83 protein-coding genes are annotated in these 93,164 nt (G+C 64.7%); 32 read left to right on the top strand and 51 right to left on the bottom strand.

The features are described 5' to 3' along the window. Positions 1 to 168 precede the first annotated feature (168 nt). The 9 genes from HNQ95_RS25755 to HNQ95_RS25715 form a co-directional block, all read right to left on the bottom strand. A complete protein-coding gene (locus HNQ95_RS25755; protein WP_067955404.1) occupies positions 169 to 744 on the bottom strand; it encodes a NifU family protein in 576 nt (191 codons plus the stop codon). A gap of 167 nt (positions 745 to 911) precedes the next feature. Continuing rightward, a complete protein-coding gene (locus HNQ95_RS25750; protein WP_067955402.1) occupies positions 912 to 1,403 on the bottom strand; it encodes a universal stress protein in 492 nt (163 codons plus the stop codon). A gap of 173 nt (positions 1,404 to 1,576) precedes the next feature. Then, on the bottom strand, positions 1,577 to 2,644 hold the full coding sequence (gene trpS, locus HNQ95_RS25745; RefSeq protein ID WP_067955400.1) for a tryptophan--tRNA ligase: 1,068 nt from the start codon (positions 2,642 to 2,644) through the stop codon (positions 1,577 to 1,579). Positions 2,645 to 2,742: 98 nt separating this feature from the next. Continuing rightward, positions 2,743 to 3,603, bottom strand: a complete 861-nt coding sequence (locus HNQ95_RS25740) for a glycosyltransferase family 2 protein (RefSeq protein WP_067955398.1) — start codon at positions 3,601 to 3,603, stop codon at positions 2,743 to 2,745. After that, positions 3,600 to 4,523, bottom strand: coding sequence for a Gfo/Idh/MocA family protein (locus HNQ95_RS25735; RefSeq protein WP_067955395.1), 924 nt, complete (start codon positions 4,521 to 4,523; stop codon positions 3,600 to 3,602). Before HNQ95_RS25735 ends, HNQ95_RS25740 begins: the two co-directional genes overlap by 4 nt. Then, complete coding sequence (locus HNQ95_RS25730) at positions 4,516 to 5,061, bottom strand: dTDP-4-dehydrorhamnose 3,5-epimerase family protein (RefSeq protein ID WP_067955393.1); 546 nt, start codon at positions 5,059 to 5,061, stop codon at positions 4,516 to 4,518. Before HNQ95_RS25730 ends, HNQ95_RS25735 begins: the two co-directional genes overlap by 8 nt. 131 nt (positions 5,062 to 5,192) lie before the next feature. After that, entirely contained in the window at positions 5,193 to 6,791 is a 1,599-nt protein-coding gene (gene murJ / locus HNQ95_RS25725; RefSeq protein ID WP_067955390.1) for a murein biosynthesis integral membrane protein MurJ, read from the bottom strand. A 46-nt stretch (positions 6,792 to 6,837) separates the two neighbouring features. After that, positions 6,838 to 9,633: a [protein-PII] uridylyltransferase gene (locus HNQ95_RS25720; protein WP_067955388.1), complete on the bottom strand. Its 2,796-nt coding sequence runs from the start codon at positions 9,631 to 9,633 to the stop codon at positions 6,838 to 6,840. 82 nt (positions 9,634 to 9,715) lie between these two features. Next, positions 9,716 to 10,783: a glycosyltransferase family 10 domain-containing protein gene (locus HNQ95_RS25715; RefSeq protein ID WP_083948315.1), complete on the bottom strand. Its 1,068-nt coding sequence runs from the start codon at positions 10,781 to 10,783 to the stop codon at positions 9,716 to 9,718. A 139-nt stretch (positions 10,784 to 10,922) separates the two neighbouring features. Here HNQ95_RS25715 and HNQ95_RS25710 point away from each other — a divergent pair, with 139 nt between their 5' ends. Beyond that, the gene (locus HNQ95_RS25710; protein ID WP_067955384.1) at positions 10,923 to 13,415 is read left to right on the top strand and encodes a heavy metal translocating P-type ATPase; all 2,493 of its coding nucleotides are present in this window, start codon (positions 10,923 to 10,925) and stop codon (positions 13,413 to 13,415) included. Positions 13,416 to 13,619: 204 nt separating this feature from the next. Here HNQ95_RS25710 and HNQ95_RS25705 read toward each other — a convergent pair whose 3' ends face one another. Further along, a complete protein-coding gene (locus tag HNQ95_RS25705; protein WP_182575567.1) occupies positions 13,620 to 15,770 on the bottom strand; it encodes a TonB-dependent receptor domain-containing protein in 2,151 nt (716 codons plus the stop codon). A gap of 517 nt (positions 15,771 to 16,287) precedes the next feature. Between HNQ95_RS25705 and HNQ95_RS25700 the strand changes: the two genes are divergently transcribed. Further along, positions 16,288 to 17,133, top strand: a complete 846-nt coding sequence (locus tag HNQ95_RS25700) for an aldo/keto reductase (protein WP_067955381.1) — start codon at positions 16,288 to 16,290, stop codon at positions 17,131 to 17,133. 19 nt (positions 17,134 to 17,152) lie between these two features. Here the strand turns inward: HNQ95_RS25700 and HNQ95_RS25695 are convergent, their stop codons facing one another. Next, positions 17,153 to 17,458 (bottom strand): hypothetical protein, encoded by a 306-nt coding sequence (locus tag HNQ95_RS25695; protein WP_067955379.1) that lies wholly within the window; start codon positions 17,456 to 17,458, stop codon positions 17,153 to 17,155. A 72-nt stretch (positions 17,459 to 17,530) separates the two neighbouring features. Then, a complete protein-coding gene (locus tag HNQ95_RS25690; protein ID WP_312870993.1) occupies positions 17,531 to 19,990 on the bottom strand; it encodes an EAL domain-containing protein in 2,460 nt (819 codons plus the stop codon). Between the two features lie 218 nt (positions 19,991 to 20,208). Between HNQ95_RS25690 and HNQ95_RS25685 the strand changes: the two genes are divergently transcribed. Continuing rightward, the gene (locus tag HNQ95_RS25685; RefSeq protein WP_067955378.1) at positions 20,209 to 20,427 is read left to right on the top strand and encodes a hypothetical protein; all 219 of its coding nucleotides are present in this window, start codon (positions 20,209 to 20,211) and stop codon (positions 20,425 to 20,427) included. A 9-nt stretch (positions 20,428 to 20,436) separates the two neighbouring features. Beyond that, positions 20,437 to 20,949: a Clp protease N-terminal domain-containing protein gene (locus HNQ95_RS25680; RefSeq protein ID WP_067955375.1), complete on the top strand. Its 513-nt coding sequence runs from the start codon at positions 20,437 to 20,439 to the stop codon at positions 20,947 to 20,949. A 12-nt stretch (positions 20,950 to 20,961) separates the two neighbouring features. Here the strand turns inward: HNQ95_RS25680 and HNQ95_RS25675 are convergent, their stop codons facing one another. Continuing rightward, entirely contained in the window at positions 20,962 to 21,264 is a 303-nt protein-coding gene (locus tag HNQ95_RS25675; protein WP_067955372.1) for a DUF6958 family protein, read from the bottom strand. Next, a complete protein-coding gene (locus HNQ95_RS25670; RefSeq protein ID WP_210252524.1) occupies positions 21,248 to 21,796 on the bottom strand; it encodes a GFA family protein in 549 nt (182 codons plus the stop codon). The genes HNQ95_RS25675 and HNQ95_RS25670 overlap by 17 nt, the downstream gene beginning before the upstream one ends. 110 nt (positions 21,797 to 21,906) lie before the next feature. Here HNQ95_RS25670 and HNQ95_RS25665 point away from each other — a divergent pair, with 110 nt between their 5' ends. After that, a complete protein-coding gene (locus HNQ95_RS25665; protein ID WP_067955371.1) occupies positions 21,907 to 22,548 on the top strand; it encodes a TetR/AcrR family transcriptional regulator in 642 nt (213 codons plus the stop codon). 29 nt (positions 22,549 to 22,577) lie between these two features. Here the strand turns inward: HNQ95_RS25665 and HNQ95_RS25660 are convergent, their stop codons facing one another. Next, on the bottom strand, positions 22,578 to 23,636 hold the full coding sequence (locus HNQ95_RS25660) for an alpha/beta hydrolase family protein (RefSeq protein WP_182575568.1): 1,059 nt from the start codon (positions 23,634 to 23,636) through the stop codon (positions 22,578 to 22,580). Positions 23,637 to 23,765: 129 nt separating this feature from the next. Between HNQ95_RS25660 and HNQ95_RS25655 the strand changes: the two genes are divergently transcribed. After that, positions 23,766 to 24,809: a helix-turn-helix domain-containing protein gene (locus HNQ95_RS25655; RefSeq protein WP_312874167.1), complete on the top strand. Its 1,044-nt coding sequence runs from the start codon at positions 23,766 to 23,768 to the stop codon at positions 24,807 to 24,809. Between the two features lie 13 nt (positions 24,810 to 24,822). On the opposite strand, the gene HNQ95_RS25650 is transcribed toward HNQ95_RS25655, so the two are convergent. The 3 genes from HNQ95_RS25650 to HNQ95_RS25640 form a co-directional block, all read right to left on the bottom strand. Then, on the bottom strand, positions 24,823 to 25,419 hold the full coding sequence (locus HNQ95_RS25650; protein WP_182575570.1) for a dihydrofolate reductase family protein: 597 nt from the start codon (positions 25,417 to 25,419) through the stop codon (positions 24,823 to 24,825). 112 nt (positions 25,420 to 25,531) lie between these two features. Beyond that, complete coding sequence (locus HNQ95_RS25645; protein WP_182575571.1) at positions 25,532 to 26,656, bottom strand: epoxide hydrolase family protein; 1,125 nt, start codon at positions 26,654 to 26,656, stop codon at positions 25,532 to 25,534. A 134-nt stretch (positions 26,657 to 26,790) separates the two neighbouring features. Continuing rightward, positions 26,791 to 27,456 (bottom strand): helix-turn-helix domain-containing protein, encoded by a 666-nt coding sequence (locus HNQ95_RS25640; RefSeq protein ID WP_182575572.1) that lies wholly within the window; start codon positions 27,454 to 27,456, stop codon positions 26,791 to 26,793. 394 nt (positions 27,457 to 27,850) lie between these two features. On the opposite strand from HNQ95_RS25640, the gene HNQ95_RS25635 reads away from it, so the two are divergent. Next, positions 27,851 to 29,038, top strand: coding sequence for an MFS transporter (locus HNQ95_RS25635; RefSeq protein WP_182575573.1), 1,188 nt, complete (start codon positions 27,851 to 27,853; stop codon positions 29,036 to 29,038). Here the strand turns inward: HNQ95_RS25635 and HNQ95_RS25630 are convergent. The 4 genes from HNQ95_RS25630 to mutS all read right to left on the bottom strand — a co-directional run bounded on the left by HNQ95_RS25630 (position 29,029) and on the right by mutS (position 32,848). Next, a complete protein-coding gene (locus HNQ95_RS25630; protein WP_210289170.1) occupies positions 29,029 to 29,214 on the bottom strand; it encodes a hypothetical protein in 186 nt (61 codons plus the stop codon). The genes HNQ95_RS25635 and HNQ95_RS25630 overlap by 10 nt on opposite strands. Positions 29,215 to 29,389: 175 nt before the next feature. Then, a complete protein-coding gene (locus HNQ95_RS25625; protein ID WP_182585836.1) occupies positions 29,390 to 29,602 on the bottom strand; it encodes a hypothetical protein in 213 nt (70 codons plus the stop codon). Between the two features lie 174 nt (positions 29,603 to 29,776). Beyond that, positions 29,777 to 30,175: a VOC family protein gene (locus HNQ95_RS25620; protein WP_182575576.1), complete on the bottom strand. Its 399-nt coding sequence runs from the start codon at positions 30,173 to 30,175 to the stop codon at positions 29,777 to 29,779. Between the two features lie 24 nt (positions 30,176 to 30,199). Next, the gene (mutS, locus tag HNQ95_RS25615) at positions 30,200 to 32,848 is read right to left on the bottom strand and encodes a DNA mismatch repair protein MutS (protein WP_210283859.1); all 2,649 of its coding nucleotides are present in this window, start codon (positions 32,846 to 32,848) and stop codon (positions 30,200 to 30,202) included. A gap of 216 nt (positions 32,849 to 33,064) precedes the next feature. Here mutS and HNQ95_RS25610 point away from each other — a divergent pair, with 216 nt between their 5' ends. Then, entirely contained in the window at positions 33,065 to 35,353 is a 2,289-nt protein-coding gene (locus HNQ95_RS25610) for an NADP-dependent malic enzyme (RefSeq protein WP_182575578.1), read from the top strand. Between the two features lie 563 nt (positions 35,354 to 35,916). On the opposite strand, the gene HNQ95_RS25605 is transcribed toward HNQ95_RS25610, so the two are convergent. Further along, positions 35,917 to 36,924, bottom strand: a complete 1,008-nt coding sequence (locus HNQ95_RS25605) for an adenosine kinase (protein ID WP_182575579.1) — start codon at positions 36,922 to 36,924, stop codon at positions 35,917 to 35,919. 169 nt (positions 36,925 to 37,093) lie between these two features. On the opposite strand from HNQ95_RS25605, the gene HNQ95_RS25600 reads away from it, so the two are divergent. Further along, on the top strand, positions 37,094 to 37,816 hold the full coding sequence (locus HNQ95_RS25600) for a sulfate transporter family protein (RefSeq protein WP_182575580.1): 723 nt from the start codon (positions 37,094 to 37,096) through the stop codon (positions 37,814 to 37,816). Between the two features lie 16 nt (positions 37,817 to 37,832). Here the strand turns inward: HNQ95_RS25600 and HNQ95_RS25595 are convergent, their stop codons facing one another. The 4 genes from HNQ95_RS25595 to HNQ95_RS25580 all read right to left on the bottom strand — a co-directional run bounded on the left by HNQ95_RS25595 (position 37,833) and on the right by HNQ95_RS25580 (position 40,365). After that, positions 37,833 to 38,639, bottom strand: coding sequence for an isocitrate lyase/PEP mutase family protein (locus tag HNQ95_RS25595; RefSeq protein WP_067955343.1), 807 nt, complete (start codon positions 38,637 to 38,639; stop codon positions 37,833 to 37,835). A 67-nt stretch (positions 38,640 to 38,706) separates the two neighbouring features. Next, positions 38,707 to 39,363: an HAD family hydrolase gene (locus tag HNQ95_RS25590; protein ID WP_182575581.1), complete on the bottom strand. Its 657-nt coding sequence runs from the start codon at positions 39,361 to 39,363 to the stop codon at positions 38,707 to 38,709. Next, positions 39,360 to 39,839: a dUTP diphosphatase gene (gene dut, locus HNQ95_RS25585; RefSeq protein WP_182575582.1), complete on the bottom strand. Its 480-nt coding sequence runs from the start codon at positions 39,837 to 39,839 to the stop codon at positions 39,360 to 39,362. Before dut ends, HNQ95_RS25590 begins: the two co-directional genes overlap by 4 nt. A gap of 55 nt (positions 39,840 to 39,894) precedes the next feature. Next, a complete protein-coding gene (locus tag HNQ95_RS25580) occupies positions 39,895 to 40,365 on the bottom strand; it encodes an Lrp/AsnC family transcriptional regulator (protein ID WP_154385884.1) in 471 nt (156 codons plus the stop codon). A gap of 102 nt (positions 40,366 to 40,467) precedes the next feature. Between HNQ95_RS25580 and HNQ95_RS25575 the strand changes: the two genes are divergently transcribed. The 4 genes from HNQ95_RS25575 to HNQ95_RS25560 all read left to right on the top strand — a co-directional run bounded on the left by HNQ95_RS25575 (position 40,468) and on the right by HNQ95_RS25560 (position 42,529). Further along, positions 40,468 to 40,683 carry a DUF6356 family protein gene (locus HNQ95_RS25575; RefSeq protein WP_067965826.1) on the top strand — a complete coding sequence of 72 codons (216 nt, stop codon included), beginning with the start codon at positions 40,468 to 40,470 and terminating at the stop codon, positions 40,681 to 40,683. A gap of 5 nt (positions 40,684 to 40,688) precedes the next feature. Next, positions 40,689 to 41,483: a class II glutamine amidotransferase gene (locus HNQ95_RS25570; RefSeq protein WP_154385886.1), complete on the top strand. Its 795-nt coding sequence runs from the start codon at positions 40,689 to 40,691 to the stop codon at positions 41,481 to 41,483. Positions 41,484 to 41,772: 289 nt separating this feature from the next. Then, positions 41,773 to 42,183, top strand: a complete 411-nt coding sequence (locus tag HNQ95_RS25565; protein WP_182575583.1) for a VOC family protein — start codon at positions 41,773 to 41,775, stop codon at positions 42,181 to 42,183. Then, a complete protein-coding gene (locus HNQ95_RS25560) occupies positions 42,173 to 42,529 on the top strand; it encodes a DUF1801 domain-containing protein (protein ID WP_154385888.1) in 357 nt (118 codons plus the stop codon). The genes HNQ95_RS25565 and HNQ95_RS25560 overlap by 11 nt, the downstream gene beginning before the upstream one ends. 21 nt (positions 42,530 to 42,550) lie before the next feature. On the opposite strand, the gene HNQ95_RS25555 is transcribed toward HNQ95_RS25560, so the two are convergent. Next, positions 42,551 to 42,940, bottom strand: a complete 390-nt coding sequence (locus HNQ95_RS25555) for an SRPBCC domain-containing protein (protein WP_067955332.1) — start codon at positions 42,938 to 42,940, stop codon at positions 42,551 to 42,553. A 238-nt stretch (positions 42,941 to 43,178) separates the two neighbouring features. Between HNQ95_RS25555 and HNQ95_RS25550 the strand changes: the two genes are divergently transcribed. The 3 genes from HNQ95_RS25550 (at position 43,179) to phnN (ending at position 46,999) form a co-directional block, all read left to right on the top strand. Beyond that, a complete protein-coding gene (locus HNQ95_RS25550) occupies positions 43,179 to 44,285 on the top strand; it encodes a DNA alkylation repair protein (protein WP_067955330.1) in 1,107 nt (368 codons plus the stop codon). A gap of 175 nt (positions 44,286 to 44,460) precedes the next feature. Next, positions 44,461 to 46,053 (top strand): peptide chain release factor 3, encoded by a 1,593-nt coding sequence (locus tag HNQ95_RS25545; protein ID WP_067955329.1) that lies wholly within the window; start codon positions 44,461 to 44,463, stop codon positions 46,051 to 46,053. Between the two features lie 316 nt (positions 46,054 to 46,369). Then, complete coding sequence (phnN, locus tag HNQ95_RS25540) at positions 46,370 to 46,999, top strand: phosphonate metabolism protein/1,5-bisphosphokinase (PRPP-forming) PhnN (protein WP_067955327.1); 630 nt, start codon at positions 46,370 to 46,372, stop codon at positions 46,997 to 46,999. 12 nt (positions 47,000 to 47,011) lie between these two features. Here the strand turns inward: phnN and HNQ95_RS25535 are convergent, their stop codons facing one another. From HNQ95_RS25535 to HNQ95_RS25505, 7 genes are all read right to left on the bottom strand, one after another. Further along, positions 47,012 to 48,121, bottom strand: coding sequence for a DUF1513 domain-containing protein (locus HNQ95_RS25535; protein WP_182575584.1), 1,110 nt, complete (start codon positions 48,119 to 48,121; stop codon positions 47,012 to 47,014). A 12-nt stretch (positions 48,122 to 48,133) separates the two neighbouring features. Then, entirely contained in the window at positions 48,134 to 49,213 is a 1,080-nt protein-coding gene (locus HNQ95_RS25530; RefSeq protein ID WP_067955324.1) for an imelysin family protein, read from the bottom strand. Further along, entirely contained in the window at positions 49,213 to 50,823 is a 1,611-nt protein-coding gene (locus HNQ95_RS25525) for a di-heme oxidoreductase family protein (RefSeq protein ID WP_182575585.1), read from the bottom strand. The genes HNQ95_RS25530 and HNQ95_RS25525 overlap by 1 nt, the downstream gene beginning before the upstream one ends. Before the next feature lie 11 nt (positions 50,824 to 50,834). Then, positions 50,835 to 51,320, bottom strand: coding sequence for a bacterioferritin (gene bfr / locus HNQ95_RS25520; RefSeq protein WP_154385891.1), 486 nt, complete (start codon positions 51,318 to 51,320; stop codon positions 50,835 to 50,837). Next, positions 51,286 to 51,597: a bacterioferritin-associated ferredoxin gene (locus tag HNQ95_RS25515; protein WP_083948303.1), complete on the bottom strand. Its 312-nt coding sequence runs from the start codon at positions 51,595 to 51,597 to the stop codon at positions 51,286 to 51,288. Before HNQ95_RS25515 ends, bfr begins: the two co-directional genes overlap by 35 nt. Before the next feature lie 78 nt (positions 51,598 to 51,675). Further along, positions 51,676 to 52,980, bottom strand: coding sequence for an imelysin family protein (locus HNQ95_RS25510; RefSeq protein ID WP_182575586.1), 1,305 nt, complete (start codon positions 52,978 to 52,980; stop codon positions 51,676 to 51,678). 275 nt (positions 52,981 to 53,255) lie between these two features. Next, positions 53,256 to 53,441, bottom strand: coding sequence for a hypothetical protein (locus HNQ95_RS25505; protein WP_154385892.1), 186 nt, complete (start codon positions 53,439 to 53,441; stop codon positions 53,256 to 53,258). 169 nt (positions 53,442 to 53,610) lie between these two features. Between HNQ95_RS25505 and HNQ95_RS25500 the strand changes: the two genes are divergently transcribed. Then, positions 53,611 to 54,843 (top strand): NAD(P)/FAD-dependent oxidoreductase, encoded by a 1,233-nt coding sequence (locus tag HNQ95_RS25500; RefSeq protein ID WP_067955317.1) that lies wholly within the window; start codon positions 53,611 to 53,613, stop codon positions 54,841 to 54,843. 54 nt (positions 54,844 to 54,897) lie between these two features. Here HNQ95_RS25500 and HNQ95_RS25495 read toward each other — a convergent pair whose 3' ends face one another. Continuing rightward, positions 54,898 to 55,443, bottom strand: a complete 546-nt coding sequence (locus HNQ95_RS25495; protein ID WP_067955315.1) for a DinB family protein — start codon at positions 55,441 to 55,443, stop codon at positions 54,898 to 54,900. A 99-nt stretch (positions 55,444 to 55,542) separates the two neighbouring features. Here HNQ95_RS25495 and HNQ95_RS25490 point away from each other — a divergent pair, with 99 nt between their 5' ends. Then, positions 55,543 to 56,133 (top strand): TetR/AcrR family transcriptional regulator, encoded by a 591-nt coding sequence (locus tag HNQ95_RS25490; RefSeq protein ID WP_067955313.1) that lies wholly within the window; start codon positions 55,543 to 55,545, stop codon positions 56,131 to 56,133. A 60-nt stretch (positions 56,134 to 56,193) separates the two neighbouring features. On the opposite strand, the gene HNQ95_RS25485 is transcribed toward HNQ95_RS25490, so the two are convergent. Further along, positions 56,194 to 57,468, bottom strand: a complete 1,275-nt coding sequence (locus HNQ95_RS25485) for a 4-aminobutyrate--2-oxoglutarate transaminase (protein ID WP_067965823.1) — start codon at positions 57,466 to 57,468, stop codon at positions 56,194 to 56,196. 188 nt (positions 57,469 to 57,656) lie between these two features. Here HNQ95_RS25485 and HNQ95_RS25480 point away from each other — a divergent pair, with 188 nt between their 5' ends. Then, positions 57,657 to 58,031, top strand: coding sequence for a YciI family protein (locus tag HNQ95_RS25480; protein ID WP_067955311.1), 375 nt, complete (start codon positions 57,657 to 57,659; stop codon positions 58,029 to 58,031). Next, positions 58,028 to 59,317 (top strand): RNA polymerase sigma factor, encoded by a 1,290-nt coding sequence (locus HNQ95_RS25475; RefSeq protein WP_067955310.1) that lies wholly within the window; start codon positions 58,028 to 58,030, stop codon positions 59,315 to 59,317. Before HNQ95_RS25480 ends, HNQ95_RS25475 begins: the two co-directional genes overlap by 4 nt. 115 nt (positions 59,318 to 59,432) lie before the next feature. Here the strand turns inward: HNQ95_RS25475 and HNQ95_RS25470 are convergent, their stop codons facing one another. From HNQ95_RS25470 to HNQ95_RS25435, 8 genes are all read right to left on the bottom strand, one after another. After that, positions 59,433 to 60,308: a DUF2189 domain-containing protein gene (locus HNQ95_RS25470; protein ID WP_067955308.1), complete on the bottom strand. Its 876-nt coding sequence runs from the start codon at positions 60,306 to 60,308 to the stop codon at positions 59,433 to 59,435. 214 nt (positions 60,309 to 60,522) lie between these two features. After that, positions 60,523 to 61,428, bottom strand: a complete 906-nt coding sequence (locus HNQ95_RS25465; protein WP_154385893.1) for a carbohydrate kinase family protein — start codon at positions 61,426 to 61,428, stop codon at positions 60,523 to 60,525. 60 nt (positions 61,429 to 61,488) lie between these two features. Then, positions 61,489 to 62,733, bottom strand: a complete 1,245-nt coding sequence (locus HNQ95_RS25460; protein ID WP_182575587.1) for a Gfo/Idh/MocA family protein — start codon at positions 62,731 to 62,733, stop codon at positions 61,489 to 61,491. 21 nt (positions 62,734 to 62,754) lie between these two features. Beyond that, positions 62,755 to 63,771 carry a LacI family DNA-binding transcriptional regulator gene (locus tag HNQ95_RS25455; protein ID WP_067955304.1) on the bottom strand — a complete coding sequence of 339 codons (1,017 nt, stop codon included), beginning with the start codon at positions 63,769 to 63,771 and terminating at the stop codon, positions 62,755 to 62,757. After that, the gene (locus HNQ95_RS25450) at positions 63,768 to 64,757 is read right to left on the bottom strand and encodes an ABC transporter permease (RefSeq protein ID WP_067955302.1); all 990 of its coding nucleotides are present in this window, start codon (positions 64,755 to 64,757) and stop codon (positions 63,768 to 63,770) included. The genes HNQ95_RS25455 and HNQ95_RS25450 overlap by 4 nt, the downstream gene beginning before the upstream one ends. Then, positions 64,754 to 65,740: an ABC transporter permease gene (locus HNQ95_RS25445; protein ID WP_067955300.1), complete on the bottom strand. Its 987-nt coding sequence runs from the start codon at positions 65,738 to 65,740 to the stop codon at positions 64,754 to 64,756. The genes HNQ95_RS25450 and HNQ95_RS25445 overlap by 4 nt, the downstream gene beginning before the upstream one ends. After that, positions 65,740 to 67,239 carry a sugar ABC transporter ATP-binding protein gene (locus HNQ95_RS25440; RefSeq protein WP_067955297.1) on the bottom strand — a complete coding sequence of 500 codons (1,500 nt, stop codon included), beginning with the start codon at positions 67,237 to 67,239 and terminating at the stop codon, positions 65,740 to 65,742. Before HNQ95_RS25440 ends, HNQ95_RS25445 begins: the two co-directional genes overlap by 1 nt. A gap of 82 nt (positions 67,240 to 67,321) precedes the next feature. Then, positions 67,322 to 68,347: an ABC transporter substrate-binding protein gene (locus HNQ95_RS25435; RefSeq protein WP_067965821.1), complete on the bottom strand. Its 1,026-nt coding sequence runs from the start codon at positions 68,345 to 68,347 to the stop codon at positions 67,322 to 67,324. Positions 68,348 to 68,558: 211 nt separating this feature from the next. Between HNQ95_RS25435 and HNQ95_RS25430 the strand changes: the two genes are divergently transcribed. The 4 genes from HNQ95_RS25430 (at position 68,559) to rpe (ending at position 75,941) form a co-directional block, all read left to right on the top strand. Beyond that, entirely contained in the window at positions 68,559 to 69,398 is an 840-nt protein-coding gene (locus HNQ95_RS25430) for a DMT family transporter (protein ID WP_246787015.1), read from the top strand. 345 nt (positions 69,399 to 69,743) lie between these two features. Next, positions 69,744 to 71,729: an NHL repeat-containing protein gene (locus HNQ95_RS25425; RefSeq protein WP_371818602.1), complete on the top strand. Its 1,986-nt coding sequence runs from the start codon at positions 69,744 to 69,746 to the stop codon at positions 71,727 to 71,729. A gap of 11 nt (positions 71,730 to 71,740) precedes the next feature. Beyond that, a complete protein-coding gene (locus HNQ95_RS25420; RefSeq protein ID WP_067955271.1) occupies positions 71,741 to 75,019 on the top strand; it encodes an EB domain-containing protein in 3,279 nt (1,092 codons plus the stop codon). Between the two features lie 247 nt (positions 75,020 to 75,266). Beyond that, entirely contained in the window at positions 75,267 to 75,941 is a 675-nt protein-coding gene (gene rpe, locus HNQ95_RS25415) for a ribulose-phosphate 3-epimerase (RefSeq protein WP_067955269.1), read from the top strand. 78 nt (positions 75,942 to 76,019) lie between these two features. Here the strand turns inward: rpe and nagA are convergent, their stop codons facing one another. From nagA to HNQ95_RS25395, 4 genes are read right to left on the bottom strand one after another with little or no spacing between them, the layout of a single operon-like run. Next, positions 76,020 to 77,177 (bottom strand): N-acetylglucosamine-6-phosphate deacetylase, encoded by a 1,158-nt coding sequence (gene nagA / locus HNQ95_RS25410; RefSeq protein WP_067955267.1) that lies wholly within the window; start codon positions 77,175 to 77,177, stop codon positions 76,020 to 76,022. After that, a complete protein-coding gene (locus HNQ95_RS25405) occupies positions 77,174 to 78,184 on the bottom strand; it encodes an SIS domain-containing protein (protein ID WP_067955265.1) in 1,011 nt (336 codons plus the stop codon). The genes nagA and HNQ95_RS25405 overlap by 4 nt, the downstream gene beginning before the upstream one ends. Positions 78,185 to 78,198: 14 nt before the next feature. Beyond that, a complete protein-coding gene (locus tag HNQ95_RS25400) occupies positions 78,199 to 78,987 on the bottom strand; it encodes a GntR family transcriptional regulator (RefSeq protein WP_067955263.1) in 789 nt (262 codons plus the stop codon). After that, positions 78,980 to 79,861: a glucosamine kinase nucleotide-binding domain-containing protein gene (locus HNQ95_RS25395; protein ID WP_067955260.1), complete on the bottom strand. Its 882-nt coding sequence runs from the start codon at positions 79,859 to 79,861 to the stop codon at positions 78,980 to 78,982. Before HNQ95_RS25395 ends, HNQ95_RS25400 begins: the two co-directional genes overlap by 8 nt. A 197-nt stretch (positions 79,862 to 80,058) precedes the next feature. Here HNQ95_RS25395 and HNQ95_RS25390 point away from each other — a divergent pair, with 197 nt between their 5' ends. The 6 genes from HNQ95_RS25390 to HNQ95_RS25365 all read left to right on the top strand — a co-directional run bounded on the left by HNQ95_RS25390 (position 80,059) and on the right by HNQ95_RS25365 (position 86,352). After that, the gene (locus tag HNQ95_RS25390; protein ID WP_067955259.1) at positions 80,059 to 80,973 is read left to right on the top strand and encodes an N-acetylmuramic acid 6-phosphate etherase; all 915 of its coding nucleotides are present in this window, start codon (positions 80,059 to 80,061) and stop codon (positions 80,971 to 80,973) included. Between the two features lie 36 nt (positions 80,974 to 81,009). Beyond that, the gene (locus tag HNQ95_RS25385) at positions 81,010 to 82,269 is read left to right on the top strand and encodes an ABC transporter substrate-binding protein (protein ID WP_067955257.1); all 1,260 of its coding nucleotides are present in this window, start codon (positions 81,010 to 81,012) and stop codon (positions 82,267 to 82,269) included. Positions 82,270 to 82,488: 219 nt separating this feature from the next. Beyond that, positions 82,489 to 83,430, top strand: coding sequence for a carbohydrate ABC transporter permease (locus HNQ95_RS25380; protein ID WP_067955255.1), 942 nt, complete (start codon positions 82,489 to 82,491; stop codon positions 83,428 to 83,430). A gap of 7 nt (positions 83,431 to 83,437) precedes the next feature. Then, positions 83,438 to 84,277, top strand: coding sequence for a carbohydrate ABC transporter permease (locus HNQ95_RS25375; protein WP_182575588.1), 840 nt, complete (start codon positions 83,438 to 83,440; stop codon positions 84,275 to 84,277). After that, a complete protein-coding gene (locus HNQ95_RS25370; RefSeq protein ID WP_067955252.1) occupies positions 84,274 to 85,338 on the top strand; it encodes a Gfo/Idh/MocA family protein in 1,065 nt (354 codons plus the stop codon). Before HNQ95_RS25375 ends, HNQ95_RS25370 begins: the two co-directional genes overlap by 4 nt. Before the next feature lie 15 nt (positions 85,339 to 85,353). Continuing rightward, positions 85,354 to 86,352: an ABC transporter ATP-binding protein gene (locus tag HNQ95_RS25365; protein ID WP_067955250.1), complete on the top strand. Its 999-nt coding sequence runs from the start codon at positions 85,354 to 85,356 to the stop codon at positions 86,350 to 86,352. A 150-nt stretch (positions 86,353 to 86,502) separates the two neighbouring features. On the opposite strand, the gene HNQ95_RS25360 is transcribed toward HNQ95_RS25365, so the two are convergent. Continuing rightward, a complete protein-coding gene (locus HNQ95_RS25360; protein ID WP_154385897.1) occupies positions 86,503 to 88,236 on the bottom strand; it encodes a hydantoinase B/oxoprolinase family protein in 1,734 nt (577 codons plus the stop codon). A gap of 226 nt (positions 88,237 to 88,462) precedes the next feature. Then, on the bottom strand, positions 88,463 to 90,532 hold the full coding sequence (locus HNQ95_RS25355) for a hydantoinase/oxoprolinase family protein (protein WP_182575589.1): 2,070 nt from the start codon (positions 90,530 to 90,532) through the stop codon (positions 88,463 to 88,465). Positions 90,533 to 90,718: 186 nt separating this feature from the next. Between HNQ95_RS25355 and HNQ95_RS25350 the strand changes: the two genes are divergently transcribed. Beyond that, a complete protein-coding gene (locus HNQ95_RS25350; protein ID WP_067955244.1) occupies positions 90,719 to 91,546 on the top strand; it encodes a ferredoxin--NADP reductase in 828 nt (275 codons plus the stop codon). A 221-nt stretch (positions 91,547 to 91,767) separates the two neighbouring features. Continuing rightward, positions 91,768 to 92,814: a deoxyribose-phosphate aldolase gene (gene deoC, locus HNQ95_RS25345; RefSeq protein ID WP_154385899.1), complete on the top strand. Its 1,047-nt coding sequence runs from the start codon at positions 91,768 to 91,770 to the stop codon at positions 92,812 to 92,814. Positions 92,815 to 93,164: the final 350 nt, after the last annotated feature.

Genomic DNA, 93,164 nt, shown 5'->3' with positions numbered 1-93,164 from the left:
ATCTCAAGTGCGGTTTGTTCAGGGCCGGCTCGCTTCAACATCACCCACTGAATCACAAACCCCCAACTCTCGCCAGGGGTTTGTCAGCAGTCTGAACCGGGCACTTTGGCCCGGTTTTTTGTTGTCTTGAGTACCGGTTGCGTCAACCGGCCGGGCTGGTGGCCTCGATCAGGAAACCTGCTCGACCTGCTGCACTTCGGGTACGAAATGGCGAAGCAGGTTCTGGATCCCGTGCTTCAGCGTCGCCGTCGACGACGGGCAGCCAGCGCAGGCGCCCTTCATGTGCAGGAACACGGTGCCGTTCTCGTAGCCGCGGAAGGTGATGTCGCCGCCGTCCTGGGCAACAGCCGGGCGCACGCGCGTATCGAGCAGTTCCTTGATCGTCACAACGATCTCGGCGTCGGCCTGGTCGAAGAACTCGTTCTCGTCGTCATGATGGCCGCCGCCGCCGGCTGCCTGACCGGCCATGACAGGCACGCCCGACATGAAATGTTCCATGATCGAGCCGAGGATCGCCGGCTTGAGGTGCTGCCAGTCGGGGCCGTCCTTGGTAACGGTAATGAAGTCGTAGCCGAAGAACACGCCGGTGACGCCGGGGATTTCGAACAGCCGGCCGGCCAGCGGCGACGCCGCACGCGCGCTGTCGGCGTCGCGGAAATCGGCCGTGCCTTCGAGCAAAACTTCCTTGCCCGGCAGGAACTTCAGCGTCGCCGGATTGGGGGTCGCTTCGGTCTGGATGAACATGGACGTGTCTCCGTGCCCGCGCGCGCGGGATGTCTCAGTTTGGAATAGTTCTAATTAAGCTTTGCACGGCCGACATTCAAGCCGCTGGCGCGCCTCCGCGCCAATATGTTGCGCCCAGACTATTGGGCCACAAGTCCATGAGGCCAGGCAGCTATCGGGCCAGACGCCTAGGCCAGGCTGTCGATATCCTCGTCCGACAGGTTCTGCGGCACCACCGTCACCGGGATGGGGAAGGCAGCAGCCTTGCCGGCGATCGAGGCGACAAGCGGGCCGGGGCCTTCCTTGCCGGCACCTGCCGCCAGGACCAGGATAGCGATATCCTGGTCGTCTTCAATCAGCTTGTGGATCTCTTCCGCCGGCCGGCCTTCACGCACGACGAGCTCCGGCTCGATGCCGAGTGTCTCGCGCACCTTCGCGGCGTGGCTGTCGAGGGCTGCGTTGGCGGCAGCGGTTGCCTCCTCGCGCATGATCTTCTCGACGCCCAGCCAGTGCTGGAAGTCATCGGGCTCAATGACGTAGAGCAAGACCAGCACGCCGCTGGTGCTTCTGGCGCGCTTGGAGGCGTAGGCCACGGCGCGCTCGCATTCCGGCGTGTCGTCGATGATCGCCAGGAATTTGCGCCGGTGGCCGGCTTCCTTGCTGAGGCGTTTGGAGACCATGTTCTACCCGTGTTGCGCCGCGTCCCAGAGCACGACCCCGAAAAGTGGAAGCCCATTTTCGGACTAGATCATGCTCAGACAAATGAGCCCCATTTCGAACTTTTCGGAATGGAACCGGCTCCAATCTGCCACCGGCGTCGGCTGCCCGCAAGCAGCCAGCGCCGATGATGCTGTCAGTCGCCGAGCAGGCCGATGATGTTGCGCACGTCCTTCATCGTCGTTTCGGCGATGGCGCGGGCGCGGTCGCCGCCGTCACGCAGCACGGCGTCGATATGGCCGGGGTCGGCCATCAGGCGGCGCATCTCGCTGGCGATCGGCGACAGCTTCTCGACAGCGAGGTCGGCAAGGGCTGGCTTGAACACCGAGAACTGCTGGCCGGCAAACTGGCTGAGCACCTCTTCCTTGGTCATGTCGGCCAGGCCGGCATAGATGCCGACCAGGTTTTCCGCCTCGGGGCGATCCTTCAGTTCGTCGAGCTCGCTCGGCAGCGGCGCCGGGTCGGTCTTGGCCTTGCGGATCTTCTTCGAGATGGTGTCGGCATCGTCGGTCAGGTTGATGCGCGAAAGATCCGACGGGTCCGACTTCGACATCTTCTTCGAGCCGTCGCGCAGGCTCATGATACGCGCCGCCGGCCCGCCGATGATCGGCTCGGTGATCGGGAAGTAGCCGTTGACCGTCTCTTCGCCCACCTGCATCTCGACGCCGATGCCGAGATCGGCGATGCGGGTCGAGAAATCGTTGTTGAACTTCTGGGCGATGTCGCGGGTCAGCTCCAGATGCTGTTTCTGGTCCTCGCCGACGGGCACGTGTGTGGCGCGGTAGAGCAGGATGTCGGCAGCCATCAGGCTCGGATAGGCGAGCAGGCCCAGCGAGGCGTTCTCGCGGTCCTTGCCGGCCTTGTCCTTGAACTGCGTCATCCGGTTCATCCAGCCGATGCGCGCCACGCAATTGAAGATCCATGCCAGCTCGGCATGCTGCAGCACGCGCGCCTGGTTGAAGACGATGTGCTTCTTGGGATCGATGCCTGAGGCCAGGAACGCTGCGGTGATCGAGCGTGTCTGGCTCTGGAGGTCGTTATGGACGAGCTGGGCGGTCAGCGAGTGCAGGTCGACGACGCAGTAGATGCATTCGTTGGTATCCTGCAGGGCGACAAACTTGCGAATGGCGCCGAGATAGTTGCCGAGATGGAGATTGCCGGTCGGCTGGACGCCGGAGAAGATGAGCGGTTTGAAGGCGGTCATGATGGATCCCGTGGCTTGTGGAGGGCCGTTTCGCGCGCGGCGAAATTCGAGTGGCGCTTATGAACGATGGCGCTCTTGCTATCAAGAGGGCGGGGCTATCAAGAGGGTCGGCGCCACCTGTGAACGAGGTTCTCGACATGCGCGCCGAGTAGCTTCGCCTGGCCGGCGAGGCGCACAAGCAGCGGATCGTCGGGCGAGGTCCATCCGTGGTGCGCAGTGCGGATCGCCTGTTCGAGCGCAACTCGCAATTCGGCGCTGTCGCGACGCTCGAACAGATCCTTGAGCTCGGCAACGCGCTCCTGTGCTGTCCAGTCGGTTCGTGCCGGCGAGGCGATATGTATCGAGGTCGCTTCCAGTCCAGATGCGAAGCGCAGGCCGGGCTGGCGCAGAAACTTCCGCCACATGAACTGGTCCGTGTAGGTCCCGGCTGGTGCCGGGCTCCAGCCGACGGGCAGGGCACGATAGGCGCTCATGCGATGGCCGCCTACGGTCAGGCCAAAAAAGGCCTTCTCGCCATCGCGCACCTTTTGCCAGCAGCCGGGCTCGGCGAAACTGCCGCCATAGACCACGAACTCGTTTCGGCCGTGCACGTTGATCTGCACCATGTGGCCGAAATCATGCCGCTTCAGCAGCTTGGCCAGGCTGGCAAGGTGGCTGCGCAGCCACAGGTCATCGTCGCCACAATAGGCGACGATCTCGCCGCGCGCCTCCTGCAGAGCCACGTGCCGGTGCGCCTCCCCGTGGCGCTGGCCTTTGGGAAAGTCGAAGTAGCGGATGCGCGGGTCGCTCCGGGCAAGGTCGCCGACGACGTCGCGTGTCTCTGCGGATGCGCCGTCGCCGACCACGAAGAGCTCGAAATCGGAAAAGCTCTGGTCCTGGATGCTGCGGATTGCGTATCCAATCAGATGCGCATGGTTGTGCGTCGGCACCAGCACGGTGGCAAAGGGCTTGCGGTTCACTCGGGCAGCCCGGCCATGCGCCTGATATCGCAGACGCGCTCGACGATCGCGGCGCCTTCGGCGGCCGAACTCATCGGCGCCGGTCCACCATTGAGGTGGCGGAGGAAGGCGGCGAGTTCCGCCTCGAGCGGCATATTGTTCTGGATCGCAACCTCGACCTCCGGCGCATTCAGATCGTTAGGGCTTCCCTGGCGCAGGATCAGATGGTCGTCGAAGCTGCCGTTCAGCGTCACCGTGCCATTGGTACAGGACAGGATCACCGACCGCCGGTTGACCGGGTGGTGCGCCGAGGTCTCGATCACCACGCGCGGCCCGCCGTCGCGGCCGAGCACGGCGACGAGACCGCTGGACGCCGGTCCAAGTCCGTCCGCGAACGCCGTTGCTACAGGTGGGACCTCGCCAAGGACATGCAGGCATATCGACAAGTCATGCGGCAGCAGGTTCCAGATCGGGTCGACCTCGTTGTGGGTCATCGACCAGCCGAGCCGGTACAGCCTGAGTCCCAGGACGTCGCCGATCTCGCCGCTTTTCGCAAATCGGGCGATGCGTTCGATTCCGGCGTGATAGCGCCATTTGTCCATGACGAAGAGGCGGTCGGCAGCCTTCTCAGCCAGCAATCGGGCCGTCGCCCGGTCCGAGGTCAGCGGCTTTTCGACAAACAGCGGAATGTTGCGCGGCAGGAGGCTGAGCAGCACCGCGCCATGGCTGTCACTCGGCGTGGCAACAACGGCGCCCTCGACCTCGGGCAGTTCATCCAGCGTCGGGACAATGTGGTCTGCACCGTTGGCTACGGCATTGGCGCGCGATCTTTCGCCAGGTGCCACGCATGTGACCTTGGCACCCAGCGCTTTCAGGTCGCGCAGGATCAGCTTGCCCCAACCGCCGCAGCCGATCAGACCGAGATGCGGGGCCTCACGCACGGCTGGCGCTCATTTGCGCGCGCACAGCCAAGTACTGTTGCGTCATCTCGGCGGCGGAACCCGCAGTCGTATCACGCGGCGACAGGGCAGGATCGCGGATGTCCCAGTCAAGGCCGAGCGCCGGATCGTCCCAGCGGCAGCCGATTTCGTCCACAGTGTTCCAGTAGTGCGAAACCGAATAGCAAAGGCTGGAAACTTCAGGAAAATGGAAGCCATGGGCGACGCCGGGCGGGACTAGTGCTGCCTGCATTTTCGAACCCTTGAGCGTCACCGTCGTTGCCATGCCATGAGTCGGCGATTCCGGGCGAATGTCCGAGAGCGCGAGCACCAGCGTGCCTTCTAGGCAGACGAGATAGTCGGAGTGGATCACGTGCACATGTACGCCGCGCAGAACGTTGGCCTGGCTACGTACGAAATTCCACTGCACGGGCTCGATGCCGGCATCCCATTCCTGGCGGAAGATTTCCGTCAGGTTCCCGCGATCGTCGTCATGGGTCTTCAGGTCGCGAACAACGCATCCCAGCGGAAGTTTGATCATCGCTATGCTTCCCCACTGCCCCTGGCGCAGCTCTTGCCATGCCGCGCGTCGTGACTCCCAGCGTCTGTATCTGTCCGGTCGATGCAGAAAGCAATGCTCAATCGGCCCGTAGGCTTACGTAGGCACGGCAATCACTCAGATTCGGCCGGCGTTGGCGCAGGCTTGGCGCGATTGCGTTTGATGTTGCGCCGGATCATGCGGGCATCCGCGCCGCCGATGCCGAAGGCGACGCTGAAATAGATGATCATCGCAGCAGCCACCAGCACGCCGAGCGCCGCTGCCTGGGTATAGACGGGGGCCGCCGACCCCAGCCATTGATCGGCCTCGCCCGTGGCGAACCACAGTCCGCCGGCCATGATCGCGGAGGCGACGACAAGGCGCGGTATCCGTTTCATCAGTGCTGCGTCGCGATCCCACTGGCCGCGCCAGACCAGCGTGCCGAGCAGCATCGCCGCGTTGACCCAGCCGGCGATTGCCGATGCCGCAGCAATGCCGGGCGCACCCCAGGACGGAAACAAGGTCAGCGCGACCGAAATGTTCACCGCCACCGAAATGGCGGCGAAATACATCGGCGTGCGTGTGTCCTCGCGTGCGAAGAAGCCGGGCGTGAACGCCTTGATCAACACGAATGCCGGCAGGCCAAGGCCGAAGATGGCGAGGATCGATGCCACCACCGGCGTGCTGTTCGAGGCGGCGAAGGCGCCGCGCTCATAGAGCACACGCACTATCGGCTCCGACATGACCAGCAGGGCCGCGGCAGCGGGGAGCGTCAGGAACAGCGTGAACTCGACCGAGCGGTTCTGCAGGTTGGCTGCCTCGACCTTGTTGCCTGCCTTCAGCGCCCGCGACAGCTCCGGCAACAGCACGATGGCAACGGCGACGCCGACGACGCCGAGCGGCAACTGGTAGACGCGGTCGGCAAGGTTCAGCGACGACACGGCACTATCCTGGCCCGAGGCGATGGCCGTCCCGATCAGCGTGTTGATCTGGGTGATGCCGCCAGTGATCGCCGCCGGCAGCGCCAGCCACAGCAGGCGCTTGACGTTGGGCGTCAGCCTGGGCCGGCGGAAGCCGATCGATATGCCGGCATGGCGCACCGCGATCCAGACGATGATCAGCTGCACCAGACCGGCGGCCAGGACGCCCCAAGCCAGCGCGTAGCCGACGGTCAGCCCGTCATGGCCGCGATACCAGGCATTGGCCAGGACGCCGACGAGGATGATGTTGAGAAACACCGGCGCGATCGCCGCGGCGAAATAGCGGCGCAGCGAGTTCAGCATGCCGCTCATCATCGCCGCCAGCGACATGCAGATCAGATAGGGGAACATGATGGTGGCGAGCGCCACCGTCAGGTCGTACTTCTCGGGATTGTCGGCGAAGCCGGGAGCCACGACGAAACGCACGATCAGCGGCATCGCCAGTTCCATGGCGATGGTCAGTACCAAAAGGGCCGAAAACAATACGCCGAACACTTCCTCCGAAAAGCGCTTGGCGCCCTCCGTGCCGTTGGCCTCGATCTCCTTGGCAAACAGCGGCACGAAGGCGGCGTTGAAAGCGCCCTCGGCAAACAGCCGGCGGAAGGTGTTGGGGAACTGGAATGCGGCATAGAAGGCGTCGGCCACCGGCCCGGTGCCGAGGGCCGCCGCCATCAGCATCTCGCGCGCAAAGCCCAGCACCCGGCTCATCAGCGTGCCCGAGGCAACGGTCGCGAATTTCTTGATCAGTGACATGGGGCGCGACGATGCCTTGCGGATTTGGGCGGGATCATGGCTGGCGTCATTCGGCCGCCGCCGCCTTGGCCTTGGTCCGCTCGGCGCTTGCGCCCTCGAGGGTGGCGATCAGGCGGGTACGGATATTCTCGAGCCGTGTCGGGTTGTCGATCTTCTGGCCGGTCAGGTCGGTGACGTAGAAGGTGTCGATCACCTTCTCGCCGAAGGTGGTGATGTGTGCCGAGGCGATGTCGAGCGACAGGTCGGACAGCGCGCCCGTGATCTCCGACAGGAAGCCGGGGCGGTCGAGGCCTTCGACCTCGATCACCGAGAAACGGTTCGACAGCGCATTGCGGATTTCCGCACGCGGCTGGATGCGGAAGGTCTTCTGGCCGCGCTTCGGCTTGGCCCGCTTGGCGATCATCTCCGGCAGCCAGGCCCGGCCCGACAGCACGTCCTCGATCAGCTGGCCGACACGTTCGGCGCGCCGACGCTCGTCCTCGTCGCGGTCGAATTCGCGGCTGATCAGGATGATGTCGAGCGCCCGCCCATCGGCGGTGGTGAAGATCTGCGCGTCGACGATGTTGCCGCCGGCAGCCGCACAGGCGCCTGCGATCACCGACAGCAGGCGCGGATGATCCTGCGCCAGGATGGTGATCTCGGTGACGGCCTCGAATTCGTGGGTCCGCACCATTGTCGACAACTGCTTGCCGGCCGCATCGGCGCCGCGGATGAACTCGGCATGACGCTTCTGGTCTTCCAGGTCGACGGTCAGCAGGTAGTTGTCATAATGCAGCTTGACGTATTTCCGCCGCGCCGCCTCCGGCCAGTCGGAAAGTGCCGCGGCCAAAGTCTCGCGTGCCGCCGCCGTGCGCTCGGCCCGCGACAGCTCGGAAAAGCCACCGGTCAGGAGGAGCTCGGTCTCGTAATACAGCGTGCGCAGCAACTGGCCCTTCCAGCCGTTCCACACGCCCGGGCCGACGCCGCGGATGTCACAGACGGTCAGGATCAAGAGCAGCTTCAGCCGCTCGACCGACTGCACGACGTCGGCGAAATCGTCGATGGTCTTGCGGTCGTTGAGGTCGCGCGTCTGCGCCGTCATCGACATCACCAGGTGGTTCTCGACCAGCCAGGCGACGGTCTCCGTGTCGGTCGGCGACAGTCCCATATGCGGGCAGATGCGGCGGGCGATCTTGCCGCCGGCCTCCGAATGGTCCTCCGGCCGGCCCTTGGCGATGTCGTGCAGCAGCACCGCGACATAGAGCACCTCGCGCTGCTTCTTCAGGCCGCCGATCAGCGAATGGCTGAGCGGATGGATCTTGGCGCCGTCGCCATGCTCTATCTCGGAGAGCACGCCGATGCAGCGCAAGAGGTGCTCGTCGACGGTGTAGTGGTGATACATCGAGAACTGCATCATCGCGACGATCTTGCCGAAGTCGGGGATCAGCCGGCCCAGCAGTCCGGCCTCGTTCATGCGCCGCATGTTGAGCTCGGGGCTGCGGTCCGAGGTCAGGATGTCGAGGAAATAGCGGTTGGCTTCCTCGTTGCGGCGCAGGCCCTTGTCGACGAGACCGAGCGAGCGGGTCAGAAGCTTGAGCGCATTGGGATGCAGCTCCAGCCCGTGCCGGTCCGCGAACCAGAAGAAGCGCAGCATGTTGACCGGGTCGCGCGAAAACACCTTGTCGTCGGCGACGTTGATGCGCTGGTTGTCGATGATGAAGTCGCTGGTGCCGGCGAGCTTGCGCCGTCGCCTGGAAAAGCCCTGCAGCAGCCCGTGGAAGCCCGGCGCGTCTTTGGCCTGTTCCTCTTCCAGGGCGGCGCAAAAGATGCGAGTCAGGTCGCCCACTTCCTTGGCCACCAGGAAGTAGTCCTTCATGAAGCGTTCGACCGCCGAAAGCCCGGGCTGGGTGGTGTAGCCGAGGCGCTGGGCGATCTCCCGCTGGATGTCGAAATGCAGCCTTTCCTCGGGCTTGCCGGTCAGGAAATGCATGTGGCAACGCACCGCCCAGAGAAAATCCTCGGCCTCGACGAACTGGCCGTATTCGCCCTCGGTGAACACGCCCTTGTTGATCAGCTCGGCGCCGGTGCGCACGCGGTAGTAATATTTGGCGATCCAGAACAGCGTGTGCAGGTCGCGCAAGCCGCCCTTGCCGTCCTTGATGTTGGGTTCGACCAGATAGCGGCTCTCGCCCGCCTTGGCGTGGCGGCCATCACGCTCGGCGAGCTTTGCCTGCACGTATTCGGGGCCGGTGCCTTTCACCAGCTCCTTGTCGAAGCGGTCGATCAGTTCGTCGCAGAGCTTCTGCTCGCCCCAGATGAAGCGCGCTTCCAGGATCGCCGTGCGGATGGTGATGTCGCTGCGCGACAGGCGGATGCATTCATCGATGTTGCGGGTGGCGTGGCCGACCTTCAGCCCCATGTCCCACAGCATGTAGAGCATATATTCGACGATCTGCTCGCCCCACGGCGTCTGCTTGTAGGGCAGCAGGAACAACAGGTCGATGTCGGAGCCGGGCGCCAGCGTGCCGCGGCCATAGCCGCCAACGGCGACGACAGCCATGCGCTCCGCCGAGGACGGGTTCTTGGCGCGGTAGACGTGGGTGACGGCGAAATCGTAGAGGACGCGGATGATCTCGTCCATCAGGTGCGAGATCCGCACGGCACAGAGTGTGCCGCCGCCATCGTCCATCAGCATGTTCTCGGCGATCTTCTTGCCGGCGGCGATGTGGTCCTTGAACAGCTGCAGCGCCTTGGCGCGCACGGCCGGGTCGGTACCGTCGCCGTCGCTGGTCTGCGCCGTCAGTTCGCGGCGCAGCGCGTCCGCGTCGATCAGCTCTTCGAGTTTGAGCGGAACTTTGTTCATCTGCCTCGGCTGGCCTCGCCCTTGTGGCGGCGTCTATAGCGTGATTTTCCAGCCATGTGTATGGCCGACGTCGGGGCCCCGTTCAACCTGCGGCCGCGCGCTGCTTGGCTGTGGCCCGCCCCAGCGCGGCGCGCAGAATTGTTGCCCACCGCCCTGCGATCGCCGTCTCGTCCAGGAACGCTCGCGAATACGCCGTCAGCGGGCTTTGCGCGAAGAACGCTTCATAGAGCGCCGGGTCGCGATCGGCCCTCACCGTCCGCCGCGCCACCGAAATCAGCGTCAGCGGCACGGCCAGCTTGCGCATCAGGGGCGACCGTGCCAGCGGCTGCCAGCCGAAGGCAAGCCCGTCGCAGATGCGCTTTTCATGCGCATGCCAGTTGATGAAGCAGCGCTCGTCGAAATCCTCTGCGACCCGCGGGTTGCCCCAGTAGATCGGCACGCTGCCGGCGAGCATAGCGTCGACGAGCTTCTCGGTCGTGTAGCCGGCAGCGCTGCTGTTTTCGAAGGCGATGGTGAAGCGCCTGTCCCTGAGAAACGCCAGCTTGTCGTCGCGCGAGTTGCCGATCGGCGCGCAGTTGCGCTGCACCCGGCCAGGTGCGTCGACCCGGCGGTAGAGCGACAGGGCCCGGAACAGCCAGCGGCGCAGCTTGGCGCGCTTGTTGCCATAGATGAAGGCGCAGAAATGTGGCCTGTTGGCGCGCTGTTCGGGTGTCTCGGGCGGCAGTCCCGTCAGGCAGTGCAGGATCGAATCGCCGCCGCTGCTCCAGACGTAAAGCGGGTAGCGCATGTAGCGCTCGTTGCCGATATCGGCTTCGTAGTCGAAGGCCAGCGCCCACTCGCAATGGTCCATCAGCGGCGTTGCGTTTTCGCCCGTCAGGAAGACGCGCTCATAGTCGCCGGCGGGCACGTCGGGCATGCGGGTGCGGCCGACATTCTGATTCTTGGGCGCGAACGGTCCGATCAGCACGAGGTCGGCCTGATCGAGCTCGTCGCAATATTCGATCGCCACGCCGCAGGCCTGCGCCCACGGCGCGACATAGCTCTCGACGGCGCGACGCGGCGGCATGTCCTGCCAGAAATGGCAGCAATGGACCTTCACCACGGCTTGGCCGGGCAGGGACGTCGCGCTGGTTACGGCTCTATCGGTCATGCTGCATCTGTACTCGCGTAAGGTCGCCCCGGCATCGCGCAGCCCGGCCGACGTTCCATCCTGTGGAAGCCTTGACCTTCCAGCAGGTGGAACATCTACCTTACTGGCCCATGCCGCTGCATATACTGGATTTCTTGAGATGAAACATACTGAAGATCACGCCGGACACACCCACCATGGCCACGGTCACGGCGCGGCGCCCGAAACGGTGGTTCGCGACGCCGTCTGCGGCATGACCGTCGATCCCGCTGCCGGCAAGCCGTCGCTCGAACATGGCGGCCGCCTGTTCCATTTCTGCAGCGCCTCGTGTCGTGGCAAGTTCCAGGCGGCGCCCGACAAATATGTGAGCGCCAAGGACCCGGTCTGCGGCTTGGACGTCGCCCGCGACTCGGCCAGACACTTTCTCAAGCACGAAGGTTCCGGTTATTACTTCTGCTCGTCCTCCTGCGCGGGCAAGTTCACAGTCGAGCCGGCAAAATACACCTCCGGCAAGCCGGCCGCGGCGCCGGCGCCCAAGGGGTCACAATACACCTGCCCGATGCATCCCGAGATCGTCAGGGACAAGCCCGGCTCCTGCCCGATATGCGGCATGGCGCTCGAGCCGATGATGCCGTCCGCCGACGACGGTCCAAATCCCGAGCTTGTCGACTTCACCAGGCGTTTCTGGATCAGCGCGGTCCTGTCCATCCCACTTTTGATCATCACCATGGGGCCGATGGTCGGCCTGCCGACACGTGACTGGATCGGCGAGCCGCTCGCTTCCTGGCTCGAGCTGATCCTGGCAACGCCCGTTGTGCTCTGGGCAGCGCTGCCCTTCTTTCATCGCGGCCTGGATTCGTTCCGCAACCGCAGCCCCAACATGTGGACGCTGATCTCGCTCGGCGTCGGCGCGGCCTATCTCTATTCGGTCGTGGCCACGCTGTTTCCCGACCTCTTTCCACACCAGTTCCGCGGCCATGGCGGCTCGGTGCCGGTCTATTTCGAGGCGGCCAGCGTCATCGTCGCGCTCGTCTTCCTTGGCCAGGTGCTGGAGCTCAGGGCGCGCGAGCGCACCGGTTCGGCCATCCGCGCGCTTCTCGACCTGGCGCCCAAGACGGCGCGTCGCATCGCCGCCGACGGCTCGGAAACCGAGGTCCCACTTGAGGAGGTCGTCAGCGGCGACCGCCTGCGCATCCGCCCCGGTGACGGCGTTCCGGTCGACGGCATCGTGCTCGAGGGCCGCTCGTCGGTCGACGAATCGATGATCACGGGCGAGCCGGTTCCGGTCGAAAAGGTCGAGGGCGAGCGCGTCACCGGCGGCACGCTCAACAAGAACGGCTCGCTGATCATGCGCGCCGACAAGGTCGGTGCCGACACGGTGCTGTCGCAGATCGTCGACATGGTCGCCAAGGCCCAGCGCAGCCGCGCGCCAATCCAGGGGCTCGCCGACCGCATCTCGTTCTATTTCGTCCCTGCGGTAGTGGTCATCGCGATCATCGCCTTCATCGTCTGGGCGCTGATCGGGCCCGAGCCGAGCATGGTCTTTGCCATCGTCTCGGCGGTGTCGGTGCTGATCATCGCCTGCCCCTGCGCGCTCGGCCTCGCCACGCCGATGTCGGTCATGACCGCCACCGGTCGCGGCGCCCAGGCCGGCGTGCTGATCAAGGATGCCGAGGCGCTGGAGCGTTTCGCCAAGGTCGATACGCTGATCGTCGACAAGACAGGCACGCTGACCGAGGGGCGGCCGCAGTTGACCGACGTGGTCGCCGCCGACGGCATCTCGGGCGATGAGTTGCTGTCGCTCGCCGCCGGGCTCGAAAAGGGATCCGAGCACCCACTTGCCGAGGCCATCGTCGACGGTGCATCCAAGCGTGGTGTCACCGTGCCGGACGCGCAGGACTTCGAATCGATCACCGGCAAGGGCGTTTCGGGCACGGTCTCCGGCCGCAAGGTGGCGCTCGGCAATGCCGCCATGATGGCCGATCTCGGGCTTGAATTCGCTGGCCTCGCTTCCCGCGCCGACAGCCTGCGCGCCGAGGGCAAGACGGCGATGTTCGTTGCCGTCGACGGCAAGCCGGCCGGCATCGTCGCTGTCGCCGACCCGATCAAGACATCGGCGGCTGTCGCCATCCGCGAGCTGCACGACCTCGGCCTCAGGATCATCATGGCCACCGGCGACAATGCCCGCACGGCAAAAGCTGTCGCTGAAAAGCTCGGAATCGACGAGGTTCGTGCCGACATGCTGCCGGAGAGCAAGAAGGCGCTGGTCGACGAGTTGCGCGCCAAGGGGCAGGGTGTGGCCATGGCCGGCGACGGCGTCAACGACGCGCCCGCACTTGCTGCCGCCGATGTCGGCATCGCCATGGGCACCGGCGCCGACGTCGCCATGGAGAGTGCCGGCATCACCCTGGTCAAGGGCGACCTCGGCGGCATCGTCCGGGCGCGCAAGCTCGCCCGGGGCACCATCCGCAACATCAAGGAAAACCTGTTCTTCGCCTTCATCTACAACGTGCTGGGTGTTCCCGTCGCCGCAGGCGTCCTATTTCCGGTCCTCGGCACGCTTCTGTCGCCGATGATTGCCGCCGCCGCGATGAGCCTGTCGTCGGTGTCGGTCATTGCCAACGCGCTGCGGCTGAGGGCGATCAAACTCTGAGATGCGGCCTCCAACGAGGAGATGTGAGTGTTCAGAAAGATCGTGCTCGCCCTGATGGCGACGGGAATGCTGGTTGCCGTTCTGCTCGAAACCGCGCCGGTCTGACCCAACCGGTGTCGACGTTGCCTGCGGCATCATCCGCAGGCGGCCAGCGCCGAAGCTGAGGAGCAGGGGCACCCCGCTCCTCGCCGGTTGGCGGCGCCGTCAGAACTGGGTCGTCAGCCCCACCGTGATGGTGCGCCCTCGGCCGGTCTTGTCGCCCATCTCGCCCGACACCGCCGGGCTGTAGGCCACGTTGGTCAGGTTCTCGACGTTCAGGAACGCCGTGGCGTTCTTGTTGACCTTGTACGAGGCATAGGCGTTGAACAGCGTATAGGCCTCCTTGGTTGCAGTATCGCCGAAGCCAACCGCATAGCGGCTGCCGCCGACATGGTTCATCGTCGCGCCGATTGTCAGTGCTTCCTCGAAGGCGCGGATGCCGACATCGACGGAGACCTTGCTCTCCGGCAGGAAAGTCGAATCGCCATTGCCGATGCCGGCGCCCCAGCCAACCGGCTGGTTGTTGCTCGCCTGGGTGTAGGAGAGATTGACGTAGGCGATGCCGGCATCATAACCGCCCTCGACCTCGAAGCCCCGTGAGTGCGTCGTTCCGGGAACGTTGACCCAGATCGCCCGTTCGTAAGGGTCGCCCGGGATATTGATCAGATTGTTGACGATGTAGTTGTCGATGGCGTTGTTGAAGTAGTTCACCTTAAGCCGCAGCTCGTCGCCGCCATAAAGCAGGTCGTTCCTGACGATATTGGCGCCGATCTCCCAGCCCCTTGATGTTTCCGGGTTGAGGTGGAAGTTGGAGTACTGGCCACCGCCGACGCCAGATCCGATCGGAACCAGCGCCCACAGCGCCTCGCGCGCCGAGGGCGGCCTGAAGGTGTGTGAGTAGGTCACATAGGGCTGCAGCCAGTCGAGCGGCTTTGCCGACAGCGTGATCTTCGGGTTCAGCGCGGATTCGTGCCTGGAGACATCGACATTGCCACCGGTCGGCGGGCAGAAGCCGATATTCGGTTTGCACGGGCTCTGGCGACCGCTCAGGTCCCAGTAGTCGTAGTTGAGGCCGGCGTTCAGCTCGAAGATACCCTGTGACAGGGTGAGGTCGGAGAAGGCGCGCGCCTTCTGCATGTGCCCGGGCGGATTGGCGCCGCGGAACAGGTTGACCTTGTAGTCGTTGGACGAATAGGCCGCGCCATAGTCCCAGCGCGCGCTGAGCTCGTCGGTAATGTCGAACCGGCTGGTATTGGCGATGTCGAAGCCGAAGCCGAAGTCGCGCGTGTTGCGCTTGCGGTACGATCCGCCCGTCGTCGGATCGTAAGACATGTCGGTGCGGTTGTAGTAGCCGTTGATCCTGAGGTCGATCCAGTCGCCGCCGGGCTGGTATTTGTAGTTGGCCGTATAGGTCGCGTTGTCGACACCCCAGTTGTAGCCCGAAACCAGGAAGTCGTTCTTGTACCAGCGCGCGCCCAGCCTTAGGTCGTGCACGTCGTCGGGCTGGAAGTGCAGCTTCACCAGGCCGGACCCGGGCTTGTTGCTGGCGTCGGGCCTGTTGTAGGTGCCGTCGCCACGCTGGTAGTTGCCATGCTCGCCATAGCTGAACGCGCCCAGGATAGAGGCTTGGCCACCTCCGGCCAATTCGGTCTGGACACCTGCCGCGGCCATCCCCGAAGCGCCATAGCCATTGCTGCCTGCCTTGACGGTCGTCTTGACGCCCCGGTCCTGGCCTTCGAGCACGACGTCGTCGAACTCGATGGTGCGGAAATTGACCGCACCTGCCAGCGAGCCCATGCCATAGGCGCCATTGACCGCGCCGCGTTCCGCGCCGATGCCGGCAAGAAGGTTGGTGTCGATGTAGAGCAACTCGCCGCCGGTGGAGGCGTGGCCTGCGGTGTTCCTGAAGGTCTGGGGCACTCCGTCGATCATCGTGTTAACGCGGCCATCGGCTTCGAAGCCGCGGATGTTCACCGACACGCCGGGCTGGCTCGACGACATGCGGGTGAACGTGCCCGGCATGCTGCGAACGATGGCATTGGCGTCACCGCCAAATTTCTCCTGGACGATCTTGCCGTCGATGACGCTGACGCCACCTGATGTCTGGAAGGGCGCTTTCGTATCGCTGCCGGCGCTGACCGTGATGGGTGGCAGCACCAATGGGCTCGTTGCCGGCGCCTTCCGGTCTGACTTGACCGGCTTGGGCGGCTGCTCGGCGCCGTTGGGGGACTGGGCATTCGCCACGCTGAGGGCAATGGCGCTGCACACGGCCGCCAACGCGACAGTGCTGCAACGGATGATGTGATGATTGTTCACTGTGTTCCTCGGAATGCTGGGAATCAGTGGCTTGCTCTGGAGAAAGAACTGCTAGCTTCTGATGCGCGTCTTCTCGGAAGACGACTTGGCGCCTGATTGATGGGATGAGCCCAGGCTCTCAACGCGCCATTGAAAACACTGGCAATGAGCGCCCAAACACAGGCGGTCGGCCTCTCGTCCAGGCATCCGAGAGAAGACATCGAAATTTCAGTATGTTGTTTGACCACCCCGTTGGCCGGTCGACGGCCATGAAGCTGAGCTACATTAACTTGATATTTGTAGTCAAGTTTTATGCGAGGCGATTTTGCGTCGCCCACAGGCGCATGCGGACGGCTATATCAGTGCCTTCCAGCTGCCTGAGACAGCCGCTGAAGACGAACCCATAGGCTTTGTTGCCGTAACTGCGCGGCATCGGTCGTCATCCTGCAAAGCGGTTTGAAAAGACGAGCAACGCGTCGACGCTGTAGCCAACGTGGCCCGGTGCGGTAAGCTGACACAAATCGCCGAGGAGACTGCCATGCCTTCACCGTCCGCAATCACGACGCTGCCCTCGGGCGAGGCCGTGCCGACCCTCGGCCAGGGCACCTGGATGATGGGCGAGGACCGCAGCCGCGTCGCCGACGAAGTCGCCGCACTTCAGCTTGGGCTCGATCTTGGCGTCACCTTGATCGACACCGCCGAAATGTATGGCACCGGCGGTGCGGAAAAGGTGGTGGGCGAGGCCATTGCAGGGCGCCGCGACGAGGTGTTCCTCGTCTCCAAGGTGCTGCCGTCCAACGCTTCGCGCAATGGCGTCATCCGCGCCTGCGAGGCGAGCCTAAGGCGCATGCACACCGACCGGATCGATCTGTACCTGTTGCACTGGCGCGGCGGCGTGCCGCTGTCGGAAACCATCGCCGTCTTCGAGGAGCTGCGTCAGTCGGGCAAGATTCGCCACTGGGGCGTCAGCAATTTCGATGCCGATGACATGGAAGAGATGAGCCGTCTGTCCAAGGGCGGCGCCTGCCAGTCCAACCAGGTGCTCTACAACCTCACCCGCCGCGGCATCGAGTTCGATCTGTTGCCGCAGTGCCGGGGCCTCGGCATGCCTGTCATGGCCTATTCGCCCGTCGAGCAGGGTGCGCTCGCCGGCAACAAGGGTCTCCAAGGCATCGCCGCCCGCCATGAGGCGACCGCCGCGCAGATCGCGCTCGCCTGGGTCCTGGCCCAGTCAGGCGTCATAGCAATCCCCAAGGCGACGCGCCTCGAGCATGTCAGGCAGAACGCCGCTGCGCGCGATATCAGGCTGACCGGGCAGGATCTGGCCGAACTCGACCGCCTGTTCCCGCCGCCATCGCGCAAGCGTCCTCTGGAGATGATCTGACCGTTTTGGCCGGCGTCTGTCAGCTCGCCTTGACGGAACAGATACCGTTGGCGCCGCCCTTGCCGGTGTAGGAGACGCTCGGCGAGCCATCGGGATTGATGCTCAGCGAGATGGTCACGCCGGCGCCCTTGATCTCGAAGTAGTTGTCGTTGAACTTCTTCAGCGCGCCTTCCTTGCCGTTGATGTAGACCGGCCCGCCTTGGTCGGCATGGACCTCGATGTTGCCGGGGCAGGTGGCGTTGAGAAGCGGGATCGACGCATGCGCCGGCGTTGCAAGCTCAAGGGCTGCCGCCAGGGCAGACACACCAGCCAAAGTCTTGTTCATTTCATTCCCCCATGTCTGGACGACATCAGGCATTGTTGCGCTGCTGCGACCGTGCCGCAAGCGCACATGGGCTCAGCTTGCCAGCGCCACGTCGGGCGCACCGATCCTTGCCTCGAAGCTGCGGCTCTTGATGCCGACATAGTGCTCGCCAAATGGCCGCGGCTTGGCGATGCCAAAGCCTTGCGCATAATCGACGCCGATGTCGCGCAACGCCCTGGCAATGTCGTCGTTCTCGACGAACTCGGCGATGGTGCGCTTGCCCGTCACTTCGCCGATATGCTGGATCATCTCGACCATGGCGCGGTCGATGCGGTCGACAAGCATGTCCTTGACGAAGCCGCCGTCGATCTTGAGGTAGTCGACGGGCAGGGCCTTGAGATAGCTGAACGACGACATGCCCGCACCGAAATCGTCGAGCGAGAAGCGGCAGCCATGCGCCTGCAGCGTGGCGATGAAGCGGGCCGCCCGGTCGAGGTCGGCGATCGCGCTGGTCTCGGTGATCTCGAAGCAGATGGTCGCGGGCGAAATGCCGCTGCGGGCAAACTGCTCCAATACGTAGTCGGCAAAGCTGTCGTCGCCGAAGCTCGCGCCCGACAGGTTGATGGCGCAGGTGGTGATCGGTGAAGCGTCGGCCGTCTGCCGGGCCAGGATGCCGAAGGCCTGGCGCACCATCCAGCGGTCGATCAGCGGCATCAGCCCGTAGCGCTCGGCCGCAGGGATGAATTCGCCTGGTGCAATCAGCTTGTCCTCGGCATCGGCCAGCCGGACCAACAGCTCGACATGGGCGCCTGCCGCGCCATCGCCATGCAACGGCACGATCTCCTGGGCGAAGATGCGGAAACGGTTCTGCTCCAGCGCTTCGCGCAGGCGCTGCACCCAGGCCATCTCGCTCAGCCGCTGCTCCACCTCCATGTCGCCGATCTGCTGGATCTGGATGCGATTGCGGCCGCGCTCCTTGGCCATGTAGCAGGCGACGTCGACGCTGCGCAGAATCTCTTCCAGCGTCATGCTGGCATCCGACATTCCAACCACGCCGATGCTGACGCTGATCTTGAAAGCGCGTCCCGCCCAGACGAAGTTCAGCTCGTCGACGGCCTGGCGCAGGCTCTCGGCGGTGCTTGCCGCGAGCTCCTCGGGGCAGTTCTCCATCAGGATGCCGAATTCGTCGCCACCCAGCCGTGCCAGAAGATCGGTCGGGCGCAACCGGCTGTGCAGTGCCGCCGACACCTTGCGCAGGAGTTCGTCGCCGGCCGCATGGCCGCAGGTGTCGTTGACGATCTTGAACTGGTCGAGGTCGAGATACATCAGCGCGTGCACCGCCGGGCGCTTGGCCAGGGCTGCCAGCGACGCGTTCAGCCGCGCCTCGAATTCGCGGCGGTTGGCCAGCGAGGTCAGCGTGTCATGGCTCGCCTGCCACGACAGCTGCGCCATGAATTCCTGTTCCTTGGTGCGGTCGTGGAACACCAGCACCGCGCCCGCCACCTTGCCGTCGACATAGAGCGGCGCTGCCACCAGCGACACTGCGACGCTCGAAAGGTCCGGCCGCATCAGTTGCTGCGGCACGCCGCTGCCGCCGACCGCTTCGCCCGAAAGGACGCGTGCGATGAAGCCGTTGTCTTCTTCGTCGCTCTCTTCGCTGACCAGCCGGAACAGCTGGTCGAGTGGCTTGCCCTTGGCGCTGGCGCCATGCCAGTCGAGCATCGCCTCGGCCGCTTCGTTCATATAGTCGAGCCGGCCCTCGGCGTCGGTTGCAACGACGGCCTGGCCGATCGAGGCCAGCGTGATCTGAGCGCGCTCCCGCTCGGCATTCAAAGCGCTTTCAAACGCCCGGCGCTGCTCCAGCAGATTGCCCGTGCGCCGCATCGCCAAAAGGATCAGGGCGCCTGCGGTTACCACGTTGACGCAGAGCAGCAGCACGGTGATGTCGCGCGAGCCGCGCCCGAGCGAGACGGAGAAGGCCTCAGCCAGCGGTGCCGTCTCTTCGTGCAGACGATGGATGTCCTTCTTCCACGCCGCGAGCTGTTCTGCCGAGGCACTGCCGCTCGAGATGCCGGCATGCATGGCCTCGCCGAGTGCCGCGATCTCCAGGATCTTCGGATCGGCGTCGATCCAGCGGTCGACGGCATTGGACAGGTAAGGCACGTGGCGGAAGTTCTTGAACAGCCAGATCAGGCCGGGATTGTCGTTGGGATGGTTGCCGCCGCGAAGGAAGCCGTCATAGGCGGCGTCATAGTCGAACAGCGGTTTTTCCATCGCCAGGCGCGCGTCGCGGTCGGCAAGCGGCACCGCAATGGCGTGGCGGAAGCGTTCGAAATAGTTGGCATCGCCGGAATTGGCATAAAGCGTCAGATAGTAGATCGCGTCCTTGTGGCCTTTCGACCAGGCGCTTTCGCCTGCAGCATAGGCGCGCACGGCAGACAAGGTATAGAGACTGGCACCGGCAATGACGGTCTGTATCAGGACAACGGCGATGAAGGGCCACAGCAGCCCGATGAGCTGAAACCTGGATCTGATGTCGCGTTGTCTCGTCACATGTATGGCGAACGAACTCGCCCCCCAGCTTGTTCTCCTCGCGTTTGCGGCGCGAATAGTTGCAATACCTATATGAGCAAGCTTTAAAATTCCTTTCCCTGTAAGGTTCAAAGCACTATCCAGTACATTGACGTAGGGTAAGGTATTTCCGGCCTGCTGCCAGCGATCTTCCGTCAACTTGGGTTGACGGAATTGCCTACGTCAACTAATGTTGACGAATGGTTGATCTGAACGCCCTGCATTTGCCCGATGATCCCGACGAAGCGCTGGCCGCGGTGGTTGCCTTGCGACGGCTGGCCGACACGCTCGAGCGGCGCGCGGTCAGGTCGGCGCTCGGGCAGGGCTGGTCATGGGCGCGGATCGCCCAGGCACTCGGCGTCAGCAAGCAGGCCGCCCACAAGCGGCTGTCCGACATCGGCGATGGGCCGGAGAGCTAGGAGACGAGAATGTTCAGCCGCATCAAGGCGCGTTTCAACGACATCGGCACGATCGGCACGCTATGCACCGGGGCGGAGCAACATGCGTTGCGGGATCATCAGCGCGAGCCGGGCGCCGAGCACTTCCTGCTCGCCGCGCTCGACCTGCCCGACAGCACGGCGCGGCAAGCCTTCGCAGCGGTCGGCGCGGATCCCGCGGCGCTGCACCAAGCCATCGCCCGTCAGTATGGCGACGCCCTTGCCGCCATCGGCCTGGATATCGCTTCGTCGTCGTCGGCCGGGTCGGAGCGGCTGGCCGCACGCCCCGGCGCATTCAATGCGTCGGCCTCCGGGCAGGAGGTCATGCAGGCGCTGGCGGCAAGCCGAAGCCAGCACGGCCCGCTGCTCGGCGCGCATGTCGTTGCCATCGTTGCCGGCATGCCGCACGGCGTTGCCGCCCGCGCCTTGCGGGCGATGGGCATCGACCTTGCCCAACTCAGATCCGCCGCCGAAGCTGTCGCCGGCGCCGATGCGCGTCCCTGAGCCGGGACGCGCTCACTTCGCCCGGTGAAGCCGGAGCGGCTTGGTCGCCTCGCGCTGGATGACGCCTTGTGCTTCGAGGTCGAGCTGGGCTGCCTTCAGCCACCAGCCGGCCTTGTCGCCGCCGGGAAACAGCTCCTCGGACAGGATCGGCAGCACCGCCGCCTTGGTTTCCGCCACGGTCAGGCCCGGCGTGGTTGCCGGCAGCACCTCAAGCAACGCGTCGCGCATGGCGGTGTATTTTGCCTTGTCGACACGCACGACATGGTTGGGCGAGACGATGTTGCGGATCTCGATCTTCTCAGCCGCCTTGGACATCGAGCTCTCCCTTTACATATTCGATCTTGGGGGCGCGAAAACCCATCGCCGCCCAGGCAGACAAAAGCCGCCACATGAAGCGGCCGGAATGCTTGGCATAACTCGGCAGGCTGTCTGTGAATTCGACGCCGGACCTGCGGTCGGCGGTCATCGTGCGCATCTCGGCCGGTGGCCGGTCGGCGGGGTCGATGCGCTCGCGATAGACCGACAGCCAATGCCCGCCCTTGAACTCCAGAAACATCGGCGAGTTGCAACAGGAAGCCACCACGCGCCGGGTCGGCGCCGTCCGGCTCAGCCGGTGTTCGCGCAACAGCTCGGCGCCATGCGCACAGCGGATCCGGTCTTTGCGGTAGAGCGTGTAGTTCGTGCCGCCGTCGCTTTCGAGCACCGGCGCGCCGCCGGGTAGCGCGGCGAAAATCCCGCCTGCCTTCTGGCAGCTGGAGCAATAGCAGATCGCGCCGACGATCGGCGTGCCGCTCGCCTCGAATGCCACCTGTCCGCATCTGCAGGCGATCCGTCGCATGTCAGCCATCTCATCACCTCGTCCGTCGATTTAAAACTAAACTGGACCGTCCAGTTTGATTTGTCAACGGCTTCGGCTTATGCTCGACATCGCAGCTGCCGATACAGGGACGTGCATTGATGAAGACCGCCAAAACGCGCCAGGAACGGACACGCGACACCATCCTCGATGCCGCCGCCGGCCTGTTTCTCCGCAACGGTTTCCTTGGCGCCAATATGGACGAGATCGCAGCGGTCGCCGACGTTTCCAAGCAGACCGTCTATGCCCATTTCCACAGCAAGGAAGCCTTGTTCCTCGATGTCGTCAGGGGGCTGACCGGCGTTGCCGGCGACGTCCACCAGGAGCAGGTCGCCGACCCCGTCGACGACCGCCCGATCGCCGATTACCTCCAGGAATTTGCCGAACTTCAGCTCACCATCGTCATGACGCCGAAGCTGATGCAACTGCGGCGGCTGGTCATCGGCGAGGTCGAGCGCTTTCCGGAACTGGGCAGGGCGCTGCATGCGCTCGGCCCGCAGCGCTCGATTACCCGCCTGTCGCGCGCCTTCGAGCGCTACCGCAGGCTCGGCCAGATCGAGGCCGACGACCTCGAGGCCGCGGCGTCGTTCTTCAACTGGCTGGTGATGGGGGCCCCCGTCAACGACGCCATGCTTCTGGGCGACGACGCCATCCTGCCCGCCGCGGCCTGCCGCGGCCACGCTGCCGAAAGCGTGCGCATCTTCCTCGCTGCCTTCGGCCCGCGCGCCACGCATCGGGCATAGGCGCCGGCTGGTGGCCGGCGCCGCAGGGTTCATTGACCTGATGCCATCAGGTCGCGCACCAGCGCGTCCTTCACCAGCCCGATCAGCTCGGCATGCAGTTCGCCGCGTGGTCGGCCGGCCTCGTCCGAACAGATCGGATCGAACTCGCCAAACGACTTGAGCAGTTCGGCCGCACCGTCCTTGCACTCGGGCAGGAAGCTGAAATGCGTCGCACCCGCCACGGTCGCATAGGTCCCCTTGGACGTCAGCTTCGCGAGTCCATCGGAGATGACAGCCAGCGGAATGCCTTCACCCTCGCCGAGATTGATGAAGTGCATCGGGATCGCGATGTCCTTCAGGCTGTCGGGGTCATAGGCCTGGGCGAGGCCGGGATCGGCCAGCACCGCCGTCTTGATCCGCTGGTCGAGGTTCGACTGCTCGAAGCGCGCCTGATCGATGCGGCGCAGGTCTACCTTGTCGACTGTAATCTTCTCGTCATTGACGTAGCCGACGCCGCTTACAAACCAGGCGCAGTCCCACTTCTTGTAGCTGTCGCAATAGCGGGCATAGGCCTCGAGATTGGCGCGCGCGCCCGAAAGCTCCATGGCACTGGCACCACCGAGCGAGAAGCCGACGATGCCGATCCTGTCGGCATCGATGACGCTGCTCCAGGCCGGATCCCTGGCCAGTGCGTCGATGACGGCGGACAGATCGGCCGTGCGCTGCCACAGCTTCGGCGTTTCGGCCGGGGTGGAAAAACCGCTGGTCGTGCCCGGATGGTTGGGGCCGGCAACGACGAAACCCGCCTTGGCAAGCTCGGTGGCGAGCCAGCTCATCGCCTGCACGCGGCTGCCCGATCCATGCGACAGCAGCACCAGCGGATGGCGGCCCGGCACTACGGGTGCATCAATGCTGGCTGCCGCGCCCTTGAACACCTTGTTGTCGCCGACAATTGTCGGCTTGCCGCCGACGGCTGCCGGATACCAGACGGTCACGGATAGATCGCGGCCGGTCTGCGGCACCGACATCTCTTTGATGCCCGCTTCCGAAGCGAAGCAGGCGGAGACGAAGCCGATGAGGGCGGGAATGGTGGTGAGTAACTGGAGCACGGGAACCTCGCTCTGTTTGCGGATGAAGACGAGCGAGCAATGGCGAAATTGACCTTTATCGGCGTCCTCGATCGCGATTCAGGTCGTGCTCGATCGCGATAGAGGCCATGATCGGCTGTCTGCTCTCCCGTGGGATTCGCCTTGATCTTCGTGCCCTTGTCCTTCGTCGCCGCCCTGTTGCTGGTCATCCTGCTCGTCGCAGCATTGCGCGCCCGCGAAACATCAGGCGGCAACACCGCCTTCCTCGTCCTCGTCGCGCTCTGCGCCGTGCAGTCGGTCGTCGTCGGTCTGCGCTGGGGCTATCATGTCGAGGCGGCGCGCTATGTCCAGCCGATCCTGGCTGCCGGCCTGCCGCCTTTGGTGCTGTTCAGTTTCCGCACCTTGCTCCAGCGCGATGATACCCAGGGCGGTGCCACACGCTGGCTGCACGCCTTGCCGCCTCTGGTCATGACTGCCATCGTGCTGTTCGCGCCCGCCTTTATCGATGCAGCACTTGTCGTGCTGTTCGTCGGCTATGCAATCGCCGTGCTGCACCTCGGACGCAGCGGCCCGGACGCTCTGGTCGAGGCGCGCCTCGACAGCGCGGTCGCCGCCCACCGCGCGCTCATCATCGCCGCTGTCGCGCTCTGCCTGTCGGCCCTGTTCGACCTCGGCGTTTTGCTCGCCTTCGAAAAATGGCAGGGCGAAAACGCCGCCGTCATTGCCAGCAACGCCAATCTGCTCGGCCTGTTCTTCATTGGCCTGACTGCCTTCGTCGCCTCGCGCGCCCATCCCTCGACACCGACCCAGACCAATCCACCCGAGCCGTCGCCGTCCGAGCAGGACCGCGAGGTGCTCGATCAGGTCCAGCGCCTGCTGATCGACCAGAAGCTCTATCGCGACGACAATTTGACCCTGTCCAGGCTGGCCCGCCGCGCGGGCGTGCCGGCGCGACAGATCTCGGGCGCCATCAACCGCCTCGCCGGCAAGAATGTTTCGCAGTACATCAACGACGTCAGGATTTCGGAAGCCTGCCGCCTGCTCAGGGACACCGACATGTCGGTCACATCGGCCATGCTCGATGCCGGCTTCCAGACCAAGTCCAACTTCAACCGCGAGTTCCGCCGCGTCACCACGCTGAGCCCCGCCTCCTGGCGCGAGCAGAACCGGCGCAGGGCCGCGAACGCCGCTTGAGCGGCCGCCATCGTCACGCCGCGCGGTAGGTCTGCGCCACGGCACCGCCTGGAATGGCTCTCGAACTCACCAGCTCGAGCCGGGCCGGCGCGGCGAGTTCGGAAAACAGCGGCAGGCCCTGGCCAAGCGCCACAGGGACGACCAGCAACGCGAAGCGGTCGACCAGCCGGCCGGCGACGAGGCTGCGGGCAAAGCTGACCCCGCCATGGGCGACGATCGGCTTGCCCTCCTGCGCCTTCAGCCTGGCGATTTCCTCCGCGAGGTCACCGCTCGCCACATAGGCCTGCGCCCAGCTCTCCGCGCCGGCTTGCAGCGCAGCCTGCGTGGTCGCCGTTGTGGCGTTCGCCAGGATTGGCGGCCCCCGCCGCGAGAACACCGCCTTGGGGATCTGGTTCATCGGTGCCGCGAACTGGTCGGTGGAAGTTGGCCACCAGGCAGCCATGCCATGGAAGGTGCGGCTGCCCTTGATGTGCAGGCTGGCGTTCCACAGGAACTCCACGCTCCACGCCTTGGCCTCCTGGTCGGTGCCGAACATCCAGCCGTTTCGCCCGTCCAGGTCGCTGACGAAACCGTCGACCGACATCGACATCTTCAACACCAGCTCTCTCATCGCCGTCTCCTCCGTTGCGGTCCTGACCCGAGGACGCACGGGAACGACAGATACCCACAGCGCGCGGCCATTTCATTGGCCGCGCGCTGTCGCATTCCGCAATCTCAGGCAGCTAGCGCTGCAGCCCGACAAAGAAGGCGGCGACCTCTTCCGCCCAGACCTCGGGCACTTCCATCGCCGCAAAATGGCCGCCGCTGGCAAGCTCCGTCCAGCGCAGGATCGTGTTGCCTTCTTCGCCGTAGCGGCGGATGGCGACCTCGTCGCGGGCAAAGACGGCAACGCCCGTCGGCACGCCAGAATTCGGCTTCGGCGACCAGGCTTCGGGATCGTGGGCGTTTTCATAATAGAGCCGGATCGACGAGGCTGCGGTGCCGGTGAACCAGTAGACCAGCACATTGGTCAGGAACCGGTCGAGCTCGACGGCATCAGGGCTGTCGCCGAAGCCGGCAAACATGTCGCCCAGCCAGGCGATGAGACCGGCCGGCGAGTCTGAAATGCCATAGGCCAGCGTCTGGGGCCGGCTCGACTGCAGCGCATTGAAGCCGAAGCGTTCGGCCATGAACTGTTGCAGGCGCTGCAATCGGCTCTTCTCGGCATCGCTGAACGTGGCGATCTCGCTGGCATCGATGGGCCCAAGCGGAATGAAGCCCATCGTTGCCGCGTTGACATGCACGCCGATGATCCGGTCAGGTGCTGCCCGGCCGATGGCAGGGGCGATGATCGCACCGGCATCGCCGCCCTGCACGCCGAAGCGCTTGTAGCCGAGGCGCGACATCAGCTCGAGCATGGCGCTGGCGATGCGGCCGTCATTCCAGCCTGTCGCGCGCGTCGGGCCGGAGAAACCGAAGCCGGGCAGCGACGGGATGACGAGATCGAAGCCAGCCTTAGTCAGCGGCCCGATCGCGCCGAGGAACTCGACGAACGAGCTCGGCCAGCCATGCAGCAGGAGCAGCGGTACGGCATCGATAACCCCCGACTTCACATGCAGGAAATGGATGGTCTGGCCGTCGATCTCGGTGACGAACTGCGCGTTGGCGTTGATCTCTGCCTCCTGCGTGCGCCAGTCGAAGCCGTTCTTCAGCCGCTCGATCGCACGGGTGACGAAACTGGATGCCATGCCGTAGCTCCAGCCGGTGCCTGGAATCTCGTTGGCGAGCCGAGTGTTGGCGAGCCGCGCCTTGAGGTCGGCCAGATCGGCTTCAGAAATGGCGATCTTGAAAGGGGTGATGTCAGACATTGCCGCGTGTCCATTTTTGCTATGTGCATGACCCCAGCGAAAATCGTGCGATCTCAGGGGGCCGTTCACAGGGTTGAAAGTGCATCCTTTCTAGCCGGCGGCATGGTCTTGCGGATTGAAGATTTCCGACAGTTTCAGCTGCGCGCGGCCTGTCCGGGGGTGACGCCCATGATCGCCTTGACCGAGCGGATCATGTGCGGCTGGTCGGCATAACCCAGCGCAAAGGCGACGTCCGCCGCCGGCCGGCCCTGTTGCAGCAGCACCACCGCCTTCTGGGCGCGTTCGATCTGCGTGAAGGTCTTGTAGGTGACGCCGGTTGTCTTCAGGAAATGCCGCTGCAGCGTCCGCTCCGACATTGCCATCGGATGGCCCGAGACGATTGAGGCGACCACCCGGTTGTCCTCGACGATGGAGTTGCGCACCAGCTTGCGGACGAAGCCGTCGACCGTTTCGAAGGTCGGGATCTCCAGCACGTCGGAGCCGAGCCGGAAGCGGTCCTTGCCGATCAAGTCCAGCACCACACCCTGGTCGCGCATGACCTCGCCCGGCATCAGCGGCATGAAGCTGCTCGGCTTGAAGGCGATGGAAAGGATTTCGTCGCCGGCGGCATAGTCATGGCAGACGGCAGCGGTGGTCAGCCCGGTGCGCAGCACGGTGGTGGTGTCGGCATTCCTGAAAATGACCACGTCCCAGCAGCCATCCGGCTGGATCTGCATCGAGCCGCCGGTCGCAAAGCTTGTCCGCGTCACCGACTCGACGAACGGCGACGACCAGCCTTCCAGTGTCACGACCTCATGCATGTCAGCCGCCGCGCTCCTCGCGGGGGCAGTGTCGCCGGAGTTGGCTGATGAGGCAAGGGTGCACTGGCCCCGAGGTGGCGCTGGTCGACACCGTTGGGGCTACGGCCGATAGCTGTTGGCTCAAGCCTTTTCGGACGCCGGCCGCAGCTTGACACGCCGGTGACGGCGGGTAGTTTCCTGCCCGCGAGGTAACGTCCTCTCCCGCCAGGGAAAGAATGTCCGGGAACGGCCCGGCCCAATCAAAGGGCTTGTTCATGTGCCGTCATCATCCTGTCCTCGCGCCTTGTCCTGAAAACGGCCGCCTCATGGCTGAGACGCTTCGGGAACTCCGGCCCGCTTATCGTGCTGCCGGGCATGAACCGCGTCCGATGATGTCGGTGGTATCAGCTTCGAGATGACCGAACTTGGCGCCCCTCCCTCCAGTGACGTCGCTTCTGAGCCTCTCGACAGGCCTCTGAGCCGCTGGCCGCTGCTCCGCTGGTTTGCCTCATCGGCGACATTGAACGTTCCCCAGGCTTCCGCGCCGGTGGCGTTCTCGCTCGTCGCCTTGGGCCTCACCGGCGACGCACGGGGCGGCGCCGCCATGATCCTGGCCATGACCCTTGCACAGGTCGTCGGCGCCATCCCGATTACACGGCTCGGTACGAACCGTTCAGCCGCGACCTTCCTGAGGCTGTTGGTGGCCTTCCGCACGCTCGCCTTGGCTGCTGTGGTTTTGTGCGCGCATTACCAGGCGCCGTTTGCCTTGCTTGTCGTCTTCGCGGCTGTGGCCGGCTTGGTCAACGGCGCGGCATTCGGATATTTGCGCGCGTTGCTCAATCACTTCACGTCTGCTTCGCATCTGCCCCGAACGCTCGGCATTGCAGCCACCCTCAATGAGCTGACCTTTGTTCTTGGTCCGGTGGTGGCGTCCGCCCTTGGCGCCGTCTCGCCCGTCTTTGCCCTGCTCGCGCTGACACTGCTCGGTGCCATTCCGGCCCTGCTGGTGCCAAAGGCGGGCAAGAGCCATGTCGAGCACGTGCCACATGCAGAGGGTTCGGTGCTCAGCCCCTCCATCCTGCTGTGGCTCGTCTGTGCGGCTGCAGGTTCGTCCACCGTCGCGGCCATCGAAATCGGAGCCGTCGCGCTCGCGCTGAAATTCGGCTACCCACCGACGCTGGCCATCCTGTTCACGGTGCCGCTGTGCCTGGCCTCGGTCGCGGGTGGTATCTGGGTCAGCGTGCGCAACCGCATGGTAAGCAGCAGGGCCGTCGTTTTGCTGCTGTGCGTCTTGACGCTTGGAGCCGCACTCGCCGCCCTCGGACCATCGCTTGTGACCACGGTCGTCGGCGCCGTCCTCATCGGATTGGTCCTGGCGCCTCTCGGCACCTACTACTCGCTCGTTCTCGACCGGCTGGCCCCGCCACGCAGGCGACCCGAAGTGTTCGCCTTGCTGCGCACGTCGAGTGCCATAGGCATCATTTTTGCCAGTGCGGTGCTGACGGCAGCGTCCCTGTCGAGCGCGCTGATCGTCGTGACGGCCACGATGTTCGCGGTGACGCTGACGGTAGCATCCGCGACCCTCCGGCTCAATCAAGCCTGAGGCCGGAAGCCGCTCGGCTCCAAAACCGCGTCGCCGGCGGCATAGTCGTGGGTGACAGCGGCGGCGGTCAGGCCGGTGCGCAGCACGGTGGTGGTGTCGGCATTCCTGAAGATGACAAAGCAGTCGCGACAGACGATCGGGCGCGATGCTGAGCGCAGCCTCAAGGCTGTGTGCACTCGCCGCGCTGCCGCCAAGTCGGGTGAAAATGCCAAGGCAGGGGGCACCGTACGATCAGCTTGTCGATCCGGCCAGAATCCACCATGCCACGGCCCTTTCGCGATCCAGCGCCGACTTGAGCAGTTCGGCAGAGCGGGTTCAACCGGGAGGCTGCGGGCAGCGTAGAGGGCCGCGTTATTTCTCTCGCTTTTCGGTCTTCAGGTTCGGAAGGTCGGGCCGCCTGGATTTCACCCCGGCCTCCTTCAGGGCGGTGTAGCCTACCTTTTTGAGAAGCTTCTCCGTTTTGGCGCGCTCCTTGTCGAGAGCGCTCTGACCTCTGACCTTGGGCATGCGTCCTCCATGGGGTTGGTTGGCTGGCAAGATTGCCAGCGCGCGCAATGTCAGCATTGGCGCCGCGGCAGGGGGAACGTCAATGACCCAATGGACCGCCTGCTACCATCGGTGGCAAGTTTGCCCAGGTCACGGCGATTGAGGCCAAACCGGACATGCCCGGTCGGGGTTGTTCGCAAGATGTTCCGGCAGAATACCGGCGCTTGAATTGCAGGCGCGTCCGGCGCCCGCCTAGACGGCCTGGTTGAACACCGCCTCGATAGGATGCCCGTCCGGATCGATCACGAAGGCGGCAAAATAGGTCGGGCCGTAATGCGCCCGCAGGCCGGGGCCGCCATTGTCGGTGCCACCATGGGCAAGTGCTGCCGCATGGAACGCCGCGACCGCCTGTCGGTCGGGCGCGGCAAAGGCAAGGTGGAAGCCGGGACCCGGCGGGCGCTGGCCGATGCTACGCTGCTTGAGCGCCAGCTTGTCGCCGCCGCCTGCGACACCGTAGCCGACGGCCTGGTCGTCGGCGTCGGGCGAGAGGTCTTCCCAGACCCTGACATAACCGAGCGGGGCAAGGGCCGCGTCGTAGAAGGCTGCTGCGCGGTCGATGTCGGAGACACCGAGCGAAATGTGATGAAGCATGCCGTCTCCGCTACTAACCGCTGCTTAGCTCGCCGCCAGCCCCTTCAGCCTATACAGCGCGTCCAGTGCCTCGCGCGGGGTCATTTCGTCGGGGCTCAGCCCCTCCAGTGCCTTGGTCAGTGCGTCATTGGCGACGGGTTTCGTCGCCTCGCGTCTCACCGCCACCGAGAACAGCGGCAGGTCGTCGACAAGGCGGTCGGCTTTGCCTGACGTCTCGCTTTCCTCGAGCTGGTGCAGCACCTCCTTGGCGCGCGCCACCACGACATCGGGCAGGCCGGCGAGGCGGGCCACCTGCACGCCGTAGGAGCGGTCGGCGGCCCCCTTGCCGACCTCGTGCAGGAACACCACTTCGCCTTCCCACTCCTTTACCCGCATCGTCACATTGTGCAGGCGGCCGAGCTTGCCGGAAAGTGCCGTCAGTTCGTGGAAATGGGTGGCGAAGATGGCGCGGCAGCGGTTCTTCTCGTGCAGATATTCGACTGCCGCCCAGGCGATCGACAGGCCGTCGAAGGTGGCGGTACCCCGACCGATCTCGTCGAGGATGACAAGCGTGCGCTCGCCCGCCTGGTTGAGGATGGCGGCGGTCTCGACCATCTCGACCATGAAGGTCGAGCGCCCGCGCGCCAGATCGTCCGAGGCGCCGACGCGGGAGAACAGCCGATCGACCACGCCGATATGCGCACGCTCGGCGGGTACGAACGACCCCATCTGGGCGAGGATGGCGATCAGCGCGTTCTGGCGCAGGAAGGTCGACTTACCACCCATGTTCGGGCCGGTGAGCAGCCAGATGGCGCCGTTCCTGTCGTTGCCGTCAGGCGACAGCGTACAGTCATTGGCGACGAAGGGGGCTGCCGCCTCGCGCCTCAGCGACTGCTCGACCACCGGGTGGCGTCCACCAAAAATGTCGAAGGCGAGGCTGGCGTCGACCTCGGGCCGGCACCACGCCTCGTTCTGGGCGAGCACGGCGAGCGCCGCCGACACGTCGAGCACGGACAGCGCGTCGGCGCCTGACCGGATCGCCTGGGCGTGGGTCACTGCCTCGCCGACCAACTGGTCGAAGGCCTGGAGTTCGATGGTCAGCGCCCGGTCGGCGGCATTGGCGATCTTGGTCTCGAGGCCGGCGAGCTCGGTGGTGGTGAAGCGCATCGCATTCGCCATGGTCTGGCGGTGGATGAAGCGCGCCTTGGCCTCGTCGCTGCCGTTCAGGGCCGTCTGGTTGTTCGCCGTCACCTCGATGTAGTAGCCGAGCACGTTGTTGTGGCGGATCTTGAGCGAGCGGATGCCCGTCTCCTCGATCAGGTCGCGCTCCATGCCGGCGATCACCCGGCGCGACTGGTCGCGCAGCGCCCGCATCTCATCGAGTTCCGGATGATAGCCGGCGCGGACAAAACCGCCGTCGCGCTTGAGAAGCGGCAGCTCCTCGCCCAGCGCCACGTCGAGATGGTCGGCCAAGCCTGTGGGCAGGGCCGATATCGCCGCGATCGCCGCCGCCAGCTGCTTCGGCAGGGAAGCGCCCGCAAACAACCCGGCAATGGTGCGCGCCGCCGAGAATCCCGAACGCAGCGCGCCGAGATCGCGCGGCCCGCCGCGGTTGAGCGCCAGCCGCGACAGCGCGCGCGGCATGTCGGCGACGCCCTTCAGGCTGAGCCTGAGCGCATCGGTCAGCCGCATTTCGCCGGTGAAGAACGACACTGCGTCCAGCCTGGCGCCGATGGCTTCGGGATCTGTCAGCGGCGACATCAGCCGGTCGGCGAGCAGGCGCGCGCCGCCGCCCGTCACCGTACGGTCGATGGCGCGGAACAGCGAGCCGTCGCGGCCGCCCGACAGGGTGCGCAACAATTCGAGATTGGCGCGTGTCGCCGGGTCGATGAACAGCGTGGTGCCCGACTGCTCGCGCTCGGGCCGCGACAAAGGCGGCCGCTCGGCCTTTTGGGTCTTTTCGACATAGGCGATGACGCCGGAGATGGCCGACAGTTCGGCGCGCGAAAACGCGCCAAAACTGTCCGGCGTCGCCACGTCGTAGAAACGGGCGATGCGGCTGGGCGCCGAGGTCGAATCGAACAGGCTCGGCGGCTGCGGGTTGACGATGCGGCCGACCAGATCGAAGCTCGGGCGCAGCTCCTCGTCATGGAAGGCAGGTTCGGCGACGATCAGCTCGCGCGGGTCGACGCGGAAGATGTCGGCCGAAAGCCGTTCCGGCGTCGTCTCGGCGACGCGGAAGATGCCGGTCGAGATCTCGATCCAGGCGATCGCCAGGCTGGCTTCGCCCGCGCCCTTGACCCGCCCCAGCGCCATCAGGAAATTCGATTCCTGCGGCGCCAAAAGCTTGTCTTCGGTGATGGTGCCAGGCGTCACCAGCCGCACCACGTCGCGCTTGACCACTGACTTCGAGCCGCGCTTCTTGGCCTCGGCCGGGTCTTCCACCTGCTCGCACACGGCGACCCGGTAGCCTTGCCCGATCAGCTTCTGCAGATAGTCGTCGGCGGCATGGATCGGCACCCCGCACATCGGGATGTCCTGGCCCTGGTGCTTGCCGCGCTTGGTCAGCACGATGCCGAGCGCGCGCGAGGCCTTCTCGGCGTCGTCGAAGAACAGCTCGTAGAAGTCGCCCATGCGATAGAACAGCAGCGAATCCGGGTTCGCCGCCTTGATCTCCATATACTGTTCCATCATCGGCGTCGGCGCGGCATGCACCGGGGCTTCGGCCCGGCTTTCCCCTCCGGCTTCCGCAAAGTCAGCTTCCGCAGCGATTATCGGTCGGTCGTTCACGCCTGAACCTTCGAAAAAAGGAAATTCCCTCGTCTGCTTGGCGGTTTACAGCGCTGATGTGTAGCCTTAATCCAAAACGCTCCACAAAAAGAAATTTAAGGGACAGGAACGCTTCTCACCATGGCAACTACCAGGAAACCCGACAATTCCGGTCCCTCCGTCTCCGCTCAGGAAGCGCTCGACTTCCATGCCATGGGCCGCCCGGGCAAGCTCGAGATCAATCCGACCAAGCCGATGGCGACGCAGCGCGACCTCAGCCTCGCCTATTCGCCCGGCGTCGCCGTGCCGGTGAAGGCCATCGCCGAGGATCCCTCGCGCGCCTATGACTACACCACCCGCGGCAACATGGTCGCCGTCATCTCCAACGGCACCGCCATCCTCGGCTTGGGCAATCTCGGCGCGCTGGCCTCCAAGCCGGTCATGGAGGGCAAGGCGGTGCTGTTCAAGCGCTTCGCCGACGTCGATTCCATCGACCTCGAGGTCGACACCGAGGACGCCGACGAATTCATCAACTGCGTGCGTTTCCTCGGGCCGTCCTTCGGCGGCATCAATCTCGAGGACATCAAGGCGCCCGAATGCTTCATCATCGAGCAGCGCCTGCGCGAGCTGATGGACATCCCCGTCTTCCATGACGACCAGCACGGCACCGCCATCATCGCCGCCGCCGGCCTGATCAACGCGCTCGAAATCACCGGCCGCGACATGAAGACGGCCAAGCTGGTCTGCAATGGCGCCGGTTCCGCCGGCATTGCCTGCATCGAGCTGATCAAGTCGATGGGCTTCACGCCTGACAATGTCATTTTGTGCGACACCAAGGGCGTGGTCTACCAGGGCCGCACCGAAGGCATGAACCAGTGGAAGTCGGCGCATGCGGTCAAGACCGAGGCGCGTTCGCTGGCCGACGCCATGGACGGTGCCGACATCGTCTTCGGCCTCTCGGCCAAGGGCGCGCTGACACCGGCCATGATCCAGTCCATGGCCAAGAACCCGATCATCTTCGCCATGGCCAATCCCGATCCGGAGATCACGCCCGAGGAAGTCGCCGAGATCCGCACCGACGCCATCATGGCGACCGGCCGTTCGGACTATCCGAACCAGGTCAACAACGTGCTCGGCTTCCCCTACATCTTCCGCGGCGCGCTCGATGTCCGCGCGACAACCATCAACGACGCCATGAAGGTCGCCGCCGCCAACGCGCTGGCCGAGCTCGCCCGCCAGGATGTACCCGACGACGTCGCCGCCGCCTATCAGGGCAACCGGCCGAAATTCGGTCCCAACTACATCATCCCGGTGCCGTTCGACCCGCGCCTGATCTCGGCGATCCCGATCGCGGTCGCCAAGGCCGCCATGGAATCGGGCGTCGCCGGCCGGCCGATCCTCGATCTCGACAAATACGCCAACGAGCTCTCCGCCCGCCGCGACCCGATCGCCTCGACCTTGCAGCGCATCTATGACCGGGTCCGGCGCCAGCCCAAGCGCATCGTCTTCGCCGAGGGCGAGGAAGAGCAGGTCATGCGCGCCGCCGTGTCTTATGTGAACCAGAAGCTCGGCACCGCCATCCTTCTCGGTCGCGACGACATCATCAAGGAAAACGCTCGCCAGGCCGGCATCGACCTCAACAAGCCGGGTCTCGAGATCATCAATGCGCGGCTGTCACGCCGCAACGCCATCTATGCCGACTTTCTCTACGAGCGGTTGCAGCGCAAGGGCTACCTTTTGCGCGACTGCCAGCGCCTGATCAACAACGACCGCAACCATTTCGCCGCCTGCATGGTGGCGCTCGGCGATGCCGACGGGGTCGTGACAGGCGTCACCCGCAATTACTCGACGGTGCTCGAAGACGTCCGCCGCGTCATCGACGCCAAGCCCGGCCACCGCGTCATCGGCGTGTCGATCGTGCTCGCCCGCGGGCGCACCGTCATCGTTGCCGACACCGCCGTTCACGACATGCCCAATGCCGAGCAGATCGCCGACATTGCCGAGGAAGCCGCGCATTTCGCACGGCGCATGGGCTACGAGCCGCGCGTGGCGATGCTCGCCTACTCGACCTTCGGCCATCCGGCCGGCGAGCGCTCCGAGCGTGTCCAGGAAGCGGTCAAGATCCTCGACAAGCGCCGCGTCGATTTCGAATATGACGGCGAAATGGCCGCCGACGTCGCCCTCAACCATCGCCTGATGCAGCAGCAATACCCCTTCTGCCGCCTCTCCGGTGCCGCCAACGTGCTGGTCATGCCGGCCTTCCACTCGGCGGCGATCTCGACCAAGATGCTGCAGGAACTCGGCGGCTCCACCGTCATCGGCCCGTTGCTGGTCGGTCTCAACAAGCCGGTCCAGATCGTGCCGCTGAATGCCAAGGACTCAGACATCGTCAACATGGCGGCAATCGCGGCGTATAACGCGGGGGCTTGAGGCGCGGTTCGCGCAGCGAACGAAAAGCCCCCAAATGGGCTTTTCGAGCGGCTAAAGGCCCTGAGCGGTAGCGAAGGGCTGGCGCCGCCGCCCTCCTTGCGCCGTCTGCCGATTGGGCGAAGCGTCGAAGCTGCTGATCTCCCTCCTTGCGGGGGAGATGCCCGGCAGGGCAGAGGGGGGCGAAGGATCGCGGGGGCCGCATCGGCGCTATATGCGCAGGCAAGCCTGATTTGAGTCCCGATCGGGAAGGAGCCGGCGGTTCCGACAGGTGGCTGACGTAGCCTGCTGCCCGGGCCGTCCGAAGGTTCACCTTCGGACGGGGTGCGCGGGACGATGCAATATTGAGGGTACGGCCCCGCTTCCGTGACGCCCGTTCTGAAATGGCGGCAATCAACAGGAAGTTGGTGATTGGCGAAGGCTGAAGTGAAGGCTGATCTCCCCCCTTGCGGGGGAGATGTCCGGCAGGACAGAGGGGGGGGAGGAATGAGAGCGGGCAGGTTTCCGCCGCCCCTCATCCGCCCCTGCGGGGCACCTTCTCCCCGTAAACGGGGCGAAGGAAGACCTCAGAGCAATCCCGCCTGTTCGGCCTCGCGCTTCAAATTTTGTCGTGGGCGTGGGCCGATCTGCTGGATCACCAGGCCGGCGGCCAGCGAGCCGAGGTCGCCGCAATCCTTGAGCGAACGGCCTTGCGTGTAGCCATAGAGGAAACCGGCGGCATAGAGGTCGCCGGCGCCTGTCGTGTCGACCAGCTCGCGGATCTCGGTCGCCTGGATCACCACCGTCTCGTCGCCGCGCACGATGACCGAGCCCTTCTCCGAGCGGGTGACAGCGGCAATCTTGCAGTCCTTGCGGATCAGCGACAGTGCCTCGTCGAACGACGACGTCTCGTAGAGCGACTTGATCTCGTGGCTGTTGGCAAAGACGATGTCGACGGTGCCCGAGCGCATCAGCTCGAGGAACTCGGCGCGGTAGCGGTCGACGCAGAACGAATCCGACAGCGTCATCGACACTTCGCGGCCGGCGGCATGCGCGTGGGCTGCGGTCATGCGGATCGCTTCCTTGGCCAGCGGCGGATCCCACAGATAGCCTTCGAAATAGGTGACCTTGGCTCCGCTTGCCTTGTCGGCCTCGACATCGTCCGGCCCGAGCTCGACGCAGGCGCCGAGATAGGTGTTCATCGAACGCTCGCCGTCGGGGGTGACGAGGATCATCGAGCGTGCCGTCGGCGGCGTGCCGTCGAGCGGCCCTCCTTCAAGCGGCGTTGTGTCGAAGGCGACGCCCTGGGCGCGGATGTCGTGCGTGAAGACCTCGCCGAGGTGGTCGCGGGAAACCTTGCCGAAATAGGCCGAGCGGCCGCCGAAGCTGGCGATGCCGGCAGCGGTGTTGCCGGCCGAGCCGCCCGAGGCCTCGATCGCCGGGCCCATGCGGGAATAGAGCAGTTCGGCGCGCTCGGCGTCGATCAGGTTCATCGCCCCCTTGATGATGCCGTTGTCGGTGAGAAAGGCCTCGTCGCATTGTGCGATGATGTCGACGATGGCGTTGCCGATGCACAGCACGTCATATTGGCTCATCAGGGTCTCCGCGGCGCTTTGGCCGTAAAAAGGGGCCGAGGGGTCGGCAAAACGGATTGCGTTTAGCGGCTCGCGGCGCGTTTGCCTACCGGCAAATTGGCAGCAGGCGCTTGAGGCCGGCCCCGCGGCACCTTATCTCAGCGCGGAAACAGGGAGACGCCACGCCAACATGATCCTCGACGCCGCCCGCATTGCTGCAAGCCAACTCTTTTCGGCCGAGTTCCGCACGGTGTTCCTGAAGACGCTGGGGCTGACGCTGCTTACGCTCGTCGCGCTGTGGTTCGGCATCCGCGAGCTGTTCGACTGGCTGGCCTGGCCATGGATCGACGCCATGCTGCCCGGCCTGCCCGCCTGGACCGGCTGGCTCGGCCTGATCGCCGCGATCATTGCCGGCATAGGTCTGGCGCTGGGGCTCGCCTTGCTGATCGCGCCGGTGACGGCGATCGTCGCCGGCCTGTTTCTGGACGATGTCGCCGAGGTCGTCGAAAAGACCAACTATCCCGCGGAGCGCCCGGGGCAGCCGGTGCCGGCCTTGCGTTCGCTGGTGCTGGCGATCAAGTTCTTCGGCATCGTCATATTGGGCAATTTGTTGGCGCTGCTTCTGATGTTCATCCCCATCGTCAACATCGGCGCCTTCTTCCTGGTCAACGGCTACCTGCTGGGCCGCGAGTTCTTCGAGTTCGCCGCCATGCGCTTCCGCTCCGAGCAGGACGCCAAGGATTTGCGCCGCCGCAACGCCGGCATGGTGTTCATGGCAGGTCTGGTCATCGCGGCCTTCCTCGCCGTGCCGATCCTCAACCTGCTCACCCCGCTCTTTGCCGCGGCGATGATGGTGCATCTGCACAAGAGCGTGTCGGCGGCCGAGCGCCGGCCTGAAATGGCGCGGGCGTGAAGATGATAAGGGGCGTTCAGCTCTCGCGGCCGAACATCGCCTGCAGCTTGGCATAGGCGATGCCGTCGCGGGCGAATTCGAACGTGCCCTGGCCCAGCATCTCGCGCGACGCCCGCTCCATCATGCCGAAGGCGTAGGCGGTCAGCTTGGAGCCGAGCGAGATGCGCTTGGCGCCGGCCTCGGCCAGCACCGCGACCGAGAAGCCCGGCACCGCCAGAACGTTGACCGGTTTCGTGACAGAGCTGCACAGCGTCCGGATCATTTCGATGTCTGATATCCCGGGCGCATAAAGCACGTCGGCCCCGGCCTTCTCGAAGGCCTGCAGCCGCTTGATCGTGTCATCGAGATCGGGGCGGTTCCAGAGAAAGTTTTCCGACCGCGCCGTCAGGACGAAGTCACCCTTCAGCGCCCGCGCAGCCTCGGCTGCCGCGGTGACGCGCTCGACGGCATGCGAAAAATCGTAGATCGGCCGGTCAGGCTCGCCGGTGTGGTCCTCGAGCGAGCAGCCGGCAAGGCCTGCTGCCTCGGCGGCAAAGACTGTTTCACCTGAGCTTTCGGGGCTGTCGCCCTTGCCCTTCTCGAGGTCGGCCGACACAGGCAGGCCGGTGGCATGCGCCAGATCGCGGCAGTGGTGGATCATCTCCTCGAAGCCGACATCACCGTCGGGCCGTCCGCGCGAGAAGGCATAGCCGGCGCTGGTTGTCGCCAGCGCCTCGAAACCGAAGGAAGCCAGAAGCTTTGATGTGCCGATGTCCCACGGATTGGGAATGATGAAGGCGCCCGGCGCCTCGTGAAGTTTCCGGAAGACCGCGCCCTTGTCCATGTCATCGCCCTCGATCCGAACCGACGGGCAATATTAGACCGGCGCGCCGGAGGGCTCAAACCCTGTTTCAGGCGATCGGGATCAGTCCTGCCAGTTTGCGCATGTCGTCGAACAGCACGGCGCCCGCCGCCTTGAGGCCATCGCAGTCGGAGTGCGGGTCGCGGTGATAGCCGAACACCCGCATGCCGGCGGCACGCCCGGCCTGGGCGCCGGCGACGCTGTCCTCGATGACGATACAGTCGGCTGGGGCAAAGCCCATCGTGCCGGCGGCGTGCAGGAACAGGTCTGGAAACGGCTTGCCGCGCTCGACCATGGTGGCCGAGAACAGCACGTCGTGGAAATAGGGCAGCAGCCCGGTCTGGCCGAGCGTCATATGCATCTTGTTGACCCGTGCCGACGACGCCACGCAATAGGCGATGCCGGCGGCCTGCACGGCGGTGACGAAGGTCTCGACGTGCGGGATCGCCTGGACGCCTGACGCAAACAGCTCCGGCAGCTCGCGGTACCAGCGCTCGACGAAGTCAGGCCCAAGGCTGACGCCCGTCGCCTCGACCTCCTTCTGCACCGACACCAGACTGCGGCCGACGAACTGGCGGCGGCAGTCCGCGTAGCTGACGGGATAACCCGCCTCGGTCAGCCAGGCCGCGAGCCGCTGGTTGGCCAGCGGCTCTGTGTCGACCAGCACGCCGTCGCAGTCGAAGATGACGAGATTCGGCTTGTTCACGCGGTGCCCGTGGAGCCGAAGCCGCCGGCGCCGCGCGACGTGTCGCCGGCAAGCGTGCGCTCCTCGACCCCGGCGCGGGTCACCGATGCGATGACGATCTGGGCGATGCGCATGCCGCGCTCGACATAGAAGTCTTCGTCGCCATGGTTGATCAACAGCACCTTGACCTCGCCGCGATAGTCGCTGTCGATGGTACCCGGCGTGTTGAGGCAGGTGATGCCGTCCTTGAAGGCAAGGCCGGAGCGCGGGCGAATTTGACCTTCGAAACCTTCCGGTATTTCGAAGATCAGGCCGGTCGGCACCAAGGCGCGCTTGCCGGGCAGGATCAAAAGCGGCCGGTCATCCGGCACCGCGGCGCGCAGGTCCATGCCGGCGGCACCCGACGTTTCGTAGGACGGCAGGGGCAGCTCGCCCGAATGCGGCAAGCGGACGATCCCGATGACGGGGGCGGAAGAGGTTGCGGCGGTCGATGTCATGGCGGCGATCCTATGGGACAGCGTCCAGATGAGGTCAATTCACAAGAGGTCGCACTCAGCGAATTTCCACCGGCACCACTGTTGTTTCGCGGATCTCCTCCATGACGAAGGAGGCCGAGACATCCGACAGCGGCACCTTGGCGATGAGGCGCTGGTAAAGACGGTCATACGCTTTCACATCGGCGACGCGGGCACGCAAGACATAGTCGAGGTCACCCGACATGCGATAGACGCCGGTGATCTCGGGAAACGATGTCACGCCGGCGCGGAACTTGGCCAGCCATTCGGGGTCGTGGCTCGACGTCCGCACCAGGATGAACACCGACAGGCCGAGGCCGAGCTTGTCGGCATCGACGAGCGCCACCCGGCCGGTGATGAAGCGCTCATCGTCGAGCCTTTTGACACGGCGCCAGCAGGCATTGCGCGACAGGCCGACGCGCTCGGACAGCTGGTCGACCGAAAGCGTGCCGTCGCGCTGCAGTTCGGCGAGTATTCTTCGATCAATCGTATCGAGTTCTCCAGACATCTTGGGATAAATGTCCCAAAACTTGGTGAATGGCAAGGACAGATTGGGACCGATGAACCTCTCTCCCGTGCGACGATACTCATGTCAGCCAGGGAGGTTCTCATGTCCGCACGCATCGCAAAGCTGTTCACGGCTCACCCCGAGGCGGTCGACGAGAGCTATTTCGAGCACATGCGTTTTGCCGGCTGGTTCGCCGGTCAGCTGTTCCTGGCAGCGGGCGCGGCACTCATTCACGCTTTGTTACCCTTCCTGTTCGAATCTACTGCCAGCACGATCATCCGCCGGCTGTACGAGCGGACACACAATCGGGGACGTTGAAGCGCATGTGCCGGTGGGCTGCCTATATCGGTGAAGAGGTCTTCCTCGAAGACATCGTGACGGCGCCGTGCCATTCGCTGATCGCACAGAGTCATTGCGCGCAGGAGGCCAAGTCGCCGACCAATGGCGACGGTTTCGGGCTTGCCTGGTATGGCGACAGGCCGGAGCCGGGCCTCTATCGCGACATCCTGCCGGCCTGGTCGGACCCCAATCTGAAAAGCCTGTGCCGGCAGATCAAGTCGGGCCTGTTTCTCGCCCATGTCCGGGCATCGACCGGCGGCGCCACCAGCCGCGCCAACTGCCACCCCTTCATTTCGGGACGCTGGAGCTTCATGCACAACGGCCAGATCTCGGGCTTCGAGAAGATCCGGCGCCGGCTCGAGGCCAGCATCAACGACGATCTCTACGAGCAGCGCCAGGGCACGACCGATTCCGAGCTGTTTTTCATGCTGATGCTGGAAGAGGGGCTCGACGCTGATCCGCAGGGCGCGGTCACCCGTGCCACCGGCCGTGTGGTTGCTGCCGCACATGGCGCCGGCATTGATCCGCAGCTGAAGCTGACTGCCGCTTTCAGTGACGGCACAAGCCTGTTTGCCGTGCGCTTTGCCACCGACGGACATGCGCCGACGCTCTACACCCGCGACGGCGAAACCGGTCGCTGTATCGTCTCCGAACCCTTCGACCGCGAAGGACAGAGCTGGCAGGCGGTGCCGCCGTCGAGTTTTGTCGCCATGACGCCTGATGAAATGACCGTCCGCCCGTTCCAGCCGGCATTGGCGCAACTCGCACTGGCCGGCTGAAACCGGCGGCCTGCAGGCGACGTTTAGGCGGAACGAGATCGACGCCTACGCGTAGACGTGTCCAGACCAATGCGTCGGCACTTGCGCTTTGCCCAATGTCTGCGCGGCTGTCCCAAGTGTCAGTTTGACCGGCCGCTGTCCGATTTGTTCAAGATCGAAGCGGGCCGAAGTGTATTTTCCAGGGACATCCGAAGGGATTTCTGCTGCCAGCCTTGGCTTGTTGCCGCTGCGTTTGGCGAAGCCTCGAAGACAGCAGATCTCGCCAGTCAACTCACCGCGAGCTTGCACAATGCGCCCGACAACTGCATCTCTCTGCATCACGACCAAACGCGTCGTCGAGACACGCGACTTCTACATCAGGCATTTTGGCGTGCATCCTGTCTTCGATTGCGGCTGGTATGTCAGCCTTGAATTTGAGACAGGGCTTTCGCTGCAATTCATGGAGCCGCGGGGAGAACAACCCACATGCGACACGGCGGGCCTGACTTACAATTTCTGCGTCGACGACGTCGATGGCGAGCATCGCGCAATGACGGCTGTGGGGCTGGTGCCTGTCATGCCGATCGAAGACCATCCCTGGGGCGATCGCGGCTTTGCGATCCAGGACCCCAACGGCATCACGCTCTGCATCTACTCCAACCGCGAACCATCCCACGAGTTCAGGCAGTTCTATGCGCCACGGATTGACCATGGCCTGTGATCGCGTTCTAGCCTTCCTGGACGAGCTGCAGGATCAGCGGGCAGATCACTTCGCTATTGTGTCGCGGCTGCGCGAGATCGTGCTGCAGGCCGGTCCGTCCATCTCCGAGGAGGTCAAATACGGCGGCATCCTGTTTTCGGCGCGTACGCCGTTTTGCGGCGTCTTCTCATATGCCGGTCATGTTACGCTGGAACTCAGCCAAGGTGCGGCTTTGCCGGACACGCACGGCGTGCTTCTGGGGCAAGGCAAACTGCGACGCCACATCAAGCTCTTCTCGGTGTCGGACATCGAGGACCGGCATGTCACTCACTATGTCGCGCTGGCGCGCCAGGCCGCAGACGCCTGAAAGGCGTTAGCCGCGCTGCCGTCAATGATGCGTCAGGGCGCGGTTCATCGGCTCCCAGTACATTTTCGCCCAACCTTCATCGAGCGCTGCATGCGCCGAGCGTGGGTAGCCGGCCTGGTCGAAGGTCAGTCTCGTGCCGGTGCCGTCGGCCTGCAGTTCGAAGCGCACGATCGAATAGGTGCCTTCGGGCCAGACGCGGGAACGCCAAGCCTGGACGATGCGGCGGTTGGGCACCAGTTCGACATTGCGCGCCTCGATATCGCCGCCGAACATCGAGACTTCGCCGCCCTCATGGGGCGAGATATGGGCCGCCCGGCCACCCGTCATGGCCTGAAAGCGGGCGGAATCGAGCAGCAGTTCATAGATGTTTCTGGGTGAGCCCTTGAGATGCACTTCCTGGTGGATGGTCATGTCGACCTCCTGGAAAGGCGCGATGTGTCACGCGCGTTGAGAATATTTTCCGCCCGTCCGGCAGTAACGTCAACGGCGGTTTGCGACGACGAAAGCGCCGTCGTCGACTGTCTCCTGACAGTGCCTTGGCAGGAGAGGGATTGTAGTTTCGAGGTCCGATTCGTATCTGCGCAACGAGCCCTTCGTCCGAATGGACGCCCAAGGGCCGGCGCGGGGGCGCCATGCAGGACGGAAACAGATGACGGAAGACCAGACGCTAGCCGCCCCGGCACTCAAGGAAATCTTCGATCGCGACCGCCTTCGCCACATTGCCACCGAGACGGCGTCCATCTCGGCTGCTTTCGATGCGGAAAAGTTCATGGCGCTGGCGACCGCCAATCTCGACGATCTCGGTATCATGCAGCGGCTGCGACAGACGGCGACCAGCCTGCACGGCGCCCTGCCGGGCAGCTTCGAGCGTGGCGTCGATGTGCTTTACGAGCTGGCGCCGCGCATCCAGCACAGCTTCGCCTCGATCGTTCTGTCGGAATATGTCGCGCTTTACGGCAAGGGCCATGTCGACCTGTCGATGCAGGCACTGCACTATTTCACCCGCTTTGGTTCGGCCGAATTCGCCATCCGGCATTTCCTGGCCATGGATTTCGATGGCACGCTGAAGGTGATGCGCCGCTGGGCACTCGACGACAACGAGCATGTGCGCCGCCTGGCCAGCGAGGGATCGCGCCCGCGGCTACCGTGGTCGTTCCAGCTCAAGCAGCTGATCAAGGATCCGTCGCCGACGGCACCCATCCTCGAGACGCTGCGCAGCGATCCCAGCCTCTATGTGCGCAAATCCGTGGCCAACCACCTCAACGACATATCCAAGGACCATCCCGACCGGGTGATCGACCGCATCTCGGCATGGGACATGGACGACAGGAACACTGCCTGGATCGTCAAGCACGCGCTGCGGACGATGATCAAGAAGGGCGATCCCCGCGCACTTGGCGCGATCGGCACGACGGGCAAGCCGATGGTGCGTGTCGACACCTTCGCGGTCCAGCCGGCGGCGATCCTGCTCGGCGGCCGCATCACGCTCAAGGCCAACATCGCCTCGACCGCCGAGACGGCGCAGCAGCTGGTGGTCGACTATGCCGTGCACTACGTCAAGAAAAGCGGCGGCAGCTCGAAGAAAGTGTTCAAGCTCAAGGAGATCAACCTTGCGCCGGGCAGCCAGAAGGAACTCTCGATCAGCCAGGCGGTGCGCGACTTCACCACACGCAAGCACTATCCCGGCCATCACTTGATCGAGCTGATCGTCAATGGCGAGACGGTGGCCGAGGGCGGCTTCGAGCTGAAGGGATGAGGGCTCGGGATTTCCCCCTCGTGGGGAGGAGTTAGCGGGGCTGCGAATAGCGCGCCCTGCGACCTACCGCACCCCTCTGTCCCTCTCCTCAAGGGGGAGGGAGGAGGTCATTGCTCCAATTCCTCGACAGGCACGGCCTCGGCTGTTAGAAGCCCGCCATCACAAGGAACCCCCGATGGCTGAAGACATCGAAAAGGCGGTGGCGCGCCGCCGTACGTTCGCGATCATCGCCCACCCTGACGCCGGCAAGACGACGCTGACCGAAAAGCTGCTGTTGTTCGGCGGCGCGATCCAGCTCGCCGGCGAGGTCAAGGCCAAGAAGGACAAGATCCAGACGCGCTCCGACTGGATGAAGATCGAGCGCGAGCGCGGCATTTCGGTCGTCACCTCGGTGATGACCTTCGAATATGGCGACAACGTCTTCAACCTGCTCGACACGCCCGGCCACGAGGACTTCGCCGACGATACCTATAGAACGTTGTCTGCGGTCGACAGTGCTGTCATGGTCATCGACGCGGCCAAGGGTATCGAGCCGCGCACGCTGAAGCTGTTCGAGGTCTGCCGCCTGCGCGACATCCCGATCATCACCTTCGTCAACAAGATGGACCGCGAGGCGCGCAACACCTTCGAGATTCTCGACGAGATCGAAGAGAAGCTGGCGCTCGACACCGCCCCGATCACATGGCCGATCGGTCAGGGCAAGACCTTCTCCGGCACCTATCACCTCGCCCAGAACGCGGTGCGCCGTGGCGACGCCGAGGCCGAGCGCACGCCGGTGCATGGTCCCGATTCCAACCGCGCCGCCGGCCTGTTGCCGGACAATGAGCGCCCGGCGTTTATCGAGGAACTGGAGCTTGCCCGCGAGGCCTGCCGCCCGTTCGACCTGCAGGCCTTCCGCGAAGGCCATCTGACGCCGGTCTATTTCGGTTCGGCCCTGCGCAATTTCGGCGTCCGCGACCTGATTGAGGCGCTTGGCGACTTCGGCCCCGCGCCTCGGGCTCAGGAGGCCGACACGCGCAAGGTCGAGGCGACGGAAGAGAAGATGACGTCCTTCGTCTTCAAGATCCAGGCCAATATGGACCCGAACCACCGCGACCGTATCGCCTTCGTGCGTGTCTGCTCCGGCGAGCTCAAGCGCGGCATGAAGGCCAAGCTGGTCCGCACCGGCAAGCAGATGAGCCTGTCAGCGCCGCAGTTCTTCTTCGCCCGTTCGCGCATCACCGCCGACGAGGCTTATGCCGGCGACGTCGTCGGCATCCCAAACCACGGCACGTTGCGCATCGGCGACACGCTGACCGAGGGCGAGGACATCCTGTTCCGCGGCGTTCCCAACTTTGCGCCCGAAATCCTGCGCCGCGTCCGCCTCGGCGATGCGATGAAGGCCAAGAAGCTGAAGGAAGCGCTGCACCAGATGGCCGAGGAAGGCGTCGTCCAGCTGTTCCAGCCCGAGGACGGCTCGCCTGCCATCGTCGGCGTCGTCGGTGCGCTGCAGATCGACGTGCTCAAGGAGCGCCTGTCGGTGGAATATACCCTGCCCGTCGATTTCGAGATGGCGCGCTTCTCTGTCTGCCGCTGGATTGATGCCGACGACAAGGCCGACCTGCACCGCTTCATCGAAAGCCATCGCGGCGACATCGCGCGCGATCTCGATAACGACCCGGTGTTCCTCGCTCAGCACGAATTCTCGCTCAATTACGAGGCCGAGCGCTGGAAGATGATCCGCTTCGCCGCGATCAAGGACTATCAGGTCCGCGACAAGGTCGCCTGAACAAGGGTGCCAGGGGCGGATTTGCCGCCCTGCATCTCGTTTCGTCATTCCGTCATGTAAATCGCCTAATGGCATCGCAGTGCCGCCGCCTGCCCGTGGTCCAAGCCATGGGGCGTGACAGGTCAGCACTGGAGATGTTCAATGCGCCGAGCTTGCTGAAAAGGGCCGGCGCCGCCAGGGCGCGGGGGCACTTGAGCGCCGTGCGTCCGGGTGGACGCACAAAGGACGCTCCAAGGCTTAAAGTGGCGCATCGTGCTTTCCGAAAATCGAGAGCGATTTTCGGGCCGATGCGCGGACATGGAGGAAATGACGTCGCATGATGGTTTCAGCATTGATCGAGCGTGAACTGACCCGCGTTGGCTCTCCTGTCCGCTACGGCGTCTTCGTCGCCGTCGTTGGACCCAGCGGTGCCGGCAAGGACACGCTGATTGCCTATGTCCGAGAGCGCCTGACCGACGACGACCATGTCGAGTTCGCCCGCCGCGTCATCACCCGCCACAGCGACGGCGCGACCGAGGATCACGACACGCTGGCCGACGCCGCCTTCATCGAGGCTGACGCATCGGGCGCCTTTGCGCTGTCCTGGGAGGCGCATGGTTTGCGCTACGGCATTCCAGCTTCCGTCGACGATGCCATTTCGGTCGGCCACGTCGTCGTTGCCAACACCTCGCGCGGGGTCATCCCGGCGCTACGCCAGCGCTACGCCAATGTCGCCGTCGTCGAAATCACCGCAGCACCCGAAATCCTGGCCACCCGGCTTGCCGCGCGCGGCCGTGAATCGCGCGGCGAGGTGCTGGCGAGACTGGCGCGTACCGCTCCGCATGATCTCAGTGGTCCCGGCCATGTGGTGATCGACAACAGCGGCCCGGCTGAAATCGCCGGCGAACGCTTCCTTGCCGTGTTGCGCAAGGCCGTCGCCTTCTCCGACGTATCCGGCATGATATAGGTAAGTAAAGACTTACGTATTTCGCGGATCGATCCGCAGCATGTGGTTGTCCCAGACATGCTGGGGATCGTCGGTCTTTTTGCCGTCGGGATCGACGACAAGGCCGGCGCCCGTGGTGGCGAGGAAACCATCGCGGTCCGGCGCCAACCCGCAAACCTCGACCAGATCGGCATTGGCCACGACCTTGCCCGTCTTGGCCTCGATCATTGCCCAGGCGTTGCCTTGCGGCGAAGAGACGGCGATCAGCCCGGCGTCGCGATTGGCCGCGACCGAGCCGATATAGTTGCGGAAACCGCCGAGGATGTCCTCGGGCATGTCAAGCATTTCCAGCTCCTTGCCGCGCGCGGCTCGGCCGATCAACAGTGGCTTTTCCGTTGCCGGCCCCTCGTGCTGGCAGCCGAACCAGACGGTGCCGTGGGCGTCGATGTCCATATGCCGGATCGACAGTTGGTGAAGCTTTTCCGGCAGTTCGTGTTTCTCGATCAGATCGCCCGAGACGCGGTCGACAAGCACGAAGGACGGCTTCATGGTTGGAATGTTGAGCTTGGCGCGGCCGAAATCCGGATGGGTCTCGATGCCGCCATTGCAGATGGCGAGCGTGCGCCCGTCGCCAAGCAGGATCAGCTCATGCGGGCCGACGCCATGGGTCGGGAATTCGCTGAGGCGGCGGAAGCCGTCGCGCGCGTCATAGACGCCGACCATGCCGGCGGCGTTGTCGAAGTCGTTTTCGGTGACGTAGAGCAGCGCGCCATCGGGCGAGAATACGCCATGGCCGTAATAGTGGCGGCCGGCGATGCTCGGGATGGTCAGCGGCGTGTCTTTGCCGGTGTGGTCGAACACCAGCATGAAGGTGCCGGGCTGGCGCGCAAACACCACCGACTTGCGCGAGACGGGATCGAATGTCACGTCGTGTCCGCGCTCTGGCAGGGTGACGCTGTGCAGGATCTTGCCGGCCTCCGACAGGATCGCCACGCCATACTCGCCGGTCCTGGACTGGTAAGCTGTGGCGAACATTGCGTCGGTTTCGAGTGCCAGTGCGCGCCTGGCGGGGCTGAGCGAAAGCACGAAGCCTGCTCCAGCTGCCTTGAGGAAATCGCGACGGTCGAACAGCGGTGTGCGCATTGTCCTGGCTCTTCAGTCGCCGTCGAGCGACGAGAAACCGGCAGTCAGTCCGAGGGCCCCGGAAAGCCTGGTGCCGAACTGCTCCGACAGGCTCGACGTCACCAGCGCGAAATAGCCGAGCTTCTCGCGTTTGGCGGGGTCGGCAAGGGCCGCATCGATCGGGCCGGTGACCGCAGCCGCCGCTGCCTGTGCATTGGCGAATTCGAAGCCGATCGACTCGGCAACCCAGCGCTCGTCGGCCGGCACCAGCTCGCCGAATTTCGAAGCGGCGAAAAGCGCTTCCATGCCCGCGATGTTGCCGGCAAGCGAGGCGCCCGTGCCTTGAGAGCGCCAATAAAGCGCCTGCTTCGGCTTGTCGGACGCGGCATTCTTGCCGAAAAAGCCATTGAGGCGCACGTCGCGCACCAGCTCGAGCCCGTTGACATAGACTTCGAGCAGTTCGGTCAGCGCTTCGGTGTCGTCGCGGTAGAGCGGATTGGCAGCACCCGGGTTCTTCCACTGGCTGGCAAAACCCTTGTCGTCGCGCCATGCGGCGTCGACCTCGGCGGCAATGGCCCCGATGTTGCCTGATATCGCCTGGCCATAGGCGCAGCGATAGGCGGCCGAGGTGCCGGAAAGCTCATCGGCGGCGGTGCCGAACAGCACGAATTCCAACGCGCCGAGCCCCTGCATGGCAACGCTCTTCTGGCCGAGAGTGGCTGCGTCGGTGGCGGTGGCATCCTTGTCGGCAAGGGCCGACTGCACCTGCTTCAGCCCGGTTCCCTTGCGGTCTGGCCAGAACAGCAGGCGCTCCAGCCGGTTCTGCTCGGTGATTGGTCCGAAGCGGATGATCTCGATCTCCGACCAGGTCGCCGTGGTTCTGGCGAATGCCGCGCGCGCTGCAGCAAGCGTGTCGGAAGACGGTTTTGCACAAAGCGTAACCATAGACTTACTGAGATCGGCAGTCGTGCCGACCAGCCGGCCATAGGCCGGGCGGATGAAACCGTCGATGGCGTCAGTGATCACCTTGGCCGACGCCTCGCTGGCGTAAGCGGCGGTCGACGGCACGAACAGGCAAAAAGCGAGGACAGCAGCCAGGGGACGTCCAGCCATCACAGCGACTCCAGGAACTTGATCAACGCATCGCGGTCCTGCGGCGGCAGCGCGGCAAAGTGGTCTCGTGACTTCTGGCCTTCGCCACCATGCCAAAGGATCGCCTCGGCCAGATTGCGGGCCCGACCATCGTGCAGGAAGAAGGTATGGCCGTTGACCGTCTTGGTCAGGCCGATGCCCCACAGCGGCGGCGTGCGCCATTCGTTGCCGCTGGCGTCGCCGACCTGCTGGCCGTCGCCGAGTTCGTCGCCCATGTCGTGCAGCAGGAAGTCGGAATAGGGCCAGATCAGCTGGAATTTCTGCGCCTTGTTGGGCGCATCGCGGCGCGTGACGAATTTCGGCATGTGGCAGGACGCGCAGCCGGCCTCGTAGAACATCTGCTTGCCGCGCAGCACTTGGCGGTCGTCGATGTCGCGCCGAGCCGGGACGGCCAGGTTCTGCGAATAGAAGGTGACCAGATCCATGATCGGGTCGGGGGCTTCGCTGCTGCCGAGCCGCTCCTGCACGCCATTGGGCTTCTCGAGACACGCCGTCTGGGCGTCGGTGCAGTCGCCCCAGTGCCTGGGCACGTCGGGCGTCGAGATGCCGATGTCGCCGGCAAAGGCATCGGCCGATTGCTGGCGGATCGACGGCGCCGACGCCTTCCAGCCGAAGCGGCCGAGCGTCAGCTCGCCTGATTTGTGGTCGCGCACGATGGAGGCCTTGCCCGAAATGCCGTCGCCGTCCTTGTCGTCGGGATCGGCATTGGCAAGGATGTCGGCGGGATGGATCTGCTCGACGAGGCCCAGGCCGATCATCGGCGGCGTGATGCGTGGCGACAATGTCGTCTTCGGGTCCATCGCACCATAGCCGAGGTCGGTCACCGAATAGATCGGCCAGCGCAGCGTCGTCATGGTGTCGGAAAGCTGGACCGGAAACTGCTGGTAGGAAATCACCATCCGGCCTTCGCTCTTGAGGCCGGGCACGGCAAGATCCTGGAACTGGCCGCCATAGGTGGGATCGGGGAAGTTCAGCACCTTGCGCTCGACGATCGCGGCATTTTCTTCTGCCGTTTCTGCCGTGCGGGCGAGCCTCAGGAACATTGAGGTGGCGTCGGAATTGCCTTCCGGCGGATGGCCGCGGCCGTCCTTGAGGTGGCAGCTCTGGCAGGCGCGGGCGTTGAACAGCGGCCCCAGCCCGTCGGAGGCCTGGGTCGACGACGGCGACGACACCCATAGCTTGCGGAACATGCCGTTGCCGAGCTTGAAGGTGCCTTCTTCCTCGAAGGTGATGTTGGCCGAGGATTGCGAGAACGCATCCTGGTTGACGCGCTTTTCCGAAGTACCGGCTCCGCCCTGCATGCGCTCGAACTGTTCGGGTTTGCTGAAGTCGGTGGTCGGCCGGACGATGTTGTCGACGCGCGCCTTGTCCTTGGGATCGAGGTCGGTGCGTTCGGTGGCCAGGCCGGCGGGGACCGCTTCGCCTGAAATCACCACCGTTGCCGGCAGGGCCGCTATCAGGCCGGCCAACAGCAGGAGGCGAAGCGCTGTCGCGCTCCGCTGTCGTTTTATCTTGTCGTCGGGAAACTTGCCGGTACGTGCGCGGCGCGTGGTCAGAAAAGTGCGCCGCATTCCGGCATGTCCTATTCGGCCTTGTCAGCTGGTTCGGCGTTGAGCTGGCCGTACTTCTCGTCGCCGATCTCGGCGAGCAACTGCAACTGCGTCTCGAGGAAGTCGATGTGACCTTCCTCATCGGCGAGCAGTTCCTCGAAGAGCTTCATCGATACGTAGTCGCCATGCTGCGAGCAGATATCCCGGGATTTTTTGTAGGAAGTGCGGGCGTCATACTCTCCGGCGAGATCGCTCTCGAGCACTTCCTTGAGGTTCTGGCCGATACGCAGCGGCGAGATGGACTGCAGGTTGGGATGACCTTCGAGGAAGATGATGCGCGCGATCAGCTTGTCGGCGTGGTGCATCTCCTCGATCGATTCCTCACGCTCTTTCTTGGCGAGCTTGCCGTAACCCCAGTCTTCAAGCAGGCGGTAATGCACCCAATACTGGTTGACGGCGCCGAGCTCGAGGAAAAGCGCCTCGTTAAGCCGCTCGATGACCTGTTTTTCGCCCTTCATTTGCCTTGCTCCCAAATTGAACGCGCAACTCTCTGACGCGGTCCAGGTGTGAAACGACATCCACCTCGCCCGATTCCGAACGAGCATGATAAGCTTCGGTAATCCGAATTATCGTTTCGACCACATTTGGGAAGCAGCCGCAACAACGTCCGCGCTTCTGCAGCGTATGATAGACCTTCGCGGGCACGATCAGTGTCCACGGGTCCCGATCCAAAAGCTCGACGATTGTGTCTTCGATCTCCTTTTGGGTAATCAGATTGCAATGGCAGATAAGCATGGTTTCGAACGACCGTGGCTGACGGCGCGCTCCCTTTGGCGCGCCGTTTGGCTAGAGAAACTTAGGCGCGGCAAGCCCTCACTGGAAGACCTTGTCAGGCGAATCCAGGCTGTCCGAACCTTCGAATGCGATGGCGTCGAGCTTGAGCGCGGCAACCGCGCGCTCGATCGACTTGGTCTGGTCGACCAGCGCGTCGATGGCCGCCTGCACCGTGGCGTTGCCTTCGGTGTTGCCTTCGCCGATCTGCTGGTCATAGGCCTCGCCGCCGACGGCGCGGGCCTGGATCGCTTCCATCTTGGCGACCGTGGTGTCGAGCTTGCCGCTGAGCTCGGTGTCGAGCCCTGCGTCCGCTTCCTTGACCATGTCGGAGACCGACGGGCCCTCGACGGTCGAGCCGTCGATGCGCTTGTAGCTGCCGTGATAGGCGTTGCGGATGCCGACGGCGTCATAGAGATGCGAGATATGGGTGTTGTCGGAGAAGCAGTCATGCTCCTCTTCCGGATCGTGGAGCAAAAGGCCGAGCTTCATGCGTTCGCCGGCCAATTCGCCGTAGGACAACGAGCCCATGCCGGTCAGGATGGTCGAAATGCCAGCCTTGGCGTCGCCGTCGAGAAGCGCCTTGCGGGCCGCGCCGTCGGCCTTCCAGTTGCCGACCATCTCCTCGAGATCGGCGACGAGCAGGTCGGAAGCGGCGTTCAGATACTGGCCGCGGCGGTCGCAGTTACCGCCGGTGCAATTGGCGGTGTCATAGTCGGTGTAGGGACGGTTGCCGGCGCCGGGTCCGGTGCCGTTCAAATCCTGGCCCCAGAGCAGGAACTCGATGGCATGATAGCCGCTGGCGACGTTGGCCTCGATGCCACCGGCTTCCTGCAGCGTGCCGGCCAGCAACTCGGGCGTGATCTTGGAGGCATCGACCTTCTGGCCGTTGATCTCGATCGACGGGTTGGCGATGACGTTGGCGGTGTAGAGCGAGTTCTCGTCGGACTCGGTGCCATAGCCCTTGTCGACATAGTCGATCAGGCCTTCATCCAGCGGCCATGCGTTGACGCGGCCTTCCCAGTCGTCGACGATCGCGTTGCCGAAGCGGTAGACTTCCGTCTGCTGGTAGGGGATGCGGGCAGCCTTCCAGGCTTCGCGCGCTGCCTTCAGCGTCTCGTCCGACGGCTTGGCGATCAGCGCTTCGATGGCTGTGTCGAGTGCCTTGGCTGATGTCAGCGAGTCTTCGTATTTGGCAAGCGCAATGTCGGAATAGGTGGTGAGAACGGCCTTGGCGTCGGTTGCGGCCTTGGCCGGCAGCACGAAGATCGCGGCGGTCAGCGCGGTCGTCGCGGCAATGGCGGCGAGCCTGCCGTAGTGACGGTTGTGCGAGATGGATGCAGGCATGGTCTCTCCTCAGTGAACCAGTTGGCGCCGGCAAGCGCCTGGAAATCGTGTGCCGTCAGCATTTCTTGCTGGATCGGCGGCATGGCATCGAAAGAAAGCTCAGGGGCGATCCGGCCTCGGATATGCGCGTGGTTCGAGGCCCTGATAGGGCGCAGCGCGACCAAGCTGCAAACAGCCGCGCCATGGCGCGGTTCGACGAAGGCAGGCACCCAGATAGCTCCAATCGAAAGGGTTAAAGGCCCAGACATCAAAGACAGGCGCTGTAAAGCACGACTTCATAAAAGCCGAGCGCCATCAAAAGTCAACGCAATTTCGGCTAAAAGCGTAGCGGTATCAATAGTTTGGAATGATTCTAAACTGTTTCTGTCCAGTTTTTTGCAGAGCTTCTTGAGGCCAAGCTGTTGATTTGTCGAGACATGGCGCGGGACCTGCCGAGCAGCACCCGGCACCCGCTGCGACATCAGGTAGCGCCACGACGCGGGATGATCAGGGGGCCACGCCTGGCACTATCTGGCCCGCCTGTACGATATGAAATCCTGCCTGTCGGCCATGAAATCACGTCATGACCCCTTGCGGCGGGAGCCCCTAGCGGTCATTTCGGTAGAGGTTTCCGGTGTTGCAGAGGCGAGCATGAAGAACGGTGTGGTGATTGTCGGGGCCGGCCATGCCGGCGTGCAGGCTGCAGCCAGCCTTCGCGAGGAGGGCTACGACGGGCCGGTCATTCTGCTCGGCGACGAGAAGGAGCTGCCCTACCACAAGCCGCCGCTGTCCAAGACCTTCATCAAGGATGCTGCCGCCCAACCGCAGCCCTTGCGCGGCGAGGTGTTTTACACCGGCCACACCATCGACTTCCGGCCCGGAACCCTGGTCGAACGCATCGATGCCGCGGCGCGCCGGCTCGAACTCGCCGGCGGCGGTGACCTTGCCTATGACCAGCTGATCCTTGCCACGGGTTCGCGCCCGCGCTTGCTGCCGCTGCCGGGGGCCCATCTTGCAGGCGTGCTGTCGCTTCGCTCTGTGGCCGATGCCCGGCTGATCCGCGAGCAGAGCGCTGCCTGCGAGGAAGTCGTCGTCATCGGCGGAGGCTTCATCGGCCTGGAGATCGCCGCCACGCTCGCCGCCGGCGGCCGCAAGGTGACGGTGATCGAGGCGCTCGACCGCCTGCTCGGCCGCGCCGTGGCACCCCTGATCGCCGAACATGTGCGCCAGCGCCTGACGGCATCGGGTGTCCGCATCCTGCTCAAGACCACCATCGAGCGCATCGAAGGTGAGGACGGCCATGTCGCGAGCGTGCTGACCTCTTCCGGCGAGCATCTGCCGGCGAAGATGGTGATAACAGGCATCGGCGTCGTGCCCAATGTCGAACTGGCCGAGACGGCGGGGCTGGCGATCGCCAACGGCATCCGCATCGACACGGCCATGCGCAGCTCGGTCGAGAACATTCTCGCCATCGGCGACAACGCCAGCTACCGCCATTGGCAGACCGGCAGCGACGTGCGCCTGGAATCGGTGCAGAACGCCACTGACCAGGCCAAGCTCGCCGCCCGCACGGTTCTTGGCCATCCCGGTGACTACGTCGCCGTACCGTGGTTCTGGTCCGACATTGGCGACATGAAGTTGCAGATGGTTGGCCTGACCGCCGGCAGCGACCGCCAGATCCTGTCGGGCGATCCGGCCGAGAACCGCTTCTCGGTGTTCCATTTCATCGGCGACCGCCTTGTCGCCATCGAATCCGTCAATCGTCCCGCCGACCACATGCTCGGCCGCAAGATGCTCGGCCTCGGCTTCTCGCCGACGACGGAGCAGGTGGCGGGTGGGGCCGAAGCGCTCAAGGCTGCACTGGCGGCGCTGCCGGCGGGGTAATCGCTCGAGAACCCCGCTGGCAAGCCAATCGACCCGTGGATTTGAGGACCCGCGCTAGCCTGAGACTGCTGCTGTTGTGGCGGATGTCGGTGCTTGGCTGCCTTGCAGGCGGCGCGCCGGTTCCGTCTGGTGGAGATAGACGGCGAGCGTATCCCATGGCGGCATGATGGACAGCTGCGACAGGATGCGGCCGACCTCGCCGCGGTGATAGCCGCCGTGCAGGATGACATGGCCCAGCATTTCTTCCCGCGACATGTATCCCTTGTCGCCGTCGGTGAACATGAATGCCAACCGCTCGGTCAGTCGGCCTGATGGTACATGCGCGACATAGTCGAGATACCACCGGTCCGAGTCAGTGACGGCCGACCGCAAGTCCGCAAGGGCCGGTGTTTGCGCGACATTGTCCGAGGTGTAACGGTGCGTCTCGCCGCTCAGATGCGCGGCAAAAATCCGGGCGACGACATGGTAATGGCTGATCAGCCGCAACGCCCTGGCCAGCTCCGCCCCCTGCCGCTCCGGGTCGAGTTCTTCGAGCTTGCCGAACAGATCTGCATTGGCCCAGGTGTGATAGCCGAACAAGGTGTGCAGAAGACCGCTCATCGCGAGGCTCCTTTTGTCTGTGTGCAAATGTGAGTAACGTCCTGATGATCGTCCGGAGCAGCCCAAGTGTCTACTCGCATTGCGAAATCGAACTCCCCGATGCGCAAGCTGCCGCGGCAGGGCCGTTCGCAAGCGACCGTCGAGGCGATCATCGAGGCCGGGGCTCACATTCTGGGCGAGAAGGGCTGGGACGACTTCAGCACCAACAAGGTTGCCGAACTGGCGGGTGTGAGCATCGGATCGCTCTACCAGTATTTTCCCGACAAGCAGTCGCTGGTCGAGGCCATTCGGCGCCGCCATCTCGACGATTGCCTTGCCGTCATGCGCGGGTCGCTGCGCGAGGGAAAGGCTGTCGAGCAATTTGCCGAGGATCTCGTGCGCGACATGTTCGCGGCGCACAGCATCAATCCGGGGCTGCATCGCAAGCTTCTCGACGAGGCTCAGAGCTCCGAGAGCATGAGGGATCCCAACAGTGCTTTCGAAGCCGAGTATCTCGGTCACTACACCGCCGCTGTCGCCGCTTATCGGACCTCGCGATCGGGGGCGAATGAGCGGGTTGCCGGCATGGTCCTTTCCGACCTGATGGACGGCGTGGTTCACAACGCCGCCCGTCGCGGCTTGCTCGGCTCCGAGGAGCTGAAACAAGAGCTGATCCGGCTGGTGCGGGCCTATCTCACAGTTGCGGACTGAACGGCGGCTCCGGCACCATTCATGTGATGCCGGAGGAGACCTTTTGCATCGGCAAGCAGCTTATGTCCGCACTTCCCGGATCGACGCCTCCAGAATATCGAGCGCCTCGGTCAGGACGTCGTCCTGGATGGTGATTGGCGCGAGGAAACGGATGACGTTGCCGTGGACGCCGCAGGTGAGCAGGATCAGGCCCTTGTCGAGCGCCTTGAGCCTGACGGCGTTGGCGAAGTCGGCCGAGGGCAGCTTGGTCTTTGCGTCGTTGAACTCGACAGCATTCATGAAGCCGAGACCGCGGATGTCTGATATCTCCGGCACGTCGTCGCGCAAGGATTCCAGCCGCTGCTTGAGCCGCGCGCCGAGCTGATTGGCGCGGTCGCAGAGTTTTTCGTCCTCGATGACGTCGAGCACGGCGTGTGCTGCCGCGACACCGATCGGGCTGCCGCCATAGGTGCCGCCGAGGCCGCCGGGATTGGGCGCGTCCATCAGTTCGGCGCGGCCGGTGACGGCGGCCAGCGGGAAGCCACCGGCGAGGCTTTTCGCCATCGTCATCAGGTCGGGCGCGACGTCATGATGGTCCATGGCGAACATCTTGCCGGTGCGCGCAAAGCCGGTCTGAACCTCGTCGGCGATCAAGAGCATGCCGTGCTGGTCGCAGATCTTGCGCAGCGCCGTCATGAAGTCGCGCGGCACCTCGTAGAAGCCGCCTTCGCCCTGCACCGGCTCGATGATGATGGCCGCCACCCGCGCCGGGTCGACATCTGCCTTGAACAGCCGGTCGAGCGCCGCCAGCGCATCGGCCGTGGTGACGCCATGCAGCGGCACCGGGAAGGGCGCATGGAACACATCGGCCGGCATGGCGCCGAAGCCTGCCTTGTAGGGCTGCACCTTTCCGGTCAGCGCCATGCCCATGAATGTGCGGCCGTGGAAGCCGCCGGCAAAGGCGATGACGGCCTGGCGGCCGGTGGCGTTGCGGGCGATCTTGACGGCGTTCTCGACGGCTTCGGCGCCTGTCGTGACGAAGATCGTGCGCTTGTCGCCCTTCATCGGCGCGATCGCGTTCAGCCTTTCGCCGAGCCTGACATAGCTTTCATAGGGCACGACCTGATGGCAGGTATGGGTGAAGCGGTCGAGCTGTGCCTTGACCGCCTCGATGACGCGCGGGTGGCGATGGCCGGTGTTGACGACGGCGATGCCGGAAGAGAAGTCGATGTAGCGGCGGCCTTCGACATCCCAGATCTCGGAGTTCTCGGCGCGGTCGGCATAGACCTGCGTCGTCATGCCGACGCCGCGGGCAATGGTCTGCATCTTGCGCTGTGAAATTTCGGCGTTTTTCATCGGTGATCCTCCAACCTCGCCGGCACCTTGCAGGCGCCAAACCGGCGTCATATCTGCACCTCTCCCGGTTTTTCACAAGCCGTCACGGTGATCGCAGGCATTGGTCCTCGCCGACGGCAAAAAAAGTTGCCGACGCCTTGTCGGAATTGCACATTCTCGCGCGTCCTAGTCATGAAGGAACTGAAAAGATGCTCTACGCCATCCTTTGCTACAACAACGAAGACGTCGTCTGCGCCTGGTCCAAGGAGCAGGACGACGAGGTGATGGCGCGCCTGCAGGTGGTCACCGGCAAGCTGCGCGACCAGGGCAGGCTGGGGCCGGTGGCCCGGCTGATGCCGACGACGGCTGCCACCACCCTGCGCAAGACCAAGGACGAACCATTGATCATCGACGGGCCCTTTGCCGAAACCAAGGAGCAGTTCCTCGGTTTCTACGTCGTCGATTGCGAGACGCTCGACGACGCCGTGGCCGTGGCCAAGGACCTGGCGGAAGCCAATCCTGGCGGCGGCTCTTACGAACTGCGCCCGATAGGCGCATTTTTCCCCGGAAAAGAGGCAGCATGACCGACCCGGCCTGGATCAACACGGCACTTTCTTCCGCCCGGCCGCAGGCCGTGGCAGCCTTGCTTCGCTATTTCCGCAACCTCGACACGGCGGAAGAAGCGTTCCAGGAGGCCTGCCTGCGCGCCTTGCGCACATGGCCGGAGAAGGGACCGCCGCGTGATCCGGCCGCCTGGCTGATCTTCGTCGGCCGCAATTCCGGCATCGATGCTGCCCGCCGCCAGAGCAAGCAGGCGCCGCTGCCGGCCGAAGAGCTGGTGTCCGACCTCGAGGACGCCGAGGCCGACATCGCCGAACGGCTCGACGGCCAGCACTATCGCGACGACATCCTGCGCCTGCTGTTCATCTGCTGCCATCCCGATCTGCCGGCGACGCAGCAGGTGGCGCTCGCCCTGCGCATCGTTTCCGGCCTGTCGGTCAAGCAGATCGCCCGCGCCTTCCTCGTCGGCGAAAGCGCCATGGAACAACGCATCACCCGCGCCAAGGCGCGCATCGCCAATGCCGACGTGCCGTTCGAGGCGCCTGGCCCGGCGGAGCGCTCGGAGCGCGTCGCGGCCGTACTTGCCATGGTCTATCTCGTCTTCAACGAAGGCTATTCCGCCGGTGCCACCGAGATCGCCAACCGCGCGCCGCTGTGCGAGGAAGCGATCAGGCTGGCGCGGCTGTTGCTGCGCCTGTTCCAGACCGAGCCCGAGGTGATGGGCCTGACCGCGCTGCTTTTGCTCCAGCATGCCCGCGCTGCCGCCCGCTTCAATGCCGAGGGCGAGCTCGTGCTGATGGAGGATCAGGACCGCACGCTGTGGAACAAGGCGCTGATCGACGAAGGCCTGGCGTTGATCGACAAGGCGATGCGCCACCGTCGACCCGGCCCCTACCAGATCCAGTCGGCGATCGCAGCACTCCATGCCCGCGCCGCCCGGCCCGAGGATACCGACTGGGCCGAGATCGACCTGCTTTATTCGGTGCTGGAATCGATGACGCCGTCGCCTGTCGTCACGCTCAATCGCGCGGTTGCTTTTGCCAAGCTGCGCGGACCTGAGGCGGCGCTGAAGCTGATCGAGCCGCTGGCGCCGAAGCTGTCGGGCTACTTCCACTTCTTCGGTGTGAGGGGTGGGTTGCTGATGCAGCTCGGCCGCACCGACGAAGCGCGCGAAGCCTTCGACAGGGCGATCGCACTGGCCAACACCGCAGCTGAAGCCGCCCACATCCGCATGCATCTCGATCGGCTCTCAGTGCCGTCGCCGGCAGCGAAGCCGAAGGCCAAGGCGCCAAGCCGTCAGCTGCATTAGTCGCGCGGGTCCAAGTATCCACGCGGCGATGTCGATGCCGCGCGCCAGCACCCTCAGCCCATCACAGCAGACAACCTTCTCCCCCGTTACGGGGAGAAGGTTGCGTCAGATTCGGCTAAGACCCGCGCAGCCAGTACGGGAAGTGCCTGTCTTCCCCCTGCTCGGGAGACGGAGGCAGCGGCGTCTTCTTGTCGGCCGGAACGTCCACGACCTTGCGATAGAGGTGCCAGGTCGCATGACCGAGCACCGGAATGACGACGGCGAGGCCAGCCAGGAACGGCAGCGACCCGATCAGCAGCGCGACGGCGACGATCAGGCCCCACAGAAGCATTGGCACTGGATTGTCCCGCACCGCCCGTGCCGACGTCTCGATCGCGGCATAGGCACCGACATCGGCGTCGAGCAGCAGCGGAAAGGCGACGACGGTGGTGCAGAGCACGACCAGGGCGAACAGGAAGCCGATCAGATTGCCGAGGAGAATCAGCGTCCAGCCGCGCTGGGTGGTGAAGAGATCGCTGAAGAACGCTGCCATCGACAGCGGGGCGTCGGCTCCGTAAAGCCAGCTGTAGAGCGCCTGCGCGACAAAAAGCCAGGCGACGAACAGCGCGAGCAGCATGATGCCGATGGCCACCATTGCCGGGATGGCCGGCGAATGCCTGACATCGAAGGCATGCCTCCAGGATGTGTCGAGGCCCTGCTCACGCCTTCGGCTGATCTCGTAGAGGCCGATGCCGAAGAAGGGACCCAGTAAGGCAAAGCCGGACATCAGCGGGAAAATGAGCTGCAGGGCGTTGCCGCCCGACGTCCATGTGATCAGGAACACCCCGACGATCGGGTAGATCAGGCACAGGAAAACGTAATGCGACGGCTTGTCCCAAAAGTCGTCCAAGCCACGTCGCAGCGCGTCGAACACATCAGCGACCGTTATCCGCCGGATGGCGGGATGCTCGATCGTATTGGTGGCGCCTGCGTACACATGGAAACTTGCCATGACCACTCCTCCGTTGGGGTGGGTCGCGGCCTGCGCTTGGCATGAGTGGTCACGCCAAACCGCGACCTTCACCTGGACAAATCATAGCGTGCTTCGAGAGATTTGACGACCCTGCGCGACCGTGCAGCTGATGGCTCACGCAAAGGTCATCGAACAAGGTGGCTTTGCCCGCCGCCGAAGCGGTCCAGGCAGAGTGCGTGGAGGCGTTCTGGCGTCAGCTGCAATAGCGGCGCGGAAAGGTCGAGATCGCCCGCGCGGCGATGTCGGTGCCGCGCGCCAGAGCTTCGGCAAGCGTCCGGCCCTTGGCGAGCGCCGCGAGGAAGGCAGCGTTGAAGGTGTCGCCGGCGCCGACGGTGTCGATCACCTGGACCTTCGGCGATGCGGCGTGGAAATGTGCCCCGTCGGCATAGGCATGCGCGCCTTCGGCTCCGTCCTTGATGACGAGCGTATGCGAAGGGCCGATACGCCCGGCCAGAAGCTCGGCCGCGCCTTCGAGATCGTCCATGCCGGCAAGCCCCTTGGCTTCCTCGGCATTGATCAGCGACACGTCGGCAGCGGCAATCCATTCGCCCAGACGCTGCATGTTGGTCGCGCTCCAGCCGGCGGGTGGCCAGCCCGGATCGATCGCCGTGCGCCAGCCTCTGGCCGCAAGCGCCGCCAGAAGCTTGATGGTGCCTGCCTCGATGGCGGGCATCAGGAAGCCGCCCGAGATCAACGCGAAGGCGTTTTCGCCTGGCGCCCCGGGCAGGCGTTCAATAAGGTCGTCGAGGCTGGCGCGCTGCAAATGTCCGGGCGTGGTGAAAAACACTCGGTCGCCACCCTTGTGGACGATGCCGACGGTGAGCGTCGTCTCGCAGGGTTCGACGATCCATTCGGTCGATGGCTGGTCGAACTGGCCGCTCAGCCACGCGCCGTTCGAGTCGTTGCCGACCGAGGCGATCATGCGGTGTGCGACCTGCATGCCTGACAGCGCCAGCGCGGTGTTGCCGGCCGAGCCGCCCGGCCGCATCTCCGAGCGGTCGACCATCACTTCGGTGCCGACGGCAGGCCAGCCGTCGACCTCGCCGAGCACGAGGTCGACATTGACATTGCCGAGAACCAGCAGCGGCGGAACGGTCATGGGATGGCCTGTGATGCAAGAGAGCGGCCACACACATGGCCCGGCCGCCGAATGGTCTGGTCAGGCACCAATGCGGGCCACGACCGGGACATAGTTTTCGAGTTCCGGAGCCGGGAAGCTGACCGAACCGGAAATCTCCGCCGAGCGGTAGAGCCCCATCAGGATCTCGACCACGGCGAGCCCGTCATGGAAGGTTTCCATCGGCGTCTCGCCCTTGCGGAAGCACTCGACCATGTGTCGGTTCTCGTCGGTGTAGCCATAGACGCCCGCTTCGTCTTCCAGCACCGGCATCAGACCCTGTTCGGCATTCTGCTTCTCGACAAGGTCCTCGCCTTCTTCGCCCTTGACCTCCCGCGACATGAATATCTTGAGGCCGGTGTTGAGCGAGTTGAACTCCATCGCATATTCCGGCCCGAGCAGTTCGAGCTGGATCCGCAGGCCGGCACCGACATAGGCCCAGGAGGTCGTCGCCTCGATCACCAGCTCGTTGCCGTCCTCGTCCTCGAGCAGGATGGTGCCGCGGGCGAAATCTTCGGACGGGCGGTTGCGGTAGTCCACCTCGCTGCCGAAGCGCTTGCGCAGCTGGTCGGCATAGTTGGGTCGCGTCCATTTGAGATTGGCGACGGTGCCGCTCACCTGCTTGATGGTCAGCGACTTGCGCGGGGCACCCGGCTTGGTCAGCAGATGGCGGGCGACCTCGACACTGTGGCACATCATGTCGGACAGCACGCCGCCGCCCTGCTTGTCGCCCTGCCAGAACCACGGCTCGTGCGCACCGGAATGCTCTTCGGCCGCGCGTGCCAGATAGGGCCGACCGGTGGCCGAGGCGGCGCGGCGCCAGATAATGTCCTTGCCGCGGATGACCGGCGTGCAGAACACCTGATTTTCAAGATAGCCGTGATTGAGGCCGGCGTCCTCAGCCAGGCGCAGCATCTCGCGCGCCTCGGCGATGGTCCGCGCCAGCGGCTTTTCGCAGGCAACCGCAATCACCTTGCTGCGGCCGGCCTTCACCTCGGCATGCAATGTGCGCATCACGTCGAGGCGGGTGTAGTTGGGCGACAGGATCCAGATCGCGTCGACATTGTCGGCGTTGACGAGCGATTCCAGGCTATCGTGGCTGGTGCAGTCGCCCAAGCCGAGTTCGGCAACGCGGCTGGCGAAGCGGGCGCGGTTCTCGGCCTTGCGGCTGAACACGCCGGTGACATCGACATTGCGCACGCCGAGCATGCCCTTGAGGTGGAATTCCGCGATGAAGCCGCTTCCGACGAAGCCGACGCGCAGCCGCTGTTTGGGCAATCCGGTCATGTGAGGTCCCCTAGACTGAAATCATTTCGGCGCCGGCGCCGTGGTGCCGCGGACCTTGAGCGTTGTCGGCAGCATCACCGGCTTGCGCGGCGTGGCACCGCCCGACAGCAGGTCGAGCAGCATGGTCATGGCGGCGCGGCCGATGTCGGTGCGCGGCTGGCTGACTGTCGTCAGCGGCGGATAGAAGGCTTCGCTCAGGAACAGGTCGTCGAAGCCGACGACCGAGACCTGGCCGGGCACGTCGAGGCCGAGCTTGCGCAATTCGTGGATCACGCCGAAGGCCATTTCGTCGTTGGCGACGAAGATCGCCGTTGGCGGCTCGGGCAGTTCGAACAGCGCCCGGCACAGGCGCTGGCCGGTGTGCAGCAGATAGTCGCCGCGCTGCTCGTAGCCGTCCGGGATGGCGAGGCCTGCGGCCTGCATTGCGGCGCGATAGCCGTCGCGGCGGTCGACGCTCATGATCTCCGGCACCGGGCCGGAGACATGGGCAATGCGCCTGTGGCCAAGGCCGATCAGATGCTCGACGGCGTTGCGGGCGGCCGCCGCGTTGTCGATCATCACATGCGGGAAGGCGGCGTCCTGGATTTCCTCCAGCGCCACCACGATCGGCGCGCCGCCTTCGACCGAGGCGACAAAACCCTCGCGCCGGGGCAGCTTGCCGGTCATCAGGATCATGCCGTCGGCATGGCCGTCGCGCAGCATGTCGAAATACTCGATTTCGCGGTCGGAGTCGTTTTCGGTGTTGCCCATCAGTACCGAATAGCCGGCGGCGCGGGCGGTCGCTTCGACACCCTTGAGGATCTCGAGGTAGAACGGGTTGCCCACGTCGCGTACCACCATCAGCACCGCCATCGCCTTCTGCGTGCGCAGGTTGCGGGCGCTGACATTGGGCCGGTAATTCATCTCGCGCGCCATGTCGCGAATGCGGCTCAGCGTCGGCTCGGCGACGAGGCCGCTGTCGGAAAGCGCGCGCGACACGGTGGCTGCGGAAACGCCCAGCCGCTCGGCGATGTCCTTGATCTTGGGTCGCTCGTTCATGCGCGCATCGCTCTGCCACGGCCGTAGAAGAGCATCAGGATCAGCAAGGTCGCGCCGAACACCATCTGCCGCCCGGATTCATCGATATGCACTGTCGTCAGGATGCTCTGGAGAACGACCAGCAGCACGGCGCCCGCCATCGTGCCCGTGTAGCCGCCCTTGCCGCCCGACAGCGGTGTGCCGCCGAACACCACCGCAATGATCGAAGGCAGCATGTACTGCTCGCCGACATTGGCGAAGGACGAGCCGGAATAGCCGATCAGGCACATGCCGGCGACCGCGGCGAAGGCGCCCGACAGCATGAACAGGGCGATGCGGGTGCGCTTCACCGGGACGCCGGCCATGAAGGCCGCCTGCTCGTTCGAGCCGATGGCGTAGATACGGTGGCCGAACACGGTGCGGCCGAGCATGAAGGCCATCAGCAGGCCGATCGCCACCCACAGCCAGATGATACCGGGCAGGCCGAAGAGGAAAGGCTGGGTGACGAACTGCGACAGACCGGGCGCGGCGCGTCCCGAGGGGATGCCGTTGCGGATGACGACGAGAAGACCTTGCAGCACGCCGAGCATGCCGAGCGTCATGACCAGCGGCGGGATGCGCAGCAGCGTCACGCCGAGGCCGTTGAACAGGCCGATCACTGCACCCGCGGCGATGCAGCCGAGGATCGCCGGCAGGATGCCGCTATCCGCACCGTTCATCAGATTGCCGCCGATGATGGCGCTGAGCGAGACGACGCCGCCGACCGACAGGTCGATGCCTTCGCGGCCGCCAAGGATGACCAGGTTCTGGCCGGCGGCGACGATGCCGAGCAGGGCGGCGACGATGAGCAGGCGCAGGATCTGCTGACCCGAGGCGAAGCCGGGCGACAGCGCCTCGCCGAGCAGCAAGAGCGCGGCGATGAGGGTCAGCGCCACGACCAGCGGCTGCTTGAGGAAGGTCAGCACCGGCGAGGGGGCTGCCGCTGGCGTTTGGGTTGCTGCGGTCATGCGCGTGCCCTCCGTCCGACAAGGATGCCCGCCATCAGGGCGACGAGAATGGCGAGGCCCTGGACCAGGTTCTGCCATTCCGACGGCGTGCCGACGAAGAACACCAGCGAGTTGATCAGCCCGATGATCAGCGCACCGATGATCGAGCCGACGACGGTGCCGAAACCGCCCGACAGCGCGCTGCCGCCTAGCACCACCGCCGCCACAGAGAACAAGGTCATCTTGCCGCCGACAAGTGGGTCGCCGCTGGCCGTGTCGCCGGTGATACAGAAGGCGGCGAGCGCCGCAAACAGGCCGCAGAGCGCGTAGCCCTGGACGCGGGTCTTCGTCACCGGCAGGCCGCTCTGGTAGGCAGCCTGCGCATCGTCGCCGACCGCGAGCAACTGCGTTGCGAGCCTTGTGCGGGCAAGCACGTAGAGCACGATCGCCAGCAGAGCCACGGCGAAATAGACAAACGGAATCTCAAAGAAGCGTCCGCCATAGGTACGCCAGAAGGCGGCGGGCGCCGGCGTGCCGGCCACCGGCATGACGTAGAGCGCCAGCCCGGTGAAGAAGATCGAGGTGGCGAAGGTGGCGACGATCGCCTGCAGCCGGAGCGCCGCAACCACGATGCCATTGATAATGCCACAGGCGAGGCCAACGAAGAGCCCGATGCCGAGCGCTGCAACCACCGAGAAGCCGCTGCCGCCCAGCTTCTCCATCGTCACCACGATGACGACATTGACCAAAGAGACGATGGCGCCTGCCGACAGGTCGATGTCGCCGGCATAGACGACATAGGTCTGGGCGATGGCGAGCATCATCAGCGCCAGATAGGTCTTGGTCAGGCCGGTGATGCCGGCAAAGCTTACGCTGCGCGGCTGGTAGAGGCCGTTGAGCGCAAGCAAGACGATGGCGATGACCAGCGCCGGCAGGAACGGATGGCGCTCGACGAGGCGCTTCAATCCGCCCGGCTTGCTGGAGGGAAGGGACGCGGCTGTCATCACGCGGCCTCGTAAGCTGCCTGGTAGAGATTGTAGCGCGTTCTCTCGGCGCCGGTGAGTTCGCGGCGCACCGCACCGCCGTTGAAGACGAGGATGCGGTCGGCATTGTTGAGCAGCTCGGCATCCTCCGAGGAATAGAGCACGATGCCCATGCCCTCGGCGGCGAGCTGGCGGATCAGCGCGAACAGATCTGCCTTAGCCGACAGGTCGATACCCTTGGTCGGATCATCGAGCAACAGCACGTCGGGCCGGTCGATCAGCCAACGGGCGATGACGATCTTCTGCTGGTTGCCGCCCGACAGCGAATTGATCGAGTAGCCGAGCCCGGCAAATTTGGTGTGCAGCGCCTCGAGCGCCGGCTTGACCCGCTCGGCCAATGCCGAGGGTCGGGCGAGGAACAGCTTCTGGCGGAGATAATGGATCGGCGTGACGTTTTCGAGGATCGGCCGGCCCTGGATCACGCCATCGCGGCTGCGGTCGCCGGAGACATAGGCGAGGCCGCGTCGGATCGCCGCGCGTGGGTCAGATGGCGTAAAAGTCGAACCCGCCAATGTGAGCGTGCCGCCATTCGAGGGAGTGGCGCCGAAGATGGCGCGCAGCACCGCCGACTGGCCCTGGCCATGCAGGCCGCCGAAACCAAGAATCTCACCTTTGGCGACCTCGAAGCCGACATTGGCGAAACCCTTGCCGAAGAAACGGGAGACCGTCAGCACCGGTGCCTTGCGATCGGCGGCCTCGGCCGGCGGTGCGCTGGCGCCGGGCGCCAGCTCGTCCTGGCCGCCGACCATCAGCCTGATGACCTCGCCGGGATTGGTGTCGGCGATGTTCTTGGTGCCGACCGTCTCGCCGTCGCGGATGACGGTGACGCGGTCACCGATGGCGAAGATCTCATCCATGCGGTGCGAGATGAAGATGATGCTGCGGCCCGCGGCCTTGAGGTCGCGCAGGATGTCGAAGAAGCGGTCGACCTGGGCCCGGTCGAGTGCCGATGTCGGTTCGTCGAAGATGGTGATGGGTGCTTCGGTCGCCAGCGCCTTCATGATCTCGACCAATTGGCGCTGGTCGGCGCGCAGGTTCTCGACCACTGCCTCGGCCGAGAAGCCTTCGCCGGAAACGGTGTCGAACAAAGCGATGTAACGCTGTGCCCGGCTCTCCAGGGCTGCGCGGTCGACGAAGATGCCGCCCGGCATGTCGGGCAGGCAGATGTTTTCTGCAACTGTCCGATGTCCGGCCAGGCTGAGCTCCTGGTAGAAGATGCCGATGCCTGATGCGCGTGCGGAATGCGGGCCGGTGATGGTGACCGGCTTGTTGTCGATCAGGATCTCGCCGCCGTCCGGCCGCACGCTGCCGGCCAGCACCTTGCACAAGGTGCTCTTGCCCGAACCGTTCGAGCCGATCAGCACATGCACTTCGCCTGCCTCGACCGTTAGGTCGCCGCGGCGCAAGGCCAAGGTAGCGCCGTAAGCCTTGCTTACGCCGCGCATGATGAGTTTCGACATGGTGGTGGCTTCCCGGTGCTTCGTCGGTCGCGGGGACGCGGGCCTGTGTGCAGGTGCCGCGTCCCCCGTCTTGGGAGGAAGCTTACTTGAAGAGCTTTTCGGCGTCTTCGATGGAAAGCTGGCTGGTGTAGGAATAGTAGCCCGGCTTGCCGTCTACCGCCTTCGCAGCGTCAGCGAGGTTCTTGCTGTCGATGAACGGGATCGGCAGGTACATGGCGTTCTTGTACTGGCCAGCCGTTGCCGGCTCCTTCAGTTCCTTGCCCTGCAGCATCAGCACGGCGACGTTGAGTGCCGAGGCCATGACGCCGGGCGGGTTCACCGAGGCGCCCGAGTTGAGCTTGTCCTTGGTCCAGATGTCGATGAAGTCCTTGCGGATCTCGCCGGTGGCGGCGATCGACGATTCCTTCTTGGCATCGATGATCGACTTCCAGGCGCCCGCCGCCATGCCGTCCTGCACCCAGACGCCGTTGATGTCGGGGTAGGTGGCGAGCAGGTTCTGCATCGCCTGCTGGCCCTGGGCCTGATCCCAGTTGGCGTTGACTTCGTTGACGATCTTGATGTCGGGATACTGTCCGAACACTTCCTTGTAGCCGGCGACGCGCATCTCGTTGGCCGGGTGGCCGGCGACGCCGTTGATCGCAACGACATTGCCCTTGCCGCCGAGCGTTTCGGCGAGCCACTTGGCGCCGGCCGCACCCCATGCCTTCTGGTCGATGCCGACATAGGTGGCGTCAGGCGACGACACTTCGGCGTCGGTCGAGATTACCAGGATGCCGGCTTCCTTGGCCTGGGCGAAGACCGGGTCGAACGCCGTCGGGCTGTTCGGGTTGATGATGATGGCGTTGACGCCTTCGCTGATGAAGTTGCGGACATGCGCGATCTGGCCGGGCACGTCGACATTGGCGCTCTGCACCACGACCTCGACATTGACGCCCTTGTCCTTCCAGGCAGCCGCTGCGGCCTGGGCTTCCTCGATCATCTGCGTGCGCCACTCCGAGCCGACCCAACCATTGGACAGGCCGATCTTGTAGTCGGCCGCCTGGGTCGAGAACGCCGATACGGCCAGTGCCGCGACGGTGGTGAGCGCCAGTGCTGAAAATTTCCTCATGAACTCCTCCCGATGCACAGAAAAACTGCTGCAAGGGATCATATGCTGAAAATGTAATCGATTTCAATCGCGATTTTCCGGCATTCTGGCGGGGTGATGTCGAAACGCCGACCGCGACCAGTCGCTCCCGGCATGTTACGTTCGCGCAGCTGGTCCAATGGCGGATCCGGCGGCGTCGATGCAGTCGCCAAATACAGACGAGGTCCGTTCCGTGACCATTCTGCTGACGGTGCTGGCGATGATCGCTTTTGCGGCCAACTCGCTGCTGGCGCGTTCAGCTCTCGACGGCGGCGCGATCGATGCGGTTGCCTACACCGCGATTCGCCTGTGCTCCGGCGCGGCGGCGTTGCTGCTGCTGATCTCCTGGCAGCGCGGCCGCAGCATCTTTCGAGCCCCGCCCGGCAACTGGCCGTCGGCTGTCGCCCTGTTCGCTTATGCCTTGGCGTTTTCGCTTGCCTATCTCCGCCTTGGCGCCGCGGTGGGGGCGCTTGTGCTTTTCGCGTCCGTCCAGGGCACCATGATCTTTTGGGGCATTATCAGGCGAACCCGGCCAACCCTGCGCGAGCTTGCCGGGTTGGTCATTGCCTTTGCGGCTTTCCTCTATCTCGTGCTGCCCGGCCTCAACGCTCCTGATGCCATCGGCAGCGTGCTGATGGTGGTTTCGGGCATTGCGTGGGGCATCTACTCGCTGCGTGGCCGTGGCTCGGCGAGCCCCCTTGGCGATACCGCCGGCAATTTCCTGCGCGCCGCCTTGATCTGCATCCCACTCGCCCTGCTGCCCACCTTCGGCGCCGGTGTGACCGCGCGCGGCGTCTACCTCGCCGCCGCCTCAGGCGTCGTTGCTTCCGGATTGGGCTATGCGATCTGGTACCGCGCCTTGCCCGGGCTCACGCCGACCCAGGCCGCCGTCGTCCAGCTGACGGTCCCGGTCATTGCGGCGGCGGGCGCCACGGTATTCCTGTCCGAGGTTCTGTCGGCGCGCCTGGTGCTTGCCAGCATCTGCATCCTGTCAGGTGTCGCGCTGGCGATCACGTCACGCCGTCCAGGCTGAAAAACGTCGACCCCGGTCCAATCCGGCGTGAACCTTTCCCTGCTCGGCCGCGACCCATGCGCAGGCCCCGCATGATGCGGCGTCAGCAAAGGAAAGAAGCCAATGACCACAGACACCAGGTGTTGCGGGTCACCGCGAGCACCCGGAGCACGGCGCGACCACCGCCTCAGGGAGAGGGTGGACGCGTTGGGCTTCGGGCTTGTTCCATTGACCCAAGGTAAGCCCCGGCGTATCGTCGCGCCGAGGGACATTCTAAGGACTGCAAGGGAGGAAAGTGCCGGGTATCAGCGCTTTGCACTTGCTTGCGCGCCAGCACCTTCTTCCACCCAACTCGGGAGAGGTGCCATGCCGTGCTTTCGTGGTGGTTCCGGCGCGCTCGCGCGACCTGCCGAACCGTCCAGCCTCCGCCTGAGGGCACTGGCGCTCAATGCCGGCATGGCCGCCCTGGCGCTTGCCGCCGGCCTGTGGCTGGCGCCACCCGCACAGGCCCAGGAAACGCAGATCATCAATCCCGGATCGATGGCGGTGACCGGCTTTTCCGGCACCGTGATCCCTGGGTTCGAGGAAGGGCTGCCACCCGGCGTCGATCCGGTCGACGAAACCTTCATCGACACCGAGCGCGCGACCTTGCGCGTTTTCGACGTCACGGCACTTGGCGGACCACCCTCCGGCCAACTCGTCAACACGCCGCAGCCCTTCGAGGTCCTGGCCAGCCAGATCGGCCAGGTCTTCGCCCTGACCTTTGACGATGGCGTCCGCAACGGTACCCCGTCAGGCGTACCCGACCTCTACGCGGGCGCGACCTCGCTGCACGGCATTCGCATCGTCACGCCCGACGCCGACGCCGACGGTCGGCCCGAGCGCGAGCGTCGCGGCAAGGCCGGCGCCACTTTCATGGCCGGCCAGTTCGGCGAGGAGAATGGCGGCGGACCCGGCACCATCTGGCGCATCGACGGCATTTCGGGTGCCGTCAGCAAATTCGCCGACATCGACACAAACAGCGGTCCCGGCATTGGCGACGTCACCTTCGACAAGGTTCATCGCCAGTTCTTCGCCTCCGATCTCGACACCGGCCTGATCCACCGCATCGACGCAACGGGCGCCGCGGTCGACACCTTCGACCACGGTGTTGAGGGGCGTCCGGTGCGCGGACTGGCGCCGACGGCCGACGACGGCGCGGTGATGGATATCGAAGGTGCCGCCTTCGACAGCGAGGACGCAGGCACCTGGGGCTACACCCAGGACGAACGTCGGGTCTGGGGCACAGCCTTTTATGGCGGCCGCGTCTACTACGCGGTCGGTGACAAGGCCGAGATCTGGTCGGTCGGTATCGCCCGCGACGGCAAATTCGCCGGCGATCCGCGCTGGGAGCTGACGGTTACGGCCGACAAGGACCTTCCGGTCACCGACATCGCCTTCGACAACAAGGGCTTCATGTATCTGGCCCAGCGCGGCGAGATCGAAAACCGCTACGACTACAGCCAGTTCGCCGACACCGGCGATGGCGAGGTCATCCGCTACTGGCGCGAAAGCCCCGACGATCCGGCGACCGAAAGCATCTGGGTGCCGGTGCCGCAGGAATATGCCGTCGGTTTCCCCGAGGGCAATCGCCAGTCGGCCGGCGGCATCGACCTGCAATATGGCTATGACGCGCAGGGCTTCCTCAACCCCAACGCCTGCACCGACACCATCGTCAAGACGGGCGACAAGCTGAGGGACAATCCGGCCCTGGCCGAGCAGCTCGCCGCGGGCGGCCCGTTCGCCGTCCATGGCGTGCAGATCACCTCGACCTCGCTTGTGAAGCCGGCCAACGTTCCGCCCTTCGGATCGTGGTTCGTCGACTTCGACAGCTTCTATGAAGACCCCGAGGTCGAAGGCCATGTCGGCGACGTCGAGATCTGGCGTCCTTGCGAAGGCCGCGCCGGCTATTACGAGCAGCTGCCCTATCCGGGCGATTACCCGACGCCGCTGTGGCCGCCGGATTTCCCGCCGCCGGGCAACATCCCGCCTTGCCTCGACGTCGAGGCGGTCGAGTATTTCTGCACCCCGGCCGGGCTCGAGGCCGATCTCTATGTCCGTGACGTTGCAGGCATCGGCGGCGATTCCGTCAAGGCCGATTCCAGGACGCCGGGCGTTGGCGTCACACCGCTTCAGCAGACCAAGGCTCCGGGCGCGCCGTTCACCATCGGGGTGACGGGGCACTTCCCCGGCGACACGGTCAATGTCGGCCTGTGCTTCTACAAGCAGTCCGACGCCGACAAGGGTGGCTATTACCCTTGCTGCAAGGTGGTGGTGCCGCTGGCAACGCCCGCCGCAAGCTGCGAACCGTGAGGGAGGGAGAGATGACACTTCACACCTCCGCCCCGCTCGCCACGCAGAGCAACCCAACCGTCATGGAGACGATCATGAAACCCCTGTCCTTTGCCAGGCGCGGCGCGCGCTGGCTGGTGGCAGCAGGGATCGCGCTCGCCGCCATGCCCTTGTCGCCGGCAGCAGCCCAACCGCTGCCCGAGGTCGTGCCTGAATTGAGGCTCGACCATGCCGTACCGCATCCCGGCCACGACGACGTCGTGCCGTTCTTCACCAAGAAGGGCGTCCAGCGCAATTGCGACTATGTCATCTACAACCTGCGTTTCGGCGCCCGCGGCAATCCGGAGAAATTCTTTGATCCGGCCTTCGCCAACGGCCTCAAGGCGTTGCGGATGGACTTCCGCGACCAGGTCGCCGCAGGGTTGACGATCGTCGACGTCCAGGCATCAGGTGACGGCACCGATGCCGTCGGCGGTCCATTGCCGGCAGCGACCATCGGCACCACGACCAACCCCAACGATACGGCCACGATTTCCGACTTCCGCCTGTCGGCGACCGATCTCGACGGCGTCGGTGCACCCAACGAGCGCTACATCGACATCCGCATCACGGCTCTGATCGACCACGCCGCCTTCCCGGCGCCCGCGGTCGTCGACAATCAGGGCTTCGTCAAGCTTTCGGCAGGCCCCGGCTCGATAGAAATCCCCTCGCACGATCCGTCCAAGCCCGACGACGGCGACTTCCGTACCGGCGAAAAGACCTCTATCCGCATCGACGTCACCGACTGCGAGCCGCCTCCGCCCCCGCCTCCTGGCGGTGACGGGCCGTGCTTCAAAGTCGAACGCGGCGATGTCGATTGCGTGCCCGGCGGCGGCGCCTACATCTACAACATGCCTGTCGGACCCGAGATGGCCGGCCGCTGGGTGCAGCTTCGCACCACCACGCCCGGCATCACCATCGATCCGCCGCTGCAGCTCGTTCCGCCTGGTGGCGGCGTGCTGCACTGGAAGATCGAAGGTGCCGGCCCAGGTGATGTCGTGCATCTGATCGTCACCGGCATCGAGACCTATGCCGGTCCGGAAGAAGGTGTCGGCCTGTGCTGCACCCAGACCGTCGATATCGTCATTCCGCCCGACCTCAGGTGCCCGCCCGAAAAGCAGCCCGACATCAAGGTCGAGAAGCGTGCCGACGTTGCCCGCTGCACCTATCTTGGCGGCTGCAACTTCACCATCCGCGTTACCAATGTCGGCGACGGCCCTTACAACGGCAAGATCGTGCTCGACGAAGTGACCTTGCCAGGCAATGCGACGATAGATTCCGGGCCCAATCCGCCCTGGACCTGTCTGCCGGCAACCAGCCCGATGAGCTGCGAGCATCCCGCGACCACACTCGATCCCGGCGAGTTTGTCGAACTCAAGATCGGCTTCAAGCCCGGACCAGGCTGGGAGGCACGCTTCATCCGCAACTGCGCCGAGTACGACTACACGGCGAGCGGCAAGCCCGAGGCGTTTGGCCGTACCGACAACGACAAGGCCTGCGCCACCATTCCGATCTGCAAGCGCGGCGATCCCGATTGCCGTCCGCCTGTCGAGAAGAAGGTCGACCTGCGCATCACCAAGGACCCACGTTCGGTGTCCTGCAGCGCCGCCGGTGTCTGCAGCTTCCTGATCCGTGTCTACAACAACGGCACCCAAAACTATGTCGGCCCGCTGACCGTGATCGACGACTATCCCACGGGAGCGCCGGCGTCCTCGACCTTCGGACCAACCCCGCCCTGGGCCTGCGGTCCAGCCGGCCCCGGTCAGTTCCGCTGCGATCATCCCGGCGTGGCGCTGGTGCCGGGCGCGTCTGTGCCGCTCTCCGTGGTTGCCATCGTGCCGGCGGACTACCAGTCCGACACGATCCGCAACTGCGGTGAAGTGCAGGCGATCCCTGATGAAACGGTGCTGGCCAACAACAAGGCCTGTGCCGAGATGCGCATCCCGCATCCGGGGCGCCCGAAGCTGAGCGTCCAGAAGACCGGCGATCGGCTGTGCCGGACCGGCCAGCCCTGCACGTTCGAGATCACCATCACCAACAGCGGCACCGGTCCCTTCAATGGCTCGGTCCGCATCGGCGATGCGATCGGCGTGGACGGGCTCGGCCGGCTGGACGGCGTTGCTATCAGCTCGATCGAACCGCCCTTCGGCTGCTCGCCGGAACCGACGACGCTGCCGCTGTCCTGTGTCGCCAACGTCAGCCTCGGCGCCGGCGAAAGCCGTTTCCACAGGGTGACGGTGGTAATCCCGGACGATGGTCGCCTTGCCAACTTCCCGCGGCCGGCGCCGGCCCAGAACTGCGTTGCCGTGCTTCCGCCCGACACGCCGGTTCGCGGGCTCGATATGGCCGGTGGCACGGCAGTTCCGGGCGGCCTTGGCGGCAGCCCCTATGCCTGCCACCGCTTCCTGATCCACCATGAAGAAAAGCAGCAGTGCTCGGAAGGCTTCGTGCTCAACCAGGCAGGCCGCTGCGTTTGCCCGGAGGGGACGAACTTCCGCAATGGCCAGTGCGTGCCCGATGGCGGCACGGTGACGCCGGTTCCGCCGGTCAAACCGCAATGCCGCCTGTTGCCGGGCCAGATCCGCACCGAAGACGGACGCTGCATCTGCCCGCGCGGCACGGAACTGTCGAATGGCAAATGCGTGCGGCCGGAGCAGCCGCCGGAACGGCAGTGCAAGCTGCTGCCCGGCCAGATCCGGACACAGGACGGAAGCTGCATCTGCCCGCGTGGCACCGAGCTCAAGAACGGCCGCTGCGTCAAGGATGTGCCTCCGGTGCGCCAGTGCACGCTGCTTCCGGGCCAGATCCGGACGCAGGACGGACGTTGCATCTGCCCGCGCGGCACCGAGCTGAAGAACGGCCGCTGCGTCAGGGATGTGCCGCCGGTACGTCAGTGCACGCTGCTGCCTGGCCAGATCCGGACCAAGGACGGGCGCTGCATCTGCCCGCGCGGTACCGAGCTGATCAGGGGCGCGTGCCGCAAGGCACCGACGGCGCAGTGCCCCGATGGCACGTCGCTGGTGCGTGGCCGCTGCGTGCCTGATCGTCGGGACACCGTCTGCCGCCGCGGCGAGGTGCTGGTCAACGGCCAGTGCATGACAATCGAGCGTGAATGCCCGCGCGGCACGGTCGGCCAGTATCCGAACTGCCGCCCGCGCCAACGTCCGACGCTCGAGATCATGCCGATCAACCCGGATGTGTTGCGCGGCCTGATCCCGCAGAGGCAGCAGCAGCCTCAACGGCCCAGCAACAACAAGATCATTCCGCAGTGATCGGAGCGAACGCATGGACCCCCGCCGGCCTTGGCCGGCGGGGGTCTGCTTTTCAGGCCTGAGGGGCACCATTCTTTGAGTGGCGGCCTGCTTGGCTTCTTTTCCGCAACTACGGTCGGAAAACCGCCGCACATCTCCCCGGAATTGCTCTTGGCTGCGATGTGGCGGGATTCTCGGCTCGACAAGGGCGGCCGCTGCCATTAGGCAGTCCGGAAAACCGGCTCTGCCCCTTTCGAAAGGCCTGAACGTGAGCAACAAGACCCTGATCGCGCCGTCGGTGCTGTCGTCCGATTTCTCCAAGCTCGGCGATGAGGTCGAGGCGATCGTCGCCGCCGGCGCCGACTGGATCCATCTCGACGTCATGGACGGACATTTCGTCCCCAACATCACCTTCGGCCCGCCTGTTATCAAGGCGATCCGCAACCGCACCGACAAGGTGTTCGACTGCCATCTGATGATCCAGCCCGCCGACCCGTATCTCGCGGCCTTTGCCGATGCCGGCTGCGACATCATCACGGTTCACGCCGAGGCCGGCCCGCATCTCGACCGCTCGCTGCAGACCATCCGCAATCTCGGCAAGAAGGCCGGCGTCTCGCTCAACCCGTCGACGCCGGAATCGGTGATCGAATACGTGCTCGACCGCCTCGACCTGGTGTTGCTGATGACGGTCAACCCGGGTTTCGGCGGCCAGGCCTTCATCCCGGCGGTGATCGATAAGGTCAAGCGCGTCAAGGCGATGATCGGCAACCGTCCGATCGACATCGAAATCGACGGCGGCGTCACGCCCGAAACCGCACCGCTGGTCACCGCCGCAGGCGCCAATGTGCTCGTCGCCGGCAATGCCGTGTTCAAGGGCGGACCCTCGGCCTATGCGGCAAACATCGAGGCGATCCGGGCTGCTGCCGACAAGGCTGTGATCTGAGACTTGGGGGGAAAGGCTCCCTCTCTCCGTCACGGCTTCGAAGCCGTGACGGAGAGAGGGAGCTTCCCGGCCCGCTGGCTAAGCCTCAAACACCTTCTTGCCGTCGATCCACGTTCCCGACACGTCGAGCTCGTCGGTCAGCTGCACGGCGTTCGCCGCATAGCCCTTGGCGAGTCGTCCGAGGCGATGCTCCTGCTTGACCGCTTCGGCCGGGTAGAGCGAGGCCATGCGGATGGCTTCGTCGAGGGAATAGCCCATCTTCTCGTGCATGAAGCGCACCGCCGAAATCATGTCGAGATCGGCACCCGCAAGCGTGCCGTTTTCCAGCGTCAGGCGGCCGTTTTCGCGCTTGATCGTCCGGCCGTTAAGCTGGAACGACGTGAGGTCGGTGCCGATGGTCGCCATGGCGTCGCTGACGAGGAAGATGCGGGCAGGGCCGTTCTTGGCCTTGAGCGCAATGTGCATTGCCGCCGGGTCGACATGGATGCCGTCGGCGATCAGGCCGGCCGAAAGCGTCGGAATGTTGACGGCAGCGCCGACGAGCCCGGGCTCGCGGTTGCCGATCTGGCTCATGGCGTTGAACAGATGTGTCGCCATCGAAGCGCCCGCCTCGGCATAGTCCTTGGCGGTGCGGTAGCTGGTGTCGGTGTGGCCGAGGCTGATGACGATGCCGGCATCCGACAGCAGCTTGACCTGCTCGGCCTTGACCGATTCAGGCGCAATCGTCGTCAAAAGCACCGGCATCGACGGCCGCGCGGCAATCAGCGCTGCCTCGTCTTCGGCATCCATCGGGCGGATCAGTTGCGGGTCGTGCGCGCCCTTGCGGGCGAGCGACAGATGTGGACCTTCGAGGTGCAGGCCGAGGAAGCCCGGCACTTTCCGCTTCGCGGCTTCCACGCCGGCGGCGATCGTCGAGCGGGTGATCTCGCGCGTGTCGGTGATCAGCGTCGGCAGCACCGCCGTCGTGCCGAAGGCCATCTGCGCTTTGCAGACGATTTCGAGCGTGTCGACGTCGGGCTTGTCATTGAGCATCAGCCCGCCGCCGCCATTGACCTGCAGATCGATGAAGCCGGGGACGAGCATTGCGCCCGCCTCCGTGACCTGCACGCCCGCGGGAATGTCGCGGCGCGCGACGATGCCCTCGATGACGCCGTCCGCGATCAGCAGCGCGGTGTCCTGGTGCCAGGCGTCACCGTCGAAGATGCGCCCGGCTGCAATGGCAAGACGGTCGCTCATATCGTTTCGGTCACTTTGCGCAGGTTGGGCGGAGTGTCGGGATTGAGGCCGCGATGGCGGGCGAAGGCCTCGACGAAACCGTAGAACGAGGCGATCAGCATCAGCGGATCGGTGAGCGGATGGCCGGTGGCGACATGCTCCAGCACCTTGGCCTTCTTGGCCAGAGACGAAGTGATGTGGATCGCTGCACCACGCTCGGCGAGGCCGTCGGCGGCGTCCGCTATCGACGGCTCGGAGGCGTCGCGGGCAGCCAGCGCCAGCACCGGGAAACCGGGGTGCACCAGCGCCAGAGGGCCGTGCATCACTTCCGCCGCGCTGTAGGACTCGGCGTGCATGGCGCAGGTTTCCTTGAACTTCAGCGCCGCCTCGTTGGCGATGGCAAAGGACGGACCGCGGCCGAGGATGAACAGCGAATTGCCTTCGGTCAGCTCGCCGGCAATGCCCATCCAGTCGCAGTCGACAGCCTTGGCGAAGTGCTCCGGCAGCGCGTTCAGCGCGGCGAGCAGCTTGTCGTCGCCGGTCCAGTGGGCGAGCACGGCAAGGCCCGCAACAGCCGAGTTGACGAAGGTCTTGGTGGCAGCGACGCTCTTCTCGACACCGGCGCGAATGTCGATGGCGTGCTCGGACGCTTCGGCCAGCGGTGAGCCGGCGGTGTTGGTCAGCGCGATCGTCAGCGCGCCGCCTGATCGGGCACCCTCGGCCATGGCGACGATATCGGGGCTCTTGCCCGACTGCGAAATGGCGAGACAGGCCGAGTCGGCGAGCTTCAGCCTGGCGCCATAGATCGACGAGATCGACGGGCCGATGGATGCCACCGGCAGGCCGGCATTGAGCTCGATCGCATATTTGAGGAAGGAGGCGGCGTGGTCGGAGGAGCCACGGGCGACCGTCGTGACGAAACGGGGATTGGCGCGCTTCAGGTGCAGGCCGGTCTCCGCCAGTTCCTTGGCCGAGCCTTCCAGCAGGCGGGCGGTCGCTTCTGGGATTTCGGCGATTTCGCGCCGCATATGGGTAGTCGCGTTCAAGTAGCTTCTCCTTCTTGCCCATCCGGGCCGGGCAATCTCAGTTCCGCGACGAAGTCATAGGCGTCGCCGCGATAGATCGACTTGGTGAACTCGATCACCTTGCCGCTGGCAAGGTACGAAATGCGCTCGATCTGCAGGCAGGCCGAGCCAATGGGCACGGCCAGGAGCTGTGCCTCGGCTTCGCCGAGATTGACGGCGGAGATGCGCTGCACGGCCCGGACCGGGCGATGACCGGTCTTACCAAGAGCCATATAGAGCGAAGATGTCACTTCGTGAGGGTCTGGCAGCACCGAAGCCGAAATTGTTGCGCGCTCGATGGCGAGCGGCGTCTCGTCGGCGATGCGCAGGCGGCTGAGTCTGGACACCAGCTCGCTGGCCGAGAGCCCAAGCACCATCATCTCGTCCGGTGAGGCGGTGTAGATGCCGCGGTCGAGCCATTGCGACCGCGCGGCCATGCCGCGCCGTGCCATGTCTTCGGTGAACGAGGTCAGGCGCGACAGCGACTGTTCGACGCGCTCCATGCGTGGGGCAACGAATGTGCCCGAGCCGTGGCGCTGCACCAGCACGCCCGACTTCACAAGGTCCTGCACCGCCTTGCGCACGGTGACGCGCGAAATGTCGGCCTGGGCCGCAATATCGCGCTCCGAGGGCAGGGCGTCGCCGGGACCGATCAGGCCGCGCTTGACCGCTTCCTCGATGTTCTTCTTGAGCTGGAGGTACAGTGGCGCGCCAGACTGGCTGACGTCGCGCAGGGCGGCGAAAATGCGTTCGGCACCGTCATCCATGGTGACCTCCCGCTTTGCGGAATTTCTTCACCGCCATCTGCACGGCGCCGCCGAGCGCGTCCTGCAGCGGCGGATGCATGATGGTGCGATAGCGCTTGGAAAGCAGCGGTGCATAGAGGCCGGCGAGCCCGCCGAGAAGGCAGAGTCGTTCGCTGGGCGCGAGATCGAAAACGGCGAGCGTTTCCTCGACGTCGGCAACGGCGCGCTCGACAAGCCTCTGTCCGACAGCGTCGCCTTTTGCTGCATGCTCGAAAACCATCGGCGCAAACTGGCCGTAGTCTCCGGGCTTCGCATTGGTGGTGAACTCGACAATGTCGCTGGGGTTGTCGTTGAAGCGCTCCAGCATGATGTCGGTCAGTGCCGAGCCGGCATGGATCCTGTCGTAGACCAGCAGGCTTTCCTGCAGCAGGTCGCGGCCGATGCGCGCGCCACTGCCGAGATCACCGATCTGAAAGCCCCAGCCGCCGAGGGGGTGGAACTGGCCGAGCCTGCGACCGAGGTAGACGGTGCCGGTGCCGAGTGCCGCGATCGCGCCGTCATGGTCGCCGAGCGCGCCTTCCAACGAAATCAGCGAGTCATTCTCTACGGAGCTGTTTCGAAACGGCAGCATGGCTTCAAGCCGCTGCTTGTAGTCGCCGACATTGGCGCCTGCGAGGCCGAGCACCGCGTCGGCATTGGCGATCAATGCCGGGTCCTGGCCGGCATCCACGAATGCCTGGCGGGCTGCCTCGACGATATTGTTGCACGCACCGGCAAGGTCGGTGCGGATATTGGCCGGCCCGCCACGCCCGCGGCCGATGATATCGCCGCTTGCATTGGCCAGAGCGGCCCGGCAGCCAGTGCCGCCACCATCTATCCCGAGCACAAGATCCACGGTGTTTTCTCCTCGAGGCTGATAATACCAATAAAATACCAATAGCCAAGTGCTAAATTCCGGATGGCGGAGACTGATGGCCATTCAATTGAATTTTAGGGGATTTTTGAATTGCCTTGCGCTGCAGTAAAGGAATTTGTTAACGGCGCTGGACAAGTGGTATTTTTTTGGTATTGTCGATGAAAGGGAGAGACAGAATGGCGCCAAGGCGTACAGAAGCGGTGCACAAGGATGCCGGGGGCATTGATGCCCAGGCACCCGATTCCGTTCTTCGCCTGCTTGCCGATGCGCAGATCGAAGCTGCGCGCGCCGTTCACGCCGCCATCCCCGCAATTGCCCAAGCCGCTGAAAAGATTGCTGCCTGCCTGGCGCGCGGCGGTCGTCTCGTCTACGCGGCGGCCGGAAGCTCTGGCCTGATGGCGCTGGCCGATGCGCTCGAACTGCCCGGCACCTTCGGCATCCCGCGCGAGCGTGTCTTCATTCTTCTGGCTGGCGGCCGCGAGGCGCTGGTCAATCTCGCCGGCGGTCCCGAGGACGATGTTGCCCTGGCCGCCAGCGACGTTGCCGGGACCGGCCTGGAAGCGGGCGACTGCCTTGTCGCTGTCTCGGCCAGCGGCTCGACGCCTTATGCAATGAGCGCGCTCGAAGAGGCGCGGCGCCGCGGTGCCGCGACCATCGCCTTCGCCAACAATGCAGGCGCGCCGATGTTTGACCGCGCCGATGTTTCCGTGCTGCTGGCGACGCCGCCGGAAGTCGTTGCCGGCTCGACCCGCATGGGCGCCGGCACGGCGCAGAAGATTGCGCTCAACATGATGTCGACGCTGGCCGCGATTCATCTCGGTCATGTCCATGACGGCTACATGGTCAATTTGCACGCCGACAACATCAAGCTGCACGAGCGTGCGGCGCGTATCGTTTCGGCCATTTCAGGCTGCGATACGGCGACTGCCCAGGCCCTGCTCGCAAAGAGCGGCGGTTCGGTCAAGCTCGCCATCCTTTTGGCTTCCGGCGCGTCCAGCCCGGAAGCGGCGAACCAACTTCTTGAAGGGGCGGACCAACGGCTCAGGTCCGCACTTTCGAAACTCGAGGGGAGCAGTGGCTCTCATCAGTAGAGGCCCGAGAGAAAGTACAAAACAGGGAGAACTGAAATGTCTAACAGGTTGCTTACTGGACTTCTGATGGCGTCCAGCATTCTCGGCTCCGCCGGGATCGCTCTCGCCCAGGACAAGACGCTGACGATCGAAAGCTGGCGTAACGACGACCTCGCCATCTGGCAGGAAAAGCTGATCCCGGCCTTCGAGAAGGCCAATCCGGGTATCAAGGTCACCTTCTCGCCGTCGGCTCCGACCGAGTACAACGCCGCCCTCAACGCCAAGCTCGACGCAGGCTCGGCTGGTGACCTGATCACCTGCCGTCCGTTCGACGCTTCGCTCGAGCTGTTCAAGAAGGGTCACCTCGCCGACCTGACCTCGCTGAAGGGCATGGAGAACTTCTCCGACGTCGCCAAGTCCGCCTGGCAGACCGACGATGGCAAGGCCAGCTTCTGCGTGCCGATGGCGTCCGTCATCCACGGCTTCATCTACAACAAGGACGCCTTCGAGAAGCTCGGCATTGCCGTGCCGGCGACCGAGGACGAGTTCTTCGCAGCGCTCGACAAGATCAAGGCCGACGGCACCTACATCCCGATGGCGATGGGCACCAAGGACCTCTGGGAAGCCGCGACCATGGGCTATCAGAACATCGGCCCGAACTATTGGAAGGGTGAGGAAGGCCGCCTGGCGCTGATCAAGGGCGATCAGAAGCTGACCGACGCCGACTGGGTTGCGCCTTATGCGACGCTGGCCAAGTGGAAGCCTTACCTCGGCGACGGTTTCGAAGCCCAGACCTATCCGGACAGCCAGAACCTGTTCACCCTCGGTCGCGCCGCCATCTATCCGGCCGGTTCGTGGGAGATCGCGACCTTCAACACCCAGGCTCAGTTCAAGATGGGCGCCTTCCCGCCGCCGGTCCGCAAGGCTGGTGACACCTGCTACATCTCGGACCACAACGACATCGGCATTGGCCTCAACCCCAAGAGCGCGAATGCCGAAGCCGCCAAGACCTTCCTGACCTGGGTGGCTTCGCCAGAATTCGCGTCCATCTATGCCAACGCGCTGCCGGGCTTCTTCAGCCTGAACTCGGCCGCCGTGAAGATGGAAGATCCGCTGGCCCAGGAATTCGTCTCCTGGCGCGAGAAGTGCAAGCCGACGATCCGCTCGACCTACCAGGTCCTGTCGCGCGGCACGCCGAACCTCGAGAACGAAACCTGGGTCAAGTCGGCCAACGTCATCAACGGCACCGAGACCCCGGAAGCTGCTTCTGCCGAACTGCAGAAGGGCCTCGACAGCTGGTACAAGCCGGCTAAGTAAGATGCGGCGGGCTTGATGCTCGCTTGGGAGGGCGCCGCTTTGGTGGCGCTCTCCATTCCCTCGGCGATTTCGAACCTCGCGGAATCGGCAAGAGGGGTTGAATGCTCGCGCACAAAGATGCGCTACTGCTTCCCAGGCCATTGGCGGGAAGCCCGCAGAGGTCCATCCTCGCTATGATGAACAACGGCCTCCCAAACGGCCGGACCCAGGGATTTTGACATGTCGCAGCAAAGCCTAGAGCATAGCCAAGACAGAAGACCAACGCGTTGGCACATCGCCGTGTTCCTGGCGCCTGCGCTGCTGGTCTACACCGCGGTGATGATCCTGCCGCTGTTCGGTACCTTGCAGCTGTCGTTGTTCCGCAATGTCGACAATGCCCAGGTCTTTGCCGGCTTCGACAATTTCCGCACCCTGTTCGGCGATCCGCGCTGGTCGGCTTCGTTCTGGAACGCACTCGGCAACAACACCTGGTTCTTCATCATCCATATGCTGGTGCAGAACCCGATCGGCGTGGTCCTTGCGGCCCTGCTGTCGAGCCCCAAGCTGCGCTTCTCGGCCTTCTACCGCACGGCGATCTTCATCCCGACGCTGCTGTCCTTCGTCATCGTCGGTTTCGCCTGGAAACTGATCCTGAGCCCGCTCTGGGGCGTCGCGCCCAATCTGCTCGACCTCGTCGGCCTGAAGAGCCTGTTCGTGCCCTGGCTCGGCAAGGAAGAATACGCGCTGACCGCGCTCAGCCTGATCTCGGTCTGGCAGTTCGTCGGCATCCCGATGATGCTGATCTACGCCGCCATGCTGTCGATACCCGACGAGGTCATCGAGGCCGCCGAATGTGACGGCGTCACCGGTTTCTCGCAGTTCTGGAAGATCCAGCTGCCGCTGATCCTGCCCTCCATCGGCATCATCTCGATCCTCACCTTCGTCGGCAACTTCAACGCGTTCGACCTGATCTACTCGGCGCAGGGCGCGCTTGCCGGTCCAAACTACGCCACCGACATCCTGGGTACGTTCCTCTACCGTACCTTCTTCGGCTTCCAGCTGCAGATCGGCGACAAGAACATGGGCGCCACCATCGCCTCGATGATGTTCTTCATCATCCTCGCCGGCGTCTGCCTGTACCTGTTCCTTATCCAGACGCGGCTGCGCCGCTACCAGTTCTGAGGGCGTCATGAGCAAGGCTGCCTCCTCCCTGCCACGCACCATCGGCGCCCATGCGGTGCTGCTGACCTACACCGCGATCGCGCTGTTTCCGGTGACCGTCATCGTCGTCAACTCGTTCAAGTCGCGCAACGCCATCTTCCGGTCGCCGCTGTCGCTGCCGACATCAGAGACCTTCGACCTGATCGGCTACACCACCGTGATGGCGCAGGGCGACTTCTTCCTCTATTTCCAGAACAGCCTGATCGTCACGGTTGCCTCGCTGTTCTTCGTGCTGCTGTTCGGCGCCATGGCGGCGTTTGCGCTGTCGGAGTACCGCTTCAAGGGCAACACCATGATGGGCCTCTATCTGGCCCTCGGCATCATGATCCCGATCCGCCTCGGCACGGTCGCGATCCTGCAGCTGATGGTGGCGTCGGGCCTGGTCAACACGCTGACCGCGCTGATCCTGGTCTACACCGCCCAAGGCCTGCCGCTCGCCGTCTTCATCCTGTCCGAATTCATGAAGCAGGTGTCGGACGATCTGAAGAACGCCGGCCGCATCGACGGTCTCAGCGAATACCGCATCTTCTTCCGCCTCGTCCTGCCGCTGGTCCGTCCGGCAATGGCGACGGTTGCGGTCTTCACCATGATCCCGATCTGGAACGACCTGTGGTTCCCGCTGATCCTGGCGCCGTCCGAGGCGACCAAGACGGTCACCCTTGGCGCCCAGGTGTTCATTGGCCAGTTCGTCACCAACTGGAACGCCGTGCTGGCGGCACTCTCGCTGGCGATCCTGCCGGTGCTGATCCTCTACTTCTTCTTCTCGCGGCAGCTGATCCGCGGCATCACTTCCGGAGCCGTCAAGTGACAACTGAAAAGCCCCTTCGCGTCGTCGTTGCCGGCCTCGGCAACATGGGCCGCAGCCACGCGCTGGCCTATCACAACAACCCCGGCTTCGAGATCGCAGCCCTGGTCAATCGCTCCGACGTGCCGCTGCCCGAGGGCATGGAGGGTTACGGCATCCAGCGCTCCTTCGAAGGCGCGTTGCGTGAACTCAGACCAGACGTCGCCTCGATCAACACCTATTCCGACAGCCATGCCGATTATGCCGTCATGGCAATGGAGATGGGCTGCCACGTCTTCCTGGAGAAGCCGCTGGCAACAACGGTCGCCGACGCCGAGCGGGTCGTCGCCTGCGCCAAGGCCAATGGTCGCAAGCTGGTGATCGGCTACATCCTGCGCCACCACCCGTCGTGGATGCGCCTGATCGGCGAAGCCCGTGCGCTTGGCGGTCCCTACGTGTTCCGCATGAACCTCAACCAGCAGTCCTCGGCCCATAAGTGGGATACCCACAAGCAGCTGATGAAGACGACCTCGCCGATCGTCGACTGCGGCGTGCACTATCTCGATGTCATGTGCCAGATCACCGATGCCAACCCGGTCGAGGTGCGTGGCATGGGCCTGCGCATGACCGACGAGATCGCGCCCGACATGTACAATTACGGTCACCTGCAAGTGCTGTTCGCCGACGGTTCGGTCGGCTGGTACGAGGCCGGCTGGGGCCCGATGATGTCGGAGACGGCGTTCTTCGTGAAGGATGTGATCTCGCCCAAGGGCAGCGTCTCGATCGTCGTCAACGAGGCGGCCACCAAGTCGGACGACGTCGATTCCCACACCAAGACAAGCATGATCCGCGTCCACCGCGCCGAGCTCGGCGCAGACGGCAGCTTCGTCCATGCCGACGAGGACCTGTCGATGAAGGACGAGCCGGGCCATCAGGGCCTGTGTGATCGCGAGCAGGCCTTCGTGCTGAAGGCCATCCGCGAGGACATCGACCTTACCCGCCACATGGACGATGCCGTCAAATCACTGCGCGTGTGCCTCGCCGCGGACGAAAGCGTCCGCACCGGCCGCCCGGTCAAGCTTTAACAGGAAGGAAGACCTGTGGGTTCTCTCAAGATCGAAAACGTCAAGAAGTCCTTTGGCCCTGTCGACGTGCTGAAGGGCATCGACCTCGACGTCAAGGACGGTGAGTTCGTTGTCTTCGTCGGCCCGTCGGGCTGCGGAAAGTCGACGCTGCTGCGCATCATCGCCGGCCTCGAGGACGCGACCTCGGGCAATGTGCTGATCGACGACGCCAGGGTCACCAACGCCCCGCCGTCGAAGCGCGGCATCGCCATGGTGTTCCAGACCTACGCGCTCTACCCACATCTTACCGTGCGCGACAACATGGCGCTCGGCCTCAAGCAGGCCGGCACGCCGACGGCCGAGATCGACAAGCGCATTGCCGCTTCTTCGGCCATGCTGTCGCTGGAGCCCTACCTCAAGCGTCGTCCGGCCGAACTCTCGGGTGGCCAGCGCCAGCGCGTCGCCATCGGCCGCGCCCTGGTGCGCGAGCCCAAGCTGTTCCTCTTCGATGAGCCGCTGTCGAACCTCGACGCCGCCCTACGCGTCAACACGCGCCTCGAGATCGCCCAGTTGCACAACCGCCTCAAGGCGACGATGGTCTACGTCACTCACGACCAGGTCGAGGCGATGACGCTGGCTGATCGCATCGTCGTGCTCAACGCTGGCCGCATCGAGCAGGTCGGTGCGCCGATGGAGCTCTACAACAAGCCGGCCAACCTGTTCGTTGCCGGTTTCATCGGCTCGCCAAAAATGAACTTCATCGAAGGTGCTCGCCTCGGCGAAACCGTCAAGACGGTCGGCGTCCGCCCCGAGCACATTTCGGTCAGTCAGACCGAGGGCGCATGGAAAGGAACGGTGGTCCATGCCGAGCATCTCGGCGCCGACACCAACGTCTTCCTCGAAACCGAAAAGGCCGGCCTCATCACCATTCGCCTGTTCGGCGAGTACCAGACCGGCCCCGGCGCCACGCTTTATGCCACGCCCGAGCCAGCCCGCACCTATCGCTTCGGCGAAGACGGCAAGGTTCTGGGCTGACGATTTGATGCGGCGGGGAGGGCGGCTACCCCCTCTCCGTCACGGCTTCGCCGTGCCACCCTCCCCCACTCCGTGGGGGAGAGGAAACGCCAATCTCGAAGGGCGCAATCTGCCAGAACTCGGTTCCTCGCCCCCTCAACGGAGAGGCGGTTACCGCCGCCTCAGATGGGCAGTCGCTTCGGCATCCACCCCATCATTCCCAATCACCACTCCGAACATGTCAGCCGCCTGCTCGCGCGTATAGTAGCCGAGCCCGATATCACGCAGCACCAGGTCGGGATCGCGCTCCAGCGGATCGCCATAACCGCCGCCGCCCGGCGTGCCGACCGACACGCGGTCGCCTGATTTCAGCGGAATGTCCTGCTCCTTGGACAGATGCGGCGGCACATGCGCCGCACCGTCGCGAAACACGGTCACCGAATTGACCATGCCATCGCGCCCGCCGAGCGCGCCCTGCGGGCCGGTGCGGCCGTGATCCATGACGAAGGAGGCGCGCGCCGCGCCACGCAGCAGCTCGATCTCGTAGGCGAGGCCGAACCCGCCGCGCTGTTTGCCGGCGCCGCCAGATCCCTCGCGCAAGGCATAGTGTCGGTAGAGCACGGGATAGGCCTGTTCCATGATCTCGACCGGCGGCGATTTCGAGATGCCGATGGTCGAACAGCCGTTGGACAGCCCGTCATGACTTGAATTGCCGCCATAACCGCCGCCCGAGATCTGGTACATGACATAGTCGCGGCCGCGCGCCGGATCATTGCCGCCGAGCGCGAAATTGCCGCTCGAACCGGCGGGTGCCGCCGTCACCTTGTCGGGAGCCGCCTGCACCATGGCGGCGAAGACGGCCTCGGCGATGCGCTGCGACACTTCCGCCGCGCAGCCCGAGACGGGGCGAGGGTAGCGCGCATCCAAGAACGTGCCCTCCGGCCGCTTGACGATCAACGGCTCGAAGGCGCCCGCGCTGATCGGCACATCGGGAAAGATGTGCCGCATGGCGAGATAGACCGAGGACAATGTCGTCGCCAGCACGCTGTTCATCGGCCCGGCGCAAGGTGCAGACGAGCCGGCGAAGTCGAAGGTCAGCGTGTCGCCGGCCTTGGCGATCGACAGCGCGATGGTCAGCGGCGCATCGACCACGCCGTCGGAATCGACGAAGGCCTTTGACCGGTAGATGCCGTCGGGCAGGGCAGCGATATGCGCCCGCATCTGTTCCGCCGCGCGTCGGCGCAGTTCGGCGATCGCCGCCGTGACGGTGTCATCACCGTAACGATCGAGAATCTGGAACAGCCTCTCCTGCCCCACATGGAGCGCCGCCGCCTGGGCGCGGATGTCGCCGATGCGCTGGTCGGCCACCCGGATGTTCGAGCAGATGATGGCGTAGATCTCGGGGTCCATCACCCCTTTCTTGAACAGCTTGACCGGCGGCAGGCGCAGGCCCTCCTGTTCCACTGCCGTCGCGGAGGCGGAAAAGCCGCCTGGCACGGCACCGCCGATATCCGGCCAGTGACCGGTGTTGGACAGCCAGCAGAAGACTTTTCCCGCACGCCACACCGGCATGGCGAAACGCACGTCCATCAGATGCGTGCCGCCGAGATAGGGGTCGTTGACAACATAGATGTCGCCTGGCTCGGGCCGCAGCACACATCCGTCCGCTATCATCTCGATGATGGTCTTGGTCGAGTGCTGCATGACGCCGACGAATACCGGCAGCCCTTGCGACCCTTGCGCGATCAGCGCGCCGTCGATCGCCGAATAGATGCCATCCGAGCGGTCGTTGGCCTCGGCGATAACGGGCGAAAACGCCGCGCGCGAAAACGTCAGGTCCATCTCGTCGCAGGTCTGCTGCAGCGCTGCCTGGATGACGGAAAGAGTGATGGCGTCGAGGGTCATGACGTGGGCTCGCTTGGCGCCAAGCAGGTCGACCCCCACTCCGCCTCGCTGCGCTCGGCACCTCTCCCCCGTTCGACGGGGGAGAGGAAAAGAGCTTCGACGGGGGAAAGGAACGGAGTCGCTGAGGAGATGACGAGCGCCCCGATCGCCGCCGGTCTTTCCTCTCCCTCGGGCAGGGCGAGAGGTGCCGAGCGCAGCGAGGCGGAGTGGGGGTGCTTGCGCGAAATCATCTCCCCACCTCAATGATGATGTTCCCATCCCGGTCCGAGCAGGCCCGGTCGCCTGGTTCCAGCACTGTGGTCGCGTCCATCTGCTCGAGGATGGCCGGTCCCAAGATCTCGGCGTCGAGCGGCAGTTTCTCCCTGAGATAGACAGGTGTGTCGTGCCAGCTGCCGTCGAACCACACCGGCCTGATCTCGCGCAGCGCTTCCGCCAGCGTCGCCGCCCGTCCGGCCGGGTCGATCAGGCGACTGAGGTCGACCTCGGGTCGGGCGCCCGTCACCGATGTGTTGAGGTTGACGAGATTGGCGCGGATCCCCGGCAGTTCGACCTTGAAACGGGCGAAATAGGCCTTCTCGAACAGCGCTTGCAACGTCGCGCGGTCGACATCCGCCGAGGGCAGCGGCACGTTGACGATGTGCGTCTGCCCGACGAACTGCATGTCGGCGGAGTGGCTGACGCGAATGCTGTTCGGCCGCACCGCCTCCTGGGCGATCAGCACCTCGCCTGCCGTGCGATGCCCGGCGAGAATGTCCCGCGCCCGCTTCTCGTCGAGCAGCGCGACGGGCTGGTTGACCGTGTTGACGAAGTCGTGGCGCAAATCGGCGACGACGCAGCCGAGCGCATTGGTGATGCCGGGCCGCGCCGGTACCAGCACCCGCGGCAGGCCGAGTTCGCGGGCAAGCGCCGTTGCATGAAGCGGGCCGGCGCCACCGAAGGCAAACAGCGTGAAGTCGCGCGGGTCGTGGCCGCGCGACACCGACACCATGCGGATGGCGCCTGCCATCTTGATGTTGCCGAGCCGGAGCACCGCCCCTGCCGCCGAAATACCATCAAGCCCGGTCGCCTTGCCGATCCTGTCGTCGAAGATCTGGCGCACGGCCTCGGCCGTCACCGGCGCGTCGACTGCGAGCAGCCTTTTCGGGTCGAGCCGCCCGAGCACCAGATTGGCATCGGTGATCGTCGGCTCGGTGCCGCCGCGACCATAGCAGATAGGGCCGGGATTGGCGCCGGCGCTCTCCGGCCCGACCTGGATCAGCCCGGAGGCGTCGACACGCGCGATCGAGCCGCCGCCGGCACCGACTGTGTGCACCGCCACCATCGGCACATGGATCGGCATCGCATATTCGATCTCGATCTCGTTGGAGACCGCGGGCTCGGTATTGAGGATCAGTGCGACGTCGGTCGAGGTGCCGCCCATGTCATAGGTGACGAGATGCCCGAAGCCGGCACGCCGTCCGGTATGGGCTGCGGCGATGACGCCGGAGGCAGGCCCCGACATGACGGTCTTTGCCGCCTCGCGGGTGACGAAGTGCGCCGAGATCATGCCGCCATTGCCGTTCATGATCAGGAAGTCGCGGCCGTAGCCGCGCGTGGCCAGCTCGTCGCGCAGCCGCCCGACATAACGTTCGAGGATCGGCTGCACGGCGGCGTTGACCGAGGCGGTGACCCCGCGTTCGAACTCGCGTGCTTCCGACAGCAGCGAGTGCCCGGTCGTGATGTGGCCATTTGGCCAGGTCTCCGCCGCGATCTCCGCGGCGCGTCGCTCATGCGCAGGGTTGGCGTAGGCATGCAGGAAATGGATGACCAGCGCCTCGCAACCGGCGGCGACCAGCTGCTTGACTGCCTGCCGCACCTCGTTCTCGTCGAGCGGCTCGCGCACCCGCCCCGAGGCTTCGACGCGTTCGGTAACCTCGAACCGGAGATTGCGCGGGATGACAGGCACGAACACGCCGGTCATGCCATAGGGCTGCGGCCGGGTCCGCCTGCCGAGTTCGATCACGTCGCGAAAGCCGCGCGTCGTGATCATGCCGGTTTTGGCCAGCCTGCGCTCGAGGACTGCGTTGGTGGTGGTGGTCGTGCCATGCACGATGAGGTCGATGTCGGCGACGGGAAAGCCTGTTGCGGTGAGCGCTGCGATCACACCATGGGCCTGGTTCTCGACCGTTGTCGGCGTCTTTGCGATGCGGACCGCCCCGCCATCCCTGCCGTCGATCAGCAGCAGGTCGGTGAAGGTCCCCCCGACGTCGATGCCTGCCACGACATTTCCCGCCTCTGCGGGAATATTCTCGTCCATGGACTAATCCCGAAAAGCCCGGACTACGTTCCTGTGCCAGTTTAGAAAGGCGTTTTATGCCACAATCTTGACGCTGATATCATTTGTATACTAATTAATAACCCGAACAAGGTCCCATTATTTGCCTGTATTTCCGCTGCGCGCCGGGTCTGGAAACGTCGCCGCGCCGGGCGAGAGGTTTGATCGATGAACACCGCAGCAGCGCTGAAGACGGCCGAAGCCAAGCCGCTTCAGTTCCCAATCCCTGCCAATGTCTACGCCGAAACGGTGGTTTCGGTGAAACATTACACGGATCGCCTCTTTTCCTTCCGCATCACCCGGCCGCAGTCGCTGCGCTTCCGTTCGGGCGAGTTCGTCATGATCGGCCTGCCCAACGCCGAAAAGCCTGTTTACCGTGCCTATTCGGTGGCAAGTCCGTCCTGGGACGACGAAGTTGAGTTCTTCTCGATCAAGGTGCCGGATGGTCCTCTGACCTCCGAATTGCAGAAGATCGTTCCCGGCGACACGGTCCTGATGCGCCAGAAGTCGACCGGCACGCTGGTGCTCGACGCGCTGACCCCGGGCAAGCGCCTTTTCATGATCTCGACCGGCACCGGCATCGCGCCCTTCGCCAGCCTGCTGCGCGATCCTGATACCTATGAGCGCTACGAGCACGTCTTCCTTACCCACACCTGCCGCGACGTGGCCGAGTTGACCTATGGCCAGGAACTGGTCGCCAATCTCGAAAGCGACCCGCTGATCGGCGAGCTGACCCATGGCCGCGTCACGCTCTACAATTCGACGACGCGTGAGGAATCCGAGCGCATGGGCCGCATCACCGCGCTCATTTCGTCGGGCAAGTTCTACAGCGACCTCGGCATCGACAAGCTCGATCCCGAAACCGACCGCATCATGATCTGCGGCTCGATGCACATGCTGAAGGACGTCAAGGAACTGGCTGAGAGCCTCGGCTTCGTCGAGGGCTCGCTGAATGAGCCGGGCAGCTTCGTCGTCGAGCGCGCCTTCGTCGGCTGACGCTTCCCTCAGTGCCGGATCGCCTGGCGGTCCGGCGTTTTGACCATCCGGTCAAAATAACGCTTCGCCGTTTCGATTTTTCGTCTAACTTCCGCCCCGGGGACTCGTGGAGCATAGCTACACGGGCTATTCTTGTTTTGCCGCGACGAAAGCATGGCTTTCCGTCGACGGCTCTTGAGATGTCGCGCCGACGACAAGGCGTCCGGAGGAAAGGCAGTCACATGAGCGGCGAGCTGCGCGAAGCCGAGAACCCGTCGTCCGCTATTGTGACCCCCTTGCCGGCGCGGCTGGCTGCGAATGTGGCCGACGGGCACGCCATTGCGCGCAATCCCGGCATGGTGCTGGATCTGGGTGTTCTGGAATCGATGCGCAGCGTCAACCGCTCGGCGCTGGAGCGGCGGGTCGGCACGCTGACCAAGCGTCGCTCGATCAAGGCCGACAACCAGGCGGCTTGGCTGCTGCGTTCGATTTCGCTGATGGATCTGACGACGCTCAACTCCAACGACACTGACGAGCGTGTGCGCCGGCTCTGCGCCAAGGCGCTGAACCCGCTGCGCCGCGACCTGACCGAGGCGCTGGGACTGGGTGAGGTGCTGCTCCGGCCGGCGGCGGTCTGCGTCTATCATCCGTTCGTGGCCACCGCCGTGGAAGTGGTGAAGGGGTCGGGTATCCATGTCGCTGCGGTGTCGACGGCCTTTCCGCATGGCCTGGCACCCCTGTCGACACGCCTTGCCGAGATCGAGGCGTCGGTATCGGACGGCGCCGACGAGATCGATGTCGTCATTCCGCGCGGACTGGTATTCGGTGCGAAGTGGCAGGAGCTCTATGACGAGATCAGGCAGATGCGTGCTGCCTGCGGCGAGGCGCATCTGAAGGTCATCCTGGGCACCGGCGATCTGGCGACTTTGCGCAATGTCACGCTGGCCTCGATGGTGGCGATGATGGCGGGTGCCGACTTCATCAAGACCTCGACCGGCAAGGAAAGCGTCAATGCGACGCTGCCCGTCGGCCTCGCCATGGTCAGGGCCATCCGCGCCTATCACGAGCAGACCGGCTACTTCATCGGCTTCAAGCCGGCCGGCGGCATCTCGACGGCAAAAGTCTCGCTCGACTGGCTGGTGCTGATGAAGGAAGAACTTGGCCGGCCCTGGCTCGAACCGGAGCTGTTCCGCTTCGGCGCCTCGAGCCTTTTGACCGACATCGAGCGCCAGCTCGAACACCACATCAGCGGCCGCTACTCGGCCAACCACCGCCACGCCATGGCGTGAGACGATGGGCGCGAAAGCAATCGCCGTGGAGCTTCTTCGCACCCCCCTCTGGCCTGCCGGCCATCTCCGCCGCAAGGGGGGAGATTGGCAGCTTCGCCGCTCACACCTTTCCTCCAACCTCGATGATTGGCGGCGACGTCAGCGCAGGCTGATCTCCCCCCTTGCGGGGGAGATGGCCGCCCCTTTGACAAATATGGGGCCAGAGGGGGGTGCGAAGGATCGCCGACCTCGCAACGAATTGCTGGGAACATTCCAATGAACATTCTCGAACGATACCACGCCATGGATTATGCCCCAGCCCCCGAGGCCCGCTCAGAAGCCGATGCCTGGCTTGGGGCCCGCGATTTCTC

Origin of the sequence: Aminobacter ciceronei, from assembly GCF_014138625.1 — a bacterium.
Classification (GTDB): Bacteria; Pseudomonadota; Alphaproteobacteria; order Rhizobiales; family Rhizobiaceae; genus Aminobacter; species Aminobacter ciceronei.
Note: the sequence above shows the minus strand (reverse complement) of the source record. Positions and strands in the feature narration are given on the sequence as shown.

Bases quoted from the DNA above. Each gene is read 5' to 3' on its own strand.
- HNQ95_RS25755 (WP_067955404.1), bottom strand. From the start codon at position 744: ATGTTCATCCAGACCGAAGCGACCCCCAATCCGGCGACGCTGAAGTTC.
- HNQ95_RS25750 (WP_067955402.1), bottom strand. From the start codon at position 1,403: ATGGTCTCCAAACGCCTCAGCAAGGAAGCCGGCCACCGGCGCAAATTC.
- trpS (WP_067955400.1), bottom strand. From the start codon at position 2,644: ATGACCGCCTTCAAACCGCTCATCTTCTCCGGCGTCCAGCCGACCGGC.
- HNQ95_RS25730 (WP_067955393.1), bottom strand. From the start codon at position 5,061: ATGATCAAACTTCCGCTGGGATGCGTTGTTCGCGACCTGAAGACCCAT.
- murJ (WP_067955390.1), bottom strand. From the start codon at position 6,791: ATGTCACTGATCAAGAAATTCGCGACCGTTGCCTCGGGCACGCTGATG.
- HNQ95_RS25720 (WP_067955388.1), bottom strand. From the start codon at position 9,633: ATGAACAAAGTTCCGCTCAAACTCGAAGAGCTGATCGACGCGGACGCG.
- HNQ95_RS25715 (WP_083948315.1), bottom strand. From the start codon at position 10,783: ATGACCGATAGAGCCGTAACCAGCGCGACGTCCCTGCCCGGCCAAGCC.
- HNQ95_RS25710 (WP_067955384.1), top strand. From the start codon at position 10,923: ATGAAACATACTGAAGATCACGCCGGACACACCCACCATGGCCACGGT.
- HNQ95_RS25700 (WP_067955381.1), top strand. From the start codon at position 16,288: ATGCCTTCACCGTCCGCAATCACGACGCTGCCCTCGGGCGAGGCCGTG.
- HNQ95_RS25695 (WP_067955379.1), bottom strand. From the start codon at position 17,458: ATGAACAAGACTTTGGCTGGTGTGTCTGCCCTGGCGGCAGCCCTTGAG.
- HNQ95_RS25685 (WP_067955378.1), top strand. From the start codon at position 20,209: ATGGTTGATCTGAACGCCCTGCATTTGCCCGATGATCCCGACGAAGCG.
- HNQ95_RS25680 (WP_067955375.1), top strand. From the start codon at position 20,437: ATGTTCAGCCGCATCAAGGCGCGTTTCAACGACATCGGCACGATCGGC.
- HNQ95_RS25675 (WP_067955372.1), bottom strand. From the start codon at position 21,264: ATGTCCAAGGCGGCTGAGAAGATCGAGATCCGCAACATCGTCTCGCCC.
- HNQ95_RS25670 (WP_210252524.1), bottom strand. From the start codon at position 21,796: ATGGCTGACATGCGACGGATCGCCTGCAGATGCGGACAGGTGGCATTC.
- HNQ95_RS25665 (WP_067955371.1), top strand. From the start codon at position 21,907: ATGAAGACCGCCAAAACGCGCCAGGAACGGACACGCGACACCATCCTC.
- HNQ95_RS25650 (WP_182575570.1), bottom strand. From the start codon at position 25,419: ATGAGAGAGCTGGTGTTGAAGATGTCGATGTCGGTCGACGGTTTCGTC.
- HNQ95_RS25645 (WP_182575571.1), bottom strand. From the start codon at position 26,656: ATGTCTGACATCACCCCTTTCAAGATCGCCATTTCTGAAGCCGATCTG.
- HNQ95_RS25640 (WP_182575572.1), bottom strand. From the start codon at position 27,456: ATGCATGAGGTCGTGACACTGGAAGGCTGGTCGTCGCCGTTCGTCGAG.
- HNQ95_RS25635 (WP_182575573.1), top strand. From the start codon at position 27,851: ATGACCGAACTTGGCGCCCCTCCCTCCAGTGACGTCGCTTCTGAGCCT.
- HNQ95_RS25625 (WP_182585836.1), bottom strand. From the start codon at position 29,602: ATGCTGACATTGCGCGCGCTGGCAATCTTGCCAGCCAACCAACCCCAT.
- HNQ95_RS25620 (WP_182575576.1), bottom strand. From the start codon at position 30,175: ATGCTTCATCACATTTCGCTCGGTGTCTCCGACATCGACCGCGCAGCA.
- mutS (WP_210283859.1), bottom strand. From the start codon at position 32,848: ATGATGGAACAGTATATGGAGATCAAGGCGGCGAACCCGGATTCGCTG.
- HNQ95_RS25610 (WP_182575578.1), top strand. From the start codon at position 33,065: ATGGCAACTACCAGGAAACCCGACAATTCCGGTCCCTCCGTCTCCGCT.
- HNQ95_RS25605 (WP_182575579.1), bottom strand. From the start codon at position 36,924: ATGAGCCAATATGACGTGCTGTGCATCGGCAACGCCATCGTCGACATC.
- HNQ95_RS25600 (WP_182575580.1), top strand. From the start codon at position 37,094: ATGATCCTCGACGCCGCCCGCATTGCTGCAAGCCAACTCTTTTCGGCC.
- HNQ95_RS25595 (WP_067955343.1), bottom strand. From the start codon at position 38,639: ATGGACAAGGGCGCGGTCTTCCGGAAACTTCACGAGGCGCCGGGCGCC.
- dut (WP_182575582.1), bottom strand. From the start codon at position 39,839: ATGACATCGACCGCCGCAACCTCTTCCGCCCCCGTCATCGGGATCGTC.
- HNQ95_RS25580 (WP_154385884.1), bottom strand. From the start codon at position 40,365: ATGTCTGGAGAACTCGATACGATTGATCGAAGAATACTCGCCGAACTG.
- HNQ95_RS25575 (WP_067965826.1), top strand. From the start codon at position 40,468: ATGTCCGCACGCATCGCAAAGCTGTTCACGGCTCACCCCGAGGCGGTC.
- HNQ95_RS25570 (WP_154385886.1), top strand. From the start codon at position 40,689: ATGTGCCGGTGGGCTGCCTATATCGGTGAAGAGGTCTTCCTCGAAGAC.
- HNQ95_RS25565 (WP_182575583.1), top strand. From the start codon at position 41,773: ATGCGCCCGACAACTGCATCTCTCTGCATCACGACCAAACGCGTCGTC.
- HNQ95_RS25560 (WP_154385888.1), top strand. From the start codon at position 42,173: ATGGCCTGTGATCGCGTTCTAGCCTTCCTGGACGAGCTGCAGGATCAG.
- HNQ95_RS25555 (WP_067955332.1), bottom strand. From the start codon at position 42,940: ATGACCATCCACCAGGAAGTGCATCTCAAGGGCTCACCCAGAAACATC.
- HNQ95_RS25550 (WP_067955330.1), top strand. From the start codon at position 43,179: ATGACGGAAGACCAGACGCTAGCCGCCCCGGCACTCAAGGAAATCTTC.
- HNQ95_RS25545 (WP_067955329.1), top strand. From the start codon at position 44,461: ATGGCTGAAGACATCGAAAAGGCGGTGGCGCGCCGCCGTACGTTCGCG.
- phnN (WP_067955327.1), top strand. From the start codon at position 46,370: ATGATGGTTTCAGCATTGATCGAGCGTGAACTGACCCGCGTTGGCTCT.
- HNQ95_RS25535 (WP_182575584.1), bottom strand. From the start codon at position 48,121: ATGCGCACACCGCTGTTCGACCGTCGCGATTTCCTCAAGGCAGCTGGA.
- HNQ95_RS25530 (WP_067955324.1), bottom strand. From the start codon at position 49,213: ATGGCTGGACGTCCCCTGGCTGCTGTCCTCGCTTTTTGCCTGTTCGTG.
- HNQ95_RS25525 (WP_182575585.1), bottom strand. From the start codon at position 50,823: ATGCGGCGCACTTTTCTGACCACGCGCCGCGCACGTACCGGCAAGTTT.
- bfr (WP_154385891.1), bottom strand. From the start codon at position 51,320: ATGAAGGGCGAAAAACAGGTCATCGAGCGGCTTAACGAGGCGCTTTTC.
- HNQ95_RS25515 (WP_083948303.1), bottom strand. From the start codon at position 51,597: ATGCTTATCTGCCATTGCAATCTGATTACCCAAAAGGAGATCGAAGAC.
- HNQ95_RS25510 (WP_182575586.1), bottom strand. From the start codon at position 52,980: ATGCCTGCATCCATCTCGCACAACCGTCACTACGGCAGGCTCGCCGCC.
- HNQ95_RS25505 (WP_154385892.1), bottom strand. From the start codon at position 53,441: ATGTCGCAGCGGGTGCCGGGTGCTGCTCGGCAGGTCCCGCGCCATGTC.
- HNQ95_RS25500 (WP_067955317.1), top strand. From the start codon at position 53,611: ATGAAGAACGGTGTGGTGATTGTCGGGGCCGGCCATGCCGGCGTGCAG.
- HNQ95_RS25495 (WP_067955315.1), bottom strand. From the start codon at position 55,443: ATGAGCGGTCTTCTGCACACCTTGTTCGGCTATCACACCTGGGCCAAT.
- HNQ95_RS25490 (WP_067955313.1), top strand. From the start codon at position 55,543: ATGCGCAAGCTGCCGCGGCAGGGCCGTTCGCAAGCGACCGTCGAGGCG.
- HNQ95_RS25485 (WP_067965823.1), bottom strand. From the start codon at position 57,468: ATGAAAAACGCCGAAATTTCACAGCGCAAGATGCAGACCATTGCCCGC.
- HNQ95_RS25480 (WP_067955311.1), top strand. From the start codon at position 57,657: ATGCTCTACGCCATCCTTTGCTACAACAACGAAGACGTCGTCTGCGCC.
- HNQ95_RS25475 (WP_067955310.1), top strand. From the start codon at position 58,028: ATGACCGACCCGGCCTGGATCAACACGGCACTTTCTTCCGCCCGGCCG.
- HNQ95_RS25470 (WP_067955308.1), bottom strand. From the start codon at position 60,308: ATGGCAAGTTTCCATGTGTACGCAGGCGCCACCAATACGATCGAGCAT.
- HNQ95_RS25465 (WP_154385893.1), bottom strand. From the start codon at position 61,428: ATGACCGTTCCGCCGCTGCTGGTTCTCGGCAATGTCAATGTCGACCTC.
- HNQ95_RS25460 (WP_182575587.1), bottom strand. From the start codon at position 62,733: ATGACCGGATTGCCCAAACAGCGGCTGCGCGTCGGCTTCGTCGGAAGC.
- HNQ95_RS25455 (WP_067955304.1), bottom strand. From the start codon at position 63,771: ATGAACGAGCGACCCAAGATCAAGGACATCGCCGAGCGGCTGGGCGTT.
- HNQ95_RS25450 (WP_067955302.1), bottom strand. From the start codon at position 64,757: ATGACCGCAGCAACCCAAACGCCAGCGGCAGCCCCCTCGCCGGTGCTG.
- HNQ95_RS25445 (WP_067955300.1), bottom strand. From the start codon at position 65,740: ATGACAGCCGCGTCCCTTCCCTCCAGCAAGCCGGGCGGATTGAAGCGC.
- HNQ95_RS25440 (WP_067955297.1), bottom strand. From the start codon at position 67,239: ATGTCGAAACTCATCATGCGCGGCGTAAGCAAGGCTTACGGCGCTACC.
- HNQ95_RS25435 (WP_067965821.1), bottom strand. From the start codon at position 68,347: ATGAGGAAATTTTCAGCACTGGCGCTCACCACCGTCGCGGCACTGGCC.
- HNQ95_RS25425 (WP_371818602.1), top strand. From the start codon at position 69,744: ATGCCGTGCTTTCGTGGTGGTTCCGGCGCGCTCGCGCGACCTGCCGAA.
- HNQ95_RS25420 (WP_067955271.1), top strand. From the start codon at position 71,741: ATGACACTTCACACCTCCGCCCCGCTCGCCACGCAGAGCAACCCAACC.
- nagA (WP_067955267.1), bottom strand. From the start codon at position 77,177: ATGAGCGACCGTCTTGCCATTGCAGCCGGGCGCATCTTCGACGGTGAC.
- HNQ95_RS25405 (WP_067955265.1), bottom strand. From the start codon at position 78,184: ATGCGGCGCGAAATCGCCGAAATCCCAGAAGCGACCGCCCGCCTGCTG.
- HNQ95_RS25400 (WP_067955263.1), bottom strand. From the start codon at position 78,987: ATGGATGACGGTGCCGAACGCATTTTCGCCGCCCTGCGCGACGTCAGC.
- HNQ95_RS25390 (WP_067955259.1), top strand. From the start codon at position 80,059: ATGGCGCCAAGGCGTACAGAAGCGGTGCACAAGGATGCCGGGGGCATT.
- HNQ95_RS25385 (WP_067955257.1), top strand. From the start codon at position 81,010: ATGTCTAACAGGTTGCTTACTGGACTTCTGATGGCGTCCAGCATTCTC.
- HNQ95_RS25380 (WP_067955255.1), top strand. From the start codon at position 82,489: ATGTCGCAGCAAAGCCTAGAGCATAGCCAAGACAGAAGACCAACGCGT.
- HNQ95_RS25375 (WP_182575588.1), top strand. From the start codon at position 83,438: ATGAGCAAGGCTGCCTCCTCCCTGCCACGCACCATCGGCGCCCATGCG.
- HNQ95_RS25360 (WP_154385897.1), bottom strand. From the start codon at position 88,236: ATGACCCTCGACGCCATCACTCTTTCCGTCATCCAGGCAGCGCTGCAG.
- HNQ95_RS25355 (WP_182575589.1), bottom strand. From the start codon at position 90,532: ATGGACGAGAATATTCCCGCAGAGGCGGGAAATGTCGTGGCAGGCATC.
- HNQ95_RS25350 (WP_067955244.1), top strand. From the start codon at position 90,719: ATGAACACCGCAGCAGCGCTGAAGACGGCCGAAGCCAAGCCGCTTCAG.
- deoC (WP_154385899.1), top strand. From the start codon at position 91,768: ATGAGCGGCGAGCTGCGCGAAGCCGAGAACCCGTCGTCCGCTATTGTG.